Origin of the sequence: Algicola sagamiensis DSM 14643 (assembly GCF_000374485.1) — a bacterium.
GTDB lineage: Bacteria > Pseudomonadota > Gammaproteobacteria > Enterobacterales > Alteromonadaceae > Algicola > Algicola sagamiensis.
In genome coordinates this window covers 186,546-301,888 of record NZ_KB894491.1, presented here as the reverse complement: position 1 = coordinate 301,888, position 115,343 = coordinate 186,546, and the positions used below count along the sequence as shown (strand labels likewise).

The 115,343-nt window shown below is 43.3% G+C and carries 105 protein-coding genes, 1 tRNA gene and 2 pseudogenes (1 of these 108 only partly in view); 49 read left to right on the top strand and 59 right to left on the bottom strand.

The window, feature by feature from the left end; all coding sequences use genetic code 11:
* The 5 genes from C505_RS0101390 to ccoN form a co-directional block, all read right to left on the bottom strand.
* Positions 1-97, bottom strand: the 5' end (the start) of a protein-coding gene (locus C505_RS0101390; RefSeq protein ID WP_018690809.1) for a FixH family protein. Its footprint begins 398 nt before the window's first position; only the first 97 of its 495 coding nucleotides appear in the window; the start codon lies at positions 95-97; its stop codon lies beyond the left edge, outside the window.
* Positions 98-230: 133 nt separating this feature from the next.
* Positions 231-1,247 carry a cbb3-type cytochrome c oxidase N-terminal domain-containing protein gene (locus tag C505_RS0101385; protein WP_026317645.1) on the bottom strand — a complete coding sequence of 339 codons (1,017 nt, stop codon included), beginning with the start codon at positions 1,245-1,247 and terminating at the stop codon, positions 231-233.
* On the bottom strand, positions 1,240-1,428 hold the full coding sequence (locus C505_RS0101380; RefSeq protein WP_018690807.1) for a CcoQ/FixQ family Cbb3-type cytochrome c oxidase assembly chaperone: 189 nt from the start codon (positions 1,426-1,428) through the stop codon (positions 1,240-1,242). Before C505_RS0101380 ends, C505_RS0101385 begins: the two co-directional genes overlap by 8 nt.
* Before the next feature lies 1 nt (position 1,429).
* Entirely contained in the window at positions 1,430-2,035 is a 606-nt protein-coding gene (gene ccoO / locus C505_RS0101375; RefSeq protein ID WP_026317644.1) for a cytochrome-c oxidase, cbb3-type subunit II, read from the bottom strand.
* Between the two features lie 20 nt (positions 2,036-2,055).
* Positions 2,056-3,489, bottom strand: a complete 1,434-nt coding sequence (ccoN, locus tag C505_RS0101370) for a cytochrome-c oxidase, cbb3-type subunit I (protein ID WP_018690805.1) — start codon at positions 3,487-3,489, stop codon at positions 2,056-2,058.
* A gap of 434 nt (positions 3,490-3,923) precedes the next feature.
* Here ccoN and C505_RS23350 point away from each other — a divergent pair, with 434 nt between their 5' ends.
* Positions 3,924-4,373 carry a hypothetical protein gene (locus C505_RS23350; protein ID WP_018690804.1) on the top strand — a complete coding sequence of 150 codons (450 nt, stop codon included), beginning with the start codon at positions 3,924-3,926 and terminating at the stop codon, positions 4,371-4,373.
* Positions 4,374-4,502: 129 nt separating this feature from the next.
* Here the strand turns inward: C505_RS23350 and C505_RS0101360 are convergent, their stop codons facing one another.
* The 8 genes from C505_RS0101360 to C505_RS0101325 form a co-directional block, all read right to left on the bottom strand.
* On the bottom strand, positions 4,503-4,832 hold the full coding sequence (locus C505_RS0101360) for a hypothetical protein (protein ID WP_018690803.1): 330 nt from the start codon (positions 4,830-4,832) through the stop codon (positions 4,503-4,505).
* The gene (locus tag C505_RS0101355; protein WP_018690802.1) at positions 4,832-5,470 is read right to left on the bottom strand and encodes a hypothetical protein; all 639 of its coding nucleotides are present in this window, start codon (positions 5,468-5,470) and stop codon (positions 4,832-4,834) included. Before C505_RS0101355 ends, C505_RS0101360 begins: the two co-directional genes overlap by 1 nt.
* A 64-nt stretch (positions 5,471-5,534) precedes the next feature.
* Entirely contained in the window at positions 5,535-6,221 is a 687-nt protein-coding gene (locus tag C505_RS0101350) for a PspA/IM30 family protein (RefSeq protein WP_018690801.1), read from the bottom strand.
* A gap of 36 nt (positions 6,222-6,257) precedes the next feature.
* A complete protein-coding gene (locus tag C505_RS0101345) occupies positions 6,258-6,665 on the bottom strand; it encodes a YjfI family protein (RefSeq protein ID WP_018690800.1) in 408 nt (135 codons plus the stop codon).
* 161 nt (positions 6,666-6,826) lie between these two features.
* Positions 6,827-8,554: a polyamine aminopropyltransferase gene (locus C505_RS0101340; protein ID WP_018690799.1), complete on the bottom strand. Its 1,728-nt coding sequence runs from the start codon at positions 8,552-8,554 to the stop codon at positions 6,827-6,829.
* 4 nt (positions 8,555-8,558) lie between these two features.
* On the bottom strand, positions 8,559-9,455 hold the full coding sequence (locus tag C505_RS0101335; RefSeq protein WP_018690798.1) for a DUF350 domain-containing protein: 897 nt from the start codon (positions 9,453-9,455) through the stop codon (positions 8,559-8,561).
* A 69-nt stretch (positions 9,456-9,524) separates the two neighbouring features.
* Positions 9,525-10,535, bottom strand: a complete 1,011-nt coding sequence (locus tag C505_RS0101330; protein WP_018690797.1) for a hypothetical protein — start codon at positions 10,533-10,535, stop codon at positions 9,525-9,527.
* A gap of 169 nt (positions 10,536-10,704) precedes the next feature.
* Entirely contained in the window at positions 10,705-11,106 is a 402-nt protein-coding gene (locus C505_RS0101325; RefSeq protein ID WP_018690796.1) for a GNAT family N-acetyltransferase, read from the bottom strand.
* A gap of 104 nt (positions 11,107-11,210) precedes the next feature.
* Here C505_RS0101325 and C505_RS0101320 point away from each other — a divergent pair, with 104 nt between their 5' ends.
* The 6 genes from C505_RS0101320 (at position 11,211) to dapE (ending at position 19,995) form a co-directional block, all read left to right on the top strand.
* Positions 11,211-12,188, top strand: coding sequence for a hypothetical protein (locus C505_RS0101320; RefSeq protein WP_157368713.1), 978 nt, complete (start codon positions 11,211-11,213; stop codon positions 12,186-12,188).
* Entirely contained in the window at positions 12,161-13,171 is a 1,011-nt protein-coding gene (locus C505_RS0101315) for a hypothetical protein (RefSeq protein WP_018690794.1), read from the top strand. The genes C505_RS0101320 and C505_RS0101315 overlap by 28 nt, the downstream gene beginning before the upstream one ends.
* A 9-nt stretch (positions 13,172-13,180) precedes the next feature.
* The gene (locus C505_RS0101310) at positions 13,181-15,142 is read left to right on the top strand and encodes a sensor histidine kinase (protein WP_018690793.1); all 1,962 of its coding nucleotides are present in this window, start codon (positions 13,181-13,183) and stop codon (positions 15,140-15,142) included.
* 95 nt (positions 15,143-15,237) lie between these two features.
* A tRNA-Ser gene (locus C505_RS0101305) sits at positions 15,238-15,328 on the top strand.
* Between the two features lie 141 nt (positions 15,329-15,469).
* Entirely contained in the window at positions 15,470-18,604 is a 3,135-nt protein-coding gene (locus C505_RS0101300) for a S8 family serine peptidase (protein WP_018690792.1), read from the top strand.
* A gap of 131 nt (positions 18,605-18,735) precedes the next feature.
* Positions 18,736-19,995, top strand: a complete 1,260-nt coding sequence (gene dapE / locus C505_RS0101295; protein ID WP_018690791.1) for a succinyl-diaminopimelate desuccinylase — start codon at positions 18,736-18,738, stop codon at positions 19,993-19,995.
* Positions 19,996-20,030: 35 nt separating this feature from the next.
* Here the strand turns inward: dapE and C505_RS23345 are convergent, their stop codons facing one another.
* The gene (locus C505_RS23345) at positions 20,031-24,515 is read right to left on the bottom strand and encodes a PKD domain-containing protein (protein WP_018690790.1); all 4,485 of its coding nucleotides are present in this window, start codon (positions 24,513-24,515) and stop codon (positions 20,031-20,033) included.
* A gap of 215 nt (positions 24,516-24,730) precedes the next feature.
* Entirely contained in the window at positions 24,731-25,585 is an 855-nt protein-coding gene (locus tag C505_RS0101285) for a type 2 periplasmic-binding domain-containing protein (protein ID WP_018690789.1), read from the bottom strand.
* Between the two features lie 215 nt (positions 25,586-25,800).
* On the opposite strand from C505_RS0101285, the gene gltX reads away from it, so the two are divergent.
* Positions 25,801-27,210, top strand: a complete 1,410-nt coding sequence (gltX, locus tag C505_RS0101280) for a glutamate--tRNA ligase (RefSeq protein ID WP_026317641.1) — start codon at positions 25,801-25,803, stop codon at positions 27,208-27,210.
* Positions 27,211-27,320: 110 nt separating this feature from the next.
* Here the strand turns inward: gltX and C505_RS0101275 are convergent, their stop codons facing one another.
* The 9 genes from C505_RS0101275 to C505_RS0101235 all read right to left on the bottom strand — a co-directional run bounded on the left by C505_RS0101275 (position 27,321) and on the right by C505_RS0101235 (position 36,217).
* Positions 27,321-28,547 carry a pyridoxal-dependent decarboxylase, exosortase A system-associated gene (locus C505_RS0101275; protein WP_018690787.1) on the bottom strand — a complete coding sequence of 409 codons (1,227 nt, stop codon included), beginning with the start codon at positions 28,545-28,547 and terminating at the stop codon, positions 27,321-27,323.
* Complete coding sequence (locus C505_RS0101270; protein ID WP_018690786.1) at positions 28,544-30,115, bottom strand: acyl-CoA ligase (AMP-forming), exosortase A system-associated; 1,572 nt, start codon at positions 30,113-30,115, stop codon at positions 28,544-28,546. Before C505_RS0101270 ends, C505_RS0101275 begins: the two co-directional genes overlap by 4 nt.
* Positions 30,112-31,860, bottom strand: coding sequence for a lipid A export permease/ATP-binding protein MsbA (gene msbA / locus C505_RS0101265; RefSeq protein ID WP_018690785.1), 1,749 nt, complete (start codon positions 31,858-31,860; stop codon positions 30,112-30,114). Before msbA (C505_RS0101265) ends, C505_RS0101270 begins: the two co-directional genes overlap by 4 nt.
* Positions 31,853-32,722, bottom strand: coding sequence for a lysophospholipid acyltransferase family protein (locus tag C505_RS21080; RefSeq protein ID WP_018690784.1), 870 nt, complete (start codon positions 32,720-32,722; stop codon positions 31,853-31,855). The genes msbA (C505_RS0101265) and C505_RS21080 overlap by 8 nt, the downstream gene beginning before the upstream one ends.
* A gap of 41 nt (positions 32,723-32,763) precedes the next feature.
* Positions 32,764-32,997 carry an acyl carrier protein gene (locus tag C505_RS0101255; RefSeq protein ID WP_018690783.1) on the bottom strand — a complete coding sequence of 78 codons (234 nt, stop codon included), beginning with the start codon at positions 32,995-32,997 and terminating at the stop codon, positions 32,764-32,766.
* A gap of 185 nt (positions 32,998-33,182) precedes the next feature.
* The gene (locus C505_RS21075) at positions 33,183-33,887 is read right to left on the bottom strand and encodes a DUF3108 domain-containing protein (protein WP_018690782.1); all 705 of its coding nucleotides are present in this window, start codon (positions 33,885-33,887) and stop codon (positions 33,183-33,185) included.
* Positions 33,868-34,536, bottom strand: coding sequence for a phosphoribosylglycinamide formyltransferase (purN, locus tag C505_RS0101245; protein ID WP_018690781.1), 669 nt, complete (start codon positions 34,534-34,536; stop codon positions 33,868-33,870). The genes C505_RS21075 and purN overlap by 20 nt, the downstream gene beginning before the upstream one ends.
* Entirely contained in the window at positions 34,533-35,585 is a 1,053-nt protein-coding gene (gene purM, locus C505_RS0101240; RefSeq protein WP_018690780.1) for a phosphoribosylformylglycinamidine cyclo-ligase, read from the bottom strand. The genes purN and purM overlap by 4 nt, the downstream gene beginning before the upstream one ends.
* 224 nt (positions 35,586-35,809) lie before the next feature.
* Complete coding sequence (locus C505_RS0101235) at positions 35,810-36,217, bottom strand: hypothetical protein (protein WP_018690779.1); 408 nt, start codon at positions 36,215-36,217, stop codon at positions 35,810-35,812.
* 132 nt (positions 36,218-36,349) lie between these two features.
* Between C505_RS0101235 and C505_RS0101230 the strand changes: the two genes are divergently transcribed.
* Genes C505_RS0101230 through C505_RS0101220 form a run of 3 tightly spaced genes read left to right on the top strand, consistent with a single transcriptional unit; the run spans position 36,350 to position 38,550 of the window.
* Entirely contained in the window at positions 36,350-37,306 is a 957-nt protein-coding gene (locus C505_RS0101230) for a hypothetical protein (protein ID WP_018690778.1), read from the top strand.
* A gap of 11 nt (positions 37,307-37,317) precedes the next feature.
* Positions 37,318-38,316: a GNAT family N-acetyltransferase gene (locus C505_RS0101225; protein WP_157368711.1), complete on the top strand. Its 999-nt coding sequence runs from the start codon at positions 37,318-37,320 to the stop codon at positions 38,314-38,316.
* A gap of 51 nt (positions 38,317-38,367) precedes the next feature.
* The gene (locus C505_RS0101220) at positions 38,368-38,550 is read left to right on the top strand and encodes a hypothetical protein (protein WP_018690776.1); all 183 of its coding nucleotides are present in this window, start codon (positions 38,368-38,370) and stop codon (positions 38,548-38,550) included.
* A 96-nt stretch (positions 38,551-38,646) separates the two neighbouring features.
* On the opposite strand, the gene C505_RS21070 is transcribed toward C505_RS0101220, so the two are convergent.
* Positions 38,647-38,937, bottom strand: a complete 291-nt coding sequence (locus C505_RS21070; protein WP_018690775.1) for a hypothetical protein — start codon at positions 38,935-38,937, stop codon at positions 38,647-38,649.
* Positions 38,938-39,029: 92 nt separating this feature from the next.
* Positions 39,030-39,848 carry a helix-turn-helix transcriptional regulator gene (locus tag C505_RS0101210; RefSeq protein ID WP_018690774.1) on the bottom strand — a complete coding sequence of 273 codons (819 nt, stop codon included), beginning with the start codon at positions 39,846-39,848 and terminating at the stop codon, positions 39,030-39,032.
* A 113-nt stretch (positions 39,849-39,961) separates the two neighbouring features.
* Between C505_RS0101210 and C505_RS0101205 the strand changes: the two genes are divergently transcribed.
* From C505_RS0101205 to C505_RS0101195, 3 genes are all read left to right on the top strand, one after another.
* Positions 39,962-40,396: a hypothetical protein gene (locus tag C505_RS0101205; protein ID WP_018690773.1), complete on the top strand. Its 435-nt coding sequence runs from the start codon at positions 39,962-39,964 to the stop codon at positions 40,394-40,396.
* Positions 40,393-40,905: a GNAT family N-acetyltransferase gene (locus C505_RS0101200; protein ID WP_018690772.1), complete on the top strand. Its 513-nt coding sequence runs from the start codon at positions 40,393-40,395 to the stop codon at positions 40,903-40,905. Before C505_RS0101205 ends, C505_RS0101200 begins: the two co-directional genes overlap by 4 nt.
* Before the next feature lie 63 nt (positions 40,906-40,968).
* Positions 40,969-41,631: a hypothetical protein gene (locus C505_RS0101195; RefSeq protein WP_018690771.1), complete on the top strand. Its 663-nt coding sequence runs from the start codon at positions 40,969-40,971 to the stop codon at positions 41,629-41,631.
* A 3-nt stretch (positions 41,632-41,634) separates the two neighbouring features.
* Here C505_RS0101195 and C505_RS21065 read toward each other — a convergent pair whose 3' ends face one another.
* Both C505_RS21065 and C505_RS0101185 read right to left on the bottom strand, forming a co-directional pair.
* Positions 41,635-43,350 (bottom strand): bifunctional metallophosphatase/5'-nucleotidase, encoded by a 1,716-nt coding sequence (locus C505_RS21065; protein ID WP_018690770.1) that lies wholly within the window; start codon positions 43,348-43,350, stop codon positions 41,635-41,637.
* Between the two features lie 31 nt (positions 43,351-43,381).
* Positions 43,382-43,891, bottom strand: coding sequence for a DUF2062 domain-containing protein (locus C505_RS0101185; RefSeq protein WP_018690769.1), 510 nt, complete (start codon positions 43,889-43,891; stop codon positions 43,382-43,384).
* A gap of 31 nt (positions 43,892-43,922) precedes the next feature.
* Here C505_RS0101185 and C505_RS0101180 point away from each other — a divergent pair, with 31 nt between their 5' ends.
* The 8 genes from C505_RS0101180 (at position 43,923) to C505_RS0101145 (ending at position 52,437) form a co-directional block, all read left to right on the top strand.
* Positions 43,923-46,187 (top strand): DNA internalization-related competence protein ComEC/Rec2, encoded by a 2,265-nt coding sequence (locus C505_RS0101180; protein ID WP_018690768.1) that lies wholly within the window; start codon positions 43,923-43,925, stop codon positions 46,185-46,187.
* Positions 46,188-46,249: 62 nt separating this feature from the next.
* Complete coding sequence (gene msbA / locus C505_RS0101175) at positions 46,250-47,989, top strand: lipid A export permease/ATP-binding protein MsbA (protein WP_018690767.1); 1,740 nt, start codon at positions 46,250-46,252, stop codon at positions 47,987-47,989.
* 1 nt (position 47,990) lies between these two features.
* Positions 47,991-48,995, top strand: a complete 1,005-nt coding sequence (gene lpxK, locus C505_RS0101170; RefSeq protein WP_018690766.1) for a tetraacyldisaccharide 4'-kinase — start codon at positions 47,991-47,993, stop codon at positions 48,993-48,995.
* A complete protein-coding gene (locus tag C505_RS0101165) occupies positions 48,985-49,182 on the top strand; it encodes a Trm112 family protein (protein ID WP_018690765.1) in 198 nt (65 codons plus the stop codon). The genes lpxK and C505_RS0101165 overlap by 11 nt, the downstream gene beginning before the upstream one ends.
* Positions 49,170-49,946 (top strand): 3-deoxy-manno-octulosonate cytidylyltransferase, encoded by a 777-nt coding sequence (gene kdsB, locus C505_RS0101160; RefSeq protein WP_018690764.1) that lies wholly within the window; start codon positions 49,170-49,172, stop codon positions 49,944-49,946. Before C505_RS0101165 ends, kdsB begins: the two co-directional genes overlap by 13 nt.
* A complete protein-coding gene (locus C505_RS0101155) occupies positions 49,943-50,653 on the top strand; it encodes a TIGR01621 family pseudouridine synthase (protein ID WP_018690763.1) in 711 nt (236 codons plus the stop codon). The genes kdsB and C505_RS0101155 overlap by 4 nt, the downstream gene beginning before the upstream one ends.
* A gap of 29 nt (positions 50,654-50,682) precedes the next feature.
* Positions 50,683-51,465 (top strand): tRNA cyclic N6-threonylcarbamoyladenosine(37) synthase TcdA, encoded by a 783-nt coding sequence (gene tcdA / locus C505_RS0101150; protein ID WP_018690762.1) that lies wholly within the window; start codon positions 50,683-50,685, stop codon positions 51,463-51,465.
* A 120-nt stretch (positions 51,466-51,585) separates the two neighbouring features.
* Positions 51,586-52,437, top strand: a complete 852-nt coding sequence (locus C505_RS0101145) for a hypothetical protein (RefSeq protein WP_018690761.1) — start codon at positions 51,586-51,588, stop codon at positions 52,435-52,437.
* Positions 52,438-52,510: 73 nt separating this feature from the next.
* On the opposite strand, the gene C505_RS0101140 is transcribed toward C505_RS0101145, so the two are convergent.
* From C505_RS0101140 to C505_RS0101100, 9 genes are all read right to left on the bottom strand, one after another.
* Positions 52,511-53,365, bottom strand: coding sequence for a hypothetical protein (locus C505_RS0101140; protein WP_018690760.1), 855 nt, complete (start codon positions 53,363-53,365; stop codon positions 52,511-52,513).
* 199 nt (positions 53,366-53,564) lie between these two features.
* Positions 53,565-54,275, bottom strand: coding sequence for a DUF3379 family protein (locus C505_RS0101135; protein ID WP_018690759.1), 711 nt, complete (start codon positions 54,273-54,275; stop codon positions 53,565-53,567).
* The gene (locus C505_RS0101130; RefSeq protein ID WP_026317640.1) at positions 54,268-54,825 is read right to left on the bottom strand and encodes a sigma-70 family RNA polymerase sigma factor; all 558 of its coding nucleotides are present in this window, start codon (positions 54,823-54,825) and stop codon (positions 54,268-54,270) included. The genes C505_RS0101135 and C505_RS0101130 overlap by 8 nt, the downstream gene beginning before the upstream one ends.
* 93 nt (positions 54,826-54,918) lie before the next feature.
* On the bottom strand, positions 54,919-56,595 hold the full coding sequence (locus tag C505_RS0101125) for a BatD family protein (protein WP_018690757.1): 1,677 nt from the start codon (positions 56,593-56,595) through the stop codon (positions 54,919-54,921).
* Positions 56,589-58,505: a vWA domain-containing protein gene (locus tag C505_RS0101120; RefSeq protein WP_018690756.1), complete on the bottom strand. Its 1,917-nt coding sequence runs from the start codon at positions 58,503-58,505 to the stop codon at positions 56,589-56,591. The genes C505_RS0101125 and C505_RS0101120 overlap by 7 nt, the downstream gene beginning before the upstream one ends.
* Before the next feature lies 1 nt (position 58,506).
* A complete protein-coding gene (locus C505_RS0101115) occupies positions 58,507-59,466 on the bottom strand; it encodes a vWA domain-containing protein (RefSeq protein WP_018690755.1) in 960 nt (319 codons plus the stop codon).
* The gene (locus tag C505_RS21060; RefSeq protein WP_018690754.1) at positions 59,459-59,956 is read right to left on the bottom strand and encodes a DUF4381 domain-containing protein; all 498 of its coding nucleotides are present in this window, start codon (positions 59,954-59,956) and stop codon (positions 59,459-59,461) included. Before C505_RS21060 ends, C505_RS0101115 begins: the two co-directional genes overlap by 8 nt.
* A complete protein-coding gene (locus C505_RS0101105; protein WP_018690753.1) occupies positions 59,953-60,918 on the bottom strand; it encodes a DUF58 domain-containing protein in 966 nt (321 codons plus the stop codon). The genes C505_RS21060 and C505_RS0101105 overlap by 4 nt, the downstream gene beginning before the upstream one ends.
* 50 nt (positions 60,919-60,968) lie before the next feature.
* Complete coding sequence (locus tag C505_RS0101100; protein ID WP_018690752.1) at positions 60,969-61,928, bottom strand: AAA family ATPase; 960 nt, start codon at positions 61,926-61,928, stop codon at positions 60,969-60,971.
* Positions 61,929-62,199: 271 nt separating this feature from the next.
* Between C505_RS0101100 and fadI the strand changes: the two genes are divergently transcribed.
* The 3 genes from fadI (at position 62,200) to C505_RS0101085 (ending at position 65,985) form a co-directional block, all read left to right on the top strand.
* The gene (gene fadI, locus C505_RS0101095) at positions 62,200-63,510 is read left to right on the top strand and encodes an acetyl-CoA C-acyltransferase FadI (protein WP_018690751.1); all 1,311 of its coding nucleotides are present in this window, start codon (positions 62,200-62,202) and stop codon (positions 63,508-63,510) included.
* A gap of 1 nt (position 63,511) precedes the next feature.
* Positions 63,512-65,656 carry a fatty acid oxidation complex subunit alpha FadJ gene (gene fadJ, locus C505_RS0101090; RefSeq protein WP_018690750.1) on the top strand — a complete coding sequence of 715 codons (2,145 nt, stop codon included), beginning with the start codon at positions 63,512-63,514 and terminating at the stop codon, positions 65,654-65,656.
* A 134-nt stretch (positions 65,657-65,790) separates the two neighbouring features.
* A complete protein-coding gene (locus C505_RS0101085) occupies positions 65,791-65,985 on the top strand; it encodes a hypothetical protein (RefSeq protein WP_018690749.1) in 195 nt (64 codons plus the stop codon).
* Between the two features lie 418 nt (positions 65,986-66,403).
* Here C505_RS0101085 and C505_RS0101080 read toward each other — a convergent pair whose 3' ends face one another.
* The 6 genes from C505_RS0101080 to C505_RS24920 all read right to left on the bottom strand — a co-directional run bounded on the left by C505_RS0101080 (position 66,404) and on the right by C505_RS24920 (position 73,125).
* Entirely contained in the window at positions 66,404-69,547 is a 3,144-nt protein-coding gene (locus C505_RS0101080; protein WP_018690748.1) for an efflux RND transporter permease subunit, read from the bottom strand.
* Positions 69,544-70,722 carry an efflux RND transporter periplasmic adaptor subunit gene (locus tag C505_RS0101075; RefSeq protein ID WP_083938191.1) on the bottom strand — a complete coding sequence of 393 codons (1,179 nt, stop codon included), beginning with the start codon at positions 70,720-70,722 and terminating at the stop codon, positions 69,544-69,546. Before C505_RS0101075 ends, C505_RS0101080 begins: the two co-directional genes overlap by 4 nt.
* 199 nt (positions 70,723-70,921) lie before the next feature.
* Positions 70,922-71,221: a helix-turn-helix domain-containing protein gene (locus C505_RS21055; protein WP_051090572.1), complete on the bottom strand. Its 300-nt coding sequence runs from the start codon at positions 71,219-71,221 to the stop codon at positions 70,922-70,924.
* A gap of 221 nt (positions 71,222-71,442) precedes the next feature.
* Entirely contained in the window at positions 71,443-72,051 is a 609-nt protein-coding gene (locus C505_RS0101065) for a hypothetical protein (protein WP_018690745.1), read from the bottom strand.
* Positions 72,052-72,380: 329 nt separating this feature from the next.
* Positions 72,381-72,668, bottom strand: a complete 288-nt coding sequence (locus C505_RS21050) for a helix-turn-helix domain-containing protein (RefSeq protein ID WP_018690743.1) — start codon at positions 72,666-72,668, stop codon at positions 72,381-72,383.
* A 265-nt stretch (positions 72,669-72,933) separates the two neighbouring features.
* Positions 72,934-73,125 (bottom strand): SpoIIAA family protein, encoded by a 192-nt coding sequence (locus C505_RS24920; RefSeq protein WP_407636610.1) that lies wholly within the window; start codon positions 73,123-73,125, stop codon positions 72,934-72,936.
* Between the two features lie 198 nt (positions 73,126-73,323).
* Between C505_RS24920 and C505_RS0101045 the strand changes: the two genes are divergently transcribed.
* The 11 genes from C505_RS0101045 (at position 73,324) to C505_RS0100995 (ending at position 83,316) form a co-directional block, all read left to right on the top strand.
* On the top strand, positions 73,324-73,524 hold the full coding sequence (locus C505_RS0101045) for a hypothetical protein (protein ID WP_018690741.1): 201 nt from the start codon (positions 73,324-73,326) through the stop codon (positions 73,522-73,524).
* Between the two features lie 17 nt (positions 73,525-73,541).
* Positions 73,542-74,456 carry a flagellin N-terminal helical domain-containing protein gene (locus tag C505_RS0101040; RefSeq protein WP_018690740.1) on the top strand — a complete coding sequence of 305 codons (915 nt, stop codon included), beginning with the start codon at positions 73,542-73,544 and terminating at the stop codon, positions 74,454-74,456.
* Positions 74,457-74,914: 458 nt separating this feature from the next.
* The gene (locus C505_RS0101035) at positions 74,915-75,829 is read left to right on the top strand and encodes a flagellin N-terminal helical domain-containing protein (RefSeq protein ID WP_018690739.1); all 915 of its coding nucleotides are present in this window, start codon (positions 74,915-74,917) and stop codon (positions 75,827-75,829) included.
* 86 nt (positions 75,830-75,915) lie between these two features.
* Positions 75,916-76,356, top strand: coding sequence for a flagellar protein FlaG (locus C505_RS21045; RefSeq protein WP_018690738.1), 441 nt, complete (start codon positions 75,916-75,918; stop codon positions 76,354-76,356).
* A 37-nt stretch (positions 76,357-76,393) separates the two neighbouring features.
* Positions 76,394-77,806 (top strand): flagellar filament capping protein FliD, encoded by a 1,413-nt coding sequence (gene fliD, locus C505_RS0101025; RefSeq protein ID WP_018690737.1) that lies wholly within the window; start codon positions 76,394-76,396, stop codon positions 77,804-77,806.
* A gap of 18 nt (positions 77,807-77,824) precedes the next feature.
* Positions 77,825-78,250: a flagellar export chaperone FliS gene (gene fliS, locus C505_RS0101020; protein WP_018690736.1), complete on the top strand. Its 426-nt coding sequence runs from the start codon at positions 77,825-77,827 to the stop codon at positions 78,248-78,250.
* Between the two features lie 2 nt (positions 78,251-78,252).
* Positions 78,253-78,555: a hypothetical protein gene (locus C505_RS0101015; RefSeq protein ID WP_211215037.1), complete on the top strand. Its 303-nt coding sequence runs from the start codon at positions 78,253-78,255 to the stop codon at positions 78,553-78,555.
* Between the two features lie 19 nt (positions 78,556-78,574).
* On the top strand, positions 78,575-80,671 hold the full coding sequence (locus C505_RS0101010; protein WP_018690734.1) for a motility associated factor glycosyltransferase family protein: 2,097 nt from the start codon (positions 78,575-78,577) through the stop codon (positions 80,669-80,671).
* Complete coding sequence (locus C505_RS0101005) at positions 80,668-81,390, top strand: methyltransferase domain-containing protein (RefSeq protein WP_018690733.1); 723 nt, start codon at positions 80,668-80,670, stop codon at positions 81,388-81,390. Before C505_RS0101010 ends, C505_RS0101005 begins: the two co-directional genes overlap by 4 nt.
* Before the next feature lie 54 nt (positions 81,391-81,444).
* Positions 81,445-82,782, top strand: coding sequence for an NAD(P)-binding protein (locus tag C505_RS0101000; RefSeq protein WP_018690732.1), 1,338 nt, complete (start codon positions 81,445-81,447; stop codon positions 82,780-82,782).
* 39 nt (positions 82,783-82,821) lie between these two features.
* Complete coding sequence (locus tag C505_RS0100995; RefSeq protein ID WP_157368707.1) at positions 82,822-83,316, top strand: hypothetical protein; 495 nt, start codon at positions 82,822-82,824, stop codon at positions 83,314-83,316.
* 321 nt (positions 83,317-83,637) lie between these two features.
* Here C505_RS0100995 and C505_RS0100985 read toward each other — a convergent pair whose 3' ends face one another.
* On the bottom strand, positions 83,638-83,850 hold the full coding sequence (locus tag C505_RS0100985) for a hypothetical protein (RefSeq protein WP_018690729.1): 213 nt from the start codon (positions 83,848-83,850) through the stop codon (positions 83,638-83,640).
* Between the two features lie 246 nt (positions 83,851-84,096).
* Positions 84,097-84,204: pseudogene (locus C505_RS24180) on the bottom strand (hypothetical protein); the annotation flags it as partial.
* 122 nt (positions 84,205-84,326) lie between these two features.
* On the opposite strand from C505_RS24180, the pseudogene C505_RS24870 reads away from it, so the two are divergent.
* Together C505_RS24870 and C505_RS0100970 are read left to right on the top strand one after the other, a co-directional pair.
* Positions 84,327-84,614: pseudogene (locus tag C505_RS24870) on the top strand (PAAR domain-containing protein); the annotation flags it as partial.
* A gap of 905 nt (positions 84,615-85,519) precedes the next feature.
* Complete coding sequence (locus C505_RS0100970; RefSeq protein WP_018690727.1) at positions 85,520-86,020, top strand: hypothetical protein; 501 nt, start codon at positions 85,520-85,522, stop codon at positions 86,018-86,020.
* Between the two features lie 35 nt (positions 86,021-86,055).
* Here C505_RS0100970 and C505_RS0100965 read toward each other — a convergent pair whose 3' ends face one another.
* A complete protein-coding gene (locus C505_RS0100965) occupies positions 86,056-86,346 on the bottom strand; it encodes an HU family DNA-binding protein (RefSeq protein ID WP_281167105.1) in 291 nt (96 codons plus the stop codon).
* 192 nt (positions 86,347-86,538) lie between these two features.
* Between C505_RS0100965 and prfC the strand changes: the two genes are divergently transcribed.
* From prfC to C505_RS24175, 4 genes are all read left to right on the top strand, one after another.
* Positions 86,539-88,125 carry a peptide chain release factor 3 gene (prfC, locus tag C505_RS0100960; protein WP_018690725.1) on the top strand — a complete coding sequence of 529 codons (1,587 nt, stop codon included), beginning with the start codon at positions 86,539-86,541 and terminating at the stop codon, positions 88,123-88,125.
* Positions 88,126-88,194: 69 nt separating this feature from the next.
* Positions 88,195-89,934: an arginine--tRNA ligase gene (gene argS, locus C505_RS0100955; RefSeq protein ID WP_018690724.1), complete on the top strand. Its 1,740-nt coding sequence runs from the start codon at positions 88,195-88,197 to the stop codon at positions 89,932-89,934.
* Between the two features lie 59 nt (positions 89,935-89,993).
* Positions 89,994-90,632 carry a pyridoxamine 5'-phosphate oxidase gene (pdxH, locus tag C505_RS0100950; RefSeq protein ID WP_018690723.1) on the top strand — a complete coding sequence of 213 codons (639 nt, stop codon included), beginning with the start codon at positions 89,994-89,996 and terminating at the stop codon, positions 90,630-90,632.
* 94 nt (positions 90,633-90,726) lie between these two features.
* On the top strand, positions 90,727-90,876 hold the full coding sequence (locus C505_RS24175; RefSeq protein ID WP_018690722.1) for a hypothetical protein: 150 nt from the start codon (positions 90,727-90,729) through the stop codon (positions 90,874-90,876).
* Positions 90,877-91,135: 259 nt separating this feature from the next.
* Here the strand turns inward: C505_RS24175 and C505_RS0100940 are convergent, their stop codons facing one another.
* A complete protein-coding gene (locus tag C505_RS0100940) occupies positions 91,136-91,720 on the bottom strand; it encodes a porin family protein (protein ID WP_018690721.1) in 585 nt (194 codons plus the stop codon).
* Positions 91,721-92,021: 301 nt separating this feature from the next.
* Here C505_RS0100940 and C505_RS0100935 point away from each other — a divergent pair, with 301 nt between their 5' ends.
* Positions 92,022-92,555 carry a DUF2059 domain-containing protein gene (locus tag C505_RS0100935; protein ID WP_018690720.1) on the top strand — a complete coding sequence of 178 codons (534 nt, stop codon included), beginning with the start codon at positions 92,022-92,024 and terminating at the stop codon, positions 92,553-92,555.
* Positions 92,556-92,573: 18 nt separating this feature from the next.
* On the opposite strand, the gene dapA is transcribed toward C505_RS0100935, so the two are convergent.
* The 3 genes from dapA to C505_RS0100920 form a co-directional block, all read right to left on the bottom strand.
* Positions 92,574-93,455, bottom strand: coding sequence for a 4-hydroxy-tetrahydrodipicolinate synthase (gene dapA / locus C505_RS0100930; RefSeq protein WP_018690719.1), 882 nt, complete (start codon positions 93,453-93,455; stop codon positions 92,574-92,576).
* A 44-nt stretch (positions 93,456-93,499) separates the two neighbouring features.
* On the bottom strand, positions 93,500-94,762 hold the full coding sequence (locus C505_RS0100925; RefSeq protein WP_018690718.1) for an NAD(P)/FAD-dependent oxidoreductase: 1,263 nt from the start codon (positions 94,760-94,762) through the stop codon (positions 93,500-93,502).
* Positions 94,763-94,933: 171 nt separating this feature from the next.
* Complete coding sequence (locus tag C505_RS0100920; RefSeq protein WP_018690717.1) at positions 94,934-97,804, bottom strand: M16 family metallopeptidase; 2,871 nt, start codon at positions 97,802-97,804, stop codon at positions 94,934-94,936.
* A gap of 295 nt (positions 97,805-98,099) precedes the next feature.
* On the opposite strand from C505_RS0100920, the gene C505_RS0100915 reads away from it, so the two are divergent.
* Positions 98,100-98,705, top strand: a complete 606-nt coding sequence (locus tag C505_RS0100915; protein WP_018690715.1) for a hypothetical protein — start codon at positions 98,100-98,102, stop codon at positions 98,703-98,705.
* 78 nt (positions 98,706-98,783) lie between these two features.
* On the opposite strand, the gene C505_RS0100910 is transcribed toward C505_RS0100915, so the two are convergent.
* The 5 genes from C505_RS0100910 to C505_RS0100885 form a co-directional block, all read right to left on the bottom strand.
* A complete protein-coding gene (locus tag C505_RS0100910) occupies positions 98,784-99,899 on the bottom strand; it encodes an FAD-dependent oxidoreductase (RefSeq protein ID WP_018690714.1) in 1,116 nt (371 codons plus the stop codon).
* A gap of 571 nt (positions 99,900-100,470) precedes the next feature.
* Entirely contained in the window at positions 100,471-101,469 is a 999-nt protein-coding gene (locus tag C505_RS0100900; RefSeq protein ID WP_018690712.1) for a 6-phosphofructokinase, read from the bottom strand.
* A 61-nt stretch (positions 101,470-101,530) separates the two neighbouring features.
* Positions 101,531-102,196, bottom strand: a complete 666-nt coding sequence (gene pxpB, locus C505_RS21035) for a 5-oxoprolinase subunit PxpB (protein WP_018690711.1) — start codon at positions 102,194-102,196, stop codon at positions 101,531-101,533.
* The gene (locus tag C505_RS0100890) at positions 102,193-102,945 is read right to left on the bottom strand and encodes a 5-oxoprolinase subunit PxpA (protein WP_018690710.1); all 753 of its coding nucleotides are present in this window, start codon (positions 102,943-102,945) and stop codon (positions 102,193-102,195) included. Before C505_RS0100890 ends, pxpB begins: the two co-directional genes overlap by 4 nt.
* Before the next feature lie 34 nt (positions 102,946-102,979).
* The gene (locus tag C505_RS0100885; protein WP_018690709.1) at positions 102,980-104,980 is read right to left on the bottom strand and encodes an SDR family oxidoreductase; all 2,001 of its coding nucleotides are present in this window, start codon (positions 104,978-104,980) and stop codon (positions 102,980-102,982) included.
* A gap of 478 nt (positions 104,981-105,458) precedes the next feature.
* Between C505_RS0100885 and C505_RS0100875 the strand changes: the two genes are divergently transcribed.
* Entirely contained in the window at positions 105,459-105,809 is a 351-nt protein-coding gene (locus C505_RS0100875; RefSeq protein WP_018690707.1) for a phasin-related domain-containing protein, read from the top strand.
* 460 nt (positions 105,810-106,269) lie between these two features.
* On the top strand, positions 106,270-106,869 hold the full coding sequence (locus C505_RS0100870) for a hypothetical protein (protein WP_018690706.1): 600 nt from the start codon (positions 106,270-106,272) through the stop codon (positions 106,867-106,869).
* 77 nt (positions 106,870-106,946) lie between these two features.
* Here C505_RS0100870 and C505_RS0100865 read toward each other — a convergent pair whose 3' ends face one another.
* A complete protein-coding gene (locus C505_RS0100865; RefSeq protein ID WP_018690705.1) occupies positions 106,947-108,416 on the bottom strand; it encodes a DUF3336 domain-containing protein in 1,470 nt (489 codons plus the stop codon).
* Positions 108,417-108,609: 193 nt separating this feature from the next.
* Between C505_RS0100865 and C505_RS21030 the strand changes: the two genes are divergently transcribed.
* Positions 108,610-109,413: a substrate-binding periplasmic protein gene (locus C505_RS21030; protein ID WP_018690704.1), complete on the top strand. Its 804-nt coding sequence runs from the start codon at positions 108,610-108,612 to the stop codon at positions 109,411-109,413.
* A gap of 129 nt (positions 109,414-109,542) precedes the next feature.
* On the opposite strand, the gene prfH is transcribed toward C505_RS21030, so the two are convergent.
* On the bottom strand, positions 109,543-110,163 hold the full coding sequence (gene prfH, locus C505_RS0100855) for a peptide chain release factor H (RefSeq protein WP_018690703.1): 621 nt from the start codon (positions 110,161-110,163) through the stop codon (positions 109,543-109,545).
* The gene (locus C505_RS0100850; protein ID WP_018690702.1) at positions 110,160-111,311 is read right to left on the bottom strand and encodes an RNA ligase RtcB family protein; all 1,152 of its coding nucleotides are present in this window, start codon (positions 111,309-111,311) and stop codon (positions 110,160-110,162) included. The genes prfH and C505_RS0100850 overlap by 4 nt, the downstream gene beginning before the upstream one ends.
* Before the next feature lie 527 nt (positions 111,312-111,838).
* Here C505_RS0100850 and C505_RS0100845 point away from each other — a divergent pair.
* Both C505_RS0100845 and C505_RS0100840 read left to right on the top strand, forming a co-directional pair.
* The gene (locus tag C505_RS0100845) at positions 111,839-112,936 is read left to right on the top strand and encodes a response regulator (protein ID WP_018690701.1); all 1,098 of its coding nucleotides are present in this window, start codon (positions 111,839-111,841) and stop codon (positions 112,934-112,936) included.
* 457 nt (positions 112,937-113,393) lie between these two features.
* Complete coding sequence (locus C505_RS0100840; RefSeq protein ID WP_018690700.1) at positions 113,394-114,734, top strand: UDP-glucose dehydrogenase family protein; 1,341 nt, start codon at positions 113,394-113,396, stop codon at positions 114,732-114,734.
* On the opposite strand, the gene C505_RS21025 is transcribed toward C505_RS0100840, so the two are convergent.
* The coding region (locus C505_RS21025) for an ABC transporter permease (RefSeq protein WP_322786033.1) at positions 114,731-115,343 on the bottom strand (613 nt) is incomplete at its 5' end. The genes C505_RS0100840 and C505_RS21025 overlap by 4 nt on opposite strands.

Below are 115,343 nucleotides of genomic sequence, written 5' to 3'. Positions count from 1 at the left end.
TAGCGATGATAAAAGTGCTGATACTTGCCACAACGGCTGTTGCTGGCAGGATAAAAACAAACCAGGGCCAGAACTGTTTATACCAAGGTTGATTCATGAGTTGACGACTTACCTGTATTAAATGTGCTGATTATAAGAAATTTTGATGTGGATACAAGCGCTGAATTATTTTTATGATCACCTGTAGATAATATGAAATAAAGCCCCTAATTTTATAGGGGCTTAATCCATTAGTTATTTAAGGCTAACTTATCATCTTGTCTAGATATACTGTAAATGTAAGCAGAGACAAGGTGAACTTTTTGTTCTCCTAAAATATCTTTCCATGCTGGCATGACACCCATACGGCCATATCGAATCGTCTCTTCAACGGCCCGTTCAGAACCACCGTATAACCAGACGTTATCAGTTAAATTCAGCCCCATAGTTGCAGGTTTTTCAAGACCTTTGCCAACAACTTTCAGGTTGTTTGCAAGTGCCCCCTTGCCGTCACTACCATGACATGCGCTACATACTGCAAATTTTGCTTTACCTTTCGCTGCAAGATCATCATCCACTGTACGGCCACTTAAACTCAAGACGTAAGCAGTGACTTCTTTAACGCCATCATCACCAAGCGCAGCACCAAGTGCCATCATTTGGTTATTACGACCATAGAGTAGTGTTTCTTTAATCTTGTCAAACGATCCGCCATGTATCCAATCAGCATCAGTTAAGTTCGGGAAGCCGTTGCCGCCTTTTGCATCTGAAGCATGGCATTGCGAGCAGTTTTGAAGATATAAGCGTTTACCGACATTCATCGCTTTATCATCCTGAATCAGCTTCTCAATCGGTAGCTTTGCATATGCTTCAAAAATAGGATCGAACTTCTCGCGAGCATATTTTACCTGTTGATCTAGGTGAACGTACTTATCATTTTCGATGTTCTGTTCCATCAATTGGCGAGATTCTGCCAGGTTTTTGATCCCTTGGTTTGAACTCTTCCAACCTAAAAGACCTTCCCAATTCCCAAGTCCTGGGAACATGAGCAGATAAAAGAAAGACCAGACGATACATGCCAGAAACATGTAGGTCCACCAGCGAGGCAAAGGGTTGTTGATTTCTTCAATCCCATCGAACTCATGCCCCATGGACTCGCCTTCTTTTACATGGGTGTAGTTCTTCAGGTTCCATAGCAAGATGGCTAGGCAACCAAAGATTGTGCCGAGTGAGAGAATAGCTACCCATGCACTCCAAAAGCTACTCATTGTTTGACTCCTGTTGGTTTTTCGCTACTGAATTGGAACGTTTCTCGTCCTCATCGAAGATACTATTTGCTGCATCATCAAATTCGGTCTTGCGATTTTTGCTATACGCCCAAATTGCAATAGCGATAATCAATACCATTAATACTAACGTAAAGATCCCGCGAAATGTTCCGTAGTCCATATCACTTTAACGCCGTGCCGAGAGATTGAAGATATGCGATAAGCGCTTCCATCTCTGTTTTGCCTTGTACGGATGCTTTCGCACCTGCAATGTCCTCGTCAGTGTAAGGAACGCCGAACTTACGGAAGATTTCCATCTTCTTCGCCGTTAACTTGCCGTCAAGAATATTGTCTTCCAACCAAGGGAATCCAGGCATATTTGATTCAGGCACAACAGCACGTGGATCAATCAAGTGTACACGATGCCAAGCATCGGAGTAACGTCCACCAACACGTGCCAAGTCTGGTCCAGTTCGCTTTGAGCCCCACAAGAAAGGGTGTTCCCAGACACTCTCACCAGCAACAGAGTAGTGACCATAACGCTCTACTTCTGCTCGGAATGGGCGGATCATCTGGCTGTGACAATTGTTACAGCCTTCACGAATATAGATATCACGGCCTTCCAACTGGAGTGCTGTATAAGGTTTTAATCCATCAACTGGCTCCGTTGTATCCTTTTGGAAAATCAATGGGGTGATCTCAACAAGACCACCAATACTGATTGCAAGGATCGTGAAGATTGCCAGTAGACCTACATTCTTTTCGAGTAATTCATGTTTATTTGTCATTTGACTCATTTCTTCACCTATCACGCAGTTTGTAGATCAGCACTAGCTTTCAGTGAGCCTTCTTTGGCATAGATCGTCTTGAACATGTTGTAAACCATGATGATCATACCAGCAACGATGAACACACCACCGATGAAACGAATGAGATAAAACGGCATAGAAGCTTTGATAGATTCAATGAATGTATAGGTCAATGAACCATCTTCGTTGACTTGGCTCCACATCATTCCTTGAAGAATACCAGAAACCCACATTGCAGCGATGTAAAGGACAACACCAGTTGTATGTAGCCAGAAGTGTGTCTCAATCAATTTGTGACTATACATACGCTCTTGGTTGAACAGGTTCGGGATCAAATGATATATCGCACCGATGGAAACCATCGCAACCCAGCCTAATGCACCAGAATGAACGTGACCAATGGTCCAGTCTGTGTAGTGAGAAAGCGCATTCACAGATTTGATTGCCATCATCGGGCCTTCGAATGTTGACATGCCGTAGAAGGATAATGAAACAATCAAGAAGCGCAGAACAGGGTCGTTTTTCAACTTATGCCACGCACCAGACAGCGTCATGATACCGTTGATCATCCCGCCCCAAGAAGGAACGAATAGGATCACGGACATTACCATTCCAAGTGACTGAGTCCAGTCAGGAAGGGCGGTATAGTGCAAGTGGTGAGGACCTGCCCATATGTAAAGAGAAACCAGCGCCCAGAAGTGAACTATTGAAAGGCGATATGAATAGACCGGACGCTCAGCTTGTTTTGGAACGAAGTAGTACATCATTCCCAGGAAGCCAGCTGTTAACAGGAAGCCTACCGCATTATGTCCGTACCACCACTGGATCATTGCATCGACGGCACCCGCATAAATGGAATATGATTTCCACATTGATACAGGGATTGCCATGCTATTGACGATGTGCAGACACGCAACAGTAATGATGAAGCCGCCATAGAACCAATTTGCGACATAGATATGGCTTGTTTTACGAATGACGAGCGTACCAAAGAAGACGATCGCATAAGCAACCCAAACAATTGTAATTAAAACATCAATTGGCCATTCTAGTTCCGCATATTCTTTACTGGTTGTTATCCCAAGTGGAAGGGTGATCACAGCAGCAACAAGTATGGTCTGCCATCCCCAGAAGGTAAAAGCAGCAAGTCGGTCAGATATTAAACGAACTTTACATGTCCGTTGAACAACGTAATAAGACGTTGCAAAGAGTGCACTCGTACCGAATGCAAAGATAACAGCGTTTGTGTGTAACGGTCTAAGATGGCTGAATGTTAACCAAGGCACATCAAAGTTGAGCTGTGGCCAATACAGCTGTGCCGCAATAAACACACCCAGGGCCATACCTATAAGGCCCCAGATCACTGTTGTGACAGTGAACTGACGCACTACTTTGTAGTTATAGTCAGCATGAGTTGCGATAGATTGGCTCATTTTCTGGCTTCCGTAGCAATAAAGATTGCATTAATGTCTACCCTGTGATTAAAGCAACCACAGGCCCATACCACTTGGATCAAGTAGCGTGGAACTGAAATACCAATCAGATTAAATCAATGGTTACCGTCGTACGACGATTTTTCCGGACAGCTAGCACAGTTCGCGGAATAAAAGCGTCAGTTGGATAAGTTGCATCCAACAAAGGTACTCAATGAATTCATGTAATTGGTATTGTTAAAACCACTTGATTCGGAGGTTTAAAATTAGCCCGCGAATAATAAGGGTTTTATTCTTAAAAAGATAGAACAAACCCGTGAAAACGTGACCTATAACAATTTACCTGTTTAAATAGTAGACTCTCCAGGCGTTTTTTCGCATTTTTCTAACTTTAGCGGTAGAATTACTGCGAATTTTTGGAGTGAATCAATTTTATGTGGCGTTATTTCTTAGGTGTTTTTCTGACATTCTTTATCATGAGTTGCGGCGATACATTGTCTTTGAAATCGTCCCATTCTACAGCGACTGAAATAGACAAAGCAACTTGTGACTGGCAAAAAAATAAGTCCTGTTCACAATCATCTTTCATCTATACGCTTTCGGACTATCCAGTTCAGGTGGAATCAAAGCAGCGTATTTCTATTCAAGGACTGGCACCAAAGAAAGAATTTCAAGTCAGTGGATACATAGAAGGTGTCAATATGTACATGGGACGTATCCCATTACAGTTTGCTCGATTAGATAATGGCGACTTTGTTGCTGATTTTTATCTTGGTGCTTGCTCAGAGCCTAAAATGACCTGGAATTTACACACCATAGTGACGCATGCTGATGGGACAATAGAAGAACAAGATCTTGCGTTTGAAAGCCAGTTTGAGTATTAGTTGAATCGAACTCTTTCTCAAACTTGAACAGGTAGACTTCAGCAAATAGAAAGTCATATTCAACAATCAAATGAAAAATCAATAAAAAAGGCACTCATAAAGTGCCTTTTAAAAAAGCGCTAGGGCGCGTTAGCTTTCCGGGCTTTCTTTCGCTGCATACTGGATTAGTTTTTCAGCAACCCGCTGCTTAATTGCACGTTTATCTTCCTTCTCAATTTCAAACTTTTGTGCGAGTTCTGCCAGCTCATCATCATTGAGATAAAAAGATAGGCGCTGTCTCGTTTTCTTGGACTTGACTTCTAATCCAAGAATTTGACGGATCATATCCGATGGTGTGAGATCTTCATCAATTGCGACTTTCTTAATGGTTTTTTGCACATTTGCACTTAAGTCAAAGGCGAGTTGTGTTGCACGGATCGCCTTTTCCTGTTTTTCCCACTTCTCTGTCTTAGTGACCATTAACGTGGATCCCCTGGAAAAAGGTCAACGATATCAGAAACTGGGCGGCAAATCATTAATGACACATCCGTATCGCCATCTGGCCAGATCTCAATGTGTACAAAGTAGTCTTCTTCTGATGACATTAAAGAAAATGCCTCAAAAGGCTCACTCCCATCCCCCGCATAAGTTTGAATCGCCCTGCCGCGGAAGTCTTGCTCGTGGTAATAACCCTTATAGACTTCAGAACACTGCTTATAGCTGTCATCCAACCAACGTTCGAACTTCTCAGGCACCTGTTTTGTATCGATCTCTGTCAGATCTTCGTCATCAAAAATATGGGCGAATTGCTCAAGGGTAAATATTTCATCAACATCCTTACGCTCGATTTTGATGCTGAAATTTGCCCATTCTTCACCGTCGTCGTTTTCAATGGTCATGAATATACTTCTTTGGCCTGGACCTTTCAGCACGAACTCGAATTCGTTTTCATATTCATATTCGTAGGTGTTGACCTGAGTGACGGTTAAGGTCGCGCCTTTTAATTCTGGTGGGAGTGCAAAAGAATCGATGAGCTGTAACATATCACCGACTTGCAAATCAGCTGGCTTGGAGAGGGTTTTCACAGGTTTGGATTTTTTAAACAACTTGCTAAACATAATGAAACTCCCAAAGAAAAAAGCGCACGGTTATCAACACGTGCGCTATAGAACGGAATTGAAATTACTGCTTTGACTTCAAACGGGCAAGGACATCGCTACCACTTGATTTCGAGCCGCCGATACCAGCTTCTTCCATTTTTGACTTCAGGTTTACACCTGATGATTCGTCATGCAGTTCCTGAGCTGCTTTAAGCTGGTCAGCCTGATCTTGCTGACGCTTTTTGATGCGCTCAAGTGACGCTTTTGCTGAAGACATTGACGATGAATTATTCGACAATGTTGTATTCACAGCCATTGTTGCTTTTTGAACGCTATCGGTTGTCTTGACGATGGACAACTGACGCTGATTTTCCTTAATCGTTTTTTCTGCTTCTTTAATTTGGCTCTTTAATTGAGCAACGCTTGCGGTAAAGTTACCAAGGATTGCTTCTTGCTCTTCCTTTTCGTTTTCGAATTCAGCGATTTTCTCTGCAATCTCAAGGGCAAGTGGCTCATTGCCTTTTTCAAGTGCTTGCGCTGCATAACCTTCATGCTCAGCAATACTTTCGTTCAATGCAGAAATTTTACGTTTTGTCTGCATCTCATTTGCCATCACTTCTGTGAGGCTACGTTTTGCTTTATCTAAAGCGTTTCTGGCATCAACGATTTCTTGCTCAAAGATGCGAATCGCGTTCATATCAACAACCGCTTCACCCGCTTCGCGAGCACCACCACGTACAGCTGTAAAAAGTTTACTTAAAATACCCATATGATACCTCTCTCCTCAAATGACAATCATAATCTGTTACTGTAAAAAGGGTTCGAATGCTTCTAGCGCGTCAATTGCATTGTCAGATAAAGTGACAAGCTCATGTGCGATATCATCAAATGATGAATCGACTGATAAAGCACCAAAAATGGCGTACTTATCAGCAATGATTGAAAAAGCACTCAGTGGCACAGGTACATTAAGTTCAAGCATCTTTTCATTGACTTCAGCTGCTGCACCATCTTTGACTTCCGTCTTATTGAACAAGAATGAAATACAAAGAATTTGTTCATCTGTTCGAGTGACGAAAACTGGTAACTCATCATTACCTTCAACAACGACTTGCAAGACTTCCTGTTCATCAGAGTCGATTAAGAAGGACTCGAATCCAACACCTTCTACTTCGTGATCCGCAAGTTTGATTGATAATTCTCTTAAATCCATTCTGCTCACCTTCATTCATTTCATGTGACATGCTATGTCATGTGTTGTAGTTTACGCCAGAGACATAATATGTCAACTCTTGTTTTAAACTTTTTTACTGCTTTAAAGTTAAAGCTCTGTTAATCAACAAAAACTATTTAATATTTTTTGTTGTCGGAACTTTAAAGATCTTGTTGCCATGCTTTATGGTGATATCCATATAGGGTATTTGAGCCAAGATAATTTACTTTGACCGCATCGAGTTCATTATAGAAGCCGAGCGGGAATGCAAAGCTTGCCATCATTAATTCCTTTGTGATCCAGGGATCGGGTATGGGCATTTGACGCAATGCCATGAGCCGTTCACGTGGAGACTTGCCTTGTTTTGTTGCAATCGTCCATCCCCATTCGCCAAATGATGGAACATTCTGCCTGTATTGTTCGACATGTTTAAACTCAGAAAATTTCACCGTCTTGCCAATACTTTGAAATGCTTCCTTTGCGTGATAGGGGGATGTTGACTGGATCACAAGTGCACCATCACCTTGTAAAAGGAGTCGGAGGTGCTGATAAAAGTGATCGCTGTAGAGTTTATTTAAGTCTGGGTGACTCGGATCGGGGAGGTCAACGATGATGGTGTCATAATAATTTTGTGCCTTCACCAACTTCTTCACTTCAATAAATGCATCCCCAAAAATCGTATTGACCCGTGGATCAGAAAAAGCCTCTTGATTGAGCTGGGTCAACCGCTGTTGTATTTTTTCTGGGAGTTGAAGTTTTTCTTGATAATGTTGACGACTAAAGAGACCAACCAGCTGCGGGTCAAGGTCGATAAGCGTCACCGACTGTGGTGACCACTTGAGTACGTCCCGAAGGGCTAATCCATCACCTCCACCAATAATCAGCACTTTATCATGTCGTCTGGATGCAGCCATTGCCGGATAGACTAGCATAGAGTGATACACCTGCTCATCAGCACTGGAAAATTGTAATCGTCCATTTAAGTATAAATCGGTGATCACATCTGGCTTCCCTGGGATCGCACGTTCTGTGATGGCAATATGCTGATAATGAGACTGGCGACTATAGACCACTTGATCACGATAGAGCATATTACTCATATTGGTGATCCAGCCTGTTCCGTATTCAAAAAGAATAAGCAGGATGACAATGAGGCAACCGTGAAGGAATAACAAGAGACTTGGGAAATGGATCCGTTCACGATATCTAAATAGGAAAATCAAACCAGCCACAACATTCATGGCTGCTGTCCATGCTGCTGCTTGCATTGTATGGAGGGACAGTAAAACCATCACCCAAATCGCAGCCCCAATGCCTGCTCCAATATAGTCCGCGCCGTAGATCGTCCCTGCGTTGTTCTCAAGGTATTCCCCGTAGATATGTTGGCGAACACGGGCAATCAGCGGGATCTCCATGCCTATCAAAGCACCGAGTAAGAATCCCATCACATAAGGCGATGTTTCCGCGATTTCCTCGAGGGTAGCAAAGAAGTCACTTTCAATAAACATCCCTTGTGGGACATTAAAGACTTCACTGATGTAATGGGGGAGAGAGGAGGTAAAGCTGATAATAAACGCTATCACAAGGGTGGAGGTGACGCCTATCAGTGCAATGAGGCATTCTAGCCAAGCAAAAGCAGAAAAAGGGTTTTTAAAAATACGGGCAGTAAAAGCGCCAATCCCCATTGAGACAATCATGATGCCAATCATGGCATAAATTGCTGTTTCAACTGTGCCTAAAACTCGCCCGGCATAATTGGATAGAAGGTATTCGTAAATCAGGCCACAGGCAGCAAGTACAGCCATGATACCGATAAGCACGGTATCATGGATCAAGATTTGTAGTTTTGAATGGGTATTCGTTGCACCTGTTTGAATGGTATGACTCATGTGATCAAGCCAAAAGCGTCACGAAAGACAAACCAATTGCCAGAGCAACAGCAACTTCAATGGCAGAAACACCGATATTGTGCTGGCGATCAACCTCATCAGAGACGTTTACGCCCGGTAGTATCACGCGCATAGCAATGCCTTTTAAAAGGGCAAAAATAAAGCTCATGATAATCGCAGCAGCAGCCCAAAAAGCGACACTGAGTGCGATACTCTCAGGGTTATACGGGATAAGGTTTGAAGCTGCTGTAATCGCAAGAGAAGTACCAATGAGGTAACCCGCATAACGAAGGCTGAGCGCAGAGTGCCCATCTGCCATTGCTCTTTGCATACAGTTTTCATCTTCGGATGTAGAGATAAATAAGCGGACGCGGTATTTCGATGCGAGTAAAAGAATAAACTGGGAAATCACAAAACTAGCCACGACAATTGGTATCGCCATCCAGCCTTCTGTGGTAACCCATAGCATTGCTGCACGAATGATAATGGCAACAGAAAGCACGTGACCCAGATCAACGAGGGCTGCTGCAAGGTTACCTTTGACGATTTCTGCATGAATATCGACACGACGAAGGACAAATTTATCTTGTACTATCCGGCCTAGAAATACCATGATGATCCCGATCACGCCAAAGACCGTCATATTGATTGCTTCATTGATCAGGGAGCTTGCAGCTTCCCCTTCACTGACACCAGTGAGCATGATGGCGATGGCTGCAATCCCTCCAGCAAAGGAAACACCAAACGCAAAATTATCCCGGTTAGCAATTTCATCGGTCGTATGCACATTGGATACGACACCTTTCATCAAACGAAGTGCAACAATGAGGATAAAGATAATGACGAAGTCCACCGCCATTGCTTGCATATTCCAGATTTGGACACTGTTAAATTCGATCATTTTTTTATTCCGTTGTATTTCAAATCAAGTTCATGAATGCGCGCTATTCAACGCGGCATTTATCCGCTGTTATTTTCCGCCACTAAGGCCGCGAGATGTTCTCGATGAGCTGTTTCTCAAGCTGCCTGACCCATAGATGGAACGTCCTGAGTAGCTCCCCGCTTTTGAAGGTGTAAAACTGGAGCGGCTTAAACGGGATTGTCCAGACTTTTTGCTGGCATATGGGCTTGAAAAGCGTTTCCCTTGCGTTGAAAAGTCTTTTTTCGTCTTTGTATATAAATTACTTTGGCGCTGAAGCTGCTTCGGACTGGAATAACGATAGCGACCATAATCGTGGTAGTAACTATAGCTGCGATAGGGTGCCCAGCTATTATAGTAGATAAAGCCACCGCCATAATAATGACGATTATGGTGACTTCTGGAGGTTGTTCTTTGGGGGGTGTCTTGACACGTATTTTCATCAAGATCTTTTAAACCTGCGTAGTCTTTATTCCAAATCCAGTAACTACGACCACTGGATTCCAGACGCCATTCACCGTAGTTCAAATTTCCAATAAGTTGGCTACCTGGACCAAAGTTTTGCGCTCGGTTGAGAACTAGATCATCTTCTTTGCTTACTGCGTTGATACGGTTGAGCTTTCCAGCAGAGATATCAGCAAGGACATTGACAGGGTCGGATAGTGCATCATTGAAAACATCTGCGGTTGCAGCTTCTTTGAGCGCAGTAATTTCATCTAGGTTTTCTTCCCAACCAAGGAGAGAGCGGTTCGCTTTTTCCTTCACAGACTGAAGACGCTTTTTGAGACTTTGAAAAAGTGGTCCTTGTGGGGTCGCATCTTGGGCAATGGTTTGGGCTATTGATGCGGCCTCGGGGCATTGTGTAGACAGTTGTTGCGCGTAGTTTGTCAATGTCTGCGCGTTTTTGATTTTTCCGGCCTGAAGGTCCGTTTCCAATTGTGACAGGCGGCTTTCCACAATATTCGCTTCTGTCGCAATGGCTTTTTTGATTTTCTCTTCTTTTGATTCACATCCCATCAATAATAAGAGAATGGCAAGAAAGCAGCTAAGCTGTTTCAACATTGATAACTCCTCATGTTTCGATCCAGCTACCATGCTGGGTATCAAGTACGGGCTAACAGATATCTGCCCGAGAATTGTTTTGATAAACAAGCGTTTATTTTAATCGAATTCATCAAAAAAAGTTAGGTACAGAAATATTTTCTTTAAGAAAATGTTAAACCACCTGATTTTATTCAACTTTTTTTGAGAAAATTACTTTTGAGTCTTGGATATAGCCTTGTTTTTCATAAAAAGTGGAATGTGCTGAGTCCGTCAAAATAAATAACTTACTTCCCGGCGAAACTTGGTTTTCTAATGAGGCAAGTAACTGGGTTGATAAACGTTGTCCTTGCGCATCTGGATGGACTATAAGGTAGGTCACAATCACTTTCATCCCATCACTTAGCGCACAGGCAATGCCTACAAGTTTCTGGTCGAGCCATGCACATACAGTGATGTCGCTGCTAAGAATGGCGTGGTAAACCTTATCTTGATTTTTCTGGGTGAGCCAATTAACCGAATTGAAGAGCTGCTGAATGTCTGGCTCAGAAAAGTTGTCTGAATTGATATCCAATTGAAAAGAGTTTTTCATGGTTAACTTGCTGCCAAACTAGAGGAATGAAGAAGTCTTGTACTATACCTAGTACGAGGAAAACAAAGAAAAACTTCAATACGATGCTCAGAAAAAAGTTTGGTATGCAGAATTTTTTTTACAGGATCCATCAGATACTGCCTCTCGTCATTTTTTCTTTTGGTGTTCAAGCTGAATCTTTTCATGGTAATGCGAAGTGGCGATGGGATGCGAGCTCTCGACATCAGTATGACTTTGAACGAGATAAAAATGCTGCAATCCATGCGTTCGGTATTGATTATCACAATACGATATCCGATACGAAAAGAGATAATTTAACTGCGCTTCTGCAATTGTATTACACAAGAATTGACAATTTAAACCCTCACCCTGGATTTTTTGAGGATGATGATGATCAGGAGTTCACATTTCGTAATTTTAATCTCCAGTGGACGCCCACTATTTCAAGCCCGACATTTAAGTTTGGACGCACAGAGCTTCCATTTGGTATTGAAACGCTAGAAGACACAAATGGTACCATTCGGGACTATGGGATTGGGCGCAAAGTTGGCTATAAAGCAGATTGGGGTTTAGGGCTATTTCGGCTGGATGAAAACCTCGATATTGAAGCCACTTGGACGCTCGGCAGTAACCAAGAAATTGATTATGAAGATGGGAATTATGTTGGGGCTTTTCGTGTTGGAAATGGAAGGCAAAAAACTTTAATTTATGGTTTCTCTGCAACCAAGCGACGGGTAGATAAAACCGTCTCACAAAATTTCGCATTGGACTTACATTGGTACTTCAATTTAAACCGAGTGTTGTTTGAAATTTCAAAAGGAAACAAAAATGCGGTTACAGAAATGGAGACGTTGTTAGAAGTGGGTCGTCATTCGCAAGATGAAACATTGTATTACTATTTACAGCATTGGTACGCATCACAAAACCCAGATGCTGGCAGGGTCAAAGATAATGCGTTATGGGCGGGTGTTGATTGGCAAGTGAATCGTGAAGTGACGCTCGAAGCACAATATCGACGCCGATTTTCGAGTGATAAAAAGGATCTCAATCAGATATGGCTTCAAATAAGATTCCAGTTATAGTCTATTTCGTTACACTGTTGATGAGTGTTTCCTTTGAGGCAAGTGCGCGTGCATTTTGTGCACTTCGCGATCCTGTCGCAAAAATTCAATCAATTTTCCCAACAGCAACAGACTTTAAGTCAGTTGTTCGCACGATCAACGTGAAAGTGCGAGACAAGGTACAAAGACAATTGCCTGATGTGAAATTACATTTTGGTGAGCTTGGACGACATACACTTTATATTCCACATAATGAAAAAGGACCGCTGGGGTATGTTCATGTTCGTTCGGAACAAAGCCCTTGGGGACTCATCGAGGTGGCTTGGGGCATTGATCCTCAAATGCGGATACTCGACTTTAGCTTTCAACGTTGTCGAACGAATTTGCGATTGAAGCTAGAAACACCGCAGTTCAAATTTCACTTCAGAAAAAAAGGGGTGAAAGCATTGCAAAATATGATGGATAAACTCCCTTCAATGGTTACCGCAGATGTATTACCGCTCGCTGAAATCGTACTTTTGAATGGTATTAAAACACTGACAATTACAGCAATCGCGTGGGCAGATATCATCGAAGAGGTTCGGATTGAGTATCTCGCCAGAACTTTTTTTCCAAAACACTATATGTTTCGTCAGCTGACCACGCCATATTCGGATGCGTTAAACCAAAAGTTGATGGAGACTTTTGGTGCAGAGGAGGTGGGCATCAATCGGCAGGCCTCTCAAGCTTATGGTGTATTTGATGAGGAGGGAAAGATCATAGGGGTGATTGTTGAAGGGCACATTTACACAGGGGATGAAGATCAGAAGATTTACTGGGGTGTTGGAAAAGACATGAATATCAAATTTTGGAAGAGCCACGATGTTTGGCCGCCAGAAGAAATATCTGCCGAATTTGATCAAATCATCGGAATGCAGATCAAGTCAGCAGAACAATGCCAGTCAAAAGTAGAATTGATTGGCCTGGAGGTGCTCCTGCTTTCTAAACACTTAATGGGACGCTAAGGCTGAATATTGCGTATCGCAACCTTAAACCGATTATTATTGGGATCGACTTTAGCTGGTTTTCTCTTGATTTCTGGTATTGCATATCACGCCTACAACAAAGTGACAGCAGCACAAATCAGACATGAAAAAATCAAGCTTGTGCTCGTAGATATTGAACATACACAGGTCATGTTGCAGCAGTGGTATGTCACGATTGATTTGTTTTTTGCAAATCATGAAACTTATCTTCTTGATGGGCTTGTTCGACAGGCAAGTCAGATCTCGCAAAAGGTGAAGGGTATAGAGGAGCAATTAGCAGAGGAAAACACAGAGTTTTTGGAAAAAGAAGTCAATTCGGTTATTGCTTTAATCAGACCATTGGCTTTTCAGGAAAGTGAAGCTCAGGTTTGGGAAAATAGTGTTGCACAGTCGGATCGGATCACGTCACAGATCATCAGTCAGTTTGATGCATTTCATCATTCAGCAAAAGAAAAAGGCAAGGAAGCCAAGGCATTGTTGAACAATGCTTCGAACCAGTTTTTATGGGTCACGCTTGGTTCCTCAATCATGTATATCGTGGTTATTTTGCTCTTGTCGCGTTGGAGTGTGAAACTGATTGTTCATCCGATCCAAATTCTAGATAAGCAAGCTCAGGAGAAAAATAACAAGGATGACACTCCTTCATTCATTCAGAAACGTGCACCAGATGAACTCCTTCAACTCTCAGAAAGCATTCAACGGTATGTTTCAAGCTTAAATAGACGCAAAGAAGAGGCCTATCTGGCGAAACGGAAAGCTGAAATTGCAAAAGAAAGATTTGCGGCGATTATGCGATTTTCTCCAATTGGTATTTTCTTAATTGATAGCACAGGGATGATTGAATCAATCAATCCAGAAGGGATCCGTATTTTGGAAGCTGACGATGGGATATTAGGGAGTTACATCGGGAATTACTTTACGTCTTTAGATCAGGAAAACCATTACTCAGTGAATCAAACTATCAATCATATGAATTTGGAGTCGGTTGCAACAAGTGTTCATCAGACTCTCATTCCGGTGGAGCTTCATGGTGTCGGACTCAAAGTGGGTGGGCAAAGTAAATCCGTTTTACTCTGTCAGGATATATCCGACCGAAAAAAGCATGAGCAAGAAGTCCTTCATACTCAGGAAAAACTCTTTCAATCAGAAAAACTGGCTTCGGTTGGGCAGTTAGCTGCTGGTATTTCCCATGAGCTAAACAATCCACTTGGTTATATCATTTCAAACTTGGGGACGTTATCGGATTATTTTGATGAAGTGAATGAGTTTCTGTCATTTATTGATTCTTTTGTCTTTCAACTGGAAGGAAAGCTATCCGATGAAGAAGAGGAATCGCGGAAAAAGCTCATTCAAAAGTGGGGAGAGAATGATATCGACTTTATTCGGGAAGATGTTGGCAATCTACTCCATACCACCGAAGATGGTGTATTCAGATTAAAGCAAATTATTTCTGACTTCCAAGGATTTTCTGACTCGCTTGAAGTGAATGCAAGCCGAACACCCGTTGATTTTAATCAATTGATCCAAAGTGTCATTTCAGATTTAAAAGAGAAGTGGCCGCCAGAAATTCGAATAGTCGAAGAGTTGAGAACATTGCCTTATATTGAAAGTTACCCCGAACGGGATAAACAAGTCATCGAACACCTCTTGATGAATGCGATGGAGTCCATTGAAGATGTGGGTAGCGTGAAAGTGACGACCAATGTCGGTGAAGATAAGATCTATATTTCAGTGGAAGATACTGGGGCTGGGATCCCTCCCGAAAATATGAAACAGATATTCGATCCTTTCTTTACAACACGCCCCATTGGAGAAGGGAAGGGGCTTGGCTTGCATATCGCGAAAAATCATATTCAAAATATGCGAGGTCATATTGAAGTTGAAAGTGAGCTTGGCAAAGGGACACGAGTCACCTTGGAGCTACCTTTAGAAGCTGAACCGACTGGATAACCATCAATGTGATCGCAATGTGACCGCTTGAAATAAAACTGGAAAAAAAAGCTTTACAGAAAATTCGTAAGACAGTAGTATGCGCTCCGTGTTCAGGAGAGATGGCTGAGTGGTTGAAAGCACCGGTCTTGAAAACCGGCATACGTTAATAGCGTATCTAGGGTTCAAATCCCTATCTCTCCGCCATATTCTAAAATCCCCGAATTATATAGCTCGGGGATTTCCCTCTTCTATTATCCTTGTTTGCGTTGTGTTTCATTAAATGCTTTATTTAGACGGTATCTTTGTTCTTCGATGAAGAAGTGACTCAGTCAACCGAGGTAACTCATGAACACGCGCTTTACTCCATTGTATTATGCTTTATCCCTCGCTTCTCTTTTTGCTAGCAGCGAAGCCATCGCAAAAACTGGTTTGAATGTTATTCCGGTTACATCTTTAATTTCGCGTTATGCTCAAGAAAATACTCATTATATGGTGACGTTTCGTTTTAATGATGTAGCTACGGGGTATGAAGAAGCTCGAAATATCCTATTCAATCAACTGATTGAGCTTGATCCGAATGCGAAAGAAATACATCAAATCGCGCACTCTAAAGCACTTATTATTGAGACAACATCAAATGCAGCCAAGGAAATAGGAAAACTCACCTTTGTCAACAATGTTTTTATACTTAGCCAAAAAAGAGCGAGTCGAGTACAAAGCTCAGCATATATTAAAGCGACGGATTTAAGGACAAATATATCTTTAAGTGGTATTGATGTTGATATTGCAATTATAGATACAGGCGTTGACTATTCTCATGTGCACTTTAATGGGGCTGGTACAGTTGCGGCTTATGATGCATTTAAGGCTGATCTCAATGATGAGGTAAGCTTTCCTCAGGGAGATGTTATTGATGGCCATGATTTTGTAGGTAAGGATGGTGACCCTCTCGACACCGATGGACATGGGACACACGTTGCTTCGATTGCTATTGGCATATCCCCCAATTCAAAAATCTATGCGTATCAAGTTCTGGGTGAACCAGGAGAGTCGGATGGCTCTGAAGTTATTGCCGCTCTATCAAGAACCTTAGATCCAGACGAGAACCCATCAACGACTGATATTATTGAAGTTGCAAATTTATCTTTGACTACAACAATTGGACGTACAACAGGTACGGATTCAGACAATGTGATTAAAAGCATCGTGGAAAAAGGTGTAGGCGTAATCGCTGGAGCTGGGAATGAAGGCAATTTACCATTTAGTGTGGGTGACCCTTCGACAGCCATAGATGCATTATCGGTTGCTTCTGTCACACAAAGTGGTGATAAAAGAGACTATGTTTCTGACTTTAAAGTGAGTGGAGATAGTCAGAGTTCATCTATTTTTTATTTTAATGAAAATGTAATGGCTGTAAAAGGGGCAGACAATACTTATTCAATTGATCAAAACATTCCGCTCGTTCTTCCTCCTTCCACAAATAAGACAGGTTGTACGGCGTTTAATTCGGGAATCGACTTTACGGGTAATGCAGTTTTACTGACACGCAGTACGGATGAAAACTGTAAAGTGCTTGATCAAGTGCTTGCTGCACAAGACAGCGAAGCTGAGTTTGTCATCATCAAGAATCAGGGAGATAAAGCATTTCCAGAATTTTATGGGAATAATACGAGTATCAATATTTTTTCAATTGGTGTGAGTGAATCACTAGGAGATTCAATCGAGCTCCAAGTTGAAGGCGGTAGTCCACCAGATTACCAGATTGAGATTAAGCAATATGATACAGTCGGTGGTATTTCAAGATTTTCCTCTCGTGGTCCCTCGATTTCAAATGCTTATTTAAAACCAGAAATTAGTGCGCCAGGCGAAGGGATCTTTGCTGCAAAATTTGGAACAGGATTTGAGGAGGTACACCAAGAAGGAACTTCAGTGGCAACGCCAGTTGTATCAGGTGGATTTGCATTGCTGCGAGAAGCGTTTCCAACGCGAACAGTGCGGGAACTCAAAGCACTTATTATGAATACAGCTGAGCTTGAGATATATACAGAGCCAAAATCGAAGGATCCTTTTGCTGAGCTTGCGCCTATTTCTTGGGTTGGAAGTGGTGTCATGAATGTTGAGAAGGCACACGCATCACCTGTTGCCGCCTGGGATAAAGAGACGGGGCAAGCATCTCTTTCATTCGGTTATATCCCGTCTTCAAAAAATCAAACAATGAAAAAAACGGTTGAGGTGAAAAACTTTACAGGAAGTGATAAAACATATCTGCTGAAGAATACCCCACGCTTTGATAACGATAAGGACATGTTTACTTTAACCCTTCCAAATCAAGTGATTGTTCCTGCAAATAGTGCCACAACGTTTGAAGTTACATTCGCACTCATCGCAGATAAGCTGCAGCCCTGGTCAATCGAGCAGTCAGATATGTTTGTTGATTTAGATTTGGGTGCTGTTGAACCATCTGCTGCTATGACACGATCAGAAATCGATGGTGCAATAGTTTTTGAAGAATCCGGAGCCCCAAATGTTGAAGCACTCCATATTGTTTACCACGCACTTCCCCAGCAAATTTCTGAATGGTATGTAACCAGTAAAGAGAATCAAATTAATATTAAGAATACAGGGGTTGGTGAAGGGAAAGTTATGCCTGTGAGTCTCGTCGCAACTGATCCTGTTGATACAGGGTTCCCGATTGATATCATCGGTGGTTCATTTGAGGTGGTCAAAGATGAGCGTTGTTCCACTAAATATGCATTCAAAACATCTGTAGTTGTCAATCAGCCCCTATTTCGAGCGGATGATGATATTGTAGGGAGCATATCAGTCGAAATTGATACTGATAATGATAAAAAAGCAGATTTTGTTGCTGTGACTGCTTCCGCTGCTGCCTTGAAAACTTTGTCGCCCGATTTGAGTGTGCTCAAAGATGATACCACACGCGCTTTTGCTCGAGTGTATGATGACTATTTCCTCTCAATCCTAGCGACGTCTCCAGCGGATGACTCAACAGCGCCTAAAGTGATTCAAGCAGAAAAGTTTGAACATATATTGACGAGTGATTACGTCACATTACAACATTGTTTAGAAGGACTTGGGTTACAAGAGTCTGACTTTGGTAAAGAAATTGGACTTACTTTTGAAGCGGATCCAACAGATGTAAGTAAAGTCGATAAAATGGAAGCAACAGTGAAGCTTGGTCTTGCGACGACCTCGTTTTCAACAACTGGAAACTTTCCTGTTACTTTGAAGAAAGATGAAAGCGCAGATATGACGGCTACAGGACCCTCGACATCCGTGGCATTGTTACACCAGTCTCCAGGCGTCACAAAAATTTTCGAATATAAAGCGCCTCAGGTCCAACCGCCTGCAACAAATACAAGTAGTAGTGGAGGCTCTTCGAGCCTGATTTCCTTGATTGGCCTGATTGTGTATTTACTATCATTGCGGTTGAATATATTGCGCCGCACACTATTGAACTAGTTCAAACGAAAAACCAAGCGTGAAGTATCACGCTTGGTTTGATGATTCCCTTCAAAATTTCTTCAAATTTCCTTCATCAATCTGTCAATGGCCATCAAACACAATAGGCAAACTCACAATGAGATACGCCAATGCAGATTTCTATAGAACATACCGCACATCATATAGTTCGCGAAATCAGTACGCTTTCACAAAACGCGCTTCATTTTACGCAGACCTTACTTCGTCAGGAGTCGATTACACCGCAAGATGCTGGATGTCAGCAATGGATTGCCAAACACCTACAATCGTTGGGGTTTGAAACGGAAATCTACAAAGCACAAGGGGTGACGAACTTCATTGCCTGCTATAGCGGGATAGAAAATGATATTGATCAACCCTGTCTGGCTTTTGCTGGGCATACAGACGTTGTTCCCGCTGGACAGGTAGAATCATGGAAACTGCACCCGTTTGCAGCGCATCAAGACTCCGGCAAATTATATGGCAGAGGTGTTGCAGATATGAAAGGGGGAATTGGCGCATTTCTGGCTGCGATCACTCAGGTGTTCCAAGTACAAACCACTCAAAAAAGTTCTATTCAAAAAAATAACCAAAGGTATGACTGTCCTAAATTGAAGCTTCCAAAAATGATGGTGCTGCTCACAAGTGATGAAGAAGGGGAAGCTGCATTTGGCACCCGAACAATCGTTGATAAACTCAAACAACGCCAAGCCAAGATTGATTTATGTATCGTTGGCGAGCCAACAACACGATATCAATTGGGGGATACATTCAAAGTTGGGCGTCGTGGTGCAATTTCTGGTCAATGTACTGTTTATGGTAAGCAGGGGCATGTCGCTTATCCCCAGTCGGGTGATAATGCGGTTCATAAGATGGCTAAAGTTCTCAATGCACTTTTAGAAATTGAATGGGATTCAGGTACGGAGCAATGCCCGGGGACAACTTTCCAAATCACAGGGATCGACTCAGGTGTGCAAACTGATAATATGATCCCGGCACAATGCCACATTTATTTTAATGTTCGTTATAGTCACGCATGGACAGAAGCTGATCTTCATCAGGTCTTTGAGAAGACAATTCAGTCGGTGACTTCGGATGTTGAATTATCTTGGGAGCGTCCTTGTCAGCCTTATCTGACAACTAATGAGTCCATGCTGAAATTTGTAGAGAACAGCTTGCACAAATCCACTGGGATTCAAGCAATTCGCTCAACATCGGGGGGGACCTCTGATGGGCGCTTTTTGCATGAAGTGGCAGACTGTGTGGTAGAGCTTGGCTTAAATGCCAGTACGATCCATCAAATTAACGAGCATGTGGCAATCTCAGAATTGGAACAACTTGCCAAAGTGTATTTTGACTTGATTCAGGATTTTGCACGGCGGGGGAAGTGAATACCAGCCAAAAACTAGCTGGTATTCATGTGTGTTTAAAGTTTTCGTCTTATCACCAACAGAGCAAGCAACGAGAACGTCCAAAAGACAGAACCGCCATTATCTTTTGGTTGTTTTTGTTTATCTGAAGGTTGTTCAGGCTTCGTTGTGCCAGTATCAGGTTTATCATTGTTGGGTGTATCTGCATCATGACCAGAATCTTCATCTGTGTCTTTATCATCATTTGAAACCGGAGTTGGCTTTGCAATGACAAAGAAGGACTTGACCAGTCTGATGGCTTCATCTTTGACAGTCACTTGCAGCTCAAACACGGTTTCCTTTTGCATGTTCAATGCGGAAAGATCCAGATTAAACTTTTCCGTGTTAGGATCTTTCATTGCGATCCGCTGGGGTGACTTATCGATTTGTGACCACTGATAGGTGACTTCGCCGACAGGTGATCCGATGCTTGGCGCGGTTAAATTGAGTTTGCGAACCTTGCCGAGCGAACGAACCTCAGACTTGATTTGTTTGGTCTTCCTAGTTTTAGGTGAGACCTGAACAAAATACTCTTGTACCACAGATTTGTCCTCAGCAGTCACTTTGACACGATAGTGGAATGTCGTAAATTTTGTGATTTCAAGTGTTGAAAAATCGATGGTAAATTGCTCAGCATTCTCTTGTGGCTCTGGGAGTGTAGTGTTTACTTTATCTAGACGATGCCAAACACGCTTTACAGCATCACTAGGAATAGGTTGAATTGGTGCAACCATGGTCACTGTTTGCGTTTGATCAACGTTGATAAGTTGTGTGGCCTGATATGTATTATCAGGTGTATCATCTTGCGCTGGGTGTGCGATCACAACGTATTCTTTTACTATGATTTTCTTGGAGTCTGTTGCCTTCACTTGGAAATGGAATAACGATGATTCCTTTAGAGAATATGCTTTAAAGTCAAGAGTAAGTAACTGACTATCATTATCCAAATTCGCGAAATCAAAGTCTGTCTTATCTAATCGCTTCCACTGATATGTTATGTCCCCCTGTGGATCTGTTAGCGATGGTACGGTGAGCGTGATGGAATGAGGAGCAGTCGTAGACAGTTGCTCTGTAGGTTCGTGGTGAGCTGGTGGTTCTGTCGTGACTTGCGGCTGTACGACAATATTCACGTAACGGGTCTCACTATTTTCTGAACCATCGGAAGCACTGACCTCGAATGTAAGCACTTTTGTTTCTTTTACTTTTGGTGCTGTAAAAGAAATCGTGTCTGTACCTTGGCCTGTAAAGTTGATTTTCCGTTGTCCATTTTGTTGTTGCTTCCAGGTGTAGGTGAGATCATTTCCGTCTTTATCGTCTGCTTGAGCCTTTATTGTTACAGGTGTGTTTTCAGTAACAATAGCGTCCTGTAATTTTTCTAATGTAGGTGCTTTATTTAAGTCCTTAATAGATATAAAAAAGGTTTTTTTTGTAGAAACTGAGCGTGAATTTGTCACGGTGAGTTCTATTTCAATGACAGTTTTATGTAAGAAAAACTTAGGTGTTGGAACAAATGGGGCTGTAAACACTAACTTCTCAGCTGTTGGATCAGGCAGCTTGATTTGATAAGGGGATTTATCAACTTGAGCCCAGTGGTAAGTCAGCGCTAACCCATTTGGATCTTCTGCTTCTGGGTCTAAAGTGGTTTCCTTTCCTTCAAATGCAACCTGTCGATAGTATTGTTTAATGACTGGTTCTTTCAGGTTTTTCTTAATCAGCACCGCTACATTGCGTGTTTCAAGTAGATTGCCATTTTTCTTCAATATATAGGTTAACTCAATGTTTTTATCTTGGTCCACCAAAGGTGCCTGAAAATGAAATTCTCCATTTTCACTTTTGCCGTTTAAGTCAATAGTTGAGGTATCTACCTGTTGCCATTCTATCGTCATCTTATCTTCGAGTGGCAGTGTTGTTTGCGCTTCGAGAACAGCTTCATCGCCTTCAAACATCGTGATAGACTCAATCGGTAGGAGTTTATTTTCACAGACTGGTTTGCCATGGCTTTGAAGCCCCCAAGAGATCACTTCTCCCTTGTCGCCACTTGAGTCATCTCGGATATACAATCGCCATTGGCCATCTAAATCTTCGCCCTCGAATTTAGACAATGTCTCAACGGGTGTGAGTGTTGTTGGGAAAGTACCGATGTAGTTATCTTTACCATCCAAATTGCTCATTGCCAGGAAAATTTCCGTACCTTTTGGAGATTTTAATTTCATCGCCAAGTCACCGCGATAGGGGTGCTTGATATGGACATCAACGCGTAAGTTCTTCACCGTTTGGCCCGTTTTCTCTATGTCTAAGGCACTGTAAATGATTTTTTTGTTATCTGGGATTTGAAATGGATCAACGCGGATCCAGCGATGATAAAGCGGGGCACCAATTGTCTTTTCAAAACTTTCTGAAAATTGAACGGTTTCCCCATCAACTGTCCCTTCATAATCAATTTGGTATTGAATATTTGATGCGCACTGAGTGTTTTCGGGTATATCGAACGTCAGAGGCTGAGTAGGTTTGGTCAATAGCTGTGATGCAATTCGGCCCATATTTTCTTGGCCATACGTGATATCAATGCCGCTGGTGGTGGTTAGATTTACTGTTGCATCTTTTAAATCAAAAGCCGTGTTGTTTTGGAAAGTAGGCATCAAGCTCACGGTTTCACCAGGCATGAAAATATCATCACCCGCAGCGTCCAAGACCACAGATTCCAACGTCATATCTTCTTTGATAATGTGATGGTGTTTGAAATGTTTGAGAAACACCTCAGCATGCGGCCCATCTTTGTATAGCGTAGTTGCAGTTGTTAAAATTGACATCGCCATATCGCGCATTGTCGGCTTTGCGCCTATTCCGTATTGCGATTCAAGAATGATTTTATCGACGTCTTCTTGTTCAACTCCTTTTTCGATGAGTTCAAGCAAACTTTGATACAAGGGCGTTGACCAAAGTTGGTCAGCTCGACTCTTGACTCCATCGACCATCTGGTGAGCACGGTAATTTCGTTGATCATCATAGCGTGCTTCAACATCATTCAAATAACGTGCTTTATTTCCCATATCCCAAATAAAAACCCGATTGGGAAAGGTGTCTTTTCCATTTGATGTCGTTAATTTGTAACTGGCTGCCCAGTAGTCACCAAACCCTTCACCCATTGCGCCCGCATCGCCGCCAAAAAAGTCAGGATTAATATCCATAGAAATCGCATGGCCGTATTCATGCAGGATCACCGTTGCATCTTCTGTATCGTTCACACCACCATGGCCGAATGAGAGCTTACGGGTTGCCGTCGAATAGTAAGAGTTATCTTTTCCTTCATTCCCATTTGTATCGACAGGAATTGGACGATTTTGAATGTTGTTGTAACCCAGTTTTTGGAGATATCCCTGATTTTGATGGATGTGATAGAAAGTATTTGTATCATCAAACCCTTGTTCACCACGTTGGTAGAGCCAAGTGCCATCCGTGGATGCTGTTGGTGCTGCGTCAGGTTTTTCATGATCTTCAATCATCACCCATGAGCTTTTCAGAAGAAAAATATGGCTGTTGTCATCCAAGGTAACTTTCGTCACTTCGGGGAGTGTGGCCTCACGATATGCATCAGCAAATGCAGATGGATCCGAATTATCTAGGAGTGCGAACGCCGTATCTTTGAGGGCTGTTCTCGGGTCAGGATCAAAAATCCTACCTTTTCCTTCGACAAACGCTTCAGTGCTTGTATCGTCAGTACTTGTATCGAGTGTGCTGGTTGTCATCATCGTGATGTGATCCATTTTTGCGAGCACATCCGCTGCGTTAACTTGTGTGATTGTTTCTGTTTGGAAGTGGGATGGTTTAAAGCGAGACTGGACACCTATATCTGCATCTTTGGATTGGTTATCTTTTTCAAAAAGACTACGCTGCTCAAGGTGCAGTATCTCACCTGTTTCTGCGTGGACATATTGCAACCAATCTCCCGCAGGCTTGGTCAAGCTGGTCAGGACACGATAGGCTTTGACGAGCGTTTTATTATGTGGATAGAGAACCAAGGTGACATCAGGCGCAATGTTAAGGGAGCCAGTAGTTTTTAAATTTTCAATGGCAACACGGGTTGCATCCGAGGCAGTGATCAGTGTTTGATGCTTGGCTAAAGGATAGTGTTTGGTGTCAAGAACATGATGATAAGCACGAATGATTTCACCTGAATGCTTATTGATCGAAATAGTCAAAGTTGCGTCGGCAACAGGAATACCAGTGACCCACTGTGCAAATGTAAAATGCACGGCAAGTAAGCTTTCTTTTTTACGAATTTGCTGAAAGCTGGTGTTGTCACTGAAAGAGGCATCTTTGAGGAGTCGTTGAATGGCATGTTCAGCCATATCCAACTCTGTTTTTGCAAGGGTTGCGGGTAATCCGGTTGAAGGAATATTCGTTTGAATGCCCCTTTGGTAGGTCGTTTCTGCCCTCGGGGTTTGTGAAAATAGCGCAAGCCCAATCGCCGTACTGATCGCGGCTGGGTGTAAAACTCTCATTGGTTTTCCTTAATTTTTCTTGTTGGGTTTTGTAAATCAGCAGATTTGTTTTTTTGTTATCTTGTTTTATTTTTTGAGGTGAAATGGGCCACATCAACAAAATGATGTTCACAAATAATGATTTGGTTTGCAATAGAAATACAATTCACAACCAATTGATTAATAATATTTTCTTATTAATACGACGTGGATATTTATTTTTATAATTCTTTTGTTTATTTGACTTGGAACCAAAGCTCAGTTCTATCGAGGGGGGTATTCGACGGTAAATATGGGTTTGGTATTTGAATGACACGACGTTGGTCAAAACGTGCTTTTTGAATGGCATCTGCATGGTGCTTCATGAAAATGCGATCAAAAGAACCATCTTTGATCATTTGGTTAAACCCAGTTTCGATGCGTTGGTGTAGTAGAGGGTTCTTTTTGGAAGTAAAAATATAGTAAGGCCAGGGATAATACAGTAATAAGTTTGATTCAATTGTGATGTTTGGGTTGTCCTCTTTTTGTTGACTGTATTCATCAAAAACTTCATTAATTCCACGGGGAAATATATCAAATCGCTTCGAATTCAGCATTCTAAACAGGGCTTTGTATGGTGCTTGGAACACCTTGATTCTGGAATATCGATAGATACTGACATCACCCCAACCAATCCCTTGTCCTATCTGAATTTTCAAGAGATCTTTCATGCTGGATAAACGATCAATTTTGCTCTGTTCTTCATTGTGGATCAATGATATTCGATAGCCGAGAAGTCCTTTTCTCAAAGGAATCTGAATCGCTTTGAATCGTGTTTCTTTATCGGGTGAAGTGGACATCCACATCAAATGGATACCTTGCTCAGCCTCAAGTGCCTGTTGTTGTCGATTTTCTGTCATTTGTTGTGGTGAGGCCATGAGTTGATAGCCACCGAACTCTTTAGTTGTTTTTTCCAACGCACCATTGAGAAGTTCCACAATATCAATGAAGCGCGTGTCATCTTGATATCGTGGATAAAAAATTGTACCCGTATCAGCATGCACGATTTGAATTGGCAAAAGTAAGATAGAGAAGATAACGAATTGCCGCATGAGTAAAGAACGCAAACCGTCTGAGTTAATAGTATTTTCTCAGTATAAGCAGGGATTGATATTCTAACCCGCTTTTTCTTTAATTTGTGCTCAGGTCTCTTTATCTCGCCTCATAAAGTAAGTGCAAGCTGAATCTGGCTTTAGTAGAATGCCGTGCATTGATTTTTACTTTCACGATGCTCAATTCGCAGCATTCATTCGGAAAAGGTTTCAAGATGACTTTAACCACACGTTTTGCGCCAAGTCCGACGGGCTACTTGCACGTTGGTGGTGCGCGCACAGCACTGTATTCCTGGCTTTATGCAAAGAAAAATGGCGGTGAATTCGTCCTTCGTATTGAAGATACGGATTTAGAGCGTTCAACGCAGGAATCAGTCGATGCCATTCTGGAAGGCATGAACTGGCTTGGCCTCGATTGGACACAAGGCCCGTTCTATCAGACGAAGCGTTTTGATCGATACAAAGAAGTGATCCAGCAATTACTGGATGCCGGTCATGCTTATCGCTGTTATTGTACGCCGGAAGAAGTGGATCAAATGCGCGAAGAACAAAAAGTGCGTGGTGAGAAGCCAAGATATAACGGGCTATGGCGAGATAGAACGGATCATCCAGAAGACAAACCTTTCGTCATCCGTTTCAAGAATCCGCTTGAGGGTACTGTAGTCATTGAAGATCTCATCAAAGGTCGAATTGAAATCAGCAATACGGAATTGGATGATCTGATCATTGCGCGCTCTGATGGTACGCCAACGTACAACCTGACGGTTGTTGTGGATGATTGGGATATGAAAATGACCCACGTGATCCGCGGTGATGATCACATTAATAATACACCGAGACAAATGAATATTTTGGCCGCTTTGGGTGCGTCGATTCCGCAATATGCCCACGTGCCAATGATATTAGGTGATGATGGCAAGCGCCTATCTAAGCGCCATGGTGCCGTGAGTGTGATGCAATACCGTGATGAGGGTTACCTGCCAGAAGCATTATTGAACTACTTGGTTCGCTTGGGATGGTCTCACGGTGATGAAGAGATATTCTCAAAAGAGCAAATGCTTGAATTATTTGACTTGTCTGGTTGTAACCGTGCGCCATCTGCGTTCAATACAGAAAAACTTCAATGGTTAAACCAGCACTATATGCGTAGTTTACCAGCAGAATACGTCGCAGAGCATTTGGCATGGCATATGCAACAAGCGGGTTTGAATACAGAGCATGGTCCTGCGTTGACAGATGTGATTGCGATCCAGGCTGATCGTGTGAAGACGTTGAAAGAAATGGCTCAAATCAGTGAGTATTTCTATGCGGACTTCGATGCACTTGACGAAAAAGCGGCAAAGAAACATCTGCGCCCAGTTGCACAACAGCCTTTGGAGGTTGTCCGTGACAAACTTGCAGCATTAACGGATTGGACCGTAGAGGCAATCCAGGCAGCCATTCACGGTACAGCAGAAGAATTAGAAGTCGGCATGGGCAAAGTTGGTATGCCACTTCGAGTTGCGGTGACAGGTGGTGGCAATTCACCTTCATTGGATGTGACGCTTGTATTGATTGAAAAAGACAAAGTAGTTGAGCGAATTAATCGCGCGATTGCATTTATTGAAGCGAGAGCGGCGGAATAATTGGTTCAGCGCAAACCAGTGACTTTTAAAGATGTTACCAATAAAAAAGCCGGATAAAAAATCCGGCTTTTTGCCTTTCACTGTTGGTGTTCAACGAAATGAAGGCTTCTCTATATCATGATCTCAACCAGATCTGGTTGACTTAAAAACTGCTGTGGGCTTGCTGTTGCACCATATGCACCAGATTGAAAAACCACAATGTGATCACCAATCTCCGCTTTCGGAAGTTCTAATTTTGCACCAACGATATCCAGTGGTGTACATAATGGACCGACGATCTCAACTTTTTCTAGTTCATCACTCAAATGGCGATTAGCAATCATCACTGGATAGTTTTTACGGATCACCTGACCGAAGTTGCCTGAGTTGGACAAGTGATGATGTAATCCGCCATTGGTCATCAGGAAGGTTTGACCCCGAGAGATTTTTTTATCCGTCACTTCACACAGGTAAATGCCCGCTTCTCCGACAATATAACGGCCCAGCTCAATCACGATTTCACTGTTTTGAATACTTTCTGATCTCGAGTCCATCAGTACATTGAGGTTCTCAGCGATAGGCGCCAGATCGAGTGCTTGCTCACCCGGAAAATATGGTATTCCAAATCCGCCGCCAATATTGATGTGTTGAAATGGTACCCGTGACGCTTGCGCAAGTTCAGCGGCCAATTCAAACGTCTTCTGATGGGTTTCAATCAGCGCATCCGTATTGAGGTTTTGAGAGCCTGAGAAGATATGCAATCCATGTAATTCAATCCGATTGAGGTCAAGATTGGTTAAGATCTCAGGCAGTTGTTCGCTATCAATGCCAAACTGCTTCGGTCCACCCGCCATTTTCATGCCCGATGACTTCAACTCAAATGCAGGATTGACGCGAAAAGCAATCTTCGCTTTTTTTCCAAATTGGTGACTGATCGCTTCAATCCGTTGTAACTCCGTTTCAGATTCCACATTGATGATCACGCCACTGGTGATGGCTGCGAGAAGCTCTTTTTCAGACTTGGCAGGGCCTGCACAGCTGATCTGTGTTGGCGCTTTACCTGTCGCAAGCGCGGTCAGTAACTCCTTATGAGAGGCAACATCCAGTCCATCCACCTGCGACCCAATATGCTGAACGACGGCAGGCATTGGGTTGGCTTTGATGGCGTAGTGTAACTTCAATGCTTTAGGAAGCATCTTGCGAAGGTGTTCTATCCGCGCTGTTATCAGCTGGCGATCGTATATATAACAAGGTGTTTGGCCCGCGATGGCTGCAAGTTCTGCTGTTGTTTTTCCAGCAAATATCAGTTGGTTGGCAGCCGTATGGATCCGGGTGAGGCGGTCATGCTGGAGACTCATTGTTTTTCTCCTTTGCAAAAGTGATGTTTATAATCTCGATTGAGCGCTGCTCTATCCGGTTTTCCATTCGCATTTGTCACGATTGAGGTTAATGCGATCATGTCTTGTGGGATCATAAAGCTCGGTAAATTCTTGCGACAGAAGTTTTGAATGTCAGCCAAGAATACATTCTCTTTTTCAATGATAAAAAGAAGGATTGCCTGTCCAAGTTCATCATGTGGGACACCAATGACAATGGCCTCCTTGACCAGCCCGGACTGATAAACCAGCTCTTCAACTTCTTGTGGGCTGACACGGTAGCCAGAGGTTTTGATCATTTCATCAGTTCGGCCAATGAAGTATAGATATCCTTCACTATCTATTTTGACAGTATCACCTGACCAAACTGCAATTTCTGGAAGGGGTCCCTGGGTAAGCGCCTTGGGAAGTGGTTGAAAGCGCTCCTGTGTTTTTTCTTCATTCTTCCAATAGCCAAGACTCACCAGTGGTCCACGATGCACAAGCTCACCCGGCTCTTCAGGTTGGCAGCATTCGCCTTTTTCGTTGATCACCAGTATCTCTGCGTTGGGGATCGTTTGACCAATGGAACCTGGACGAATATCAACTTGTTCTGGAGGAAGGTAACAAGAACGAAACGCTTCTGTCAGGCCGTACATCAGGTATGGTTTTGTATTTGGAAGTTGCTCGCGAAGTACTTTCGTGATGTGAACTGGCATCGCACCACCAGTATTGGTGAAATAGCGTAAGTGCTCGCGGGTAGATTCTGGCCATGCCATTCTTGCCAGTTTGATCCAAAGGGCAGGAACGAGGGCCAAGCCCGTGATTTTCTGCGCGACGACTTGTTTGAGGATATCCTGCGGAAACAGGTATTCCATCAAGTAACAGCTTCCACCCGTCGCAAACGAAATCGTCATCTGACTAAACCCATAATCAAAACTAAAAGGTAGGGCGCATAGCAGCCTGTCTGTTTGCTGGTTGTCAAGATATTCAGCAACACTATATGCACCAGTCACCATATTTTGGTGGCTGAGCATGACTCCTTTTGGTTTGCCTGTACTCCCAGATGTGTAGAGTAAGGCAACCAGATCAGTGCTGATCATGCGATGAGCCGGAAAGTCAGACTTTAATTGTATGGCTTCGTCCCACGTCATCAGCGGGATATTCCCGAATGTATCCTGAGGTTCATCAATCAAGATCACTTGTTTCAATGATGAAAGTGCATCAGGTGACATAGTCTTGAGTCGCGCACTGTTCGTGATGAGCACTGTTGCTTGCGCATCTTGAATAATATGCGTGGCTTGGGGAGCTTTTAAAATTGGATTGATGGGGACAAAGACCAACCCAGCCATACTTGCACCAAAATAACTCATGACCGCTTGTGGGACCTTTGGGAGGTAAACGGCGACGCGATCACGTTGATGGCGTTGAAGCGCACGCAGCATCTCTGACGCTTGCGTCACTTGATCGGCGAGTTCTTGATAAGTAAGCCATGTATCTTTAAAGCCAAGCGCCTCGGCCTGTGGTGTCTTCTTTGCCTGGCTCAAGATCAATTCGTGCAATAACTTCATGCTTCTGCAACCTCTCTATTTTTATACAGGCTTGCGTAAGCCCCATCTGCATCAATCAGGGATGCGTGTGTGCCTTGTTCCAGCAGGCGGCCATGTCCAAGGACCAAAATACGATCAACATCTTCAATCGCTGCGAGTCGATGTGCGATCACAATGGTCGTTTTGCCACGTTGAAGGGTGGTTAAGGCGTCATTTATCAGTTTTTCAGAGATTGGATCGAGTGCTGACGTGGCCTCATCAAGAATGAGAATCGGTGCATCTCTTAAGAACGCGCGCGCAATCGCAATGCGTTGGCGTTGACCACCGGATAGCTTACCCCCATTTTCTCCAATTGGTGTGTTCAGGCCCTCTGGGAGGTCTTGCGCAAAAGAAAGCACATGTGCAGCCTCTGCTGCGGCATAGATTTCTTTTTCGCTCACTTCCCGGTTACAGCCATAAGCGATATTGGCGGCGATGGTGTCGTCAAATAAGATCACTTGTTGAGACACAAGCGAGAACAACGAACGCAGATGACCAAGCTGGATCTGTTCTATCGGATATTCGTTGAGCTGAATTTGCTGTCGCGGGGCATCATAAAAGCGAAGCAGGAGATTTGCCAAGGTCGACTTACCACTACCAGACTCACCGACGAGGGCGATGGATTCACCTGCTTGAATATTCAGTGTGATCTGATTAAGCGCAGGTTTTTCTGCACCAAGATGGAAAAACTCAAGTTGGTTGAGGGTAATCGATTTCAGCGTACTAATTTGCTGGGTGCCAGTATCTTTTTCAACGGGCTCATCGAGTAAAGCAAAGATACTTTCTGCCGCAGCAAGGCCGCGTTGGAGCTGCTCATTCACATTTGAGATTTGTTTGAGTGGCGCAAGTAATGAGCCCATCGCGACTAAGGTTGCTGTAAATGTCCCAGCGGATAACTCAGAAATGATGCTATCGAAGCTCGCTAAAAACAAGACTGCTGCAATGGCGAAAGAAGCAATCAGCTGGATCACAGGATTCGTCATCGCCGTTAAGGAAGCAAGCTTCATTGCTTGCTGGCGAAAACGGTTGTTCACGGTGAAGAAACGTGCTTGTTCTTTCTCTTGAGTTCCAAAAGCCCGGATCTCCTTTTGTGCCTTCAAGGTTTGCTCAATATGTCGGGTGACTTGACCCATTTGTCCTTGTAAATGACTACTCAAAAGACGAAAACGTGTCGACACCAAGCGAATCAGTCCAAATATCACTGGGCCAATCACAAAGAAAATCAAGGATAACTGCCAGCTGGTATAGAACATGATCCCAATCAGCACAGAAATAATAATGGTTTCTCGGATGGCAATGAGCAGTGCTCTTGAACTGGCATTCGCGATTTGCTCTGTATCGTAAGTCAGCTTAGCAATCAGCTCACCAGTTGCATGCCGTTCAAAGAAGGAGACAGGGAGCTTGAGTAGGTGATTGAATGTTTCTTGGCGGATCTGCATGATCACGTAGCTACTGACATAACTCAGCGTGTAATTTGAGACAAAGCTGGCCAGCCCACGAAAGAAGAAAATACCAATGACAAGCACTGAGCCAATTTTAAGGACGGAACCGTCATTTTTTGCCAGGCCATCATCGATGAGTGGTTTCACCAAATAGATCTGTCCAGCGTCGATTAAACTAAAAAGCACCATTGCAAATAAGCTGAGCAGTAGTGCTTTTTTAAATGAGATAAAATAACGCAGCAACCGATAAAAGTGTTGCTGCGAGGTTGATGTGATTTTAAGCATTCGTCGGTGTTGCCTCCGATGAAGTTGAATTTGATTGAGGTATCGCAAGGGGCGTTCGCCAACGGTTATAGGACCAATACCATTGTTCTGGATGTTGCAAAATGATGGTTTCGAAACGGTCATAAACCGACTGCATTGTTGCTGATATGACGGACTTATCCCGCGAAACTCCTGTTTCTGAAAAGGTTTCGATGTAAACCTGGTAGCGACCTTCAGACGTGAGAGTTGCGTAAGCAATTAAGAGTGGGCGGTTCGCCAGTGCAGATAACATTGCTGCGCCACATGGCCCTTTAGTACTCTGTCCAAAAAAGGTAAGCTCTGTATCATCCGCAAAATGATCGGCGTGAAGTGTGACAAACTGACCTTGTTTTATCGCTTGGACCAGTTTTAAAAAGCCGCCTTTCTCTCGCTTGTGAATACAGTTAATCCCTGCTTCTTTATAGACACGTATGCCTGCATTTAAAAATGGTGGAATATTCGACATCGTTGTCGATTTTCCTGTCATGCGGGCGATGGCTAAAGAGACAATCTCATAGCAACTCATGTGCATTGTTGCAATACTAGCACCTTGGCCGGAGTCCAAGATCCGTCTAGTCGATGCATCTGCAATGAGATCGATCGGGAGTTCATTCATCCAAAATGATTCAATCACTCCAAAACAAATGGTCTGGTAGGATTGATATGTGATCCGATTGACCTCAGTTTTAGTCAAGTCAGGCATACCAATGCGAACATTTTGTATTGCGCGCAGTCGCGTTTTCTTGGCGCATTTCAAAATAACAATGGCTAAACCATCTGAGATGCGGCGGCGAACGGGCCTGGGAAAGCACCGAAAAATTCGCACGACACAGAGGACAGCCATGTTAATTAGTTGATGTTTACTCATGTTGATTAGAAGCTGATTTATTGGGAGATAAAACTTGCTAAGCTGCCGAATGTCGCAAAGGTCTCTGCATCGATATCATCATCTACGATTGAGACACCAAATTGATTCTCCATTTCAATGATGAGTGTCATGATTGCCATCGAGTCAAACTCTGGGATCGCGCCGAGCAGTTCGGTCTGTTCGTCAAAGTCACTTGTGTCAATTGATAACGTCTCAGAGAGCAATTGCTTTAATTGGTTGATTACTGCCATACATCCTCCAACGATTTTGGGATTCCAAAAGGAGAGAATTCTAACTCTTTAGTCTTAACGTAACCTGAACAAAGCTTAATTTATTAGAAATAATTATTATTTATATTGGTGAGATGCAAGTGTTGGGTCGAAAAGTGAGTACAGGCCGGATCACCTGCACAAATTGATTGATAAACGAACGATTGCTAAAACTGAAAAGACTTGAGTTGAATATCCATCTCAATACTTCCGTTTTCAATGGTTTCAAGTCGCACAAGTGAATAATTTAAGGATGGAGCGAACCAGATATTGACAGCCTTATCTTTATTTTTGTATATCCGTTTGACGTGGATCGTTTCAAGTTCACCATAGGGGAGTTTGAGTTTGTCTTTTTTGACGAACTCAAAGTCATATTCGCGCGTACCGCCTTTGCGTTTTACGACGGCGTAATGGGCTTTCTTTTTGCCTGCAGCCATGTCCAGAGCAAGCTGTTGTTGATAACTCATGTTATCGAGCCAGTGCTTCTGGTAGTCGATTTTTAATGGCGCTTCTTCCATTTTTCGTTTGATGGCATTTGGCTCAAAAAACAACTGATAGTGGCGGTCAGAGCCAGTGCCTGTTCGCTTCATTTCATAATATTGCGATGTGAGCTGGTTGTCTTTGATAGTGAAGTGACTGGTTTCTTTTCTGTTATCTGACAAAAACAAAAATTTGATTCTGCTTTCATAACTCAAGACATAACCATTTTCTGTTTTCTCCAGCATACGTGTGGCAGTCCCTAAGGAGCTACCACCACGGATCACATCGTAAGTCGCATGATATGGCTTGAGCAAGTTATTTGCGAACGCAGGGATCGCAAGGAGTAAACTCAACAGGCTGAGCCAGGTTTTTTTATTGAATATCTTCTTCATCTTCATTCGCATATCCGTGTTGAGAAAGCGGCTGTCCATCTAACCAGGCTGTCCCTTTTTCCATTTTTAACCGGCCTGTACTCATCCATTCCAAGACGAGTGGGTAGACCCTGTGTTCTTGTTCATGGACGCGCTCTGCCAATATATCTGCTGTATCTTCTGGAAAAATGGGTACCTTGGCTTGTAATATCACTGGTCCACCGTCTAACTCCTCTGTTACAAAGTGGACACTGACACCATGCACACTGTCTTTTGCATCAATGGCACGCTGGTGGGTATTCAGCCCAGTATATTTTGGCAATAGCGATGGGTGAATGTTGAGCATTTTCCCCATGTATGTTTGCACAAACCCAGATGTTAGGATCCGCATAAAGCCAGCCAGGACGAGAATATCTGCTTCATATTGTTCTATGGTCGCAGCAAGTGCTGCATCAAACGCTTCTCTTGTGTCGTATGCTTTATGATCAACAATACAAGCCGGGATCCCAGCCAACTTGGCTCGTTCAAGTCCATAGGCATCAGGGCGATTCGAAATCACCCCAACAATATTTGCTTTGATCTGGCCTGTATTGGCCTGATCAATTATGGCTTGAAGGTTCGACCCACTGCCGGAAATCAAAACGACGGTTTTCGGTAGGGACGAGTTCATGGATTTACTCCGGAAATAAGCACCGATGGTTCACTTTCTTGGCGCGTTTGAATTTCACCAATTTCCCAAGCTTCGATACCAGATTGTTTTAATAGTTCAATACTTTTGACTGAGTCATCTGCCTCAACGGCTAAGATCATGCCAACACCACAGTTGAAAGTACGGTACATTTCAGATGTGGTAACATTACCATTTTCTTGCAGCCAGTTGAAAATTACAGGCCAATCCCAGCTTTCGCTTTGAATGACGGCTTTTGCATCATCAGGTAAAACGCGTGGAATATTTTCCCAAAAGCCACCGCCTGTGATATGGGAAAGCGCGTTCACGTCAACGGATTTGAATAATTTGAGTAATGGCTTCACATAAATCGCCGTTGGTTCCAAAAGATGGTTTGCAATGGTCTCACCTTTCAAGTCTTGCTGGATGTCCGCTTTCGCATGTTCAATGATTTTACGGATGAGAGAAAACCCATTCGAATGTGGGCCGGAGCTTGGTAGTGCGATAAGCTTGTTGCCTGCTTTGACGTTTGAGCCATCGATGATTTTTGACTTTTCAACGACGCCGACACAAAATCCTGCAATATCATAATCTTCACCATGGTACATGCCTGGCATTTCAGCGGTTTCGCCGCCAATGAGTGCACAACCGGAAATTTCACAGCCTTTTGTGATCCCCGTGATCACATCCGCAGCTGTTTTAACATCGAGTTTTCCTGTTGCGTAGTAATCAAGGAAAAATAAAGGCTCAGCGCCTTGTACAATCAGATCATTCACACACATTGCCACTAAATCGATACCAACACGATCGTGTTGGTTGAGGTCCATTGCCAGACGGAGTTTTGTCCCGACACCATCGGTCCCTGCAACCAGAATCGGCTCTTCATAGTTTTTAGGGATTTGACAAAGTGCGCCGAAGCCGCCCAAGCCGCCCATGACTTCTGGACGATGGGTTTTTTTGACTGCCCCTTTGATTTCATCAACTAGCGTATTACCTGCATCAATGTCGACGCCCGCATCTTTGTAACTTAAAGGGGTTTTCTTCTCACTCACGGAAATGGTTCCTTTTTAGGGTTTGGAATATTGAATTGGATTAAGGATGTGTTGGGGTCGCCATTGCAGCAACCGAAATTGGTCGATAGAAGATTGAAAATTGCAATGAGGTTTTCTTTCAACACAGCCAAAATGCAATCATTTTTATCATCAGTCGTAGGGTGGGCGCATTGTATCTCATTTTGACATCGAACAAAATCAAAATGGCGCGATGCCAAGAAATTTTATTGGACAACACCTTGCGTTGCGAGATCATAATATTTCGCAATGCTGACCTGTGGATCGTCAATCACTTTTTGATAAATTGTAGAAGCAAAGGGAAATGATTTGCCGGAGTATTTCACACATAGGAACGGTGCATCTGGATCACTTTCATCCTGAAACCATTCACCACCCACATTACGAATAAATGTTTCGCCAACATAGCCACCAAAAATATTGGAGATCGTAAATAAATGCTCTGACGAAAGTGGGTTTTCTTCATGCTCTAAGTTGTATTGAAGTAGAACAAAATCCAGTTTTGTCAGGCTATCCGGGGAAAAATCGAGGTCGACAGAGAATTGATCGGACGCAATAGTGACCGCATCCGTTGCTGCCTCTCTCATCACTTTTGCAATTTCTTCTTTTTCCATGATGATCTCTTATTAAAAATAGTTTGTTCTTCATTTGTTTAACACACCATAGCATTGAGTTTTCTATTCTTCAAAATTCACACTACACTGACAAGATGGGTCGACATTATCGCTTCACTGGTGAGAGTTGCCATGTCGTGTAAACTTTGGCGAACAACCCCCCGGATTGCCCAAGGGATCCGTAGAATCGATCTGGAATATGTCTTTCCAAGTGGTCGTCAGGCCTTAGCTTTTGCTGTGAAGTACCTCGGACTCAGTCGTGTCCATCGCATTGCAATCCCAGAATGGAGTTCACGCTGTGTGGTGAACGCCGTTGCTGCATTTGCAACGCCCATCCCTATGCGTGAAGTTCTCAATCATCATATCCAGGTGGATGCGGTGCTGCTCTATGAGCAATGGGGGTGGCCGAGTTTTAAACATCATTATCCAGAAGTAGAAGCGCGTTTCCCTCATGCCAAACTCATTCTGGATTATGTGGATTCTGCGGATGTTTTATCCCGTCAAGATTTGCTGAGTGATGTAGCAAAATCGGGCCAGCTTGCCCTCGTGAGCCTTGGTAAAACTTTGGGGTTTAGTGGCGGTGGATTGCTTGCCGCGAAGGATGGCTTGGTGCATGCGCCTGCTCCAATGCAAGAAACCTGGCAGCATAAAATTGCTGAAAGCATTGAGTTTGGGCATGACGCCATGTTCGATTATGTGACGAAGACCTATGTGACTCGCCTACCAACCATTTTATCCGATCAGGTGATGGCAGGGGACTGCTGGAGTGCATTTAAAGAGGAAGCACAAGCGAGAAGAAATCACTTGGCACTGGCTGAGCGATCAGCGCTTTCTCGCCACTGGCCGAAATGGATGTTTGAGGCTTTGGAGTCAGAACATTGTGCACCGGGGATCATTCCGCTGCTCGTATCAGCATCTGAGCAAATCACCGTTCAGAAACGCTGTGACAAGTTGGATATTGAGACTGCTTGTTTAAACTTTAATTTCTCAGATCATCCACTCAAACTAGACTATCGTCCATGCTTGGCAATCCCCATCCATGGTGAAATGGATGAAGAAAAACTGAATGGGATTGCGTCAGTACTTTAGGGGAAATCATCTTGAATATTCATACGACTGAGAGTGAGTCGTTTGCGCGCTATTGGCAAATGTTGCTAAGTGAAGCAGAAAATATAGCTTACTATATCCAACCAGAAGCACAGCGCTATTATGCTGCATACTTTGAGATTAATATTCAGGATGCCCGGGTTGTCGTTGAATTGGGGGGAGAACCGATCATCGGTTTGGCGATGACGCAACATCAGAAAAATGGGATCACATACTTTGGTTATGCTGGGCTAGGGGCGCAGTTGATTGTCCACCGGAATGCATCGGATACAGCACGTAAAGGTGCATATAAAGCGCTGATCCACCATCTTGAAAGCCGATTGAATGAAAATACACCGATTCGATTTGAATTCCATGAAAGCGTTCAGAACTCTCTATCACCATTAGCTTTGTGGTTGATGAAACATCAAGCAGAGTCATTGCCTTATTTTCAGCAAACGATCCATTTAAATGTACCGCTCAGCGAAATAAAAACGAATATCAGGAAAAGCTATAAAGGCGAAATCAAAAAAGGCGAAACACTACTTAGCCATCATATGACCGATCATGACAACTTTCAGAAGGGATGTATACAAGCCATGCAACAGCTCCACTTGGACGTTGCAGGGAAGAAAACACGCTCCGATGAAAGTTGGGATAGTCAAGAACGACAGATCGCAGCTGGTGAAGCTTTTTTGATTGAAGGGTACCTTGAGGAAGAGTTGGTTTCTGCTGGTTTGTATCTTTGCAGCCCAACAATATGTTATTACGGTGTCGGAGTGTATCAACGGGAACACTTTGATAAACCGCTTTCTCATATTCAAGTTTGGCTGGCGCTTCAGGAAGCTCAAAAACGGGGCTGTCGCGTTTTTGATTTTGGAGAAAGCTTTTTTGCGGGACAAAAGAAAGCTGATGGCGCAATACCAAACGAAAAAGAGTTACACATCGCGGACTTTAAGCGGGGGTTTGGTGGCCTATTTTTGCCTTCATTGAGGTTAGTCTTCACCCGTTAATCTTTTGATGCCCATACATTTGGCGAGAAAAGCGCATAAAGAAAGTTCAGAATGATGACGGGGAAATTAAGTTTGGATTTGTTATTTTTTTATGTAATTCAGCTTGATAAGGAATTTGGAAAATCACATCATGCAGCATACTCAAAACAATCGGCTAAGAAAAGGATAGGTGAGAATAAAATAAAGAAAGCAAATAGAGGAGCCACCAAAGGCGGTATCTTTGAAAGTCGTTGATCTGGAACATCGGTCGTACTTTTGTTTTACTGCAATGTTCCAGAATAATCGAGCTAATCGTAAATTCGTGTCATGGATTGACAGTCATTGTCAGGATTAAAAATTAAAATCAATATCGATGAGGTTTTCACCCAGATCATCACTTGCCAAGCTCACGATCGTATTTTTGGTAAAACCAACTTTGATATATTTATTTTCGTTGCCCCAAGTGCAGAGATCAGCCACAACAATATCTTCACAGTGATCAGGCTTGCCTAGAATGTCTTCGACATAAGCGCGCTTTTGGCCAATCTGTAGTTTTGCGTAGTTTTCTTTTGTGAGTTTACTACACCCTGCAAGCGCCATTGCGGTACCGAGCACGAGCAGCAGTTTTACTTTTGTTTGCATGAATACATCCTCAAATAACTTCTAAGATGGTTTATCGCTGTTGAGTGGGGGACTTTCCAAAAGATAAACTCATCTTCTTAATCTTAACATGATCACTCAGTAACATCTTGTGTTTTATGCTTCCGCCACGCAGCTGGCGTCATACCGTAAGCTTTTTTAAATTGTCGGATAAAGTGGGTGACATCTTGCCAGCCGACTTGTTGTGCGATGGCATCCACTTTTTCATCCGTATGCAGAAGGCGGGAGCAAGCTTGGGCTAGACGATGTTGATTGATCCAGGCGCCCACTGTAAATCCGGTTGCTTTTTTGAATGCTGTTGCAAGGTACGCTGGGCTGTAATGGACTGCACTGGCGACATCTTTTAAAGAGATGGGGTGGAGGCAGTGCTTTTCGATATAAGCCATCGCGGCAGATACGCCTGAAGGACGTTGGGTTTCTAGCGGGTTGTGGTGGGAGGCTCTTACAATTTCTCCAAGTAATAACAGGAGAAGACAACGGCTGAGTGTGAATGACTCTGGTGTTACGCGTTGCGTTTCTTTTTTGAGCTCATTAAATAAGGTCAATAGATATGGATGTCTTTCTTTTGGTATTGGGAACACGGGCACTGCGCCGAGTCTGACTTGTACAAAGGGAGCCAAGAGAGGGTCGCTTTCATCCAATTGGAGGCATTGGACACAAAAGCTGGCGTAAGTGATCCGAATATCTTTTCCAGAAACTAAATAGTGGGGGACACCGGATGGGATCAACATCATCATCCCAGGCTGGATCTGGACAGGTTCGCCAAGATCCATGGTGTACTCACCTTCCAATAGAAAATGAAACATATGATCTGTTTGAGCAGCATGTTTATCTGGTAATAGTACGGGGATAGCATGATCACCGACTTCAATCGCTGAGTCAGAATGAGACATAACAACAACACCTAAAAATAAGCCGATACAAAGGTAAGATACGCTCTATTTTGCATTGAAATTAGAGAAGATAATAGTCGCCAGAGTAACAAAAAGCCGATTTTGGAGGTTGTATGAATCTAACACTTGCATTGATGGGTCTTGCCGTATACACCCTAATTTGGAAAAAAATGCCAGAATGGCGCTGGTTTGCGGCAATACTAGAACAATTACCACGCTCACTGCGATCACTTTATGATTTTCTTCGATGCCCGTTCTGCTCTGGCTTCTGGATTGCATTATCACTCCATGCCCTGACCGGCTTACAGACTGTTCCAGCATTAGCGGAAATGTCGGTGACGCTCGGTTCTTTTGGTTTAGTGCTTGGGTGGTTCCTTGATGCCCTGACCACAGCGCTGATAATTTACACAGGTCAGCTTGGTCTTGAAGCAATCAGTGGACCTGCAATCAAAGGATATGAAATGACAGAAGCATTTAAGCAAAAAATGATGGTAGAGGTGGCGTCAACAGATGCACAACCATCAGCGCAGGAGACATCAACCACATGAGTGAGTGCTTAAAAACGAATCGTCTGGTCTGTTTAGACTGGGCGACTCAACAACAATTTTCTCCTCAAGATGAACAATTACTGCAATGCATCATCGAGACAGTCACAGAGCAAGCATGTCAGCACTTACCTGGAAACTGGCAACCCGTAAACACCAAAGAAGAAGCAGTTCATTGGTTGAAGGAACGCGAAGCAGACGGTCGGTTACTATTTGTCATCCATCAAGCATTACAGGAACCAATCGGATTTGTCCTGCTCTTCGAAGAATTCATCAAAGATAAGCAGCATGTGAATTTGGGTTACTTGCTTTCTGAGCGATTCCAAGGGCAAGGTTTTGGTACTGAGTTACTGAATGGGTTTGTGGAATGGCGCAGCCGTATCAGTGAGCCGCAAGTGATCCATGCGGGGGTATCGGTTGATAACCCAGGTTCGATCCATCTCTTAGAAAAAGCGGGTTTTGAACGGGTGAGTGTGCAAGATAGTGTATTGAGTTATGTGCTAAGTATTTGACATACTAGTACACATCATTAACACTATCCGAGAGGAAATTTTTTAATAAAAAAGGATGGAACGATGAAAAAATCACTTCTTTTTCTCTCAACAGCATTACTTTCTACACCCGTATTTTCGATGGACCTTCTTCATCAAAGTTACCAGGCTTCTGCGACGGTTGGGGCTCAAGGTGAACGGGTGCGGTTTTATGAAAACGAAAGTTTTCGTGAAGAAACCCCAGTGCATACGTCATTTATGGCGACTAAATCCGGTGATGGGATCACAACATCCATGGATTATTCCTTGGATGTGTCACATTTTGTGAACGAAGTCAGCGTCAATTACCATGTTGATGCAAAGGTAACGCGCTCAGATGAGCCTAGAATCTCAGGTACTTTAAGTCAGCGTGGTGTTTCTTATCATCACTTTCGTGCCACAGGAAATGGTGTGTTAGTGGCGCACTTGCGTGTGATAGATGCAACATACGAATGTCCAGAGCGGAAAACCTGCTTGCCAATGAACGCAAACGTGAGTGCCTATGGTAACCGCCAAAAAGGCGTGGTTGCTTATGATATTAAAAAGGGCTTTCGAGATGGGGTGGATACGATCCAAATCCCAGTTGAGGAAGGTAAAACTTATTATGTCCGGTTTAATACAGGTTCCAGTACGTCAGGTGGTATCCCCGCACAACATGTTTCTGCGAAATACAACCTGACTTGGTCGATTGCGTATGATTCTGAGTAGCGCTTATTCGCTTTGATGGCGTCGAGGGGGGTGGTAAAACACCGCCTTTTCTTCATTTGGCGACAGTGTATCTAGCGCACGAGCGAATTCGATAAAAGCAACCGCACATTCTGTCCCTAAGTCCTCTCGAGCAACAGCATGGTTTAATCCATCATAGCCTTCTTTGCCCGCTGCGGTATATGAGGAAGACACCCCGCCATAGTAAGCATCGTCTTTGACTGGGACCCATTGGCCTTGGTCATCTTTGACTTCTAAGCGGGTCAGCCGTTGGTCTTGTGGTTGATCTCCCTGATACTCATATCTTAAGTTAAACCCATAAGGGAAGCTGCCTGTTCCAGAGCCTTGGATACCATTGTCGGTTGCGTTATCGATTGCACATTCGAGCGCGTGGCGAAGGTGCTTTCCTGCGACTTTAAAATATACAACAGAGCAGGCAAACGGGATCAAACGGCCCATGATTTCGGCCTCAGTGAGATCTCCTGCAGGAAGTGGCACGCGAGACCCTCCCGCATTATAAAGCCCGAAATGTAATGGCGACACTTGTTGAGAAGCGAACATATACATGGCTTGTGCAACGAGGGGAGAAACTTGGCATCCCTCGGGGCGTTGTTCATCTGGAATACGTTGTACTTCCAACCTATCTGCTACGGTTGTGATGACGTTATTATCCATTTCATCGATGGCAGGTTTTAACTTTTGTTCGATATACGCTTCAATGCTTTTATCCGGCTCGATTTCCATTACACCAGCGTGTTGAAAGACAGCTTGCTTTACCTCGGATAGTATCGCGTCGTGTTTTGCGTCAACAAACAATGTTTCTGTATTTGAAAGCAGGAAATAGCTACTGCCTTCGCAGCGAATGCAATGACCATTTTCATCGATTTCAACATCACCAATGCCAAGCGTTTCTGCGAACTTGCCGGCTTGAAGAACTGCGGTATTGTTGACCATTTCACCATAAGGTCGCGCATCTAATCCAAAGTCGGCGAACTCACCTTGGAGGGTATGTGAGTGACCACCAACGATGATGCTGATCCCTTTCACTTTATCTGCCAGTTCCAGATCGCCTGCATAGCCTAAATGACTTAGGACGAGAATACGTCGGATCCCTTGTGCATGGAGCGCATCAATGGTTCGTTGCGTTGTTTCAATCGCATTGTGAAAGAGCGTATCCTCATCAGGAAAAGAAATGTCTTTGATCCGATCAATCGTGATCCCAAAAATTGCTAAAGTCTGGCCGTCAATTTCTTTTTTGAGTACTTTCGCAATCTTTGCTTTGGGGTCGTAATCGTATAACAAGTCATGACCACTCAATGCCGTGAGTTTATTTGGGTCTTCCTGACTTAAATCCATATTTCCAGAAAGAGTTGGAAATTTCACTTCATCCAGAAATGTTCTGACAGGGCCATTGCCTAAGTCAAACTCATGATTTCCGAGTGTCATTGCATCCGGCATGAGTTGATTGAGTAGATGTGCATTGGCTAGGCCTTTAAATTTACTGAAGTAAGTCGTTCCCTGAAAACTGTCACCAGCATGGAGAAAAAGTGAAGTCAGTTTTGATTGTTGTTGGCATTTTGTAATGGCTGACTTTAACCGAGCATAACCTCCACTTTGAGTTTGAACTTGCACATGCATGCCTTCAATATCCAATTGAAAAGAAACGGGGGTTGGCTCAAAATGTGAGTGAGTATCATTGATATGCAATAATTGAAATCGCAAATATTTCTCCAGAATGTTGTTGTATTAGCATTTATCTAAATGCGCGCTCTTTCCATGATTTTGCAACAGAATAGCGCCAAGCGTAGTCGATAAAAAAGTAACCGAATAGCGCGAATAGCACACCCAGCGTACCACAGCCAACCAAAAATGCTGGGCCGATAGTTGAAAGGCTGTTGACGAGCCATTCCCAACTCGCTTCAAATGCAAAGTCTCCTTGTTCTTGTCCCAAGATCAAAGTCCCGACAAGATAACAGCCATAGAATATAGGTCCCATTGTTAATGGATTCGTGATCCAAACCAGCGCAATGGATATCGGCAAATTGACACGTAAGGGGATGGCGAGTGCGACGGCAAGGACCATTTGAAAAGGAACAGGAACGAACGCGAAAAACAGGCCAACTGCGAATGCACCTCTTGCAGAACGTCGGTTCAGGTGCCATAAATTCGCATCATAGAGCAAGTTGCCAAAAATCTTTAATGCTTTTTGGTCCTTGATGGTCTGGTGATCTGGTAAAAATTTCTTTATTGTCTTCTTTGGCATAAAGGCCACACAGTACTACATGGATTGTTGAATGATGACACAATGGTCTTTCAGTTTTATAACAGGATCACTATTCTCCTTATTTTTACCGCAAGTTCCAGAAGAAGATAGTATTTTATTCCTTCTTTTTTTCGCCTTGGCGTTATTATGTACGAGATTTCGACTTTTTGCCGTAGGAATACTCGGTTTTGTTTGGTTTCAGGGACATATAATTGAGCAGCTTAGCTGGCAACTGCCTTCAACATTGATAGCGAAACCCGCTTCGTTTGTTGGCCAGATAACGCAACGAGATGTTTTCGACAATCAACTTCGTCTCGATATTCAACTCACGTCACTGAATGATATACCCATTGAGCGATGGCGCCCTCCAAAAGTTCGACTTTATTACAAGCTTGAGACCCCAACTAAAAGTGAACAGTTCCATCAAGGGGATACTCTTAGGGGTATTTTGCGCTTAAAGCCTGTGCGTGGCTTGCTCAATCAACATGGGACAAATATGCGTTTGCGCTATTTTCGTGCACATATTGTGGCGACGGGTTCACTGAAGGAAATCCAGCAGCATACCCATACCTGTAGCGTCATTGAGCGACAAAAGCTTGAATTCACACATAAGGTTCAACAGTTACTTTCTCAACAAACATCCGCGAGTACATTGCGTGCGATCCTCCTGGCGCAACGTCAGGGGCTTTCTGAAGCGCAACGAGAACAACTCATGAAAACAGGGACAAGTCATTTATTTGCGATATCCGGCTTGCATATTGGGATTTTGTTTTTCTTCATCAGCAGCCTCTGTCGCTGGTGTATTTCACCAATGTGCTTTCTTTTTCGCAGTGATAAAAGCATCGTGATAGCCAGAAGCATTGCGCTGATGACCTGTTGCTTTTACGTATGGATGATCGATATGCCGATGTCGGCCATCCGGGCGTTAGTGATGCTGGCTGTCTGGTTGATTATTTTTCATGGGATTGGGACTTGCTCGAAGCGAGCCCTGTTGCTGCTGACCTGTATGGTGATCCTCTTGTTTGATCCGTTTTGTTTTCTGGATATTGGTTTTTGGCTCTCGTTTGGGTGTGTCAGTGTGATCTTCTTAATAACGAGTTTATATCAACAAAAACCTGGAATAGCAGGTGCTTTCAGGCAAATTGTGATCCTGCAAATCGGATTGACTTGTGTGATGTTGCCGTTGAGTGTTGTGTTTTTCCAAGGAGCTTCTGGTGTGTCTCTATTTGTAAACTTCATCGCTGTGCCATTGTTTTCGATGTTTCTAATGCCACTTTTTGTGTTGCAATTAGGGCTACTCAGTATGGATATCAATACATTATCTGGATTGGTTGATTGGCTGTGTGAAGGGGCATGGGCGGGATTAAAATTTGCAGCGACCTTCTCCTGGTCTTGGTTGCCCATTTCTCATGCTGATTTATGCTGTTTATTGTTTTTATTTATCTGTATTGCAACAGGTCATTTCTTTTTTCAACGATGGCAGAAAATAGCTATATTGTTGATTGGCATAACACCACTTTTGCTCATGAGCGTTCATGGAGAAAAACGCCAAGCAGAGTTACATATGATAGATGTGGGACAAGGGTTAAGTCTTGTTGTTCTGACGGCTTCGGGAAAAGTACTTGTGTATGATACGGGTCCTGCTTATCCGGGTGGATATATTGCTGCCCGGTATTCATTGATCCCATTTCTCCATGCGCGGGGAATACGACACATTGATCGTTTGTATTTAAGCCATCGGGACCGTGATCATATCGGTGGATATGAGACGTTGGCGCGTCTTTTTTCGATTGATGAAGTGATCCGTGGACCATCGTTTGGTAAGGAAAACGGGTGCTCTCCGAAACAGATACAGTGGGCAGGAATAGAATTGACGCATATTTGGCCCAGGCATTCACGCGTTGACAATAAAAACGATAGCTCTTGTGTGGTCATGCTTGAAATCGCAGGGAAGCGAATATTATTCCCTGGTGATATCAGTCAGGCGGTAGAGCAACAAATTGAGTCGCGATTATCATCTGTCGATATTCTGATTGCACCACATCATGGCAGTCGGACATCCAGTAGTCGACAGTTTTTAGAAGCAATACGTCCGAAGGTAATCTTGGTGAGTGCTGGGGCAAACCATGTGTATCGTCATCCTGCAAATGAAGTCACAGCGCGATATGACAAATTGGGGATCCCATGGTTGAATACAGGGGATGTTGGGCATATTCAGGTATCTTTCTCAGAGGAAAAATGGCATCTATCCAACTATCGGGGTGACTTTTCTTTTTTCTGGTTTCAAAAATTATGATTTAACTGCGGGTTGGCCTCATATAAAATAGGTCCCGTTTTTCGTATTAAACAGGATTTTTCGTGTCTGATTATTCTTCAAAACAGAATTACAAGCGCTTGTTAGGGTATGTCAAAGACTATCGCGCGATGTTTGTCCTGTCGATCATCGGTATGATTGGATATGCTTCCGTCGACACTTTTGTGATGGGCATGCTCCAGGTCTTTATTGATCATGGACTGACTGAGAAAAATAAAGAAATTCTTGGCACGGCACCGTTTTTTGTGGTCGGCTTATTTCTCCTTCGTGGATTGTTCAACTTTATGAGCTCCTATGGCTTGAGTTGGGTTGGTTCTCAAGTCGTTGTGAACTTTAAAAACCAGCTATTCCAGCATTTTATGGATTCTCCCGTCTCGTTTCATGATCAAAACTCGACAGGTGAACTCATGTCGAAGATTTTGTATGAAACAGAGCAGGTCCAGCAGGCTTGTACAAAAGCATTAATCGTCTTAGTCCGTGAAGGTGTTTTTGTGATTGGATTGTTTGCGGTGATGTTTTATCACAGTTGGGTGCTTTCTTCCGTCTTGATTATCTTAGCGCCAATCGTTGCAGTCATCGTAAAAATTGTATCCAAACGTTTTCGTAAAATCAGCCAGAACCTGCAACAAGCAGCAGGGGACGTGACACGTTCGACCGAGCAAATGCTCAAAGGCCATAAAGTGATCCTGTCTTTTGGGGGGCAGAAATTAGAAGCTGAGCGATTTGCACAGATGAACAAAGTGAACCGACAGCAGCGACTTAAAATGGATGTCACCTCGACCGTGAGCGTATCTGTGATCCAGCTGATAGCTTCAGTTGCGCTTGCATTTGTCTTATTTATGGCGAGTTTTCCAGAAATTGTGAATTCATTAACAGCGGGTCAGTTTACCTCATTGCTATCCTGTATGGTCATGTTACTGCGTCCATTAAAACAATTGACGACGGTGAACTCCGAATTCCAAAAAGGGATGGCTGCGTGTGGCAGTTTGTTTCGTTTATTGGATATGGAGAAAGAACAAAATACAGGCACTGTGATGCAAGCGCGTGTGGATGGTGAGATCCAGATCAAGGACCTCACTTTCACTTACCCAACAAAAGAAGAGCCTGCGTTAAAGTCGCTGAGTTTATCTATTCCTAAAGGGAAGACAGTCGCACTTGTCGGACGCTCTGGCTCTGGAAAGTCGACGCTTTCGAACTTGCTGCCTCGCTTCTATGAAATCGAAGAAGGACACATCACCATTGATGGTATTCCGGTACAAGATTTTGAATTAAAATCCTTGCGCCGTCAGTTTGCAATCGTCTCTCAGCAAGTGATCTTATTTAACGATACGATTGCGAATAACATTGCTTATGCGATGCCGGATGTGACATGTGAACAAATTGAGAATGCGGCAAAATTAGCGTTTGTCAGTGAGTTTACGGATAAATTACCAGAAGGGCTGGATACCTTAGTTGGTGAAAACGGGGTGATGCTCTCAGGTGGGCAACGTCAACGCATTGCGATTGCGAGGGCATTATTACGTGACGCACCGATTTTGATCTTGGATGAAGCAACATCAGCACTGGATACTGAGTCAGAAAAAATGATCCAGAAAGCCTTGGATAACCTTCAGAAAGAACGAACCAGCTTAGTCATTGCTCACCGTCTATCGACTATTGAAAATGCGGATGAAATCATCGTGCTTGATCATGGTCAAATTATCGAACAAGGCGATCACCAAACGTTGCTCGACAAAGGTGGCGCATATGCTGCACTTCGTATGATGCAGTTTGGAGAAGGTTAGCATGTCGTGGGTTGAACGCTGGTGGTTTGAGCAAGATAAGCGATACCTTATTCCTGCGTTGATATTGTTGTTGCCACTGGTTCCTTTGTTTTGGTTGGTGACATCCATTCGGCGCTTTGGTTATCAACGCGGCTGGTTTTTTGTTGCCCAGCCGCCAGTCCCCTTGATTGTGGTCGGGAATTTGAGTGTCGGCGGAAACGGCAAAACGCCGATGAGTATTGCACTGATTGAGCATTTAAAGTCGCAAGGCTATCGTCCAGGTCTGGTCAGCCGTGGCTATGGTGGTCAATCCGAGAACTACCCACTTTTAGTCACTGCTGAAGTCAATGCAAAAATCTGTGGTGATGAGCCAAAACTCATCTCACTTCGCACAGACATTCCGGTTGTTGTTGGGCCAGATCGTGTGGCTTGCTGTGAGCGATTGGTACAGCAGGGGGTTGATGTCATAATCAGCGATGATGGACTGCAGCACTATCGAATGGGACGTTCGATAGAAATTGTGGTCGTTGATGCGAAAAGACAGTTTGGCAATGGATTCTTAATGCCATTTGGACCACTGCGTGAAGGAAAGCGGCGACTCGCGTCTGTTGATTTCGTTGTTGCAAATGGTGAGCACCCCGACTATGAACACGTGATGACGTTGGAACCACAACCGATCCAATCAGTTGGCAAGCAATCAAACAAGCCATTACCTACTGCTTTTCATGCGGTTTGTGCCATTGGGCATCCAGAACGTTTTTTTCATACACTCCATCAAGAGGGTGTTCAACTCATTGACACACATGCCTTTTCTGATCACCATCAGTTTTCGGCTGAAGATTTCCAGCCTTTTTATGACGAACAAGTATTGATGACAGAAAAAGACGCCGTAAAATGTGCGGCTATGGAGATAGCCGATCATCTTTGGTATTTACCTGTGGATGCGAAGCTTTCCGAAGATTTTTATGCCAAGATCGATGCATCTTTGCAGCATTTCAACATAAGGCAAAACAGCCATGACAATTGATAAGAAACTTTTAGAAATCATTGCCTGCCCCATTTGTAAGGGCAAAGTATTATTGGATAAAGAAAATCAGGAACTCATCTGTAAGTTGGATCGTGTTGCCTTTCCAGTTCGCAACCATATCCCTGTCATGCTGGAAAATGAAGCTAGAGATATGACGCTAGAGGAAGTTGAAAAGTGGCATTCGTAGTCGTTATTCCTGCTCGGTATGCTTCGTCCAGACTACCGGGAAAACCATTGGCAGATATCTGCGGAAAGCCGATGATCCAGCATGTGTACGAGCAGGCTGTGCAATCAAAAGCATCGCAGGTTGTCATCGCGACGGATGATGCAAGGATAGAAAAAGCATGCGAAAGCTTTGGCGCTGAAGTCTGTATGACATCACCTGACCATCAATCTGGCACAGAGCGTCTGGCTGAAGTAATAGAAAAGCTTGCCCTTTCGGATGAGATGATTGTTGTCAATGTTCAAGGCGATGAGCCGCTCATCCCACCCCGTGTCATCTCTCAAGTTGCGGAGAATCTCGCAAGCTGTGAAGCAAAGATGGCGACACTGTCTGTTTCCCTTGATGAGGCGGATATATTTAATCCAAATGCAGTGAAAGTGGTTCGAGATAAAGCTGGGATGGCATTGTATTTTTCGCGAGCTGCAATCCCATTCGATCGGGCACACTTTCGCTTTAATGAAGTGTCTTGGCAACAAGCGACGGGTGTAGATATGTCACTATATCAGCGTCATATCGGTATTTATGCTTATCGCGCCGGGTTTATTCGTGATTATATCGAAATGACGCCGTCGCCTTTGGAAAAAATCGAATCATTGGAACAACTTCGAGTCTTGTGGCATGGAGAAAAAATTCATGTTGCAGAAGCTATCCAAACGCCACCGGCAGGTGTAGACACACCGGAAGATCTTGAAATGGTTAAGCAGATCCTGCAAGGTCAGCATTTGTGATCTTGTTCCAAACTGATGACTTTTATGTTTGTGAAAAACCAGCAGGGGTCAGCTTTAATGATGAGGCTGACGCGCAAGGTTGGTTTAATCAACTCAAAGCGCACACGCAGGAAGTACTTTATCCTGTTCATCGTTTAGATAAGGTGACTTCTGGTCTGATTATCGTTGCACGTCATGTAAATGCGGCGGCTGAATTTACAACGCTATTTACGAATAAATGTGTAGAAAAAATCTATCTTGCCATGAGTGATCAAAAGCCCAAAAAGAAACAAGGCTGGGTGAAAGGCGATATGGAAAAATCACGTCGTGGCAGCTGGAAGTTACTCCGTAGTCAAAATGCACCAGCGGTGACGCAATTTCATAGTGAGGGTTTGGTTGAAGGAAAGCGCCTCTTTTGGGTTTCCCCAAAGACAGGCAAAACCCACCAGATCCGCGTTGCTTTAAAAAGTATCGGTGCGCCAATTTTCGGTGATCCTGTATATGGCAGTGCAAATCAGATTGAAGCTGGTCAGCCAGATCGATGTTATTTGCATGCATTTGCGCTTCAGTTTGAGTTTGCAGGTGAGTGCTATCGCTTTGCACTGTTACCGAATGATGGAAGCTTGTTTCAGCTTGCATCGTTGCAGGAACGTTTACACAATTGGATAAAGGCAGAAAGCTATGTCTTATTATCCAATCAATCAGCATCATTCAGAGAAAGCAGTTGAAGCTACTGCAAGAACAAGTGGTATAAAGTATGTCAGAACAAGCCTATGAGCATCGATTTGGTGGAATAGCTCGACTCTATGGACACAAAGCCTTAGCCATTTTCCGTGAAGTGCACATCTGTGTGATTGGTATTGGTGGTGTTGGCTCCTGGGTTGCGGAAGCCCTTGCCCGCTCAGGAATTGGTGAGATCACACTGATTGATTTGGATGATATTTGCGTAACCAATACGAATCGACAAATTCACGCATTAAAACAGACCATTGGCGAAGCGAAAGTGGATGTGATGGCGGACAGACTTCGTGAAATTAACCCAGATATTCAAGTCAATGTCATTGAAGACTTTATCACGACAGAGAATTTGCAAGCGCATATTACAGAGACTTTTGATTATGTCGTCGATGCGATTGATGGGGTAAAGTCGAAAGCAGCCTTAATTGCGCATTGCAAACGCAGAAAAATCCCCGTGATCACAACGGGTGGAGCAGGGGGACAAACGGATCCAACTCAAATCTGTATTGGGGATGTAGCGAAGACAGTTCAGGATCCGCTCATGTCAAAAGTCCGTTCGATGCTCCGCAGAGAATACGGTTTTTCGAAGAACCCAAAGCGAAAGTTTGGAGTCGATTGCGTTTACAGTACAGAGCAACTGGTTTATCCGAATGCAGACGGCACAGTTTGCCATGCAAAATCCAGCGCGGATGGCAGCATGAGACTTGATTGTAATGCTGGATTTGGGGCAACAACCGTTGTGACTGCTTCCTTTGGTTTTGTAGCTGTTTCTCGTGTATTAAAAAAATTATCTAAAACTTAATTATTGTTTTTTGTTTATATAAGCTGTTTTTATAATAAAAATAGAGCAAAAACATGATGTTGCTCTATTTTTTGATATGGTACTTTGTGGTGGTATTCTATTTATCATCAGGAGATATCAATGCGCAAGGCCGCTCTATGTACCACATCTTTTCTATTTCTTAGTTTTTCAGCGCTCAGTCAACAGACCTACTTGTCAGGAATTACCTATGATATCCCGTTGGATTGCGGTGCAAGTGATGCTTCGCTTGTTCCGAGCGCTATGGATTACCGCAAAAAGTTTCTCACACCAAGATCGAATGGAAAAACATGGTTAGATGGTTATTCCACAACGGGTTTTAAGCGCATTGGCTGGGCAGACACGCTTTTTCAAGAAAACTCAGCAATAAGTGATGGCCCCCTTAGAATTACAATGGGTTTTCAAGTGTATTTACTCCCAGTGACTGGCAATTTAAATTTTAATACGGATGTTCGCAAAGAGAAGATCCATATGACCCGAAGCACAAATAATCGAGGGAGTCGCTCACCCGATTACTATTCAATCCAACACGGATGTATTGATGGGAAGATCAGCTCGATGACCGAATCAGGTTCGAACGTGAAGGTGCGTGATTCCTCATTGTCTCTCAGGAAGGCATTTCAATTAGAAGAAATTCATGGGCAACAAGGGTTTTATGTTGATGTTTCTTTTCGAGCACTCAAACGCCAACGTTCGTATGATCGCCACAATCAACCAGCAAAGGAGCGTGGTTATGCAGATGTTTCGGTTTCTTGTACTTTAGAAAGTGGGGAAGATAAATACAAAAGCCAAAGAATCGACTTTGTTTCAAGTGGAGGTTTTCACGTGAGTATTCCCATGGGGGCGTTTCGATTTGAAAAATGTAAAGAGAACAAAGTACACGTCAGCGCATCAATCATCGGAAATAATATCCAAATTGAAGGCATGCAAGTGCTGCATTATCAGGAGTTCTAAGTTTCCTTTTAGCTGATGATTCGCATGGGAGAGTGGTTGAACACCTCTCCCATATGATGACAGTAAAAGCTGTTTATTTCACAGAAGCTTCGGTGAACTGTATTTGATAGAGATTGGGTGCTGTTTGCTTCAATGTACCTTTGAGCGACGTAGAAAATTGATACTGACGATTCTGATTTGGGACTTTCACAGAACTGACATTCAAGCTGCAAGACTCAAACGTATCAGAGAGTTTGACGGTGAGGCTCAGGCAATCAAATCGAGTTGGATCCACATCATTTGCCTGACAGATATCAGCGCCATGATTGGTGTCGCTTGGTGAGATTTGATATTCGAAAGTAAACATATTGTCAGGACAAGTCAACGTTGCATTCGGTGCTTCTCTAGCATCATCTGCTTCGTAGCTTGTTTTCCCATCACTGGAAAGGGTCGGAATACGAAATGCCGCAGTTTTGATTTTTGCAGGCCCAATATCTGTATTCCCGCCCTGTGCATCCCAGTCTTGAATGGTAAGAAAATCGACATCCTCAAAAGTTAAATAGAGGGTCGGATCGAAGAAGAATTGTGTACCTTGGTCATCGGTCGCGTTTGTTGCTTTTCCTAGTGTATCTGCAAGTTTGATGCATTTATCTACAGTTGAGTTAATTTGGCTGCCACCTGTACCAATATTGTTTGTATCCAAGCTAAAGCTGAATCGTGGACTTTCCCAATGATCTTTATCAGTCGCTTTTTTGGTGGAAGCAACTTGGATGGTGCGATTGATATTATTCTTGAACTCAAGTGATGTTCCGCAGCTTGTCCCACCAACAACTGGGGGGGTTTTATCGTCGCTTTGACCACCACCACTCGACCCACCACAACCAGTCATCATCGAGATGCATAGGATTGAGAGTGCAGAAGGGAAAATTATTTTTTGATTAAGTTCCATGATGTTGTATCCGTTATTGTGTTTGAGTCTACTGCCCCGAATTTAGGGGCGAAAATTCGTATTAAATAAGAATCAACGTCGGAACGCAAGCATAAAATAATTACAAATTAATAACATAAAAAAGAACAGCCTGATTTGATGGCTGTTCTTTTTTGCTTTGTATAAGTAGAACTGACTGCGGATCAGTATCTTTCCATCTTTAAGTTTGCCAGCGAATATCTTCTTGGATCCGTGATTTCCACTTCGGGATTGGCTCGCCTTTTTCACCAATGATAATCACATTGGCTTTTTCACTTTGCAGTGTATCGCCTTGGAATCGCTGATCCGAAAATATGCCATCAGCCGGGAGTGAATCTTCTTTCGGGATCACAAATAAACTGACTTTACCATACTCACCCTGAACAATCAGGTGGAGTGAAAGAATACTGTCAAATCGGCAGAAATTCGCATAGGTAAACTTCGCAGGCTCTTTGATAAATTGACCGCCAAATGAAGCCAGTTTTGCATTCACTTGACCCAAAGCATAGTTTTCATCGTCACCGGTTGTGTTGACGGCGTCTAACTCATGATACACATGTGCGAGCGCCTGCTGTGACAAGCTGTCATACACAGGAGAAAACTGCCATTGATTGATCCCAAGCCCAACAGCAAAGGCAATAGACGCAGCCATTGCTAGGTGAAGCCTGCTTTTGCGTTGCTGAACTTTGTGGCTTTCGAGTGTTTGGCGCAAAATCAGTCGTTGTTCCAGGTTCTCTGGCACATCAATATTCAGCGCATCATGAATTTTCGCATTCAGCGCTTGTGCTTCCTGCAAGCTTTTCTGTTTTGCTGGATCGTTTTTCGCTACATCTTTGACATCTGGTGCGTCAGGATCAGCAAACAGCTGACGTCGGAATTCTAAATCATCCATTGCCAAACCCCCGTTTTTCTGTGGTTTCTTCTAAAGCGTCTTTGAGTTGATTGCGAGCGCGAAAAAGTCGTGTCATGACCGTGTTTTTGTTCAGATCCAGAATCTCAGCAATTTCGTCCCCACTAAATCCGCCAACAACCTGTAGTAGGAGCGGTTCGCGGTATTCTTCGGGTAACGCTGCCATTTGCCGTCTGATCTGTGCTCTTTCCATATATTCCTCATTGCTGACACCACTGTCGGAAACAGAAACATCATCAATATCGACCAAATCGAACTGTTTGCGCTCAAATCGACGTGCATTTTCACGTCGTGCAATGGTGATGAGCCAAGCTTTCGCAGCTTGCTCTTCTTGTAAAGCGTCTAGCGACTTCCACGCACGCAGGAATGTTTCCTGCACAAGATCTTCTGCCACCGTCTGGTCTCCACAGAGCCAGTAGGTGTATCGATAAACATCTGCGTGATAGGCGCTCACCAGCGCCTCGTATCTTTTTTGTTTCGTAGCCATGTCCATAAGGACCGAGGGAGTGGTTTTTTTCTTTCTGAAAACCATAAATTTTTGCCACTTGTATTGGTTTTAATGAGGCTAAAAACAAATCAAGCAATCACTTTTCCCTCATTGAATCGGCTTCCTTTACATGGGTTTTCAGGGGTTTAATGGTGCAAGAACACCCTGAATCTCATGTTCAGCCTTTGCTTGTGTTTTTAAGGCCAAAATTTGTTTCTGTATTGTTTTTTTATCAATCTCAACACGCTTGTTGGAGAAAATTGCTTCATTGACTGTTTTCAGTAGCACATCCAACTCTGGGTGCTGTCGCCAGCCAGGAATATTTGTCAGCGTAGAAATTTGCTGTTCAGGCCAACGCTGCCACGCCCATGCGAGTAAGGCTTTACTTAAGTTTTTCCAGTCTTCTTGTTGAATCGTTTTTTCAACTTTTTTCCAATGTGCATCTGATTGACTAGAGTAAGTCACCTTTTCTAGTGAAAAAGTTGCATTTTTTCTTAAATAAATTATGTGAACAGCCCAACCAAGGCCAGTGATCAGCCATAAACCTGCGAATGTATAGGTTAGCCAGGAAAATAATGTCGTTTCTGTTTTAATTATCGTGACTGGCTCAACAGGTGTTTGCGGTTGCGTTTGGGCAGGCGCTGGAGTCTGAACAATGGGTTGTGCCGGACTTGCGTTTGCAACGGCTTCAACAGAAATGGTTCGCTCAGGAAGTGTTGCGTATTCAACTTTGTTACGCTTGGTATTAAACCAAGGGATTTTGACTTCGGGGATTGTGATCTCACCACCTTGACCTGGAATGATGGCTGTGGAGAGGACGAGTTGAGAGACAACTCTTCCTTGGTGCATCATTGATTTTCGCTCAGGCTTGTCAGGATATGTCTGGAGCGAATTTGGATAGTTGATAGTGATATCTGGTAAAGCTTCTCCGCGGACACCAAGGGCGGTTAAGGTCAGCGTCCGAGTGATGGGTTCGCCTTGTTTAAAACCTTTTGCGGGCTGCCATTCTTCTTTTAAGTCAACAATCTCACTGGGTAGCCAAGCGCCCTGATAATGCTTCGGGATCGGTTTGACTTCAATTTGATGTGTTTTTGAAGCGAGAACAACAGGTTGACGTTGACCGAATGAACGGAAGAATCCTTGTGCATTCTCTAACTTTTCTGCTTGGAAAATCACAGGGGATAATTCGAATTGACCACTGCGTTGCGGTGTCACACGATACTGCCTTTCAATAATGCGGTATTGACGGCCGCCGATGATCTGCTGAGTTTCTTTATCTTCCCCCGCAGCTTCAATAATCGCACCTTCCAACGTTGGTGGCGTTAACTTTGCGTTCTCAAATGGCGCACCGAGCTTTAATGTCACGGTAAGCATTGTCGTTTGCTGCGGGTATAGCGACTCATCTTGGATCGCTGCATTTAAGATAAAACTATCGTCTTTTGCGCCCTGAGTCTGGGGTGTTTTACTCACCTGTAATGTGATCGGTTTGGAAGTGACACCATGCAGGTTAAAAGATGGGATCGTGACAGTCCCTGCTTTTTTAGGCGTCAAACGGATGGTCCAGCGTGTTTGAAAACTGGCATCTCCGTTGATGATCCGCTGTTGGCTTGAAACGCTGGTTCCCCCAACCATAAAGTCTTTTAATAAAGGGGACGAATCAAAGCTGTTATTCGATATTTTTCCCTCAAAAGTGAGGTATAAATCAAATGGTACACCGATTGCCAATTGATTATTGCTCACAGTTGCTGTGAGTTTTTCCGCGAAGGTGCTGAAGGAAACGAGGAGCACCAAAATACTAAAAATGAGTCTTACCATGTTTCTTCAACCTCATGTTGACGGTTTTGTCTGCGTTTTTTTTCTAAAAGCATTTTATTTCGTAAAAGAATGGAAGGGTCATCCTCCACTTGGCGGAGCAGTTGCTTAATTTGTTGCTGTTTTTCCTGTTCTTCTGGCGTGAGTGGTTGATCGGTTTCTTGATAAGCCGCTGCTGTCCGTTCGTCTTCATTTTTCTGCTCAGATTGCTCATCGGCCTTGGTTAAACGAGATTGTTGCTCCTCTTCTGAAGGGTCTTTATTTTCATCTTGCATGGCTTGAGATTGCTTTGCGATATCTTCAGCAAGCTGAGAGTCTTCATCAGATGTTTTTTGTTGTGATTCCGACTGTTCTTCTTTTGCACCGTCTTGATCGTCGCTCTGTTGTTCAGATTGAGACTGCTGCTGATCCTGTTGTTCACCATTTTGCTGATCAGGCTGGGATTGATCCTGGTTTTGTTGATTGTTTTCTCCCTGCTGATTGTCTTGCTCGGCGTTACTTTGACTGTCCTGATTATTCTGGTCTTGATTTTGTTGCTGTTGTTTCTGTTGTTCCTTCATTGCAGCAACAAGCTTTCGGTTTTTCTTCGCAGCTTCAAGATCCGGGTTTTTCTTGAGTGCTTCATCGTAGGCTTTGAGTGCTTCGTCAAGTTTTCCTAATTGGGCGAGCGCATTCCCTTGGTTGTAATGACCTTGCGCACTATTATCTTTTTGAAACAGTTCAAGTGCTTCTTCATACTGTTTGTTTTTGTATAATGCGCTGGCTTTCCACTTTTCATCTTGAAATGCATTTGCGGCTTTTGAATAGTCTTCTTGCTCGTAGGCTTGTGCAGCTTGTTGATTTTTGGTTTTCCATAAATTATCCCATGTTGAAGCAGGCGCTTGTTGTGGCATCAATAAACAAACCATGAGACAGGCCAAAACACCGCGACGAAAGCCATAAAGCACGACTGGCAAAATCAAAATGACCAAATAAACGCCCATGTCATGCCATTGCTCTCCTGTCATATTCGTCGACTGTTCTTCTTTGTTTGAAGACACTTTTGGTAATCCGCGCAGGAGTGACTCGATATCTCGTTGATCATGGGTCACCGTTTGGTAGCTTCCATCTTGATCATAGGCAAGCTGCTGAAGCAATGATGCAGACATTTTCGGGAGTACAATCGACCCATATCGGTCTTTGAGAAACCCTTTCCCATTGGGGAGTTGAATCGGTGCGCCTTTGGCTGTACCCACACCAAGAATCGACAAAGTAAATTGAGTACCTGCAAACTGCTGGTTGACCGCTTGAATTTCATCGGCATCAATGCCGTCTGTGATCAGAATGATATTTCCTTTGCTATGTTTGGCTTGCTTGAGGATCTCGATTGATTTTTCAATCCCGGCAGCTAGATTGGAGCCTTTGTCTGGCATGATATCCGGTGACAGGCTGGGGAGTAGGGCAACAATATTTTTTGAATCATTCGTCAGTGGGGAGATGACAAATGCATCACCAGCATAAGCCACGAGTCCTGTTTCACCTTCAGTGAGTTGCTTGGCAATATCAATGGCTTTGTATTTTGCTTTGATTAACCGGGATGGTTTGATGTCTGTTGCATACATGGAATTGGACATATCCATCAACAGAACTTGCGCCTGCTTTTGTGCAAAAACAGGCGATTCCTGCTTCTCCCAAGTGGGTCCAGCGAGAGAAATACAGGCAGTGACCCATGCAATCGCTATACTATACCACCAGAAAGCACGTGTTTGCGTCGAGCCTGGTGTCGAATGAATTAAAAATTGTTCCAAATGTGCAGGAAGAAATGATTGCCAACCGCGTACCTGATGGCGATATTGAATCAAGAAATAAGCCAATACTAGCAAAGGGATCATGGCAAGCAACCATGCAGGCCGTAAGAAATGAAAATCCTGCATCTTAACGGCTCCTCATGAGTGAAAAAAGCCCACAGCAGGCACTGAATAACAATGCGACCGCAAGAGGGCGGTAAAATAAGTCAGTCGTTGGACGAAGTGTGAAACTCTCATCTGCGACAGGCTCTATTTTATTGATGTGGTTATAGATCTCCTGAAGAAATTTTGTGCTTCCTGCATGGAAAAACTGCCCGCCAGTTTCTTCGGCCAGTTTTTTGAGCATGGTTTTATCAATGCTGGAACGGCCATAAAGTAATCCGCCAAAGCCACGGCGATCCTGACCGACACCAATGGTATAAATGGTCATCCCTTCTGCTTTTGCAAGCTGTAGTGCTTTAAGTGGGGCTAAGTTACCTGATGTGTTTTCCCCATCGGTAAGCAGGATCAGAACTTTTTCTTTCACTTCTTCGGATTTCATGCGTTTTGCGGCCAAAGCAACCGCATCGCCAATCGCAGTTTTTCGGCCGACTAAGCCAATCACGGATTCATCCAGTAGTGTCTTCACGGTTTGTTGGTCATAGGTCATGGGGGCTTGAAGATAAGCTGTATCTGCAAAGAGGATCAATCCAAGGCGATCACCTGAACGTTTGCCAATGAAGTCTCCAACGACACTTTTCACAGCTGTGAGACGGTCCACTCGCTGACGGTTAAGGACCATATCTTGCTCCAGCATACTTTCAGACAGGTCAACAGCAAGCATAATATCTCGACCTTCTTGTGGAATGGTGATTGGTTCACCCACCCATTGCGGCCTAGCGAGGCTGCAAACAAGCAATATCCAAATCACCCAAAGCATCATTTGTGGCCACTTCGATGCACTTTGCTCAGCAACAGAATCGGTGAGCAAGTTGGCTGTTGGCAAGGGGAGTGCGGCACCTACTTCTTGCAGCTTTGGTGGCACGAGATACATGAGCAGAGGAATTGGTAATAACACAAAGCTCCATGGCCAGCTCCATTCAAGCATGAGAACCTCCTATGACTTTGAGCTGCTTGCAATACGTCATTGCAGCTTGCTTCATCGTATCCACCTGTTCAGGCGTCAATGTCGATTTTGGGTTGTAAAGTTGCGAGAACCAACTTTCCTGAAACTGCGGCTGTTTCATACTTTGGTTTAGAAAGGCAACCCAGGTTGAGCCATGTAATCCAGCAACCTTTTGCCTAGGGAAGTAGGACAGAGCGAGTTGCTTGAGCAATTGTGCAATTTGAACAGAGGCTTGTGGATCATTGGTTTGGATCAAAGACAGCTCTTTTTGAAAAGCACGCTTTGCTTGATTTTTTCGTCGTGAATGAAACACAAACATCGTGAGGGCTGTCATAACGGTTACAACAAGACATAAGAGTAACCACCAACCAACAGCGATCGGCAACTGACTGATTTGCTCAGGCTCGATAATATCTTCGAGTGGCAAAGCATCGGGTGTGGATGAAATCAAAATAGGTATCAGCGCGTTCATGGGTTTAATTGTTTATCTAACGGTTCTGCGGCCGAAATCGGAATACAACGGACCTGATATTTCTTTAAGCGATGGAGTACTTGTTGCCAGTGCAAGGCAGCACGAGATGCATATTCTTGATGTTGTTTTTTACTGTGTAAATCAATGCGAACGGTCTGTTGCCCATCCGTTGCGTTGAGTTGGGTTGCCGAATTTGAAGCAGGGAGTTGGTGTTCCATCGGATCCGTGATGATATAAGCGGTGAGCTGACAATGCCTGCTGATCCAACTGATGTGCTTTATCGCATTTTCGGATAAATCACGAAAATCAGAAAGTAGGAAGATATCACTACCCGGTTTAGCAATTCGGCGCATTCTGTGAAGCGCATCCTCAAGCCTGACTTGCGAGACAGTGACCTCACCATTTGGAATGGCATTGGCGTGCATTATTTCCAGGTGATGGATCAAACTGAGTACACCCCGTTGCCGGGATTGTGGCTTTAACTCATGGTGCGTATGTTGATTAAAAAGCAGTGCACCAATTTTATCCCCGCGATCTTTAGCTTTCCATGCAATAAGGGCAGCTAGGTGTGCCATTTGCACTGACTTGAGTGCCAGCTGTGAGCCAAAATACATCGATGGAGATAGATCGCAAAGCAGGACCAATGGGCGTTCTTTTTCTTCTCGGAATAGCTTCGTATGGGTTTTTCCGGTTCTTGCAGTGACGCGCCAGTCAATCGCTCGAACATCATCACCGGGTTGGTAATGACGAACTTCATCAAATTCCATCCCACGCCCTTTGGTGAACCCAATATAGTTTCCAAAGAGTGTGGACTTGGAGCGGATCGACGGCGACAAATCTAAGAGAAAGGTCTTCGAGCGATAATATAGAAGCTCTTTCTGCGTCAGTTGGACACCGTTCGCTCCAGTCGCATCTTGCCAATTCGTGATTTTACGTCTGTCTTGATGATTACCCCAGACCATCGAAATTCTCCATGATTGTCAATAACAGCTATATTCGACTTCAGCCGTACTTACACGACAGCGACGCATTCTAAAATCCGAGTGAGGACTTGGTTTGCATCAACACCATCTGCCTCTGCTTCATAACTCAAAATGAGACGATGACGCAGGACATTGAAGAATACGGCTTGCACATCTTCTGGAGTGACAAAGTCACGCTCATGCAGCCATGCATGGGCGCGGGCGCAGCGATCAAGCGCGATTGTGGCTCGCGGACTGGCACCAAACTCAATCCAGTTTTTGAGTTGATCGTCATACTTTTCAGGCTGTCGAGTGGCAACCACTAAGTCGACGATGTATTGTTCAACTGCTTCATCCATATGAATTGTTAAGACTTCCTCACGTGCAGTGAATATGTCGTCTTGGGTGAGTCGTTTTTCAATCTCGACTTGTTTTTGCAGGGCTTCTCCTCTGGTCAGCCTTAAAATATGTTTTTCGACATCCGCAGCTGGATAGCCGATGCTCAAATGCATCAAGAAACGATCCAATTGTGCTTCCGGAAGTGGGTAAGTCCCTTCCTGCTCAATCGGGTTTTGCGTTGCCATCACTAAAAATAGTTTTTGAAGTGGATAAGTTTTCTTGCCGACAGTAATTTGTTGCTCAGCCATCGCTTCCAATAACGCTGACTGGACTTTGGCTGGTGCACGGTTAATTTCGTCCGCCAAGATAAGATTATGAAAAATCGGACCGGGTTGAAATTCAAACTGCCCATTCTCAGGGCGGTAGATATCTGTGCCGGTTAAGTCAGCCGGGAGAAGGTCAGGTGTAAACTGAATACGATGGAAGCTGGCTTCAATCCCTTTGGACAATGCATTAATGGCACGCGTTTTCGCAAGTCCCGGTGGTCCTTCGACAAGAAGGTGGCCGTTCGCCAGTAGCGCGACCATAATATTTTTGGTGAGATCAGGTTGACCGATGACTTGGGTATTTAAATATTCGTTTAATTGATGAAATTGTTTTACGACCGTCATAGTTTCTTCTTATCTATAATTGGTTTCTGACCTTCATGTATTGCAGTTGTTCTTTGAACCAAACCTGAGATTATGGTCAAAAGAACCGCATCTTTTTACGTTGGATCGCCATGAAAAACTGGCTATATGACATCGACGCATATATATGGTTCAAATTGGGATAAAACAAGTGTTTAAATTTTAAAAATTTATCGCTACAATCACGGGAATCTACAGGTCTGACCACCAGGGTGTATCCTGCCCTGTGTCGGCGATAAAGATGAGGTTAATCATGACTGCACGTCAAAAACTCACAACAGGCAAAGGCGAACGTATCGCAGTTGTCCAAGGATTACGAACGCCGTTCGCGAAGCAAGCAACGGCTTTTCATGGTGTTTCTGCCCTCGATCTCGGAAAAATGGTTGTCAATGAAATGATGGTCCGATCCGAAATTGACCCTAAACTAGTCGATCAGGTTGTCTTTGGTCAAGTGGTTCAAATGCCAGAGGCGCCAAATATTGCGCGCGAGATTGTTCTGGGAACTGGAATGAACATCAGCACAGATGCATACAGTGTATCCAGAGCCTGTGCGACGAGCTTCCAGTCGACAGTCAACGTAGCCGAGTCGATTATGGCAGGCGCAGCAGACATCGGGATTGCAGGTGGCGCGGATTCTTCTTCTGTTCTCCCGGTTGGTGTTTCAAAAACATTGGCACGCGCATTGGTTGATTTAACCAAAGCAAGAACAATGGGTCAGCGTCTGAATATCTTCAAACGTTTAAGGCCACGTGACTTAATGCCAGTTGCACCAGGTGTTGCTGAATACTCAACAGGTCTTTCTATGGGTGATACGGCTGAGCAAATGGCGAAGACCCACCAGATCACCCGTGAAGCACAGGATGAGCTTGCACATCGTTCTCATACGCTTGCATCGAAAGCTTGGGCGGATAAGAAGATGGATGCAGAGGTCATGACTGCGCATCCAGAGCCACATAAAACATTTATCAGCATGGATAACAACATTCGTGATAACTCGACATTAGAAGGCTATGCGAAGCTTCGCCCTGTATTTGATAGAGCGCACGGAAGTGTAACTGCTGCAAATGCGACACCACTGACTGATGGTGCTGCGGCTGTGATGTTGATGCGTGAGGGGCGTGCAAAAGAGCTAGGCTATGAGCCAATTGGCTATATCAAAAGCTATGCATTTGCGGCGATTGATGTCTGGGAAGACATGTTGATGGGTCCTTCGTTTGCAACACCACTTGCACTTGCGCGAGCTGGAATGGAGCTTAAAGATCTCGATCTCATCGAAATGCATGAAGCATTTGCAGCACAGGCATTGGCGAATGTGAAGATGTTTGGCAGCACACAATTTGCGAAAGAGCACTTAGGTCGTTCCAAAGCAATTGGTGAAATCGACATGGATAAATTCAATGTCAATGGTGGCTCGATTGCTTATGGTCACCCATTTGCAGCGACGGGCGCACGTTTGATCACGCAAACCCTCAATGAATTACGCCGCCGTGGCGGTGGTGTAGGTCTAACAACGGCTTGTGCTGCGGGTGGATTAGGCGCAGCGATGATTGTGGAGACAGACTAAGATGACGGCTAAAAAGAAGAGCGCTTTTTCTCTTGAGATCCGTGATGATAATATCGGCGTGATCACGATGGATGTTCCAGGCGAAAAAATGAATACGCTCAAAAGCGAGTTTGCCGATCAATTTGTTGAAATCATGGACAAGATCAAGCATGAGCCAAATTTGAAGGGTCTTGTATTGATCTCTGGTAAAGATGACTCTTTTGTTGCAGGTGCTGACATTAGTATGTTGGACTCCTGTAAGTCACAAAATGATGCAGAAGAGATCTCACGGACTGCTCAACGTGTTTTCAAGGATTTAGAAACCCTCAAGGTGCCGATTATCGCAGCCATAAACGGCCCGTGTTTGGGTGGCGGTTTGGAACTAGCGCTTGCTTGTCACGCACGTATTTGTACAACCAACCCGAAAACAGCGATTGGCCTTCCTGAAGTTCAACTTGGCCTATTGCCTGGTGGTGGTGGTACACAGCGTTTGCCTCGTTTAGTTGGTGTTCAAAAAGCATTGGATATGATGCTGACAGGTAAGCAAATTCGTCCAAAACAAGCAAAAAAAATGGGCTTGGTGGATGATATTGTACCAAAGACAATCTTATTGGATGCTGCAATTAAGTTGGCGAAGAAAGGCAAACCAAGCCGTAAGCCACCTAAACTTGATTTGATGGGCAAAGTACTTGAGACCAACCCATATGGTCGCAAGGTCCTATTCGATCAGGCAACCAAGCAAACACTGAAGAAAACCCGCGGAAATTACCCAGCACCAGAGAAGATCTTAGACGCAGTCAAGGCCGGTGTGGAACTGGGGATTGAGCAAGGGTATGACAAAGAAGCGAAAGGCTTCTCAGAATTAGTCATGACCAAAGAGTCAGAAGCACTGCGTTCGATTTTCTTCGCAACGACGGAGATGAAAAAAGAAAATGGTGTCGATGGCGTTGACCCTCTCAAGGTCAACAAAGCGGCAGTACTTGGTGGTGGTTTGATGGGCGGTGGTATTTCTTATGTCACAACCAATAAAGCGAGTGTGCCTGTACGCTTAAAAGATATCAGCCATGATGGCATTAAACATGCGATGCAGTACAGCTTTGATCTGCTCAATAAGAAGGTCAAACGCAGACATATCTTGAAAGCAGAAATGCAAAAGCAGATGAATATGCTGACGGGAACGGTGGACTATTCAGGGTTCCATGATGCAGATATCGTGATGGAAGCGGTATTCGAAGATTTGAATCTGAAGCGCCGTATGGTGGCAGATGTCGAAGAAAACTGTCGTGAAAATACCATTTTTGCGTCGAATACATCTTCTTTGCCAATCGGCCAAATAGCAGGTGAGGCGAAGCGTCCAGAGAATGTGATTGGTCTGCATTATTTCTCACCAGTCGATAAAATGCCTTTGGTTGAAGTCATCGCCCATGACAAAACGTCTGATAGTACAATTTCTACAACCGTTGATTTTGCGCGTAAACAAGGCAAAACCCCGATTGTTGTTAAAGATAAGGCGGGCTTCTATGTCAACCGTATCCTTGCTCCATATATGAATGAAGCTGCTTTTGTACTGCTTGATGGTGAGCCGATTGAACATTTAGATAGTGCTTTAGTTGACTTTGGTTTCCCAGTTGGCCCAATGACATTATTGGATGAAGTTGGGATTGATATTGGTGCGAAGATAGGCCCTATATTAGTTGGTGAACTTGGTGATCGTTTTCAGGCTCCGGCAGCATTCGATAAACTTATCGCTGATGGTCGTAAAGGCAAGAAAAATGGTAAAGGCCTATACCTTTACAATGGCAAAGCGAAGAAGAGTAAGAAAGAAGTCGATGAGAGTGTCTATGCACTGCTTGGGATCACACCAAACCAGAAGCAATCGAAAGACGAAATCGCTGAGCGTTGTGTGGTGCAAATGCTCAATGAAGCAGCACGCTGTTTGGATGAAGGGATCATCCGGAATGCTCGTGATGGCGATATTGGAGCAATTTTCGGGATTGGTTTCCCACCATTCTTAGGTGGTCCATTCCGTTATATGGATCAGCTTGGAGCAAAGCAGTTGGTGAGCAAGTTGGAAGGTTACCAAAGACGTTACGGTGATCGCTTTGAGCCAGCGGATTGTTTAAAGAATATGGCCGAAAAAGACGGTAAATTTTATCAGGACGCATAAAAACAACTCTCGAAATGACAAAGGATTAGTCGATTCATACAAAAAACAGCCACTAAAGATGTGGCTGTTTTTTGTTCGTTCTAGTATAATTCGCGCCCAGTTGTGACTCGGAAGTATGTTGATAGGGTGCGCCGTTGATTTTTGTATTACTCTCTCTGATTTTCTCTTTATTGCTCTACTTTGAAGCAATCAAAGCGGGGATGCCTGCAAAGCGCTGGTTTGTACTTGGTGCGTTGACAGGACCACTTGCCTGGCCTTTATTTAATGTCCACCGCCGCCGTGCAATCTTGCGAGCGACGCGAGATGATGATTACGAGTGCCGCCTTTAAACATTCAAACACACCATATTTCTCACCACAATCAATTCTGGCTTGTGATTTTGAATGAGAGATAAAGCAAAAACGATACTGCAAAAAAGCTTCGTTGATTGATCAGTGAAAAGGTGAATGGAAGGAATGAAAGGAGAGCTCTAAATCTTTATTTTAGGTCGCTCTCCTCGGGTCTACAGTCATTTATTTCGTCTGGTAGTACGGTACCCAGGACTCTTCTTCTTGAGGTGTGAGTTCTTTTTGCATGTCCGTCCCCTTACTGATTGAAATCGGTCTCGCTGAAAGTGTAACACACTATGTAAGTTTTTATGTGAACTTTCAATGTTAATTTCATCATATCTATAATTGTTTGATTCTGAATATGTTCTTTGGAAGAAAATATGGCCTGAGCACAGATGTGCTCGGCCATATTGGTTGTCTATGGGGTAATAGACGTAGGGTTGCTTTTCGTGAGTAGTTCATTGGAATGAGAAGAGCTGAATCGCTGGCTTAAATCATCCAAAGCGAGATACAAACAGGGCAGCAGGATAAGAGTAATCGCTGTGGCGAATAAAATACCGTACCCCAAAGAGATGGCCATGGGGATAAGGAATTTTGCTTGAATTGATGTTTCAAATATCATGGGTGCCAAGCCACCAAAGGTTGACAGGGTCGTAAGTAATATTGGCCGGAATCGGCGCATAGCACCGCCCAAAATCGCTTCAAGAGCGGTGTTGCCTTTATCTCTCAGCTCATTTGCGTAGACGATCATCACCAGGCTATCATTCACAACAATGCCGGATAGGGCGATGATCCCCAAGATACTAATCAGGCTCAGGCTATAGCCCATCAGCAAATGCCCAAGCAGCGCCCCGAATATTCCAAAGGGGATCGCCAACATGACAGAAAGCGGTTGCAGGTAACTTTTAAATGGGATTGCGAGAGTTGCGTACAAAATGAGTAGTGTGACGGCGAAGCTCATCAAGAGGGATTGAATACTGTCCTTTGTATCTGCTTGCCTGCCGCCATAAGACCAAGAAATATTAGGAAACTTATTGGAAAACTCAGGTAAAACCTCAGCTTCGATTGTTGCCATGAGTTGATTAACTTTCTCTTGGTCTTTTACATTGGCAGAGACTGTGACGACACGTTTGCCATCAACGCGCGAAATACTATCGACAGATGTACCGTAGTCGATCTTCACCAGTTGGATCAACGGCACATAGTCACCTGAAGGTGCTTTTAGCATCAGGTGGTTGAATGTGGCCAGTTGGTTTTTTTCACTTTCAGGGAGACTAAGCATCACGTCAACTTCCTGATCACCGCGTTGTTGGCTCAATACCTTTTGACCAAAGAAAGCGCTACGGACTTGCGTTCGAATTTCTTGTGGATCAAAACCAAGAATTTGTGCTGCGGGTGTCAGAGTGACATTCAGTTGAGGGCGACCTTTCGATGCTTCATTTTTAATGTCACTGATATCTGCATAGCCGTTTAATTGATTGACCAGATAGGCACTTGCAGTTTCCAGTATCTCAGTATCTGAATGGGTGAGTTTCAGGGTCAGTCCAGCACCACCACCCGGCCCACCAAGATCCGACTGGTAACGAACAGACTCAGCACCAATCACATCTCCGGTAGCACTGCGCCAGCGTTGGATGAACTCTCCCGTGCTGATTGGTCGAACATCCGCAGCCGTTTCATAGACAATCACTTGGACAGATGTGTCGGTGATGCGTGTTTCAATTCCTCGGATCAGATCATCTGTTGTGAATGGGTCGGCTTCGATACTCTCTATCCCTTTACTAAGACCGTTTTTCAGCTGAGTGAGTACTTTTTCTGCCTGGATCTCAGGCGCACCATAGGGCAGGGTTGCAGTGACTACCGCTTTATCAGATTCAATGCGTGGCATTAGACTAAAGCCCATACGTCCACTGCTGGCATAGGACAGCATGATGAACATTAATGACAGCCCGAAGCAAAGCGATAGGTATCGATAGGCGAGAGCTTGCTTCAAAACAGGTTGAAAGATGGTGTGAATAAATACATTCAACTTTATATCAAACCAGTGGCGGGGCATATTCAGCCATTTCCAGATGCCCTTTTCTGAGGGTTTACTATGGGCTAAATGTGCAGGCATAATCAAGAGGGCTTCTATCCAGGAAATCAAGAAAACTGCCGTGACCACCATAGGGATTGTACTGAATATTTTGCCTAAAAACCCTGGAAGAAAATACAGCGGCATAAAGGCAAAGATATTGGTCAAAATACTAAATGTCAGTGGGACAGCCACTGCTTTTACGCCTTCGACAGCGGATGCCATCAATGACATGCCCTTTTGACGGCACTCAAAAATGTTTTCACCTGCAATGACAGCATCATCAACGACGATCCCGAGCGCAATGATAAAGGCGAACATCGAGATCATATTCAGGGATAAATCGAGGGCTGGTAGGAAAATAAATGCACCAAGGAATGCTGTCGGGATCCCCATTGTGACCCAAAAAGCGAGTTTGAACTCTAAAAATAACGCGAGTAATACTAAAACGAGGAGTAGCCCGATAAACGCATTCTTCAGCAATAGCTCCAAGCGATCACGATAAGTTTGTGACATATCACTGACAATTGTCACTTCAACTTGGTTGGGGAGATCAAGTTGTCCAATCACTTCTCGAGTTGCATTTGCAACATCCGTTGGTGTTTCATCACCAATACGGTATATCTCGATGGCTATACTGGGTTTGCCATTAAAGGTATATGCGCGATTTGTGCTTTCAAAGCTGTCTTTGATGGTTGCCAGCTCATTCAGTAATACAATTGTGCCATCTTGACGCTTGATCACAGGAATATGTCCGTACTCAGATGCCCAATATTTGTTTTCCTTGATTTGCAGGGCGACATCACCTTTTGCGCTTTCAATCACACCAAGTGTGGTTTCTTCACGCTGTGTTTGAATTGCTTTGGCTATTTCCTGAAAAGTGAGTTTGTATTTTTGTAATGTTGCGGCTGAGATTTCAATTTGCGTTTCGTAATCGCGTGCACCAGATATTTCTACTTGAGTGATTTGAGCATGGTTCAGTAGTGAAGTCTTGATACTTTCAGCTTGTTGGCGCAACTGCCAGTCGTTTAACGGGCCATAGAGTTGCAGCGTCATGACTTCCTTTTGCTTGGTTGCCAAGCTGACGTTTACCTTTTCTACACCATCAGGGAGGGTGGAAATTGTCGAAACCTTTTGTTGAATATCTTGGTAGAGCTGTAGGGCTGATGCATCTTTGGTTAACTCAATGGATACCTGTCCTGAATTCTCACTTGCTGTTGATTCAATTTCAGCGATCCCATCTAAGCCCTGAATTTGGTTTTCGATGGCCAGTAATGTGCCTTTTTCAATTTCTTCGGGAGTCGCGCCTGGATATGAGATCTTGATATTGACAATGTCTAGGGTGAAATCCGGGAAGACCTCTTTCTTGACATGCCAAGCAAAAACCAACCCCCCAATGAGAAAAAATAACATCATTAGATTTGCTGTGACGGGGTTTTTGGCCATCCAAGCCAGTGGTCCAGTTGTGATTATTTTGGATTGATTCATCGGCTAGTCTCGCGTTGCTGCGCCACTTGAATCTCATCTTGTTTGGCGATGCTGAGCTTCATACCAACCACGGGACTGGACAAATAGGTGGTGATCACTTGATCACCAGGTTGAAGGCCACTTTCGATGAGGGAACTTTCTGGGCTTGCATGGGAGAGCGTCACTTCTCGAATATCGAGGTTATTCTCTTTATCCAGTATCCAGACCTGATTTCCGTTGCGAAGGTATTCACTATCAATAGCCAGAGCATGTTGAACATTGGGGAGCGTTAAGGTCGCATGAAGCATATCATTGACCCGAATAGGCAAGCTTGCTGCCAGCGGTTGATCAATCGTGATCAATGCTTCAGCCGTCATGGTATCTTTGGACAAAACAGGGGAAAGGTTTGCCACTTTTCCAATAATTTGTTCGCCCGCTTGAGAGGAGAGTTTGACCGAAATATCTTGAAGATTTGTTTGGTTAAACCACTTTTGTGTATGATTTGGGAGTTGTAGCTTGAGCCAAAATTGTTCTGTTCCGACAAGGGTGAGGACATGGGATTGGCTTGTTGCATAGGCACCTTGGGACAGTGCTTTGTCAGAAATGACCCCATCATAAGGTGCCTTAACGACTGTATTTGCGAGATCCAATTTCGCGGCATCCAAAGACGCTTGTGCTTTTTCAACACAGGCTTTTGCAGAAGAAACTTGTGGTTTTCTGAGAAAAAGTGTTTCTGCTGCTGGAGAAAGCTTTTGTTGATAGGTCTTGTATTGTCGAGCCGCTGCTTCTTGTTGTCCTAGTTCTTCTTGAAGCTTGGCTTGTGCATCCGATAATTCAGCCGCCTGCTGTGCGACAATAAATTCGAATGCACGATTATCCAAAGTAAAGAGAGTCTGTCCTTTTGTAACCTGTTGCCCTGGTTTGACTTGGATCGTATGGATCACTGCATTCACTTGTGCATGAATTTTGGTTTCATTTGCAGCTTCAACACGTGCCTGTCCTGTAAATGCAGGCGCGTAGTCCGCTCGTTGAATGGTTTGTACTTCGACGAGCTGTCTTTTTTCAGTCGCTGGCTTTGCTGGTGTCTTCACTGGCGTTGTCATGAGTGAGAGTCCGATACCCACCATACAGGCTGATAGAAGCAGGATGATAAGTCTGGTTTTGTTCAAGAAGGGAAAGCTTTTCCGAAACGACATAGAAGATCACCTCGAGTCATACAGGGCGTATAAAGGATGTCACTGACTTGATCATATGGATCAGTACAGCTGTATTGAATTTTAAATGGAACTCAGGTAAGGGTCTGATATAGAGTGCAAAGAAGTGTCAGTTTGATGGAAGGAATAAAAAATACCTGAGCATATATCGCTCAGGCATTTCAATTGGGGTGTATGAATATTATGCACACTCAGCGTTTAGAAATTCTGAGTCATTGCTTTGCTGCATGACTGCACTTAATCCTTCATATGGGTCAATGTTTAATGCATTGCAATAGCGGACAAACTCGACGACGTCTAAACGGCGCTCTCTTTTCTCAACCTTACCAACAAAAGAATGAGAAGTGTTGATGAGTTCGGCTAATGAGCGCATTGTATGCCCCTTTTCTTTTCTTTTTGTTCTTAACCAGTCAGCAAGAAGTGCGCTTTCTTCTACTTCAACAGAACGAATATTGAGTGCGGTCGGTTTGCCTTGTTTCATCGGAGACTCCATAATTTACGATTTTTCAAATTTGATTTGTTTTTTTCCATCACGACACAGCAGGGGGAAGTGCCAAGACTTTGAATGTTATTGATTAATAAGGATGTTAAGCCGATATCGGGACATAAACCACGAAGGAAAATGCGTATTTTTGATTTTGGGCTTCAAAACTGGTGATAAATCAAATAAAAAAGGAGCTGAAAGCAGCTCCTTAAGGTGAATTAGCCTGAGTTGGCTTGTGATTTTCGCCGCTTCAAGATCTCTAATGAGTCAGCGTCGAACAAAATCGACCAAACATTTAGATAAATGAGGATCGAGATAAAAATCTTTATTTCTTCAAAATAACTATCAAAAAAGATTGCAGGTTGTTTTAGCATATCCCCGTAATACAGCGGCAGTGAACATAGAAACAGCAGATTAATCACAATACTCAATATATATAGTTTACCAATGGTCAATACTTGAAAAAATAATGCACCTTTAGGAAGTTGGTAACCAACGAAATTCGCAACTTTATCGTAATTTGTCATGACCCACCACATAATGCAGTCGAATATGCTACCAACGACCAAATATGTGGTGAGGCTGGCCTGGATCTGTGTTATCCCCCAAGTTATGCTTTGGTTCAGAACCATTCCAATAGAAAAAATGACAGTAATAAATCGCGTTGAGCGTTTTCTCCAATGTGTAATCAACAAATAAATATAAGCCAGCGCACAACATGTTGTTGTAACATAGGAGTGATCATAACTTATTGCGATCCATGATAGTAATGAAGCGACCAGTAATAGTGACACAGCATGTAAAGAGAATTTAGCAACACGTTCCATCATAACCTCAATTTTTATATTTGGTCGCTGAATAGCGACTGACCATGTTCTATTGCATAGAAAGGGTTTATATATTTAGAGACCGTACACCATTGGTGAGTGAGAGTTAAGATTGGCATGATGGCATTTACACTAGATTAAGGATGATCGTTAAAATTCACTAGGGGTTGTTAACTGGGGTAAATTGTTGATGAAGTGTGTCTAAACGAACAGACTCTAACTTTGGACGATTATCTGCAAGATTACCGGTACCACTTCCATTAATTTGAGAACACTCAAATGAAGTTAATTGCGCCATCTTTTGTTGTGTGTCTACTAATAAAGAGTGTTTATTCATCTGCTTCTTGAACATGGTTTTCATTTTCTTCTTCTATATCTATCGTCGGCATCAAAATCACTTCAAAGAACGTGCGCCAGTCTTTGGTCACGCTCAGCCACCGTCTTGCCAAACTAAAACTAGGGTCAGTATGGCCTGCCTCTATGTTTTGAATATGACGGACGGAGCAGTCGAGTTTTTCTGCCAGTTTCTCTTGGGTCAATTTCGACTTCTTACGCGCTTGACGTAGGAAGCGTCCATGACTTTTTATTTCAATTTCTAAATCAGCGCGTTCTTTCATCCGTAAGAAGTATTCAGGTTAAACATCAAATTACCGAGGCTACTGCATTGACATGGACAACGGGGGTCTAAGAGAATGGTTTGCCGGAAGTGAAAATTAGTCTATTTACCTATTATAAGCACGTTCATCGGTTGAAAGTCTATGTCTTTGTGTTCAACCATAAAAAAATCACACGAACCGTATAAAAATCGAACTGGTGTGTTTGTTTTATATTCACAATTAACCGCTAATCAAGTTGCGACAGATAATGACGTTTTTTATGGAGTCACGTCAAGACTTCTGTTGCATCTTCGAAGTATTTTATTTCTTCTGCAATAAACCAGGTGGCGACTTTCGCAACAACTTCCTGCCAACGCTCTTGTCCAAGCATCGCAATTTCCTTAAATCCGTTCCTCTTATTAAAACTATCCCTCGTGACTTTAGGGGAATAACGGACTTTTTGTGAGTTAGATATCAACCTTATTTGATCGACATGCTGAGATCATTAATGAGTAAATAAATTAACATTTATTTTTCAATAATAGAGTTTTAACTCATTAAATGTACCTTGATGGATATTAAATTGTTTAAAAGTTGTACAAATAAATGTCTAAAATATTTCTGATGGATGCATTTTTATCCCAGTTAAGCTATTGATTCTCCAAATGATAAAAAATTGTTAAAGTTATTAAGTGGAGGGCCGATACAATTTACAGCAAGAGAAAACGCACTTTTCTTGTTCCACTGGCGAGACATTGAAGACTCGATTTTGCCAGAGACGAAAGATCCTGATGAAGGATGGTATTCGAAAGCGATAGATGTAGATGTGTTTGCTGAAGTCTGGATGTGTTCCAACAACAAAGCACAGAAAGAGTAAACGAAGTGGAGGCTGTTATGGCTTTATTTGTAAATACCAATACCTCGGCGTTAAATGCGCAACGTCAATTAATCAACTCTGGTAACGAACTGAATGATGCGTTTAAACGTCTTTCTTCAGGGTTAAGAATTAACTCAGCAGCAGATGATGCTGCGGGCCTACAAATTTCAAACCGCTTAACATCCCAAATTGCGGGTCTTGAGCAGGGTAACCGAAATGCAAACGACGGGATTTCATTGGCGCAAACGGCAGAAGGCGCTTTGGATGAAGTCACCAATATGTTGCAAAGAATGAGAACACTCGCACAGCAATCAGCGAATGGTTCAAATACAGACGCTGATCGTCTCTCACTGCAACAAGAAGTCTTAGCGCTTCGTGAAGAAATCAACCGTGTTGCGTCTGATACAACTTTTGGTGGCCAGAACCTGCTTGATGGTTCATACAACGGTACCTTCCAGGTAGGTGCAGATGCAAACCAGACTATTTCATTCACGATGTCAGCGGTAAAGGCAAACTCTGGTGCACAACTTTCACTGAATGGTGGATTTGCGCTTTCCGGTATTTCCGGTGCGGCATCAACGCTTGACCCAAATGGTGAGAATGCATCAGCAATCTTCCAGTCGAACACGACATTGTCTGTAAGTTCTGCAACAAATGCTCAATCAGTCCTTGCAAACATCGACTCGTTGATTGCGGTGGTTGACCGTAAGCGTGCAGAGCTTGGTGCGGTGCAGAACCGTTTCCAATCAACAATCCGTAATCAGTCGAACATCCATGAGAACCTTTCAGCAGCACGTTCTCGTATCCAAGATGCAGACTTTGCGGCAGAAACTGCGAAATTGACGAAAGAGCAAATCCTACAGCAAGCGAGTACATCGATTCTTGCTCAGGCGAACCAACGTCCACAAACAGCCCTGTCTTTACTGGGCTAACCCTCTCCCAAGGCAATCTTCTTCCTTTCGGTGCGGCTATGATGGTCGTGCCTTTTTCGTTTTAAAGTCCGTATATCATCCCTCGATATCAAGCATAAGCCTTCGCAGATTGCCTAGATTTCTAAGCATCAATTCAACAAAAATTTTTTGAAAAAAGCTGAAAACTTTCTAAAAAAAGGCTGCTTTAGAAATTTTTTTCGTAAAAAAGTGCATAAAAAACAGTCGAATGAAAATTAATTTTAAAAATTTAAAAATTTTCCTAAAGTCTAATTTTTGACCGCCGATAACAGCTATGAGAGGTTACACAAAAAATTTGGGCATCGTGTGATTTTCTCATTGGACTGTTTCCGATAGGAAACGGTTTATCGGGCAAAAAGCCGGTTTGGGCGACTGGCTTATACAGGGCTTGATTTCCGTGTCGGAAACGGTCCAGTGACAAAGCTTTTGAGGAGGCTATTATGACTTTATTTGTAAATACAAATTCATCTGCGATGAATGCTCAGCGTCAGTTACTGACATCTGGACTGGCGTTGGATCAAGCATTCAAGCGCTTATCGTCAGGGTTACGAATCAATAGTGCATCTGATGATGCAGCGGGAATGCAAATTGGGAATCGTTTGACCTCTCAAATTCAGGGGCTAGACCAAGGGATCCGAAATGCAAATGATGGTATCTCGCTGTCGCAAACCGCTGAGGGTGCATTGGATGAGATGACGACGATGCTGCAACGGATGCGGACATTGGCACAACAAGCGTCAAATGGTTCTAATACGGATACAGACCGTCTTTCGATTCAACAAGAAGTACATGATTTACGCTCTGAGATCAATCGGATTGCAACGGATACAACATTCGGTGGCCAAAATTTATTAAATGGCTCCTATAATGCTGCATTCCAAGTTGGTGCGAATGCGAACCAAACCATTTCCTTTACTTTAACGGCGGTGACTTCAAACTCTGGTGCACAAATCAGTGTCACAGGCGGTTTTCAACTTTCTGGGATTGCTGCGGCGGCAACAGCTTTAGACAATACTGCAACAAATGCTTCATCCTATTTTAAATCCACTACAACTTTATCTGTGAGTACTGCGGCAAATGCACAGTCGATTCTGGCAAATATTGATGTGCTTGTTGCGGTGGTTGATAGAAAGCGTGCTGAGTTAGGTGCTGCACAAAACCGTTTTCAATCTACAATCCGAAACCAAACGAACATCTCAGCAAATCTCTCCGCTGCGCGTTCACGGATCATGGATGCGGACTTTGCAACGGAAACAGCAGCATTGACTAGAGCGCAAGTACTTCAACAAGCGAGTACATCGATTCTGGCTCAGGCGAATCAGCGACCACAAATCGCGTTATCGCTACTTGGATAATTGAAAATAGGATAAATAATAGAAATAGCCGATACTTGATAGTAGAGTACTTGTCAAGTATCGGTTCTCTAGTTTGGAGGTATGTCATGGCGAACGATGTATTATCAGTGGCAACTGATCGGCTTTCGAATACCGAGTTGCCGGCAACATCTTCGTCTCGCGTTAATACCGATTTGTCGCAACCTTCTCAAGATAAAGCGAAGGATACTCCGGTAGAAAACGTTCAGGCGAAACAAGCGGCACAAAAGGTCAAAGAGACGCAAGAAGCACTCGAAGCAAGACCATTTGAAGCCTTGGAACAAACGATTACAGCAATCAACGAACTTGTGCCTATCACTAACACGACATTACAATTTCGTGTGGATGAAGACGCTGGAAAACAGATCGTGACAGTCTTTGATGCTGAGACTGATGATGTCATTCGGCAAATTCCATCGGAAGAATTTTTAAAAGTTGCTAAAAAAATCCAGCAACTGGCCGATGAACTAGGTAATGCCACGGGTCTGGTCTTTGATAGCAGCGTCTAACGGCACTTTATTTGCAGTAAAAACGGAGTGAAATATTATGCCACAAGTTACATCGGCGGGTGTAGGGTCTAACTTACCCCTAGAAGATATCATACAAGCGACTTTAAACGCTGAGCGAACACCACGTGAAAATCAGCTGAAGACACGTAAATCGCTGCTATCCGTCGAGCTTTCAGGGATTGGCAGTGTCAAATCTGCACTGAGCAGTCTGCAAACAGCGCTTAAAGAACTGAATCAAATCTCAAAATTCCAACAACGTACGACAAACATCACACAACCATCGAAAGGTGAAGTATTTACCGCAACGGCGACAAGTAATGCGACACCGGGGACGTTTGATGTCGAAGTCACGAATCTCGCACAAGGAACGCGAGCAGAATCTGCCGCCTTTGCATCGGGTAGTTCGACTGTTGTGACAGCTTCTGGTGGTACGCTGACATTTACTGCGGGTTCAAAAACTTTTGATGTCACACTTGCTGCAGGGGCGACTTTAGCCGATTTAAGAGAAGCGATTAACGATAAGTCTGATAATTTTGGCGTGAGTGCCAACATCATTAATACAAGTGCGACGGATGCACGCCTTGTTTACACTTCAAGTGAAACGGGTTCTGCAAATAATCTTGTTGTTACGGCAAGTACGGCTGAGTTAACTGCAGCAACGGTGGATGCAACTGGCTCTGGGGCTGGTGGTTCAATGAATATTGCTGCTGGTGAGCAGGCAGCAAATGCAAATGCTGTGATTGATGGTATTGCAGTCTCTAGTGCATCAAATACGCTTACAGATGTCATTCAAGATGTCACGATAACTCTAAAAGACAATACGCTAAAAACGGACGGCAGTGGCACGCACGAAAATGCGAAACTGGAAATCCTGACTGACAAAGAAAAAACCAAGGAAAATATCAACTCTTTTATCGAAGCATACAACACGCTCAAGGATACAATTGATGCTGTCACAGGTCCAGCCGGTGGTTTAGGTGGTGATACTTCTTTACGTACATTGGAAAATCAACTATTTAAAACATTAAGCTCAACGGTTCCAGGCGCAGGGAACTTAGAAACGCTGTATGATGTTGGCGTTGAAATTGATAATAAAGGGAAGCTCAGTCTGGATTCAACCAAGTTTGATTCTGCTGCGAATGATTCCTTTGATGATATCGGAACAATTTTTGCGGATGCAACCAATGGGGTCGCTACACAATTACTTTCATTCGTTGACCCATATCTTGGCTCAGGTGGTATATTTACGAAGCGTGAAGATAGCGTGAATGTTGAATTAAGGGCAGTCCAAAAAGATTTTGATGATTTAGATTTTCGAATGATTAAGCTGGAAGAAACGCTTCGTCAACAATACGCAGCTTTAGATAGCTTGGTTGCATCTTTGAGCTCAACAAGTGCTGGATTAACGCAAGCATTGTCCAGTCTACCTGGATTTACCAATAAGAGCTGATGACGAAAAGGTATTTGAATGCAAAATAGAAGTATTAAAGCGTACCAGAAGGACAATATTCGGAGTGAACTATCCGCTGCCGATCCGCATCGCATCATTCAGATGCTGATGCAAGGCGCGCTGGAGCGTCTCGCACAAGCAAAAGGCGCGATTGAACGCAAAGACTTGGAAGCGAAAAGCCAACTTCTATCCAAAGTCACTGCAATTTTGCACTCCCTTCGCGGTGCGTTGGATTTTGAAGTCGGCGGAGAGCTGGCACAAAACCTAGATGGTTTGTATGAGTACATGATTAACCGTGTAATGGATGCGAGTATCAATTTAGAACAGGAGCCATTGGATGAAGTCATGGCGCTGCTGGTGGAAATCAAAGGCGCTTGGGATGCAATCCCTGTTTCTGCAAGAGAAGAAGCCTTCGAAAAGCAAGCTGCGGCATCGGGTGGTTAATGATGGAGATCGCAGTATTATTGAAGCACGCACAAACAAGTAAAGAAGCGATGGATGTTGCATTGGAAGCAATGGATTTAGAGCAAGCGCAGCTGCTTGCAGATGACATCTCAAAGCAGGTTCAGGACTTTTTACAATCTCAAACACTGTCTCCGGAAAATTTAACGTCTTATCAGGCACTTCTTGATTTAATTGATGAAATGTCCTTGAATAGTCAAGAAGTACAAAAAAAACTCGGGGAGCAATTGACTCAACTTCAGCGCAGTAAAAAAGCAATCAGCTCCTACGAAAAACATAACTACTGATCATGCGCTGCAAAACCCAATGGATGAAATTGCCAAAACGCTGAAAGAAGCAGAACAGCTGCTTCTTCAGCTCCAACAACAATATACAAGCGAGCACCTCTTTCTTCGTGAATGCGAAAAAAGACGACAGAAAAACCTTAAAGCCTTCGAAAAGTATATTCCAGACATCGCCAAAAAATTCCAAGATTACCACGACGACATCAAGCTATTTCCCAATGAAGATGGCATGGGCAATGCGATCGACCCCATCAAAAATGTGCCCATTTACGATCAAGACCCCATCGCGCAGAGTAAAACTCAGGTCGAACAGATACTTTCCAATCCTACTTTTAGTTCCATTCATTTCAAACGTGGCGAAGACAACCCCCTCGGGTTTATTCATCTCAAACATATGAACGCCATCAGTGAGTTGTACTATGAGGCGAGGGAAAAGATGAAGCCGATCTCGCAAGTCCCAGATAGGATTGGTTGCGTCGTAATGTTTGGGATGGGTTTAGGCTATCACTTACCATTTTTATTAGAAAAAGTGGAAGTTGAGCATTTATTTATTTGTGAACCACGTAATGAGTTTTTTTATGCGAGTTTGTGCTGTTTTGATTGGGAAAGCCTACTCAAACATATTGATGAATCCGGTGGCTGTCTTTATTTAACGATTGGTACAACGTTTGAGTATTTTACTCAAGACTTTTTGGATGAAATTCGTGATAAAGGCACCTCAGTGGCAACGAGAGCACTGATTTATCAGCATTACCCATCCGAAGCATTGACGAAGATTATTGAGCGATTCCAGGAAGAATATCACCTGACTGCGATGGGGTGGGGATTTTTCGATGATGCCGTGATCAGCGTCTCCCAAGCATACCGGAATATCAAAGCGAATATTCCGACACTACTGGCTGAAATTAAACTTCCTCGAAAGTATCAAAATATGCCTGTTTTTTTGGTGGGAAATGGCCCCTCACTCGATCAGTGTATTGAAGTCTTAAAAGAGAATGAACATAAAGCCGTAGTGATTGCCTGCGGTTCTGCGGGGGCAACATTGATCAAGCTTGGGATCATTCCAGATTTTCAGATCTCTCTTGAGCGAACATCATTCACGACCGATTGGTACGTCGAAGTGCTAGGAAGAGAAACCTGTAAACAGCTTAACTTCCTAACAGTGAATATTATGCATCCTGATGCATTGCAATTGTTCAAGTGGAGTGGGTCGGGGATCAAGCCGGGTGAGGCAGGGAGCGTCATTGAATATCAGTTTTTGGATACGAAACGCAAATTCAGGCATTTTTCATTCTGTAATCCACTAGTGGCGAATACTGCGTTGGCCTATGCGGTGGCCTTTGGATTCAAAGATATTTATTTATTCGGGATTGATAATGGCTACAAAGACCTATCTTACCATCATTCGAAAAGTAGTGTTTATTACGATGCTGATGGCAATGAGAAAAAAGCATTATCCAAAATCGTCGCGCAAAAAGACTTGGAAGTAGAAGGAAACTTTGGTGGCGTCGTGTATACCTCCCATTTTTATGACACTGGGCGCTTTTTCTTAGAACGCCTGTTGCAATTAGTGAAAGTGAACTGCTTTAACTGTAGTGATGGGGCAAAAATTGAAAGTGCATTCTCGGTTTATCCAGAAGATGTAATGATCATGGATGTCGACTTTGCCAAAGAAGAGCTAGTGACATACTTGAAAGACCATGCGTTCGAAAAACCCTATTACACCGCAAAAGATTTCGAGGCGCTCATTCATTTGGATCAATTTGATGAAATGTGTGATGACATGGTGGATCAAGTCAAAGGGCCATTCAAATCAAGAAGTGAGGTGTCAAAAGCGCTGCAAAAGCAATCTCGCTATGTCGCTTCTTTCGCGCAGACAACATATCGTCATTTGTACTTTTTGTTGGATGGTTCTGTCACCTATGCTCATGCGACGATCCGGATGATGTTGTTCTCTTTTGAGGATGAAAAAGAAACGCTCAAAATTGTCCGCAAGATGTTGTCGATGTGGCAGGACTATATTCGGGATATGAAGATTGTGTATCGAGAGAACTGGAACCAGCCTTATTGTGAAGAAACGCATCATTTGATTGAGGAGTTTAAGGATAAAAAGTCATGAAAGATGCCTACGATCTATATCGTCAATTTGCAAAAGATAAAGAGAGCCCAACAGAGAAGGTCGGCCGGTTTGATTCGCAGGTAGAAAATGAGAAGTATATTTTCAAAGATGTGCTGCAAAAAATGACACGTTTTCAAGAGTCATGTGACATTGTGTTGGATGTCGGTTGTGGTTGTTCACTTCCGGCGAAAGAACTCATGGCGTACACCAAAAAGAACAAGCAAAAGTTGTACTTGATAGATAGCGAAGAAATGCTGACCCAATTGGATGACGAACCTCATATTCATAAAATTGAAGGTTTTTTTCCAGAAGTTGACTTACCCAAGGGGCTGACCAAAACCGGAGCGGACATTATTATCTGTTACAGCGTATTTCACTTGGCGTTGCAGGATATTTCTTATTTGAAATTTGTGGATGCCTTGGTCACTTTGCTGGCCCCAGGCGGACAACTTTTGTTAGGGGATATTGCCAATCACAGTAAAAAGAAACGTTTTTTAAGTTCGGAAAAAGGGCAGGCATTTCATAAAGCCTGGAGTGGTCAAGAGGAGGTCCCGCCAGTGCATTGGAACCAGCTAGAAGCGGATATTCTTGATGACTCAATTGTTTTGGCCATGATGCATCGTTATCGCAATATGGGGTACGAGACGTATATATTGCCACAAACACTTCCCTTACCATTTCATTATACCCGAGAAGATATGTTGATTTGTCGTTGGTAAAGATCGTTTTCATTCAGCCGATATAATAAAGAGCGAGCAAAAGAGGTTGGGTTTATGAGCTCAGTCAATCTAGTGGTAGGCGGGGGAATTGCCGGGATCGTGACGGCAATTTTAGCCGCGCAGAAATTCCCACAGACTCCTGTTTATCTTATCGAAAAAGAATCTTCAGTTGGTGGGTTATTACGTTCAACTGAAAAAGCACCTGGATTGTTTTTCGATTATGGCTCTCATTGCCCTGTTGAATCAACCAATCAAGCGCTTAATGAACTTCTTTATGCAGATCTCAATGATGATTTCTATGCTTTCAAAACCTTAGCGGGTGGTAGTTACTTCGCTGGTCAATATTTCAATCAAACACAATTACTGAATGCAACCTCAACTTCATATGCTGCGCAAGCGTTGTCTGAGTTGCGTGTTTGCACCAAAACTTCACAATTCAATACAGGGAAGAGTTTGTCAGCGCTGATTAAAAATACTTATGGTGAGACTGTCGCGAAAGCATTTATAGGTCCGATCATGCAAAAATTGATGGGTGCGACATTGGAAGATCTTCATCCAAATGCACATCTTCTTTTTGGGCTGAATCGGCTTGTACTTGGCTCAGCAGATCAGATGCGAGAGCTGAAGCAGGAAGAAAACTTTGATCGTGTTTTAGGGTTTGCGTCTTTCCGGGAGGGCATTTCGCCATACAATAAATATTATCCTAAAAACCACCAGGGAATTGATTTGTGGACACAGCGGCTATTCAACAAGGCAGAATCTGTTGGTGTGAAAGTGTTGACTGGTGTGGGGTTGCAATCACTTGATATCGACAATGGGCAGATTACTTGTGGATGTTTAGATCAAGGACAGAAAATAAACATCAAGCACTTGTATTGGACGATCCCGCCTTTCTTATTGTTGAAGCTCGGTCAGGTAAACTATCAACCCGCTTATCGACCAAGCTTTCGTAAAACGCAACTAGCGCACTTTGTCGTCGATAAACCTTTCTGTGTCGATAATTATCATATCTACTGCTGGGAGCCATCGATGTCGAGTTTTCGTATTACTTTGTACAACAATATCCCTGAGCATAAACCGCTTGGAGCACCCTTTAAATGTACCGTGGAGCTGATGATGGGCTCAGAAAAGCCGGAATTGACTCAAGATGAAATCACCCAAGAATTAATCACAATGGGGATCATTGATACCACCCACCAAGTCACTCAGTTCTATGAAGATATTATCCCCGTTGGTTTCCCTGCATATACCATAAAATTTGTAGAGGAATTACAGAATCAACATCAGGCAATTGTTTCAGCACTGAAAAACGTCTCTTTATTTGGCAAAGCAAGCGCAAAAAACTTTTTTATGCATTATGTGTTGAATGAAATTCATCAAAGCCTGTCATGATGTCGCAGATACCGAGTATACATCTTCAATAATGGCGTATTGAAACGCTTCAAGGACATTACGGGCCTGTCCTACACCTACAGCATCGAGGATGCGATATTCGACGGGGATGTCAACCGCAGGCTATTGATGAAAGTCACGGGTCTGAACAACAGCGTTGAATCGTCCACGCCTGCCGTACTCGAAGTCGAAAACCCAATTCCAAATGCACCAGGGGGTTTAGGCACAAGACTTAGACAAGACACCGAAACACATGCCTCTTTCACACTGTACTGGAACCGAGTCGTTGTACCAGACCTTGAAGGGTACAAAGTGTGGGCTGGAGATTCACCAGATTTTACCCCATCGGATGACACGCTAGTTTATCAAGGTGACCAGCTTGAAACTGATATCGTGATTGAGAAATACGATGATGATGAGAAGCCGGATACACCGAATGTGCTTCGAGAAAAATACTGGTGCGTTGGGGCATTTGACTGTTGGGGTGATGAGGTTGGATTGAGTGGAGTGAAGAGGGTTGAACAAATAGCATAAGATTAGTAGGACTAACGATGACTTCAAAAACTATTGTTAGCCTCATCTCTCAATTGCAGCCGATATTCTACTTTTCCCCTCGCACATGAACGGGCCTATATTCGTTGTTAGCATCCCTTTTAGAAGTCAGTATTGTTTTTAGATGATCACTATATTTGTAATAATCAGGATTTATAACTTGCCCCACCTTTTTCCAGTTTCCTGAAAAATATGTTTGACACCCATATGCACTAAAGTCGTTTTCGCTTATTACTCCTAAGTTTATCTCTAAATCTTGATTGGGCTGTAGCGTACTTGTTTGATATTTATCGTGTAGCATGTCTATTGCAATGCCCCATCCTTTGTCATTAAGCACCGCGTTGTTTCTAAACTCTTCACCTCTGCCCCAGTGTTTTTTACATAATCTTCAATCTTGTTTGATTCAGGCTCTAACACATGCTTTTTCTCAAAGCCTTCTCCATATCTAAATGATAATTGATTGGTAGGAGTTTTTAGTTGTTGCTGCTGTTGTTGATGTTGTTGCTGTTGTTCCATCGAGTTTCCACCTTTTGATGTATGTACTTGATGGACGAGGTTTTGTTTTATCTGTGAACAAAATCCAACTTATTGAGGTTACCTCACATCACCCCATCCCCAAAAAACGCTTAATCTCCTCGCCCCAAACCCCAGAATAATCAAAAAATTAAATCCCACCTTAGTCCGCATGGTTCAAGGGCTGCACTAATAACGGCACCTTGGGGAGCACCCGATTATAAAGGCTTTCGCTGATTTATCATACCCTTATTCCATTTCCCAAAATCCCCCATTTACAAATTCTTTCAACGAATTCCCAGCCGAAAAGCTTGGCACCTTAACTGTTGTTACTTTCATTGACTCGCTTGTTTGTGGATTCCATTGAGTGCTTTTCTATCCGTAATACTTTTTAGTTTAAAAAATTTTACCTATCTTCACAGCCTATTGATTTGATGAAATAATATGGCCTCAAATCAAAAGGAAGAGGTCAGAATAAGATGGGAAAACCCGCCGCAACACTCACACACATGCACGTTTGCCCCAAAGTTGAACCAGGACCCGTCCCCCATGTCGGTGGGCCAATCGTACAAGGTTCGCCAGATGTCTCTATCGGAGGTCTCCCTGCTGCACGAAAAGGGGATAAGATTGTTTGTGTTGGCCCGCCAGATACAATCAATAGTGGTTCCTCGGGTGTCTTTATCAATGGAAAACCTGCTGCCAGAATGGGCGACTCGACAGAGCATGGCGGCAAGATCATCGTTGGTAATACGACGGTGATCATCGGTGAACAATGCTCTGTTTTACCAGTAGATATTGACGAAATGGAAGCGAAACAAGTCGAACCGGATGGGCTGAAAGATGCGAAACAAAAGTTGGCTGAATCAAGAGAGAAAATCAAAGCAGAAGGATATAGCCCCAAATATTCAGATGACGAATTAAAAACACAGGTTGAGTTTGGTAACGTTGCGAACGAACAATACCATGTTCGGTTTATGGAATCGAAGTTTTTAGTGGATGAACGGAATACACCAAATATCCCTCTCAGTGGTCAAATGGGTGGTCCTGTTCACCTAAGAGAAGGGACGGGTGTCAAATACTGGTCTACAACGTTCGATCAGTTAGAAGATGCTGATACAGACCCAGAAATCATCTGCAAAAAACTCGGTTTAACATACGACCCCGAAGAGAGTTACAGCCTATTGATAGTCGATACTCATAAAGCGAAGGAAATATCTGGAACGGTTAGCCTTGTCCCTACATTTGAAAAGCTCGGGGAATTTGCAGATGAGCAACTTGAGCACCGATTTGAAGAAGGTATTGTTGAAGAAATCATGACGCCTGAATACCAAGAAGACTTCAATGAGATATATAACGAGGCTGAAAAGGAAAAAATGAGCCTTTGGGATCCAAGTAAACTCAAGGAGTTCTCAATAGATAAGGAACTCTCTCCTTCAGAGAATAAAAACCTAAAATCGCGAATTGAGTTGTACAGGCATACTGGTGCAAATGAAGATTTTCTTGGCACTGGGTTGACTAAAAATAACAACCAAGATGTATCTCAAGAGTTTGGTGTGGTAGAGACGTACAATATTGATCACTCCCCTCAAAAATTAAGCTTGCTTAAAGACGAAGGAGCGATTTCCATCATTGAGAACATTCGGCCAACAAGGAATAGAGGGTAGTACAAATCATGTTAACAAACGTTCCTAAAATTACAGATCATAACCATATCCCTTCTGAGTTTTTGTTGTTAGGCACATACCCAAATTTTTGGGAGCCAGAAAGAGATGAATATTTCTACAACTTCAAAGGAACTCATCTAGTCATTTTTAGCTTTTCTACTACGAAGAAAGGGAAATACATGACGAACCAAGTTGAGCTTCCTTTAGAGGTATTACCTTGGGTTACAAAACAGTTAAGACGATTTGATACTCCTGAACGTCTAGGCGGAATTCCTTCAGATAAAGTTGCTGAAACGATAGAATTTAGAGGTGAACACATAGGGATAAGTTGCGGTCCCTGTGTTGGAGGGCCAGATATTCCGGGCTATACAGTCTGGAATTCAGCGCGTAAAGATGACTTTTTTGATACTGTTCAAGACTACCAGCTTCCGATCCCTTGGTTAGACTCTGGATTCCGCGACTTCTGGAAATCAATGTCAGATAAATTCTTTCCCCAAGGCTGGGTTTAACCAAATTTGCCGCAGTTAACCCTGCGGCTCACGCATCACCCATTCACAAATTCTTTCAACGACTTCCCAGCAGAAAAGCTTGGCACTTTAGCCGCTGCGATTTTCATTGATTCACCTGTCTGCGGATTACGCCCCAGACGCTCTTTTCTCTCATTCACTTTGAATGTACCAAAGCCAACGAGTGAAACTTGATCACCTTCCTCAAGCGCTGAGCTGATAGATTCAAGAATGCCGTTAAGTGCTTTGCTTGCTGTTGTTTTTGGAATGTCAGCTTCGTGGGCAATTTTGGCGATGAGTTCTGATTTGTTCATTTGTGGTGTCCTAATATGCTTTATTGTATTTTGGATAAAATAAAACCTATTTTTAGTATGAGGTCAAGCCTTAGAGCATGCGCTACATAGCAATTTTACCTAGGTCTGATATAATTCGCCGATTCGAATTTTAACTTGCGGCCTTACACATAGGGTAACCACAAAAAGTGTGTACATGGCTGTGTACAAATTTAAAGATTTATTCCTATGGTAAATAAGCAAATCGAAGAGCAGGTAAGGCGTAGAAGGTGCTTTGCAATCATCTCGCACCCGGATGCCGGTAAGACAACGATCACCGAAAAAGTTCTCTTGTTTGGACAGGCGTTGCAAAAAGCAGGGACTGTGAAAGGAAAGAAATCAGGTCAGCATGCAAAATCTGACTGGATGGAGATGGAAAAGGAGCGGGGTATTTCCGTGACAACGTCTGTCATGCAATTTCCTTATCATGATGCTTTGGTCAACCTACTTGATACGCCTGGACACGAAGACTTCTCTGAAGATACATATCGAACGCTCACCGCTGTTGATTCTTGTTTGATGGTGATTGACGGTGCGAAGGGTGTCGAGGACCGGACGATCAAGCTTATGGAAGTGACGCGTCTGCGTGATACCCCAATTGTAACCTTCATGAACAAATTGGACCGTGATATCCGTGATCCAATTGAGTTGATGGATGAAGTTGAAGAAGTTCTGAACATCGCATGTTCACCAGTGACCTGGCCGATTGGCATGGGTAAAGAATTCAAAGGTGTTTACCATATTTTGCGTGATGAAGTGATCCTCTATCAGCAAAGCATGGGCCATACGATCCAGGACTCTGAGGTGATCAAGGGCATTGATAACCCTGAGCTGGATGAGAAAATTGGCGATTATGCTGAGCAGCTTCGGGAAGAAATGGAGCTGGTCATGGGCGCATCTCATGAGTTTGATTTGGCAGCATTCTTGGCGGGTGAATTAACCCCTGTCTTTTTTGGTACTGCACTCGGAAACTTCGGTGTTGATCATATGTTGGACGGTTTGGTTGATTGGGCACCAGCACCGCTTTCTCGTTCTACAGACGTCCGTGAAGTTGAATCGACCGATACAAAATTCAGTGGTTTCGTCTTTAAAATTCAGGCGAATATGGATCCAAAACACCGTGACCGAATTGCCTTTATGCGTGTTTGCTCAGGTAAATACGAAAAAGGGATGAAGATGCGCCATGTGCGAATTGGCAAAGATGTCAGAATTTCTGATGCTCTGACCTTCCTTGCTGGTGATCGTGCACAGGTGGAAGAAGCTTATCCTGGTGATATCATTGGATTGCACAATCACGGTACAATCCAAATCGGAGACACCTTTACGGGTGGTGAAGAAATGAAGTTCTCGGGTATTCCAAACTTCGCCCCAGAGCTTTTCCGTCGTATTCGTTTGAAAGATCCATTGAAGCAAAAACAGCTACAAAAAGGGTTGATTCAGTTATCAGAAGAAGGTGCGGTTCAGGTCTTCCGTCCACTTGATAACAATGACTTGATCGTCGGTGCGGTTGGTGTCCTTCAGTTTGATGTCGTTGTTCACCGTTTAAAATCAGAATATAACGTTGAAGCCATCTACGAATCCGTAAATGTGACAACGGCGCGTTGGGTTGACTCAGAAGACGCCAAGAAAATTGAAGAATTGCGCCGGAAAGCGAGCATAAACCTGGCTCTGGATGGTGGTGATAATCTGACTTATATTGCACCGACAATGGTGAATTTAAATCTAGCCATCGAACGCTACCCGGATGTAACTTTCCGTAAAACCCGTGAACACTAACGCGTTTTGTTGAAACGAGCACTTTTAGCGATACCTTTTAAGCGACCAATATTTAGCGAATAAAATGGCATGAATATTAGAGAGTTATTAACACAAAAAGCACAGGCTGCCATGATTGCAGCCGGACTCCCGGAAGATACAAATCCAGCACTGACCCCAAGTAAGCGTGCTGGATTTGGTGACTATCAAATTAATGGTGCCATGGGTGCGGCAAAAAAACTAAAAACAAACCCGCGCGAACTCGCACAAAAGCTTGTCGATAATCTGGAATTAGATGGCATTGCCTCAGAGATTGAAATTGCAGGCCCTGGTTTTATCAATATTCATTTGAATCAAGACTGGTTGGCGGATGCGCTAAGTACAGCACGTGAAGATGCTCGCCTTGGTGTGTCTGTCCGTAAAAACCCGCAGACGGTTGTTGTGGATTATTCAGCGCCAAACCTGGCAAAAGAAATGCACGTGGGTCACCTGCGCTCTTCCATCATCGGTGATGCGGTTGTACGTGCGCTGGAGTTCCGCGGCGATAAAGTGATCCGCCAAAACCATATTGGTGACTGGGGTACACAATTCGGTATGCTGCTTGCGCATTTAAGCGATCAGTTAGCGGCGAACGAAATTGCAGAGACAGCACTGTCTGATCTGGAAGAATTCTATCGTGCGGCAAAAAAGCGCTTCGATGACGAAGAAGGCTTTGCCGATCGTGCACGTGACTATGTCGTGAAGCTGCAAGGTGGTGACGAGCAATGTCTCGCATTATGGCAGCGTTTTATCGATATTTCTTTGAAGCACTGTGAAGAAGTTTACGAAAAGCTCAACGTCACACTTAAACGTGAAGATGTAATGGGTGAGAGCGGTTATAACGATGACCTAGCAAATGTCGTTCGTGAGTTACAAGAGCAAGGCTTAGCAGTTGAAGACCAAGGAGCGCAGGTTGTTTTTCTTGAAGAAATGAAAAACAAAGAAGGCGAGCCGATGGCGGTGATCATTCAAAAGTCTGGTGGTGGCTACTTGTATAGCACAACCGATCTGGCAGCGATGCGTTACCGTTCATTCAAACTCGATGCAGATCGGATCATTATCTTTACGGATAACCGTCAGTCATTGCACTTCAATCAAATCCAAATCGTCGGTCGTCAGGCTGGGTTTATCCGTGAAGAGACAACCTATGAGCACTGCCCATTTGGGATGATGCTTGGCTCTGATGGCAAGCCGTTCAAAACCAGAACTGGTGGCACAATCAAGCTGGCAGAACTGCTTGAAGAAGCGGTTGAGCGTGCTGAGAAGTTGATGTCTGAGCGTGAGTCCGATCTCAGTGAGTCTGAGATGAAAGAGATCGCGCGTAAGGTGGGCATCGGTGCTGTGAAGTTTGCTGACTTATCAAAAAACCGCACAAGCGATTACACCTTCAACTGGGACCATATGCTCAGCTTTGATGGCGCAACGGCACCTTATCTTCAATATGCATATACGCGTGTTCAAAGTATCTTTAGAAAAGCAGGTGTTGATGCGGCAACATTAACGGATAATATCAAGCTTGAAGCAGAGCAAGAAAAGGCATTAGCACTCAAATTGCTTCAATTTGAAGAAGTGGTTGATCAGGTGATCGCAGATGCTTATCCACACTTCCTCTGTGCATATTTGTTTGAGCTGGCGAGCCAATATATGAGCTTCTACGAAGCCTGCCCAGTATTGAAAGAAGGTGTGGAACCAGCACTGAAGAACAGCCGTCTGATGCTATGTGACTTAGTTGGGCGCACACTCAAACTTGGTTTGGATTTATTGGGGATTGAAGTCACGCAACAGATGTAGTGGCTTCTGATGTTAATTTGGCCAGTGCAGTCTGGCCAAATGATCTGAGGAGATCGACTATGGTCAAAGTATCTGATATACGTCGTGAATATGATCTTGCGAAGCTGTCGGAAGAAGAGCTGGATCCAAATGCACTCAAACAATTCGAGAGTTGGATGCATGATGCTATCGAAATGGGGTTAAAAGACCCCACAGCCATGACAGTGGCGACTGTTGACGCAGAAGGTCAACCATCGCAACGGATTGTATTGCTCAAAGAGCAAAACGAAGACGGTTTTATTTTTTATACCAATCTGGAGAGCCAAAAAGCACAAGATTTGGCACAAAATCCAAAAATTTCCCTGCACTTTCCTTGGCATAGCATCGAACGCCAAGTTATCGTATACGGTGAAGTGGAGCAACTCCCAACCGCGAAGGTGCTCAAGTATTTTCTATCCCGTCCTAAAGAAAGCCAGTTAGCCGCATGGGCCTCAGCGCAAAGTCGTCCAGTGTCCTCTAGACAGGCGCTGATGAGCAAATTTCAAGAAATGAAACAACGCTTTGGGCAAGGTGAAATCACCCTACCTAAATTTTGGGGAGGGTACTTGGTGAAGCCGCATAAAATCGAGTTCTGGCAGGGTGGGGAAAGCCGCCTGCATGATCGGTTTATGTATACAAAAACAGACTCTGGCTGGTCCATTGAACGACTGATGCCATAAAATTCAACTGAATAGATTTCACAATCTGTTGATTTCCCCGTCGCAAATTTCCCCGTCGCAAATTTTGGGCATACCAAATTTTGGGGAAATCAACATGACATCACAACAACATCCACACCATGAGCTGATTACGCTTGATCAGAATATGATTACAGGCACCGATCATGATATGTCTGGACCAAACCGTTGGCTCCCAGCGATTGGTGAACCAGAAATTTCATTCCAGTCTAGCAAGAGGAAGTGATTACATTACCCCATGTACACTTACAACCATTTGAAACTTATGTTTTGACCGACGACCAAAAACTTTGAACGTTCGGCAAGTGGCGCCCTGAAAGAAGTTTCAAATGCTTTGCAGTGCCCTAAGAATGGAAATCGACAGACCCTAGAAGCTTAAGCTTATCTTTGAAGAGGTGAACAATGCCACCTCTTCGTTGTTTTCAAAGCACATGATGACAAAAATGTAGTCATGGTTAAGAAATAAGTGCTGGAGAGAGTGGCTGTTAGAAATTGTAACTAAACGTCAGGTTGAGACCATTATACTGTCCAATAAACTCTTTCTTATCAAAATAACGAATAGCCTCCAACCCAAGTTTTGCTCTTGGTGTCAGATGTAAATCCATACCAAGTCCATAGGCAAAGCTCCACTCATAATCGGATACTTTTTCATTAAATTTAGCGTTGTTATTGTCCTTGTAGTCCGTATCGAACTTTCCACGCGTTCCACCAGCTAACCCATAGATACTTGCAACATGCTTGATTGGAAATGTCCCTTTTGCGAACAATGAAAGCCCATGATAACTGAACTCTGTTTTTCCTTGTGGCGCACCACCATCATCATTGATGAGGACATCATCACTTCGCGTGTTGATAATTGCATGTGCTTCGAGGCCTAAATATGGAATAAAATCATATCCAGCTTCCAGTTTGATCGCGCCTAACTTTGCGTTTTCACGGTTTTCATCTAACTGAAGGTCTCCCATCTGGAAGCCGAATCCAGCGTAAAATTTGGAGAAGTTATTTTTTGCGAACGATTGTGAGCTGGTCGTTGCAAGAAGTATAGCGACTGCGAGTGACTTAGTTTTCATTTTAATCCTAGGTAAATACAACTTTTCTATCATATAAGAAAAAAATACGGCGGGGATTCTAATTCAAAGGAGTAATTAACACAATTAAGAGTCAGTCTTTAGTTTTATTTATTGGTGGTTTCCGTTGATGCGTATTCCTCATTTCTTTGATTATGTTTGTATATTGATCGAAATAGTTCTCCCGAGTAACATAAGTGGACACTGGCGTGGAAACATATATTTTACAAGCTTTGGTTGGATTCTATATAATGCGCTAGCTTTAAAATGGTTCGATAAAAAATCTCTAGGTCTAGGAGTCGCTGTGAAGGCATTACACGTTTTGCTTGTTCTTTTTTGTTTACTCTCTTCGTCAGTCATGGCAGCAGCGACACCTGAACAGCTTGCTGCGGCTGAGAAATTATTGAAAGTCATGGGTTCAGATTTAGTTTACGAACAATATCTAGACCAGATGGATAGTGATTTAGAAGCAACTTTTCAAAGAGAATTATCTGGCCTTCAACCATCTGATAATGAAAATGCAATTGCCAAGCAGTCCAAAGCAGAAACTGCAAATGTGATCCGAGAAGCACTGGCTTGGAAAAAAGTTCGCACACAAATTATGTATGCTTATGCTGAAGAGTTTCAACTCAATGAGCTGCAACGATTGACTGCTTTCTATCAATCTCCCCTAGGCAAAAAGGCTTTGAACAAATTGCCCAGTTTGAACCGCACGGCAATGCGTCAAATGCAACTTGCGTTATTGAAGGTGACACCAAAGCTGGAAGAAATTAAGAAAGATATGGTGAAAGACCTCAAAGCAAGCTTAAAAGCCAGAGGTGAGGTCGGTTTCAATTAATCGCTTTAAACGATACGATCAGGCCGGGTGAAAGACTCGGTCTAATAGACTCAGGTAATTTTCTTTTTCATGATCCGAAATGGATTGTAACGGTGGGCGTGTATTTCCTGTAGAAACCCCTCGGAATTGACAACCAAGTTTTGCTTTTTGGTTGTAGTTTTCTGACTCCATGTGCTGGACAATAGGCAGTAATTGTTTCATCCACTTTTTCATTTCAACATATCGCTCTTCTATACCCGCGTGATAGATTTCGACATGTAGCTCAGGCAAGAAATTCGCAGCTCCTGCTATCCAAGCTTTGGCTCCCCAGTAAAAGTAATCTGCTGCTTGATCATCAGAACCACAGACTACGGAAAAGTCATCCTTTGATTGGCTCAGGAGTGCAATGGCTCGACTAAAATCACCACTGCTTTCTTTGATGCCAATAATATTGGCATCAAAGCTGAGTTCGTGAACCGTCTCCAACGAAATTTCGACGCCAGTTCTGGCTGGGAAATTATACATAATGATGGGAAGATCCACCGCTTCACTCACCGATTGATAGTGATAAATGATTTCTGACTGGCTGGGTAAACAATACGCAGGTGGTGCAAGCATCAGTCCTTGGTATCCGAGTGCTTTTGCTTGTTTGGCTTTTTCAATCGAACCTGCTGTACATGTATCATTGACTCCTGCAATCAGTTGCACACGCTGATCAACGACATTGGCAATATGTGCCATAACATCGTGCTGTTCTTTCTGACTCAATGCATACGACTCTCCTGTTGTTCCCGAGGCAATAATACCGCTAACACCTGCGTTGATCTGTAATTCAATGAGGGAAGATAATGCACGGAAATTGATTTTTTCCTCATGATCAAATGGTGTGATCACTGGCACATAAATACCCTGTAGTTTCATATTGCCTCCGAAATTTTAAATCAAGTTGTTTGAATTCAATGAGCTTAAAATTGTGTTTTTTGAAATCGACTGACACGAAATGGTTTTAGGTCAATCGCAGGCGATTCATTTCGATAAAGCTGCAAAATGAGCTGCGCTGTCATGGCAGCTTGCGTCAGGCCCAAATGTTGATGACCAAATGCAAAAAGTACACGACGATCATGCCCATATGCATCAATAACAGGGAGGGAATCAGGCAGGGAGGGCCTTCTTCCCATCCAAGGTGAAGCTTGATGCATGTTGAGCCGATGATTAAATAATTGTTGTGCGTGCTGTTCAAGAACAAATGCCCGGCGCATGTCTGCTTCTCGTTCTATGCCAGCAAATTCAACAGTGCCCGCAAGTCGAAGCCCGCCATTCAGCGGTGTCATGATGAACTTTCTTTCAGCTGAAGTGACAGCACAAGGTAATGTATTTTTTTCACCGGGAAGCATTAAATGATAACCACGCTCTGCTTCTAGAGGGACATGGATCCCAGTCAGAGATTGAACAAGCGGCTTCGCATGAACACCATTCGCAATGAGCACCCGGGAACAAGGGATCACCCCATTTGTTGTATGAAGTTCAACACCAACTGTTGTCCTTCGTGCATCGAGGACTTTCGCGTGTTCATACTCAAGTCCAAGGGCTTGTCCACTGCGAAAAAGCTGATTCACAAGGGATAATGGATCGACAACATGGCCGGTTTGCGGGAACTCCAATGCGCCAAGCAATTGTTTACTGAGAGAAGGTACTTTTTCTTGTAGTGTGTGTGCATCCAGTGTATTGACTTCAATACCGCGATCACGAAGCTTGTTTTTATACCGAGTCAGCTTGGCCTTTGTATGCTCTTTTTCAAAGACCATGAGTGAGCCTTTTTCAATCAATAGGTTTGGCTGTTGAATCGAGCCAAGCAGATCTCGCCAGGCGCTCAAGCTGGCATTATTTAAAGCCGTTAAAGCACGAATTTGGCTGAGTTGCGCGCTGGGACGCATGTTAAGTATGAGTTGTGTCAACCAGGGGAGCGCTTTTGGGAAGTACTTTAAATCAATACGTAAAGGACCGAGCGGATCAAGGAGCATTCTGGGTAGCTGCAACATGATCTCAAGTGAAGCGAGCGGAAAGATTTGTTCTGTCGCAATATGTCCCGCATTGCCCGCGGAAGCACCGGAACCAATTGTATCCCCTTCAAGTAACAGTACTCGTGCGCCTGCTTGCTGAAGAACGAGTGCACAGCTTGTGCCGATGACGCCACCACCAACCACAACAATGTCATGGATAGTATTCACCTGTTTGTCTCTTTTTGGATGGATTTAATGTACAAAGACTATAATATGGGAATTGCATATTGTATACAATTTAGCTGGGATTTTATTCAATTAGGAATAGCAGGGACGGAAAGAGCGCTGCTATCAGGTCAGGGTGATACCGCTGTATCATAGAGACACAGCGGTGTATTTTTACTCTTTGATTAAAATATTACCATCAATATCCAACAGAATAGGCTCTCCATAACCCAGTTCTTTGATCCTGATGAGCTGTGTTTTGGCATCCCCCACAATCAGGTAAATCATCTGTTGTTCGTTGAGGTAGGTATGGATGACTTTGTGCACCTCATTCAGCGTGACATGTTTAACATAAGCTTGCTGTTGTTCGATGAAGTCATGATTGCGTCCATATTGGCTCATTGTTTCCAGCATTTTTAATAGATGTCGGGTCGTTTCAAAACGACGAGAATCTGACTTCAGCGTCATATTCTTTGCGGTTTTCAGATCGTCATTGAAGTAGGTTTTTTGGTAACGGCCCACTAAATCTTTAAATATCTGGAGAGACTCTAAAGTCACGTTTGCACGGACCTGAGAGGACGCGATAAAAGGTGCTGAGTAGCGAAGTGCTTTTCTTACGCTGCTGTAAGCGCCATAGGTATATCCTTTTTGAATTCTCAATGTTTGTCCCAAGCGAGCACTCATACCACCGCCCAGGCGCGTATTTGCAAATACAACAGGATAGAAGTCTTGATGATCCGTTGGAACTACCGTCTTGCCAACGTATATCACTGACTGTTTCGCATCCGGAAGATCAATGAAGTATACCGCAGGTTTACTATGCTTTGGCGCTTCTGGAAGAGCTGGTTGAACGACGTGAGATTGTTTCCATTTATTGAGCCGGCTTAACACCATTTTGACTTGTGCTTGAGAGACATCCCCGACAACATGAAAACTGGCCAGTTGAGAGGACAGGTTATTGCGATAATAGGCTTTTAGATCTGTCAGCGTAATATTTTTCACAGAATCCGTAGTACCGCCTGTTGGGATTCCTGCCGGGTGCTCTTTTCCATAAAGCTGCATCATAAACGCCTTTGAGGCTATTGACGCAGCATTTCCTTTTTCTTGCTGAATGCGCGTTAAACGTGCTGACTTTAACTTTTCAAACTCCTTGGCATCCCATCGTGGCTTAAGGAGCATTTCTGATAGAATAGAAATAGTTGCATCAAAATTACGTGCTAATGTGCGACCAGAAATGCTGATGCTTTCTTGGTCACCACTGACATTTAGACTGGCACCAAGAATACCAATCGCCTGCTCTAACTCTGTCGGTGTTTTGAGTTGGGTACCCTCGTTCATTAAATCAGCCATCAACATTGCCGTGCCTTCTTTTCCTTGGGGGTCCAGAAGTTGACCTCCTTTGATCTTCAAGCTGAAGTTCACAATGGGAAGCTCGTTATGGTCAATGCCATATACATGGATTTTATTTGGTGTTTGAAACTGCCAAATATCCGGCACTTGCAGCTTTGGAAGCTCAGTCAAAGGGGGTTCGCTACGATCAAGCTTACTTGGTGTTTTTACGAACTGGATCTGGTCATTTTCCTGGAACTCTGGTTCGTTTCCTGGCGTGATACTTTCTTCAACGACATTTGCTTTCACTGAGTTAGTCAGGACCAAACGCGCTTGGTCTTTCGGGACAAAGCTTGTGTATATTGCTGGTTTATTTTTAATATATTGATGGTAAACGCGCATCACATCATCCGCAGTGACAGCTTGAATATTTGCAATATTTTGCTTGAAGAAATCAGCAGAACCAGCGTACTCGTTGTAGATCCCAAGTTGAAGTGCTTTATCGAGGATACTCTCAATTCCGTAGTAAAAGGCAGTTTCCTTCTCTGCTTTCACTCTTTCTAATTGCTGCTTATCGACGCCATTGATTTCAAATTTATTCAAGGCAGTTTCAACGGCTTTATTCACAGCATCGAGCTTTGTTCCAGCATTTGCCCGAACTAAGATAGTGAAAGTACCAGCCAGCTCTTCTGAACGATTGTAAGCGAATACTTTCGGTGCCAGTTTTTCTTTTGAGACAATCGTGTCGTATAACACGGCTTGTTTTCCGTCTGAGAGAATACGTCCTAGAATATCCAGCGCATAAGCATCTTTTGTATATTCCTCAATTGTTGGATAGGTGATCCGAAGCTCAGGTATTTTCGCAAAATTATCCAAGTGGTAGAGCTTTTTTGATGTTGTTAAGTGAACGGGTTGGGGTTTCAGGGCTGGGATGGCTTGACCTGGCTTGATTTCTCCAAACCAGTTTTTTACTTTTTGCTTTGCTTGCGCGATATCGATATCACCTGCGACAACTAATGTGGCATTTGATGGAATATAAAATTGGTGATAAAACTCACGTACGTCATCCAATGTAGCAGCTTGTAAATCTTCCAAATCACCAATGACAGTCCAATTATAAGGATGCCCTTTGGGATATAATGCCTTTCGGATCACATGTTCAGCATGCCCATAAGGACGATTATCAACGCGCTGGCGTTTTTCATTCTTAACGACTTGCTTTTCGCGCTCCAAAGTACCTGCATCGACCGTATTGATCATATAGCCCAGGCGATCCGAGTCGATCCATAACAATTTATCGAATGCATCTTTTGGAACGACTTCATAATAAATGGTACCGTCACTCCATGTGCCACCATTTCTTGTTCCACCCAGCTCCGGGATCAGCTTTCGGTTTGCACCTTTTGGTACATTTTCAGAATCATTAAAGGACATGTGTTCAAAGAAATGAGCAAACCCTGTTCGGCCCGGTTTTTCACGGTTTGAACCAACATGGACAACCGTGGCCATGGCAACAATTGGATCGGATTTGTCTTGATGCAAAATGACCTTTAAACCATTGTTGAGGGTAAACTGTTCATATTGAATATCGATTTCTGGGGGAGTTTTTGTCGTTGAAGTCGATTGGGCAGTTTGCTGTGGTGCACTACAACCCGTTATGCTCAGCGGTATCGCGAATGCAAAAGTAAGAAAAATGAGTGAAATATTGGGTTTCATGATGAAGTCCTTTTGGTTTGATTACTTCGCATCAGGGTTCTCCAAAGCGGGTTTTGCTAGAACGTTAAGCACGATTCTAATACGGATAAATACGATGTCGAGGCACACCATAATAAGCATGCAAGAATCGGATGGCAACGATTATCCAGCCATAAACGCAAGCGATTGCGTTGAACTGTGATACCTGAGCGATAAATAAAAAAATGAGAGCAATGATTGATGTCATAAAACAATTTATGAAATGAAGTTACTAAAAAAGTAGTAATAGCAACGTTATTTTTGCAGGAGTTTTGCAATGCCAGGAAATGTGTCTCTCTCCCAAACGAGTGCAACAGCACAACAAACACAAACAGAAGTAACACAACCGAGTTCATCTAAAGCGAGTAAAGTCGGTAAGAACACAGTTGAAATGACACCGACACAACAAAGAGCACAGTTTCTTCTTGCCCGTGAGAAAGAAAAAATCATGCAAGCGAAGGAATCAGCTGGTTACCAAATTACAATTACGCCAAAAGTATTAACAAAACAAGAGCAGAGCGAACGACTCTACCAGACCAAAAACATTATCGGAACGACGAGTTGCCCGGGTCAACGTCCAACGGTTTACTATCGCTCAAATAGTGGTAGCTATGGGCATATTACGCAGGAACATAAAATTCAGGCGAATATAGGACGTGAGGCTGTTCGGAAGCATCCAGAATATTCGATGAGAAATGATGGACGAAATGGTGCACTTGTTGAGCGTGAAGGGAATCATGTTTTACATAAATCTCGCAATCCGTTTGTACCCGTTAAGAATCAAGCGGAGCGAGAACAGTTGAGTCAGGCGCATAAAGAACATACAAATATCAAAGATCGAGCAGCGATTAAACAAGAACGAATAATGATGCGAAACCGTTAATCGTATCATGTCTCTCACTCACTTGGCAGACGATGTGCTGCCAAGTTAAATTCAAACTCAATTTGTGCCGAGGGTCAGTCAATTCATTGATTCAATTATCGCTTGCACCTGCTTTTCTGCACTCATTATGGATGTAAGTTTTGAGGAAAATACTTGAATCAACCTTGAGTGGTAAGCGTGCTCCTGATACACGAGTAGTGGGCGGCTATCGCTAAGATCTCTAATCTTTGTTTTTAAGGAAAGCTGTGTTCCAATGACATCAAATTGGTGACGAAAGTCTGGATAAAAATGACAAGTATGCGACAACATTTTTTCTGTCAGATTTTCCTGAGTTTCTTGTGATAATCCGTTCGTTAAGGCTGATCTTGCTTGATGGATGCACTGAAACTGCGCAGCACTTGTGTGCTCAACATGAAAAAGCTGGAAAATCTGCTTCCCTTCATGGGCTACATATTTCTCTGGTGCAAGTGCATATCCGAATGGTTCCAAACTTGGGTATTGTCCATCGAAAATACCAAAGCTGAGTGCGGGAGCATCATCATATCGATTGGCAAGAATGAGCGAAAAGCATAGGTCATAATAGGGATCATGTCTGATATTCAATGGAGGAAATAATTGGCTATAAGTGCAATTAATCACGAGGTCATAGTCTTGGGCATTGAGCTGGATGCTGTTTTCGAAAGTTGTTCCAAGTTCTTGGATTGAATGATTGAGGTAAAGATGCACATCCTTTTGCTTTAGTTCCTCGAGAAACCATGATTTAGCTTTATCGACCATGAGAATACTTTCGTATACAAGAAATCCACCTTCAACATTTTGAAACCCAAGCTGTTCAATACGCGATTGACTGAGGCGCTCGAATGGCAAGGCTGTGCCTGTCAAAATGGTTTCCATCGTTCCAAAATCAAGGAGTGTTTTCGCGTCGTCTGCAACGCAAAATATTTTGGGACTATCCTGAGTGATGAGATGTGGATATTTCCTCACAAACTCTGTTTCATCCCGCATGCACATGATTCTGGTTTTGCTAGAGCGTGGATAATGATAACCTTTGTGAATACGACAGGAGTTAAAGGTGGATGCACCTGAGAAAATATCCTCAGATCGATCGTATAAATGAACGGTATGATGTTGATTTTTTAAAGACAGTGCCAAATGGCAACCATAGATACCTGCACCGATGATAGCGATTTTCATTGCGAACTCTAAGTTGGACCTTCATTAGAAAAGCTTGCAAAGGTATCGGAAATAGGTACTGGTGTCGAGTGTTACTTTTCTACCCAGATGTCATATGAGTCAAAAGCATACAGCCAAAATAGGATGTAATAGTAAAAGGCGAAAATGATAAAGGATAAAACAAGTATCGCGGTATAATCATAGAAAAATATATCCCCATTAAGCAAGCTACTATATATGCCGTAGAGATTATCCGCAAAGTCGAGTATAAAAATAGCTTGCCAAAATTTTCGACTGATGAACTGTACTCTAAATACAAATCCTAAAACGCCACAGAATCCGGTATATAGAAGGGCACTTTCCAAACCTTCAACCAGTATGAATTCCTCGTCAAGAATTAGCGAAATATCAACCCATATAATAATAGTGAATACTGGAATAAGGAGTAATAAGTGCAGCAGACGTTTGTTTTTTAATTGTTTGTCAGCAAAAAATGGCATCAGGGAATGATAGTAACTCAATCGATTCAGAAAGTTGTATTCTAGCGTTATTCTATTCATAGAACACCTACTTTCTTTGCTTGTTTTTTTCTCTATCCCTGATGATCGAAAACATGTTGTTGGAGTTTTAATAAAGTTGTATCGACAGTTTTTTGGTGGGTACTCGCTTGGTCAAGAGGGATGCAGGCAATTGCTCCTTGAGATTCGCCGATCATGAGTTTGCTTTTCCCTGATGCAATAGCTTCTACGGCCGCCGCTCCCAATTTTGTTGCGAGGATCCGGTCTGATGCCACAGGTGAACCGCCACGTTGAATATGCCCAAGAACACATGCGCGACAGTCTATTCCTATTTGCTCAGAAAGCAGATGAGCTAGAGCAACAGCGCCATCCGGGTAGGAGTTTTCTGACATTACAATGATATAACTAGACTTGCCTCTTCTTGCTCGAGTGGATTCAACATGTTGTGTGATTGTTTGCAAATCAAAATGTTCTGGCGCATGAAGCTCTGGGCAGATAATTTGTTCTGCGCCGCAGGCAATTCCAATTGAAGTTGCAAGAAACCCACTATGACGACCCATGACTTCCACAATAAATATACGCTCAAAAGCATCAGCAGTGTCACGGATTTTATCGGTAGCATCCAGTGCGGTCTCCATAGCCGTATAAAAGCCAATCGTATGATCTGTGCCGTCTACATCGTTATCAATTGTACCGGGAATACCAATGATTTGGCCTGACCAGTATTGTGCGAGGTGACAAGCACCCCGAAAACTACCATCACCACCTATGACGATTAACGCATCAATCTGATTTTTAGATAAGTTCTCAGCTGCAATTTTTGAGGATTGAACTTCAGAAAAAGCAGGGCAGCGGGCGCTTTTTAAAATAGTTCCGCCTTGATGAATGATATGTCGCACATCGGCGTCATTCAGCACAATACAATCTTGGTCCAAAAGCCCATTAAATCCGTGTTTATAGCCAATCACTTCGTAATCATGTGCAGTGAGCGTTGCGCTTCGAATCGCTGCGTTCATACCTGGCGCATCGCCTCCTGATGTCAACAAGGCGATTTTTTTCACAAGTTTTGTCATCATTGCCTCCTGTTTGTGAACTATAGATAGGACCTGAATGCTTTGCGTTGTTTCATATCAATCATTTACACGAATTGAAAAAAATAGGAACAAATTCAACGATATCTCCCACTTCAAAGGGGCATTGATCTGGGTGTTGTGGGTCATACAATGTCACGTCTGTTGTGCCAATAATATGCCATCCACCTGGTGAATTGATGGGATAAATACCCGTTTGGTGCTCTGCAATCCCAACACTCCCTGCTGGGACCTGTTTCCGTGGGTTCTTCAATCTAGGAAGAAAAAGGGAAGAGTCCAGAGGGCCTAAGTATGGGAACCCTGGTAAAAATCCAAGGCAGTAGACGGTGAACTGTCTCCCACTGTGCAATTGAATGACTTCTTCTGGAGTTAAATTACATAACGAAGCAACACGATGCAAATCCATGCCATCATAACGCGTCGGTATTTGATGATGTTTTGGTGAAAACTTAGGTAGGTATTCCATATTTTGGAGCGTATGTTCAATGAAGTCCGTCAGCATATCCGTTGATAATTGAAGAAATTGAAACTGGATCATCAGGGTTTGGTATGCAGGAATAACATCTTGGATGCTCTCTGGGAATTGCATGATAATTGACTTTCGCAGAGACTGAAGCACGTGACACAGTTCCGGGGAAGGAGAAGTATGAAAGCGGACACGAAGTGCATCAACGTTGATTGGATTGATATCGTATTGCCAGGGGATCATACTAAATCTTTTTTGAGTTGCTTTAATGCCGAGACAGAAGCAGGGTTATCACCATGAAAGCATAGTGTATCTGCTGCTAACTGAATTTCATGTCCTTGATCCGAGATGACCGTCCCATATTGAGCAATTTGTCGGGCTTGATGAATGATGTCTTCTGGAGTATTCAAAACAGCATCTGCGTGTTGTCGTGATTTTAGGTGACCCGTTTCGGTATATCGTCGATCGGCAAAAGCCTCATAGATAAGATGAATGCCACGTTCTTTCGCTGCATGTTGGTGTTCATGAGAAAGGGTGAATGCTGGCACAACAAGAAAAATACGACTATCTAATGCACAAAGGGTATTCAGTATCACTTCGAAAATACTCAAATCTTTTTGCATATCATGGTACAACGCACCATGTGGCTTAATGTACTCCATTGAGATGGATTCACTTTGACAGATACCGAGAACAGAAGAAATCTGAAACAATATTTCCGCATAGAGTGTATCGGCAGAAAGTGACACAGACTTGCGTCCGAAGTTCTCGCGATCTGGATAAGAGGGATGCGCCCCAACTTTGACTTGATATTGTTTTGCTAGACGAATGGTTTCCAGCAGTAAAGTTGGGTTTGAAGCATGTCCACCACAAGCGACACTTGCCATATGAATAAATGGGAAAACATCCTTGTCTTCCTGGTCCATAGGGAGAACATCACTCTCTCCCATATCACAGTTAATGAGAATTTTTGAATGAAAGCCTTTTACCATAGTTCAATACTTCTATTACTTAAAAAATTGGCATCTATAAGTGAATACCGCGCATAAATTGCGAAATTGCAATTTGCTCACTACTGAGTTCTTTTGGCTGGTTTCCGGATTCTTTTTTCAGGGCTTCCTTATCTCCTTTGGCGGCAGCTGAATCCTTAAACATCCTGAAGGTAAAGTTGAATAAGATTTCAGTGACCCGTGGGAAAATATAATACAAGACCTGAATCGCAATCCCAAGGCGTGTTGCAACACGTTTAGGCCGATCAACAATCCCTTTGGCTATCATATTGGCAGCTTGTTCCGGAGATAGTGTTGGAAAGTAATCGTAGATCCGTGTTGGTGCAATCATTGGTGTTTTGACGAGTGGCATATTCACCGTTGTAAATTTAACACCTGTATCTGAATATTCAGCTGCTGCGCAGCGAGTAAAGGCTTCCAGGGCTGCTTTAGATGCAACATATGCAGAAAATCGAGGTGCATTTGTCAACACTCCTATCGAAGAAATATTGATAATATGCCCACATTGTTGCTCTGACATTCCAGGCAAAAAGCCCATGATGAGCTTTAAGCAGCCAAAATAGTTAAGTTGCATCGTCCGGGTATAATCATGGAAGCGATCGGCACTGTTTTCGATAGAACGACGAATGGAACGACCCGCATTATTGACTAGAATGTCGACTCGCTCGTGTTTTTCGAGAATAGTCTGCACAAGTGCATCTGTGTCATCCATATTCGTCAAGTCACAAGAGTAAGTAGAGATCGTTGCGGTTTGACTGGATAGAGCCGCTTGGATTTCTTCCAGATTAGATTGATTCCTTGCTACAAGAATTAAGTGCGCCTGTGTGCTCGATAGACGTTTTGCGAGTGCAAGTCCAATACCGGATGTCGCCCCGGTAATCAGGATATTTTTATGTTGAACTTGCTCTTGAAGGTTTTTGGCGATGAATAAATCTGGATCCAGGTTTCTTTCCCAATAATCCCAGATATAACCTGCATATTTCTTTAATGGTGGAAGCTGAATATCCGTGCCTTCCAATGCTTTGCGAGTGGCTCGGTTATCGAACTTGGTTGGGTAGTTCATAAACGACATCACCTCTTCCGGGATCCCCCAATCGGATAGGACAGCCGATTTGATCCGGCGTATTGGCGGCAACGAGGAAATCATTTGTCGCACATACGGTGGGATGTAGTTTAGTAGTCGCGTGTCGAGGCGAACCGCCATTTTCGGAGCATGGCCAGCATCAGCAAAGATATTGAGTGCTTCACCAATTTTATGTGGTTTAGGGTCGGTTAAATGAAAGCACTGGCCATCTAAGTCTGGCTGGTGGGAGATATGATCCATGGCGCGGACAACATAATCGACAGGCACCAGATTTAAATAACCGCCTTCAATGCCAATGGTGGGGACCCAACTGGGAAGAGATTTTCGGAATTTCTGGATCATCTTGAAGAAATAATATGGCCCGTCAATTTTATCAATCTCCCCCGTTTCAGAGTGTCCAATAACCATACCTGGTCGGTAGATACGATAAGGGATCTCACATGTATCTCTGACTATTTTTTCTGCGTGATGTTTTGTTGCAAAGTAAGGGTGATTGAGTTGTTCAGCTTCTTCAAACATATCTTCACGGAATATTCCACGATATAGGCCTGCGGCTGCAATCGAGCTTACCATATGAAAACATTGCGCGCCGAGCGCCTGTGCAACCATGACGGCATGCTGGGTGCCATCCACATTGGCTTTTTGTTGAGATGTGGCATCAGTTTGAAGATCGTATATTGCAGCAAGGTGATAAAAGTGGGAGATTTGATTTTGTAATTCTTTATATTGCTTGTCGGAGAGTCCAAATTGGCTATCACAAATATTTCCGACAACAGGTTTGATCCGTTGATTTGGATCATGTTTTTCAAAATACGCTAATTTATGGAGGGATTGTTCCCGAACAAGAACGTAAATCGGTTCTTCGCGTTTGAGTAACTCTTGGATTAAAAATTTGCCTATAAAACCGGTCCCGCCAGTGACAAAATAAGCCATTCTTCACTCCTATGGAATCATCATTTTTTTATGATTATGAGCATCAACATCGGAAAACTATCCCATATTCCTGTTCTATTTATATGACAGGTCCTGAATTATCTATCGCGAGGCTGCTGAAAAAACCTCACGCTTTGTTGCTCGTTGTTCATTTGGAATGACCAAACTTCTCTCCTCGCGCCATGATTGATGCTTTTTTAGCGGTAACAGCGTGAGTTTCTGAAAGATCAACAGGTTCTAGATTTCGGTGAATTTCTAGTATCTGTTTTCCAAAAGTACTGCCTAAAATCCGAACCATTTAATCACAGTCCCTATCAGGTTTTATAGTGAACAAAAGCATGTTTTTTTATGGTTGAATCTATCAATGGTGTGATGGAGAATCGACACAATTTCGTTGGCAACGAACCGCTAGTATGCGGTTTCTAATTGCAGGGCATAGTATTAGTCTACAGAATATGGATACGGTGGAGAAAACCCTATGTCAACGATGAATCTACTCAAAGAAAAAGTCGATCTTGCGGAAGGTCTTGCGAGAAAAATCTGGCTCGCTGGTCTTGGTGCGTATGGTAAAGGTATTGATGAAGTTCAAGATCGCTATGAAAAAGTCAATCAAGAAGCGTCACACTTTTTTGATGAGCTTGTCGAAAAAGGTGAAAGACTAGAACAGGAAACCAAAGATCGTCTTAAGGAAAAAACAGCACTGGAAACCCGTGTTTCTGAAGTGAGACAAAAGCTTGGTCTGGATAGCACGGATACAGAAAAGCGCATCGAAGAATTATCTTTAAAGATTGATGCACTGGCAGAGGCTGTTTCTAAGTTGTCAAAATAGTGGTGTTTGTTCGATGAAAACGCTGATCGTCTCTGATCAGCGTTTTTTAGAAGTTCACCAAGAACTTCCGATAGAACAATGTAGTCATTCCTTCCAATGTGTCGTTACTTCCTTCTAAAACACCTTCAACGAAGACGGTGTCACCCCGACAGGATTCAAACTTCAATTGACCGATAGGAATAGAAAATACTCCAACGTTATCAATTATATTGGAGGCAGAGGTCTGCTCTCATTCTCCAATTTTCGATGGCTAGATTTTTTGTTCAAATAAAGGGAGCGTAAACGCTTGAAGGATTATTACTCGTTGGCTACTTTTTGGAAGTGCCTGTTTTACAAGCATATCCAGAATACTTTGGGAAATAACCGGACAATTTATAAATATTGGCTAAAAATTAGAATGTTGATTCAAAGATAAAGGCGTAGAGTAGTTGATTATCGCTGCATCTGTCTGGAGGAAAAAATGTCAGCACTTGACAAGGTTGAGAAACTGTCCAAACAAGTCTATTTGGTTGGACTCGGAATTTATAGCTCGGGAATGGATGCAATCACAAAACAATACGACAAAGCCTATGAAGAATCCAACCGCCTCTTTGGTCAACTCGTAGAGCGAGGGGAGTCTTTGGAAAAGGAGTGGGAAAAAGGACAACGGAAAAAACCAAAAGTCGTCAGCCGTTCAATTGATAACTTTCGAGAAAAGCTAGGACTACCTACAGCGCATCGAGCCAGTCAATTAGACCATCTAAATGATAAACTGGATAAGTTAATTTCGCAGGTAGAAGAAGTCGCAAAACAAAAAGAAAAACCGGCAAAAAGGGCAACTACGTCAAAGTCGACGATGGAGAAAAAGACAACTACGGCAAAAAAAACAACGACAACGCGATCAACGCGAAAACCAGCAGCGCGAGCGTCAAGCCGTGAAGAGGGGAATGGTGTCGTAAAAAGAACACGTACCATCAAGCCAAAAGTGGAGAAAGCCGAAAGTGTTGCGCCTCCTGCGATTGAAAAATCTATATCAAATAGTGAGCCAGAAACACCCGTTTCCTCTTCATCCAAAAGCTAGCCAATTTAACACACCCTTCGCCCGCTCGGGGCGAGGGTTTTCTCATTCATTCAGTTTAGATATGTGCCAAGAAGCCACTATGATGCGCTAACAACAGTCAATGTTGCTTTTGGCTTTGAGATCAGTCGCTTGCTTTCTTCTTGATGAAGTAGCTGTGTGTAGTATTGAAGTGTCGTTGAAATACGCGTAGCATTTTTGATCGTCTCGATTTGTGGCCAGGTTGCTTTTTCAGCCATAAAGACAAGCTCAGCAATCCCTTTTTTGGTGGGATTTTTCAGAATATATTTTAAATTCATCAAACTTCTTGGTGGCAGTATATTGATATCACCAACATACTGCTGATCGATGATTGAACGAATTTTATGTAATCCCAGTTGTGCTTTCTCATTCCAAATGACTGACTCCAGCATGTCACAGGCATAGATACTATTCACCTTTGCAAGGTTGGCCACGTGCCGCATGGTTAAAGAGACAACCCCTCGGGGTTTTTCTCTGCTTCTGGAAAGGAACGGTACGGCAAGAGGGTTGGTTTGACTGACAATACTATGGTTCACCCCATATAATCGTGCCAGCCGATCAATCGGCATATCATCCATGATAGAACCATCGGCAAATTTACGATTGGGGACATACGGAACAATATTTCCATCACGCGTTTTTGCTTTTAATTGAACGGGAGAGAAGAGGTATGGGATTGCGCAGGACGCACGTACTGCTTGTGTGATCACTGCATTTGGCGAAGTGCTTGCATTGAGAAGCCGCGAATGCTGGTGGATGTCTGCTGGCGAAACCGTAATATTGATCGCACGCCCAGTGCGCTTATAAGCTTCTTCAAATGTTTCCAGATCAAACAGTTGGATCAATGCATTTTCAAGGTTGTAGGGATCGAGCAAACTGTCACTAAATGGTCCAGCTAATTTTCCCCAGTCTTGAAAATGTTCATATATATATGCAGGACTTAAGGTCATCTTGACCTCATCATCAGTTCGTGTACCAAGCATGGCTGTGATAATGGCCCCAGCGCTTGCGCCTGAGATCACATTTGGCATGAGGTTTTGCTCAAGCAGGCATTTCACCACCCCTGCATGAAAAAAACCAAGGCCAGCACCACCACTTAACATAAAACAAGAAGAACCAAACGCATGCTCTGTACTTTCAAAGAATCGAAGCTTGTCATGGAAGCTAATCGTTTCGTCTTTGGTTTCATAGATAAACTTCAATGCATCGCAGACTTCATCCAGAAAAGTTTCGATTAACTTTTTGGTACCAATTTTTGTATGGCGATAGAGATGAGGGTTTGAAATATTGCCCAGATTGCCATGGATCCCTTCATGGAGAATATACATTAATGTGCTTGCATCCTGATTTGCACGTGCAGTGCGCAAGCGACTTAATCGCCGGCGGATCAACTTATAATCGTACTCCTTGGAAATATCATCTTCTTTCCATTCTTGATTTCGAGTTGCATGATCATAGGCTAGACAGGCTTCCCGATATTCCGAATACGTTTTTGCATGGTCAATCGCTTGTTGCAACTTTCTAAGCATTGAAACGCTCACTCCCCTTGTTTGACCGTCTGATAAGAGTTCAGGCGGCTTTCATTCCCTATAAAGAATACAATTTTCTTAGAAAAAGAAACCAAATTAGGGACGTGTTCCTTAATTCTAGCAAATGAAAGTCTGAGTTGAGATACGCAAACTATACTCATTGAGTGTCCAGCATAGATACAGTAGGTTGGTTATGAATACGATGCGAGTTTTATATAATCGGTTATTTCAATTGAATATCATCGTCGCTTTTATGATGTCTTTTTCTTGGGCAGTGCATGCAGCGGATACAGTTGTTCTAACCAATGGTGAGTGGCCGCCTTTTCTGGGTAAAACAATTCCGAAACATGGTTCATCCTCGGATATTGTTGTTCAGGCCTTTGATAAAGTCGGGATTAAGGTCAAGTTTGAATTCTATCCGTGGAAAAGGGCCATTGTTTATGTGGAAAATGGTGAAAAAGATGGCTCACTGGTTTGGCAGAAAAACCCTGAGCGAGAGAAACTTCTGTACTTCAGTGATCCAGTATTAGTTTCCAAAGAGGTATTTTTCCATCTCAAAGGCATTGGGTTCTCTTGGAAAACTTACGATGATATTGCTGCCAAAAAGTTGAAAGTGGGTGCTGCCATTGGCTATTCCTATAGCGAAGAATTCGCAAATGCGGAAAAATCCAAGAAAATTAATGTAAAACGTGTCACGAAGGATTTGCAAAACCTTCAACTCTTACTCGGTGGAAGAATTGATGTGGCCGTCATTAATGAATTTGTTGGTTATGAAATTCTTCGCAAAAACTTTAAACCGGAAGAAATCGAGAAAGTCACTCATTACAAAGATGTACCCGTAAATGTCTCCAGTTATAGCCTGATTTTATCGAAGAAAATTCCGGCTAATAAAGAAAGAATCGAGAAGTTTAACCAAGGATTGAAACAACTCAAAGATGCGGGAATCGTGGATAAAATCATGCAGGCAACAATTGCAGGTGAATATAGTGCGAAATAAAAATCATAGATAAAGGTACAAAAAAATCAGCTCGGTCACTCACTTCAATGACCGAGCAAGAAATATTCAAAGAGCAGAAGAAAATGCTGTTCGTTAGTATCAATCTGAGTATATTTTGTGTAATGAGTCTTAGCGCTTTTCTCTGAAATGAGGCCCATCAAAGACTTTATTCGCTTTCCCTCGAGTTACGGTGTAGTGCTGCGACCATCGTTGCGTGTTCTGAGATTGTGCAGAAAGTTGCGCTTGTTGCCCTAGCTTTTGCTGGATAAGTATTTTTGCAAGTCGCTTATTTGCATGTTGACTTCGCTCAGACTCGACGCGAACGCTTATCCCTGATGCAATATGTGTTGCGCGAACTGCTGAGCTGGTTGTATTCACATGTTGCCCACCTGCACCGGAAGCGCGGCAAGCTTGGAATTTAATCGTTTCATCACATGTCGGACTATCCACGTATGCAAAGATTTCACCGCTAAAAAACCAGTTCTTTCTTTTGTGTTTTGGCCTGTAAGGACTTTGGGAAACCCAAAGATGACTCCCTGACCATTGAGAACACAAAGGGTGATTTTTCTTTGCATCAACCTGAATCAGTACGGATTTAAAGTTCTTAAATTTGGGGGTTGTGACGACTGAAACAATCTCAGCCGTCACCCCATATTGAGTACATTCTTGAATAAAGGATTGCGAAGCCAACTTAACTGCATGACAACATTCTTCCGGTCCTTGACCCGCAGATAACTGAAACAAAATCATTCGTGACAGCCTCCTTGTGTTTTGTAAGTCAGCACAGGGCGTAACTTAGCAACGATACGAATCAAACCAGCCTGACATAAATCATCGATGACGCTATCACATGACTTGTATGCTTCAGGTGCTTCCTCGTAAAGAAGCGCTTTATTTTTGCAAATAACGCGGCTACCCAGTTTGGTTCGATAAAGATCGTTCTGTTGATATTTTCCTTTCAGTTTGTCCATGCAATCGCTTCGGATCCATTTTCTACCTGCACCATGCGCAAGAGAAAATAATGTTTCTTCATCTGGTATTGGCTGAACAAGGTAAGTAAAGTCACCACGGGATCCAGGGATGACGACATATCCTTCATCCGCAGGTGTTGCGCCTTTTCGATGAAGCCAGCAAGACTCTCCATCCAGCTGAATGGGTGAGACCAGATTGTGATTGACATCCAACACACAAGTTGCTTTTGCCTTCACCGCTTTTAGGAAGCGAGCAGCAATCAAAGCTCGATTGAGTTCTGCCCAACGAACAGCTTCATCGTGCTCTGCGATGTAATCCTGAAAATCCTCACTATCAATATCCAACCCATCGTGATTGTGAGCACGGATATGGCGCGCCAGGATTTGTTGACCAAGACCACGACTGCCAGAGTGAGCTAAAAAGAGCAGTTGCTTTTTCTGGATCCCAAGAGAAGCACAAGCTGCCTCATCCACGATTGCTTCTACTTTTTGAAATTCAGCAAAGTGATTTCCACCGCCAATCGTTCCAAGCGACTGATCATAGGTACTGGTGTGAATATCTTTGTCTTGCTTTCCTTGCTGAATGTCAGTGTGCCAACCTTCGTCCAATGGTGCATCAAGCCCATTGAGGCGCTTTTCCAGTTTATCCAGATTCAGTTTTGCTAGTTGAATATCTGTTTGATACAGACTCATCCCACAACCGATATCGTTTCCAACCAATGCAGGATAGACTTTTCCTTTTGTCAGGAAAGCGGCCCCAATCGGGTACCCTCGGCCAGGGTGTAAGTCAGGCATTCCGACGACGCGATGCATCCCGGTCAATGTTGCTGTTTTTTTCAGCTGTTCAATTGCTTTGCCCTCGATCCAAGTGGAATCAGAGGCGATAAAACATGTTTTCGCATTTATAATTTGGATGGGATTGCCCATAAACCAATTCCTATTTCTACATAATAATAAGGATGTATTGGCAGGTCGTAAGACCGGGGCGAATGAATGGAGCCTTAAGCGGTCTGACCTGCAGGGGTGATTATCATTGTTTGCATGTTGATTCTCCTCTGCGGTTGATTGAAAATTGGTTGCGGATTCTACCGAGATTATCCCTAAAGCGCAACCAGTAACAATAAAAACTACTTTGGCTGGTTGGTAAGGCAAGCTTTGCTGCTTCTTAATTTCTTGGTGTGAGTCCGGAAACTATTCTTAACCGATGAAAGTGATCGACATCCACGACGGATGCTAGGACTTCAAACATGTATTCTCTCCTTAGACGGTATCATTGTCTTAAATGATGTTTGAAAAAACAGTAAATTAAACCATGTGTACGAGAATCGGAAATTAGGAACTGTTTGCTTTTCATGCATGAAGAAAGAAAATTTACTTGGCTCCCTCGCTTTTTTTCCTGTTTGGTAGTTAATTAATGTATGCAAAGAAAAAACTCGTGAATCAAGGAGAGCATTTTGAATATTCTTGCCATTGACCATGATCCTGAAATGCTCAAATTGTATCAGGGCCATTTTCATGATGAGTATCAATTCATGAGCGCCACTGACAGTGAGTCAGCTTTGGCAACGATTCAAACAGCGAAACCTGATATTGTATTTTTGAGTATTGACCTGCCTGAGACATCAGGATTTGAAGTCTGTGATCAGATCAAACATAGCTTGCCTGAAACCTGCGCCATCGTATTTATCGCCAATAGTGAAAATGTAGAGGATATGGTAAAGGCTTATCAGGTGGGGGGTGATGACTTCTTGTTCAAACCCATCAATGATCATTTGCTTCTGGAAAAAGTGAAGAAAATTAAGTCGTACCATCAGCGCCAAGTGACACTGAAGCAGGAAAAAGAGCAGGTCGAGGATATTATTTATCAGTCCTTGATGGAAGCATCAACCTATGGCGCTATTCTGGGTTTCTTTCGAGAATGTATCCGATGTCATGAAATTGAAGATATGTTGTCTCACTTATATCCAACCTTGGACGGATTCCATATCAAGTTTTGTGTCAGTACTCGTGTTGATTACGAATATTTATATTCCAGCACAGCTGAAGTTTGCAGTCCGATAGAAAAAAATTTATTTGAATTATTGAGAAGTGGTGGGCGGATTTATCCACTCAATAAACAGCGCTGTCTCTTTAATTTCCCTCACCTTTCCATTTTAGTTAAAAACATGCCAGGTGATGAATATGAAGATGGCAGGCTCAAGGATTTCATGTGTATTTTGATGGAAGGTGCAGAAGCAAAGATTATGGAGATATATAAGAGTAAGCAGCTTGAACAAAATTTGCAGGAATTTCGAACCTGTATGAATGAGTTTTCCATGCAGTTGTTAAGCTCTGATGAAGATTCTTATGGAATTGCAGGAGAAACTACAAAACTTATCGCTGAAATTCAACGTGGTTTTGACTTCTTAGATCTCACTGCTGATCAGGAAGCATTCTTCCAAAAACTGCTTGATAATAGTCAAAAAGAGCTGAAATCTTTAACAGAAAATATGAATGGGACAAGAGAAAAACTCACAGGGTTATTATCTTCATTGGAAAAGGATGCACAATAACACCAGTGAGTTGGTGGAAAATAGACGTAACAGGTGCATGCGCCGTTGTTGAATTATCCGAAAGCCACACCGAGTATGCGTGTGGCTTTCTTGATTGCTTTATCAATTCATATGGCATTGTTTGAAGTCCTGCAAACATATATGATGATATTCCCTATTACCGCTTCTAACAGTAATATCGTATGCAACAATCTTGTTCCTGCAAATCGCAGTGCCTATTTAAAAGGCTGTCATGCTTCGTGTCAGTTTATTCTTTCTAATCAGATTTCCTGTTGAAACACACCTGACGAAGCCAAAATGACCAGAAAGTGAAGCGTTGTTTTTCCGGTACTGGCCAATGCATGCATTCCTTGTGATCCCACTCACAGCATAACGTCATACAAATGCATTAAAGGTGTCACGTATTTTCAATCTTCAAGCGCTATTTTTCTAAAAAATCGAAAAAAAGAGAAATGCGATGAAGATTGCCGTTTTTGGGGCTGGCTATGTCGGGTTGGTGCATTCAGCCGTTCATGCAGAAGTTGGTCATGATGTGATCTGCGTGGATGAGGATGCGCACAAAGTTGCGCTGTTAATGGATGGGAAAATACCTATCTATGAACCTGGCCTTAGCGGAATTGTCTCAGCGACCAGACAGTCTGGTCATTTATTATTTTCGACAGACCACCGGAAGGCTGTTTTACATGCAGAGATTATATTTATTGCGGTCGGTACGCCAGAAGGTGTTCATGGTAAAGCGGATTTGTCGCAAGTCAATTCAGTTGCTCAAACCATGAGTGAATGGCTTTTACCTGGCACAATTGTTGTGATGAAGTCGACGGTCCCAGTGGGGACTTCCGATCATGTTCGAACACTCATTGAGTTATCCCTTGAGCGTGCAGGACGCTCTGTTCATTTCGATATGGTCTCGAATCCAGAGTTTTTAAAAGAAGGTGCAGCTGTACAAGACTCTAAAAAGCCAGACCGCATTATTCTTGGACTCAATGCTTCAAGGGCTGAGGCAAAAATGCGGGCGCTCTACCGGGCTTTTAACCGCAATCATGATCGAATTATCGTGATGGATATCCGAAGTGCAGAGCTGACCAAATATGCAGCAAATTGTATGCTGGCAACCAAGATCAGCTTTATGAATGAAATGGCCAATATTGCTGAATGTGTTGGCGCAGATATCGAGAATATTCGTCGTGGGATTGGTTCTGATCCAAGAATAGGCTACCACTACATTTATGCGGGTTGTGGGTTTGGTGGTTCATGTTTTCCCAAAGATTTGAGTGCGCTCATTCAAACAATAGTGCAAACACCGCTGACACCTCATATTCTTCAAGCTGTATTGAGGGTGAATGAACAGCAAAAGCAGCTTTTGTATCGAAAAGTCCAATCCTATTACAAAGGAAAATTAGCAGGAAAAACAGCTGCACTTTGGGGACTGTCATTTAAACCCAATACAGATGATATGCGGCATGCACCAAGCTGTGATTTGATGATCGCATTATGGAAATCAGATGTGATTGTTCAAGCCTATGACCCACAAGCGATGCCAGCAGCAGAAAAATGTTATGGTGAATGTGAACAGCTCAAGTTAGTGCATTCCAAGGAAGCCGCGCTTGATAATGCAGACTTTCTTGTTATCTGTACGGAGTGGAAAAATTTTTGGGCACCAGATTTTCAAAAAATCAGTCAAATGTTAAAAGATCGCGTGATTTTTGACGGAAGAAACTTATACGACCCGGAAGTGTTGCCTGCATTTGGGATTACCTATATTGGCATTGGAAGAGGTACATACATTGAGCGTTCTTAGATTTTATTTGCTTGGCGGTAAGCACTGATGGATGGAATTGCTGCAATCGCCACAGACGTGATCATTAAAATCCCGATAAGCTTGATATGATGTGCATGGAGCTGACTTGTCTGCATATTGACGCCTATTGTCGTGATCAACTGTTCTTGGAAAATAACTTGGGTGAGCATCATGATAGCGATGCCTATACCTATACTCATGAGTGTGATGATGAGAACTTCAAACTCTATGAGTAAAAATAAAAAGGATGAGGAAGCCCCCATGACCCGAAGAAGATGTATCTCATGATGTCGCTCCCGAATCGATGACAATTGTATAGCACTTATCCCCAAGCAAGCTGCGAGGAATACCAAGGCAGAAATATACAGGAGAGCTTTTTCAATCATCTCCATCATTTGCCACAATTCTGATAAAGCAACACCGGGTATGATTGCGAGTAAAGGTTCTTCAGAAGATGTGTTAATTTCTCTTTGAACATGCAAAGTTGCTGTTTTTGATTTTAATCCCAGCATCAATGCAGTGATTGACTTTGGATCAGGCAATTGATGTTTTGTATCATGATGGTCTGAATGGTCTGAATGGTCTGAATGGTCTGAATGGTCTGAATGG

Coding starts and splice junctions, on each gene's coding strand:
- C505_RS0101385 (WP_026317645.1), bottom strand. CDS start 1,247: ATGAGTAGCTTTTGGAGTGCATGGGTAGCTATTCTCTCACTCGGCACA.
- C505_RS0101380 (WP_018690807.1), bottom strand. CDS start 1,428: ATGGACTACGGAACATTTCGCGGGATCTTTACGTTAGTATTAATGGTA.
- ccoO (WP_026317644.1), bottom strand. CDS start 2,035: ATGACAAATAAACATGAATTACTCGAAAAGAATGTAGGTCTACTGGCA.
- ccoN (WP_018690805.1), bottom strand. CDS start 3,489: ATGAGCCAATCTATCGCAACTCATGCTGACTATAACTACAAAGTAGTG.
- C505_RS23350 (WP_018690804.1), top strand. CDS start 3,924: ATGTGGCGTTATTTCTTAGGTGTTTTTCTGACATTCTTTATCATGAGT.
- C505_RS0101360 (WP_018690803.1), bottom strand. CDS start 4,832: ATGGTCACTAAGACAGAGAAGTGGGAAAAACAGGAAAAGGCGATCCGT.
- C505_RS0101355 (WP_018690802.1), bottom strand. CDS start 5,470: ATGTTTAGCAAGTTGTTTAAAAAATCCAAACCTGTGAAAACCCTCTCC.
- C505_RS0101350 (WP_018690801.1), bottom strand. CDS start 6,221: ATGGGTATTTTAAGTAAACTTTTTACAGCTGTACGTGGTGGTGCTCGC.
- C505_RS0101345 (WP_018690800.1), bottom strand. CDS start 6,665: ATGGATTTAAGAGAATTATCAATCAAACTTGCGGATCACGAAGTAGAA.
- C505_RS0101340 (WP_018690799.1), bottom strand. CDS start 8,554: ATGAGTCATACCATTCAAACAGGTGCAACGAATACCCATTCAAAACTA.
- C505_RS0101335 (WP_018690798.1), bottom strand. CDS start 9,455: ATGATCGAATTTAACAGTGTCCAAATCTGGAATATGCAAGCAATGGCG.
- C505_RS0101330 (WP_018690797.1), bottom strand. CDS start 10,535: ATGTTGAAACAGCTTAGCTGCTTTCTTGCCATTCTCTTATTATTGATG.
- C505_RS0101325 (WP_018690796.1), bottom strand. CDS start 11,106: ATGAAAAACTCTTTTCAATTGGATATCAATTCAGACAACTTTTCTGAG.
- C505_RS0101320 (WP_157368713.1), top strand. CDS start 11,211: ATGCAGAATTTTTTTTACAGGATCCATCAGATACTGCCTCTCGTCATT.
- C505_RS0101315 (WP_018690794.1), top strand. CDS start 12,161: ATGGCTTCAAATAAGATTCCAGTTATAGTCTATTTCGTTACACTGTTG.
- C505_RS0101300 (WP_018690792.1), top strand. CDS start 15,470: ATGAACACGCGCTTTACTCCATTGTATTATGCTTTATCCCTCGCTTCT.
- dapE (WP_018690791.1), top strand. CDS start 18,736: ATGCAGATTTCTATAGAACATACCGCACATCATATAGTTCGCGAAATC.
- C505_RS23345 (WP_018690790.1), bottom strand. CDS start 24,515: ATGAGAGTTTTACACCCAGCCGCGATCAGTACGGCGATTGGGCTTGCG.
- C505_RS0101285 (WP_018690789.1), bottom strand. CDS start 25,585: ATGCGGCAATTCGTTATCTTCTCTATCTTACTTTTGCCAATTCAAATC.
- gltX (WP_026317641.1), top strand. CDS start 25,801: ATGACTTTAACCACACGTTTTGCGCCAAGTCCGACGGGCTACTTGCAC.
- C505_RS0101275 (WP_018690787.1), bottom strand. CDS start 28,547: ATGAGTCTCCAGCATGACCGCCTCACCCGGATCCATACGGCTGCCAAC.
- C505_RS0101270 (WP_018690786.1), bottom strand. CDS start 30,115: ATGAAGTTATTGCACGAATTGATCTTGAGCCAGGCAAAGAAGACACCA.
- msbA (WP_018690785.1), bottom strand. CDS start 31,860: ATGCTTAAAATCACATCAACCTCGCAGCAACACTTTTATCGGTTGCTG.
- C505_RS21080 (WP_018690784.1), bottom strand. CDS start 32,722: ATGGCTGTCCTCTGTGTCGTGCGAATTTTTCGGTGCTTTCCCAGGCCC.
- C505_RS0101255 (WP_018690783.1), bottom strand. CDS start 32,997: ATGGCAGTAATCAACCAATTAAAGCAATTGCTCTCTGAGACGTTATCA.
- C505_RS21075 (WP_018690782.1), bottom strand. CDS start 33,887: ATGAAGAAGATATTCAATAAAAAAACCTGGCTCAGCCTGTTGAGTTTA.
- purN (WP_018690781.1), bottom strand. CDS start 34,536: ATGAACTCGTCCCTACCGAAAACCGTCGTTTTGATTTCCGGCAGTGGG.
- C505_RS0101235 (WP_018690779.1), bottom strand. CDS start 36,217: ATGGAAAAAGAAGAAATTGCAAAAGTGATGAGAGAGGCAGCAACGGAT.
- C505_RS0101230 (WP_018690778.1), top strand. CDS start 36,350: ATGTCGTGTAAACTTTGGCGAACAACCCCCCGGATTGCCCAAGGGATC.
- C505_RS0101220 (WP_018690776.1), top strand. CDS start 38,368: ATGATGACGGGGAAATTAAGTTTGGATTTGTTATTTTTTTATGTAATT.
- C505_RS21070 (WP_018690775.1), bottom strand. CDS start 38,937: ATGCAAACAAAAGTAAAACTGCTGCTCGTGCTCGGTACCGCAATGGCG.
- C505_RS0101210 (WP_018690774.1), bottom strand. CDS start 39,848: ATGTCTCATTCTGACTCAGCGATTGAAGTCGGTGATCATGCTATCCCC.
- C505_RS0101205 (WP_018690773.1), top strand. CDS start 39,962: ATGAATCTAACACTTGCATTGATGGGTCTTGCCGTATACACCCTAATT.
- C505_RS0101200 (WP_018690772.1), top strand. CDS start 40,393: ATGAGTGAGTGCTTAAAAACGAATCGTCTGGTCTGTTTAGACTGGGCG.
- C505_RS0101195 (WP_018690771.1), top strand. CDS start 40,969: ATGAAAAAATCACTTCTTTTTCTCTCAACAGCATTACTTTCTACACCC.
- C505_RS0101185 (WP_018690769.1), bottom strand. CDS start 43,891: ATGCCAAAGAAGACAATAAAGAAATTTTTACCAGATCACCAGACCATC.
- C505_RS0101180 (WP_018690768.1), top strand. CDS start 43,923: ATGATGACACAATGGTCTTTCAGTTTTATAACAGGATCACTATTCTCC.
- lpxK (WP_018690766.1), top strand. CDS start 47,991: ATGTCGTGGGTTGAACGCTGGTGGTTTGAGCAAGATAAGCGATACCTT.
- C505_RS0101165 (WP_018690765.1), top strand. CDS start 48,985: ATGACAATTGATAAGAAACTTTTAGAAATCATTGCCTGCCCCATTTGT.
- tcdA (WP_018690762.1), top strand. CDS start 50,683: ATGTCAGAACAAGCCTATGAGCATCGATTTGGTGGAATAGCTCGACTC.
- C505_RS0101145 (WP_018690761.1), top strand. CDS start 51,586: ATGCGCAAGGCCGCTCTATGTACCACATCTTTTCTATTTCTTAGTTTT.
- C505_RS0101140 (WP_018690760.1), bottom strand. CDS start 53,365: ATGGAACTTAATCAAAAAATAATTTTCCCTTCTGCACTCTCAATCCTA.
- C505_RS0101135 (WP_018690759.1), bottom strand. CDS start 54,275: ATGGATGATTTAGAATTCCGACGTCAGCTGTTTGCTGATCCTGACGCA.
- C505_RS0101130 (WP_026317640.1), bottom strand. CDS start 54,825: ATGGTTTTCAGAAAGAAAAAAACCACTCCCTCGGTCCTTATGGACATG.
- C505_RS0101125 (WP_018690757.1), bottom strand. CDS start 56,595: ATGGTAAGACTCATTTTTAGTATTTTGGTGCTCCTCGTTTCCTTCAGC.
- C505_RS0101120 (WP_018690756.1), bottom strand. CDS start 58,505: ATGCAGGATTTTCATTTCTTACGGCCTGCATGGTTGCTTGCCATGATC.
- C505_RS0101115 (WP_018690755.1), bottom strand. CDS start 59,466: ATGCTTGAATGGAGCTGGCCATGGAGCTTTGTGTTATTACCAATTCCT.
- C505_RS21060 (WP_018690754.1), bottom strand. CDS start 59,956: ATGAACGCGCTGATACCTATTTTGATTTCATCCACACCCGATGCTTTG.
- C505_RS0101105 (WP_018690753.1), bottom strand. CDS start 60,918: ATGGTCTGGGGTAATCATCAAGACAGACGTAAAATCACGAATTGGCAA.
- C505_RS0101100 (WP_018690752.1), bottom strand. CDS start 61,928: ATGACGGTCGTAAAACAATTTCATCAATTAAACGAATATTTAAATACC.
- fadI (WP_018690751.1), top strand. CDS start 62,200: ATGACTGCACGTCAAAAACTCACAACAGGCAAAGGCGAACGTATCGCA.
- fadJ (WP_018690750.1), top strand. CDS start 63,512: ATGACGGCTAAAAAGAAGAGCGCTTTTTCTCTTGAGATCCGTGATGAT.
- C505_RS0101080 (WP_018690748.1), bottom strand. CDS start 69,547: ATGAATCAATCCAAAATAATCACAACTGGACCACTGGCTTGGATGGCC.
- C505_RS0101075 (WP_083938191.1), bottom strand. CDS start 70,722: ATGTCGTTTCGGAAAAGCTTTCCCTTCTTGAACAAAACCAGACTTATC.
- C505_RS21055 (WP_051090572.1), bottom strand. CDS start 71,221: ATGAAACAAGGCAAACCGACCGCACTCAATATTCGTTCTGTTGAAGTA.
- C505_RS0101065 (WP_018690745.1), bottom strand. CDS start 72,051: ATGGAACGTGTTGCTAAATTCTCTTTACATGCTGTGTCACTATTACTG.
- C505_RS21050 (WP_018690743.1), bottom strand. CDS start 72,668: ATGAAAGAACGCGCTGATTTAGAAATTGAAATAAAAAGTCATGGACGC.
- C505_RS0101040 (WP_018690740.1), top strand. CDS start 73,542: ATGGCTTTATTTGTAAATACCAATACCTCGGCGTTAAATGCGCAACGT.
- C505_RS0101035 (WP_018690739.1), top strand. CDS start 74,915: ATGACTTTATTTGTAAATACAAATTCATCTGCGATGAATGCTCAGCGT.
- C505_RS21045 (WP_018690738.1), top strand. CDS start 75,916: ATGGCGAACGATGTATTATCAGTGGCAACTGATCGGCTTTCGAATACC.
- fliD (WP_018690737.1), top strand. CDS start 76,394: ATGCCACAAGTTACATCGGCGGGTGTAGGGTCTAACTTACCCCTAGAA.
- fliS (WP_018690736.1), top strand. CDS start 77,825: ATGCAAAATAGAAGTATTAAAGCGTACCAGAAGGACAATATTCGGAGT.
- C505_RS0101015 (WP_211215037.1), top strand. CDS start 78,253: ATGGAGATCGCAGTATTATTGAAGCACGCACAAACAAGTAAAGAAGCG.
- C505_RS0101010 (WP_018690734.1), top strand. CDS start 78,575: ATGGATGAAATTGCCAAAACGCTGAAAGAAGCAGAACAGCTGCTTCTT.
- C505_RS0101005 (WP_018690733.1), top strand. CDS start 80,668: ATGAAAGATGCCTACGATCTATATCGTCAATTTGCAAAAGATAAAGAG.
- C505_RS0101000 (WP_018690732.1), top strand. CDS start 81,445: ATGAGCTCAGTCAATCTAGTGGTAGGCGGGGGAATTGCCGGGATCGTG.
- C505_RS0100985 (WP_018690729.1), bottom strand. CDS start 83,850: ATGGAACAACAGCAACAACATCAACAACAGCAGCAACAACTAAAAACT.
- C505_RS0100970 (WP_018690727.1), top strand. CDS start 85,520: ATGTTAACAAACGTTCCTAAAATTACAGATCATAACCATATCCCTTCT.
- prfC (WP_018690725.1), top strand. CDS start 86,539: ATGGTAAATAAGCAAATCGAAGAGCAGGTAAGGCGTAGAAGGTGCTTT.
- argS (WP_018690724.1), top strand. CDS start 88,195: ATGAATATTAGAGAGTTATTAACACAAAAAGCACAGGCTGCCATGATT.
- pdxH (WP_018690723.1), top strand. CDS start 89,994: ATGGTCAAAGTATCTGATATACGTCGTGAATATGATCTTGCGAAGCTG.
- C505_RS24175 (WP_018690722.1), top strand. CDS start 90,727: ATGACATCACAACAACATCCACACCATGAGCTGATTACGCTTGATCAG.
- C505_RS0100940 (WP_018690721.1), bottom strand. CDS start 91,720: ATGAAAACTAAGTCACTCGCAGTCGCTATACTTCTTGCAACGACCAGC.
- dapA (WP_018690719.1), bottom strand. CDS start 93,455: ATGAAACTACAGGGTATTTATGTGCCAGTGATCACACCATTTGATCAT.
- C505_RS0100920 (WP_018690717.1), bottom strand. CDS start 97,804: ATGAAACCCAATATTTCACTCATTTTTCTTACTTTTGCATTCGCGATA.
- C505_RS0100915 (WP_018690715.1), top strand. CDS start 98,100: ATGCCAGGAAATGTGTCTCTCTCCCAAACGAGTGCAACAGCACAACAA.
- C505_RS0100910 (WP_018690714.1), bottom strand. CDS start 99,899: ATGAAAATCGCTATCATCGGTGCAGGTATCTATGGTTGCCATTTGGCA.
- C505_RS0100900 (WP_018690712.1), bottom strand. CDS start 101,469: ATGACAAAACTTGTGAAAAAAATCGCCTTGTTGACATCAGGAGGCGAT.
- pxpB (WP_018690711.1), bottom strand. CDS start 102,196: ATGATCCCCTGGCAATACGATATCAATCCAATCAACGTTGATGCACTT.
- C505_RS0100890 (WP_018690710.1), bottom strand. CDS start 102,945: ATGGTAAAAGGCTTTCATTCAAAAATTCTCATTAACTGTGATATGGGA.
- C505_RS0100885 (WP_018690709.1), bottom strand. CDS start 104,980: ATGGCTTATTTTGTCACTGGCGGGACCGGTTTTATAGGCAAATTTTTA.
- C505_RS0100875 (WP_018690707.1), top strand. CDS start 105,459: ATGTCAACGATGAATCTACTCAAAGAAAAAGTCGATCTTGCGGAAGGT.
- C505_RS0100870 (WP_018690706.1), top strand. CDS start 106,270: ATGTCAGCACTTGACAAGGTTGAGAAACTGTCCAAACAAGTCTATTTG.
- C505_RS0100865 (WP_018690705.1), bottom strand. CDS start 108,416: ATGCTTAGAAAGTTGCAACAAGCGATTGACCATGCAAAAACGTATTCG.
- C505_RS21030 (WP_018690704.1), top strand. CDS start 108,610: ATGAATACGATGCGAGTTTTATATAATCGGTTATTTCAATTGAATATC.
- prfH (WP_018690703.1), bottom strand. CDS start 110,163: ATGATTTTGTTTCAGTTATCTGCGGGTCAAGGACCGGAAGAATGTTGT.
- C505_RS0100850 (WP_018690702.1), bottom strand. CDS start 111,311: ATGGGCAATCCCATCCAAATTATAAATGCGAAAACATGTTTTATCGCC.
- C505_RS0100840 (WP_018690700.1), top strand. CDS start 113,394: ATGAAGATTGCCGTTTTTGGGGCTGGCTATGTCGGGTTGGTGCATTCA.